Origin of the sequence: Amycolatopsis sp. VS8301801F10 (genome assembly GCF_046195355.1) — a bacterium.
Taxonomy (GTDB): domain Bacteria; phylum Actinomycetota; class Actinomycetes; order Mycobacteriales; family Pseudonocardiaceae; genus Amycolatopsis.
This window is the reverse complement of the sequence record NZ_CP176065.1, coordinates 55,629-169,114: the sequence shown is the minus strand read 5'-3', so window position 1 is coordinate 169,114 and position 113,486 is coordinate 55,629. Positions and strand designations below refer to the sequence as shown.

Below are 113,486 nucleotides of genomic sequence, written 5' to 3'. Positions count from 1 at the left end.
AAGCAGAACCCGCAGGGCGGCTCGGCCGGGGCGGCGGCCACGTCGAACGGCGACGTCAACTGCAGCGAACTCGGCGGGCAGGTCGGTCCGGCGGGCGGCAAGCAAATGGATCTGATCGCGGTGCAAAGCGCCAACGGAAGCATTCCCGGCTGCACTGAAGCATTCAATGTAATGACGAAGTATTACGAATTGGCCCCGACTCAGGGGGAAGGCCCCGGCCACCGCGTTCTCGGCATCGAAGGGCACTGGGACTGCGCGTTGGGCGCGGAAGAGGAATTCACTCAGGGCGTCGTGAACTGCGGAAAGGACGGCGGTGCCGAGTTCATGATCAAGACTGCTCCGACCCGCGGCGGCGCGGGCCAGTCCGCTGCCCCGACGCGCCGCTTCCCGAACACGACGCAGACCGTCCAGTTCACCGGCTTCGACCGTTCGGTCAACATGGCCCAGTTCCAGCTGGTCACCTGGAAGAAGGGTGGCCCGGACAACGGCCAGTTCGTGCCGAGCGACGCCAAGACCTACCGTCTCCCGGTGAGCAAGACCGCGCAGGTCTTCGGCGCGGCCGAGCTGTGCCCGGGCGGCGAGGTCGCCCTCGACCCGCAGGGCCGCGGCACGAACCCGTGCGCCGAGCAGGCGCTGATGGAGGCGCTGACCGGCTCGAACCCGCTGCACGCCGAAATCCACGTCGACCAGAACGACAACATCGACGTCGTCAAGGAGCTTTACCGCCCCTGAGCGGAGAACTGACGCGAACCGGCGGCCAGGAGCGATCCGGCCGCCGGTTCGCGTTACGCGGAAAGCTGGCGTTGTCCCGCATCGAAACTGCGCAACGCGGCGCCCACGGCCGCGGCGACAGTGATCTCGTAAACCTCGTCCTCCTGGTATTTCGTGCTCAACTCGGCGAAATCCGCGTCGTTGAGCCGGTAGGACGCATCGCGGACCTTCGCCGCGAACGGCTGCAACGGCGCGGGCAAGCCGTCCCCGGTGGCCGCCGCCTTGCGCAGCGCCTGGTCGGTCACCGCGGGCGCGGTGAACACGGAATACCGCATGTTCTCCACCGGATCCGCATGCGTGCCAGCCGGCCCGCCGGCGAGCAGGAAACCGGGGAACCGATACCCGAACCGGTGCAGCGCACGGGTTCCGCTCTCCAGCTGCCCCTCGCGGAGCACGAAACCGAACGCGTTCGCGAGCCGGTTCACGATGTTCCACACCAGATTCACCCGCAGCGCTTCGCGAATCGCCGCCGACGGAAGATCCGGCAGCTCGAGCTGGTCCGGATTCCGCGTGACGGTCTCCAAGAACGCCCGGATGGTGCGCACTTCCGGCCGCGCCGCCTCCGGTCGCGACGGGTCGATCTCGCCTTGTCCGGCGATCCGGGTCAGCTCCGCGTGCGAGTCGACGCAGAAGGGGCATTCGTGCAGCAACGCCGTGGACATGGCGAGAAACTCGCGTTCCCCGGCCGTCCAGTACGACGGGCCGCGCATCGCCGGAGCGGTGAGATCCAGCAGCGGCCGGGTGAGGAAACCGGGACGGTACAGCAGCATCTTCACGATGTCCGGCGGCTGTTTCGACGTGATCGACAGGAACAGCTTGGCCCGCAGCCGATGTCCGTTGTCGAGAATGGACAGTCTCATCAGGACTCCAAGGTGGCTGAGCGACCGGCGAGAAAACGCCGGTCGGCTGGGTTGACCGCGAGTTCGTGGGCACGCCGGTAGGCGGCCATCGCCTCGCCCGAGCGGCCGAGACGGCGCAGCAGATCGGCGCGTGCGGCGTGCATCAGGTGATACCGGTCGAGCCCGCCGATCCCGTCGATGAGCGCCAGCCCTTCCTCCGGGCCGGTGGCCATCGCGACCGCGACGGCGTGGTTCAACGCGACGACCGGCGACGGATCCATCTCGGACAACCGCCGATACAGCCCGGCGATCGCCGCCCAGTCGGTGTCCGCCGCGGACCGGGCCTGCGCTTGCTGGACGGCGATCGCGGCCTGCAGCTGATACGGCCCAGGCGTCTCGAAGCGCAGCGCCCGGTCCAGCAGCCTGACCGCTTCGGCGATTTCGTCGTGGTCCCAACGACTTCGGTCCTGGTCTTCGAGCAGCACTACGTCGCCGTCGCGGGTATAGCGAGCAGCGGTGCGCGAATCGTGCAGGAGCAGCAGCGAAACCAGGCCGAGCGCCTCCGGTTCGTCCGGCATGAGCGTCGCGATGAGTTTCGCCAGCCGGATCGCTTCCTGCTGCAGTTCGCGATGGTCCGGCGAGGTGTAGCCCTGGGTGAAGATCAAGTACACCACCGCCAAGACCCCGGACAGCCGCTCGGGCAGCAGATGATCGGCCGGCACCGCGAGGCTGATCCCGGCGTCGCGGATCTTGCGTTTGGCCCGCACCAGCCGCTGCGCCAGCGTCGCCTCGCTGACCAGGAACGTCCGCGCGATCTGTGCCGCGGTCAGCCCGGCCACCGCCTGCAGCGTCAACGCGACGCGCGCCTCCTCGGCGAGCGCGGGATGACAGCAGGTGAAGATCAGGCTGAGCCGTTCGTCGCCGATCGCGAGCAGGCTGTCCTCGGACACCTCCACCGCGACCTCCGGCCGTTCGCCGAGCTGGGCGAGCTTCTCCTGGCCGCGGCGGGCCCGCCGGAGCCGGTCGATCGCGCTGTTGCGGGCGGCGGTCAGCAGCCACGCCACCGGGTCGTCCGGCGGCTCGTCGCCCCAGCCGCGCAGGGCGAGCGCGCACGCGTCCTGCAGCGCGTCTTCGGCGAGTTCGAAGTCGCCGAGGACACGGACCAGCGCCGCGAGCATCCGGGCCCGGTGCTCGCGGTAGGCCTCCCGCAGCAACGCCGAGGTCATGCCTGGTGCGACAGCCCGGGCACCCCGGCGACCGGCCGCACCTCGACGGTGCCGACCTCGGCCATCGGGCACAGCGCGGCGAGTTCGAGGGCTTCGTCGAGGTCGCGGCAGTCGAGGACGTAGACGCCGCCGAGATGCTCGTGGGTCTCCGGGAACGGCCCGTCGGTGATCAGCGTCTTCCCGTCGCGGACCCTGACCGTGGTCGCGGTGTGCTCGCCCTGCAGCGGATGGCCGGACACGAACACGCCGCGTCGGCGGCATTCGTCGGCGAACGCGTTCACCCTGGCCAGCGCGTCCGGGAAGGCCGGATCGCCGGGTTCTGGACGGTCGCAGTCGTAGATCGCCAGCAGGTAGAGCATGTGTCCTCCGAGGGCCGGTCCGGCGTCGTCGCAATGGAAGACGAACGTGTCGACGGTAACTCGACAGCGCGGGCTCGGCTTCTCGGAAAAATTCCCGGAAGACGGAGAACGGCGGGCCCGGGGGAGCCCGCCGTTCTCGTCAGGAGGGGATCAGCCCTTCTGCCACAACGCTGGCGCGTTGGGCGGTTCCCAGCCCGGCTGGGCGGTGTGGCCCTGAAGGCACACGTAGCCGACCCCGTTGAACGTGACCCGCGTGCCCGCGGGGTAGGACTTGCCCGCGGCCCAGGTCGTCCCGCCGGGCTGGCCGGTCGGCGACGTCGGAGTCGTCGAGGGCCCGCCGGTCGGCGTCTGCTGGACGTTGAGCACGAAGTCGAACGCGGCCTCCTTGGCGTTGTTCGGGGCGTCGCGGACCGTCATGAGCAGCCGCGAGTCGAAAATGGTGTCGGTGTTGTTGCGCGGCTCGCCCGGGAAGTACAGCTGCGTCGTCAGGATCGGCTCCCCTGGCGCCTGCACCTTGACGTGGATGTGCCGCGTCCGGCCGGGGTAGAGGCCGGGCACGATCGTCGTCAGCTTGAACTCGCCGAGGTCGTTCGTGTACTGGTGGCCGCGGAAGGTGTAGCCGACGTTGTCGTACGCGCCGTTCACGTCCGCCTGCCAGAAGTCCAGCAGCGCGCGGCGGATCGGCTGGCAGGACAGCCCGAACACGTACCCGCTCACGGTGAGCCGCTGGCCCGGGGTGTTGCCGTCGACGAGCACGCTGCGCTCGGGCGAGTTCGGCTTGAAGTACGGGCCCTCGGTCTGGTCGATCGTCGGTTCGTCGCCGTCGTGGCAGTACGGGGTCGGCTCGACCTTCTGCCCGCCGGCGAAATTCGTGCGGGCCAGTGCCGGACCGCCGACGAGTGCGACCGGCGCGGCGACTCCGGCGGCCAGCGCGGCCTTCAGCACTGCCTTGCGGCTGAACTTCCTGTCTTCGTCCATGCCTGCTCCTCGGTGGGGGCTGGGGATTCCCCTCGACGGTAGGGAGAAGATCAGCCCGCAGCGATGGACGGAGTCATGCAGTCGTGGTGAATCTTCGGGGCGGTGTCGCCGGTGCGGCGGAATCCGCCGGGGCTCAACCCGGTTTCGCGCCGAAAGAACCGACAAAAGTAGGCTGGATCGGCGAATCCGACGCGGCTGGCCACCTGCCGCACGGACAGATTCGTCCGCAGCAGGAACCGTTTCGCCTCCTGCGTCCGCGCTTCGCGCACCAATTCCGCCGCGGTGCGCCCGGTCGCCGCCTTGACGGCCTCGGTGAGGTAGCCGGGCGTGACGCCGAGCCGTTCGGCGTGCGCGCGCACCGACCACAGTCCCAGCTCCGATTTTTCGGCCTGCTGCGCGAATTCCGCCGCTACCGCGCGAGCGCGGGCGGGCGCCGGGGCGGGCGGGATGCCGGGCAGCCGTCCGGCGCGCACGATCAGCACGTGCAGCAGCGCGCGCAGCACGGATTCGGCGTCCTCGCCGCCGCGGCGGAACTCCTCCTCGAGTTCGGCGATCAGCCGCGCGGTGCGGTCGTGTTCGGCCCGGTCCAGCCGCAGCCACGGCCGTTCGCGCAGCCTGCGCAGGGTTTCGCGGTCGGCTGGATGGTCGAAGAGGAAGTCGTCGGTGAACAGCACGACCGAGCCGGCGAGTTCGCGCGCCTCCCAGTGGTGCACCTGGCCCGGGGTGACGACGCCGAGGTGCGGCGGGCTCAGCTCCCACCGGGTCAGGTCGACCACGTGCGCGCCGGTCCCTCCGGTGACGAGCACGATTTCGTAAAACGTGTGCCGGTGCGGGAATTCCGCCCTCGACAACGGCCCGACCGCGTCGAAAGAGCCGACCGCGAACGGCACCGCGTCGGGTGCGGGCACCTCAAGCCGGTGCAGCGGAAGTTCCCCGGTCTTGACCGGTCGGCAGCACATTCCCGGGGGCACCGTCGTCCCACGCATCAGTCCGTCCTTTTCGCCGGTTTCGGAACGAAAAGTCTAGACCAATTTCGCGGCAGGCACCTCCGACGGAAGTATCAGTACTGTGCCGGATGGTCACGGCCGACGACGGTCGCGTGCCGCCTTCTCGCGGCCGGATCAGTAACTGGGCGGAGTGACGCTCACGAGGAACCGGGCGGTGGTCCGGCCGTCGTTGCGGAAGCGGTGCGGGACGGTCGAATCGAAGTGGCAGCTGTCGCCGGTCTTGAGCACGTGCGTCTGCTCGCCGACCTGGACGGTCAGCCGTCCGGCGATCACCACCACGCATTCCTCGGACGGATGCGAGCGCAGTTCGTCGGACGAGACCCCGCCCGGTTCGAGCACGCCTTCGAGCACCTCGAGCTTCGCGCCGCCCGGTGACGCGCGGGTGTAGGTGATCGCGTGGTGCGGCGACGAGATCCGGTACCGGTCGTCGTGCCGGATCACCGCGACGGTTTCCTCCTCCGGCTCCTGGAACAGGCTGAACAGCGGGATGTCGAGCACCTCCGCGATCCGCCGCATGGTTTCCAGGCTGGGGTCGGTGACGCCCCGCTCGACCTGGCTGATCAACCCGGTCGACACCCCCGCCTGGTCGGCGAGCTGGCGCACGGTCAGCCCGCGCAGGGTGCGGAACTCGCGGATCCTCGTCACGGTCACCCGATCATTATCGTCAAACGGCGCTCCGGCGCAGGTCACCGGCCTCGGCGGAGTCCGCTGAGCGGGCGCCCGCGCCGACCTCGGCCGCCGTTCGCGACGGCGGCCGGGTCACGAGGCTGACCGCCACCGTCACGATGAGATTGACGACGAGCGCGGGCAACCCGACCACGGTCCCCGGCGGCATGGTGTGCGCGACGAGAGAGCCGAGCGCGGGTACGCCGACGATCAATCCGCCGCACAACGCACCTGCCGCCAGCCCCACTGCGGTGACCCGGCGCCACAGCATCGAAAGGAACAGCGCGGGGGCGAGCTGTCCGACGGCGCTGTAGACGTTTGTCATGATGCTCAACAGTTTTTCGTTGCTGTGCGCGACAAGAAGTACGGAAAGCGCAGTGAAAACGAGGACGCCTACGCGCATCGCGGTCAACGACGAGGCCCATTTTTCTGAACGGGCCCCGAGTACGTTGCGGGTGAACAGACTGCTGGCCGCCAGCACCAGCACCGCGGTCGGCACGAGTGCGACGAGAATGCCCGCGCCGCCGAGCAGTCCGATGACCCATTCCGGATACTTCTCGCGGACGAAAATCAGCAGCGACGCGTTGGCCTGCTTGTCGGTCAGCTTCGGCAGCGCGAGCACCGCGGCGAGCGCGATCATCACGATCAGAACGTAGAACAGCGAATACAGCGGCTGGACCACCTGGTTGCGGCGGATCGTCGCGACGTCCTTCGCGCTGTAGGACACCTGGAACATGTGCGGCAGCGCGAACGAGCCCAGCGGGGTGAGCAGCAGGAAACTCATCCACCACCAGGTGTTGGTGGCGGGCGAACCGTGCAGCCCGGGCAGGGTCGCGCCGCTGGGATGCGCTTGTTTCATCGCGTCGAACACGCCCAGCGGTCCGCTCGCCCCGGCCGCGTCCGCCGCGCCGATCGCGACCACGAGCAGGATCGCGATCAGCAGCACGTCCTTGACGATCGCGGTGAACGCGGCTCCGCGCATCCCGCCGACCAGCACGAACCCGGCGACCAGCGCCCCGCCGGCGATGACGTAGACCAGCGCCGGGACCTCGCTGCCGAACAGGCTCGCCAGGATCAGGCTCAGCCCGGTCAGCTGGACCTGGGCGTAGAGCAGCAGCGCGATGATGCCGAATCCGGCGACCAGGCCACCGAACCAGCGGGCTTCGAAGCGGACGGTGAAGTAATCGGCCATGGTGACCAGGCCGTGCTGCTTGCCCGCGCGCCAGATCTTCGGCACCACCCAGTAGCCGACCGCCGCGGTCAGCACGACGGTGCCGAGCACGTAGAACCCGGGCGCGCCGTTGCTGAACACGCCCTGCGACGCACCGAGCAGCGCGAACGTGGTGAACGTTTCGCCGACCAGCAGAAACCAGAACAGCCAGGTGCCGAACCGGCGTCCGCCGACCGACCATTCCTGCAGATTCATCGCCCGGCCGCGCGCGGCGGCGACGGTGCCCCAGACAATCGAGCCGACCGCGATGAGAAGAGCGAGCGCCAGTGCCATCGCGTCACACCCGGTCCAGCTCGCCGCGGCGGCGGTCGATCGCGTAGACGAGACCGATCGCGCCCGAGCCGATCAGCACGCCGGCGGTCATCCACACCAGCAGGAACGGGATCGAGCCGAACACGTAGTCGATCCGGTTGACCAGGGGGATCGCCGCGACGCACCACACGAACGGGACGCCGAGCAGAAGCCAGTGCCAGCGGCGGGGTGCCTTTCGGGTCATGATCGCTCCTCAGCTCGGCCACGTCTTTGTGTTCAGCCTGGATGAATCCGCATCAGTGTGAGCGATGACTTGTGTTGCGTCAATGACGACAATCGTGGATCCGCGAGAGAGCCTTGCGCAGTGGAAGTGCCCGATGTTCACTGTGGCTGACCGCAGGAAGACCGGAGGCACGCATGATCCTCACCGCCGCGCGGCTGCTGACCGACGCGTCCGCCCCGCTGATCCACGACGCCGCCGTCGCGGTCTCGGAGGGCGCGATCACCTATGCCGGGCCACGGAATTCCGCGCCCGACGGCCCGGTGACCGACCTCGGCGACGTCACCCTGATGCCCGGATTGATCGACTGCCACGTCCACCTCTGCCAGGACCCGGGCTCCGGCGAGGTCACCCTGGAAATGTCCGGCGACCAGGACGCGCTGACCCGCCGGATGACCGCCAACGCGCGGCGCTTGCTCGACGCCGGGGTCACCACCGCCCGCGACCTGGGCGCACCGGGCACCTTGGGCACCCGGGTACGGGACCTGCTCGCCGCGACCCCGGAAGCCACCCCGCGAATGCTCGCCGCGAACGCGCCGATCACCGTCACCGGCGGCCACGCCGCGTCGATGGGCGGCATCGCGGACGGCGTCGACGAGGTCCGCGCGATGGTCAGGCAGCACGCGGAGGACGGAGTCGACCTGATCAAAGTCATGACCACCGGCGGCTTCATGACCCCTGGCAGCCACCCGGCGGAAGCCCGCTACACCGTGGCCGAGTTGACTGCTCTGGTGACCGAAGCACACGCGTGCTCGCTGCCGGTCACGACGCACGCGTTGGGCGTCGAAGGCATCGAACGAGCCGTACTCGCCGGTGTCGACTGCATCGAACACTGCGGCTGGGTCACCCGTACTGGCACCGAATTCGACCCGCGGATCGCCGAGATGATCGTCGCGCGCGGAATCGCGGTCAGCCCGACCATGAACACCGCCTGCACCGCCGCGGACTACATGTGCCCCTGGGACGAACGCGCCGCCGTGATCGGCAACCTGCGCGCGCTGATTGCCTTGGGAGCCACCATCGTCGCCGGGACCGACGCCGGAATCCCGTTGGTGCACTTCGAACGCTACGCCGACTGCCTGGACACCTTCGCCGAAGCCGGAATGACCCCGCGGCAAGCGCTCGCCAGCGCCACCTCGGTAGCCGCCCGCGTGTGCGGCCTGGCCGAGGTCACCGGTCGCGTGGCCCCGGGTTTCCGCGCGGATCTCATCGCGGTGGACGGCGATCCGACCGAGTCGCTGGCCTCCCTGCACCGCCCCCGTTTCGTTATGGCCGACGGTGTTCGGCACGAAATCCGCGACACCGATCCCGGAACCGCCGATTCAGCGGCCCGGGAACGCATCCGCCGGAACCTCGAACTCGGCGCCGGGCGCGGTGGCGGCACCCACGTGTCCCGCCCGCGTGAAGCCCCGCCCGTCTCGTGATTGACTGGCCGCATGGCCGTACTTCCGCATCCGGGTGCCCGGGGTCCGCTGTGACCTCCGAACCGGCTGCGGCCACCCGTCCGCGCAACCGCAAGCAGCTCATCGTCGAAGCGGCGGGCCGGGCCTTCAGCGAGCGCGGGTACCACGCGGCGTCCATGGAGGAGATCGCCGCCGCCGTCGGGATCACCGCCGCGGCGCTGTACCGGCATTTCCCGAACAAGTACGCCCTGTTCACCGAGTGCGCGAACGTGATGGCAGACCGCCTGGTCGCCGCCCTCGACGCGGTGCCCGCCGCCGCGCCCGCCGCGGAGGTCCTCCGCCCGCTGGCCCGGGTCACGGTCGCCCACCGCGAGTCCGGCGGCCTGTACCGCTGGGAGGCCCGCTATCTCGACCGAGCGGACCGTCGGGTCCTGAGCGCGAAGTTCGCCCGAGTCGTCGCGCGCGTGACCGACGTGGTGCGGCCGTCCCCGGACGCGGACCTCCGCGCCGTGGCCGCACTCGGCGCGATCGGCTCGATCACCATGCACCGCACGTCGATCGCTCACCACCGCGCAGAAAACCTGCTGACCGAATCGGCCCTGCGCCTCGCCACCTCGACGACTACCCCGGCCGCGCCGGTCGTGGAACTGCCCGCCCAGCCAGTCCCGCGAACCCGCCGCGCGCAAATTCTCGCCGCCGCCGTGCCGTTGTTCGAACGCGACGGATTCGCCACCGTCACGAACGCCCGAATCGCCGAGGCCGTGGGCTTGGTGCCGTCCGCGCTGTACCGGCATTTCCCCAACAAAGCCGAAATCCTGGCCGCCGCGTGCCTGCAAGCCGCGGGGCTCCTGGCACAAGCCGTGGAACAAAACCTCCACGGCACCACCGGCGCCCGAGCCTTGCCCGTTCTGGCCGCCACCTACGTGGCCTACAGCTTCGAACACACCGCCCTGACCAACGTCGCCGCCGCGGAACTGGGCGGCCTGCCCACCGCGTTGCAACGCCCGCTGATCCTTGCCCAACGCGAGCACATCGCTGTGTGGGAACAACAACTCCGCCTGGCCCGCCCGGACCTGGACGCGCACCAAGCCCGCGTACTGGTGCACGCGGGCTTCGGCGCGGTAGTGGAAACGGGCCGGCGGCTGCGGTGGGAGGACACCCCCGAACACCGCGCCGCCGTCACCGCGTTCCTGTTGAGCGCATTGGGACTTTAAGCACCCGGCCGATTCGCCGTGGGGAGCGTGATCGGCGTCTGCGTCGGCGAGGTGCCGTTGTTGAGGTACAGCATGGAAATGCCGCGGACGAACTGGTCGAAAAGGTAGAAACTGCCCGGCATGATCTTCGTCGCCCCCTCGCGGAACGCGACATACGCGGGCCATTCGATCCGCACCAGCGCCGCCTGCGCGTAATCGCGGGGGAGCCCAAGCCAATCGCCCATCTGGTCATTGAGAAGATAGCGGACCAGCTCGTTGACGAACCCGGAATCGAGCCCGAGCGTCGGCTTCTCGATATAGCCGAGCAACGTCTTCGCCAGGCTGACCCCTTCCTCGGTCGGCCCGAGCACCGGCCACAACATCTGCTGCGCCTGCGCTTCCGCGTCCGCCCACGTCTTCGGAATGAACTGCTCCTGCACGCCAAGCAGATGCAGTGCGACCTGCCAAGCATGCAGATCCGCGTCCTGCTCCGCGGCCGACAGCTTGATGTTCCACTTGAGCATGTTGCTGCGCGCGAACGTCGCCACGGAATGGAACGTCCGCAGAATGTCCCCATTGCTGATCGGCTTGGGCTGATCCGCGCCCGACTGGTATTTCGCCGACGTCGGCAGCAAATTCCGCACTACTGCGTGCACCAGCCGCGTCTTGTTGGCCGTCACGACGAAATGCCCGTCCGGTGCCCACGCCTTGGAGTTGTGCAGATCGTAGCCGAAAGTGAAAGTCTTGGCCGCCCGCTGCTTCATATCCGCGCCGCCGGCCGACCAGTAAACCGCCCGAGCCTCCCGCGGAATGACGGTGCTCATGATCCCGCTGCCGAGCGTTTCCGAAACGAACAAATAACTGCTCAACCGGGTATAAAGCTTCTCCGACGCAGCAAGCTTGCCCGCATCCGCCCACGACGGCAGCTTGTTGACCTGCCGCAGATACGCCACCAGATAATCCGGCATGCCCGCAGGCAACGGCGCGTTGTTGTCGATCCAGCCCTGCCAAGCGGTGTTGACCGCCGGTATCTTGCCCTCCTTGAGCAACGCCGCAGCGACCGCATCCGCACTGTCGTCCCACACCTGAAACGGATCGGCCCCGGTCCCACTCCCGGCAATGGACCCCTTGCCTGACCACGCCCACGCAGTGCCGGTGGTGCCCGCCATCCCCGCGATGCCCAACGCCGCGCCGAGGGTCAGCACCTTCCTTCTGCTGAGATTCTCCATGTACTTGTCTGCCTCTCTGGTAGGCGTCGTTGCCATCCCATCACCGGCCAGGGGCTGCTCGCCGCCCCCTGTCGACAGTCTAGGAAGAAGTGATTTCTCATTAACATAACGGTGCTGGTCGGCTGGTGGCAAGAGGTGTCGTCGCTCCGGATCACCGGTCAGTGCCGAAGAAGCGGCCCGCCCCCGGGAAGCCGCGTGCTCTCCTCGGTCAGAAAGTTCCGCAAGAGCCGCGGGTCAGCTCCGCCCGCTCCGGCGCGACGAGCAGTTTCACCGGCAACGGCGCACAGCCATACCCAGGCAGCACCGTCTGCAACGCCCGCCCTGGAGAAGATCGTCCATCAGCCACGCATGACCACGAAAAAAGGCCGAACACGAGATCCGTACGCGCCGGTCTTCGCGCCTTGGCCATGACCGGCGCACGCATCAAACGAAGGACAAACGCGAATGGCCCGCCAGCAATATGCTGACGGGCCATTCGTGCGGTACAGGTTCAGATCACACGTCGTAGTACAGCGAGAACTCGTACGGGTGCGGGCGAAGCCGCAGCGGGTCGATTTCGTTTTCGCGCTTGTACTGGATCCACGTTTCGATCACGTCGGGCGTGAAGACACCGCCCTCGAGCAGGTAGTCGTGGTCCTGCTCCAGGGTGTCCAGCACGGTGCCCAGGTCGCCCGGGACCAGTTTGACGTTCTTGGCCTCCTCGGGCGGCAGCTCGTAGAGGTCCTTGTCGATCGGCTCCGGCGGCTCGATCTTGTTCTTGATGCCGTCGAGCCCGGCCATCATCATCGCCGAGAACGCGAGGTACGGGTTGCCCGACGAGTCCGGGCAGCGGAACTCGGCGCGCTTGGCCTTCGCGTTGTTGCCGGTGATCGGGATGCGGACGCAGGCGGAGCGGTTGCGCTGCGAGTACACCAGGCTGACCGGTGCCTCGAAGCCCGGCACCAGGCGGTGGTAGGAGTTCACCGTCGGGTTGGTGAAGGCCAGCAGGCTCGGCGCGTGCTTGAGCAGGCCGCCGATGTAGTGCCGCGCCGTGTCGGACAGGCCCGCGTAGCCGGACTCGTCGTGGAACAGCGGCTGGCCGTCCTTCCACAGCGACTGGTGGCAGTGCATGCCCGAGCCGTTGTCGCCGGCGAGCGGCTTCGGCATGAACGTCGCGGTCTTGCCCGCGGCGAACACGGTGTTCTTCACGATGTACTTGAACAGCTGCAGGTCGTCGGCAGCGTGCAGCAGCGTGTTGAACTTGTAGTTGATCTCCGTCTGGCCCGCGGTGCCCACCTCGTGGTGCGCGCGCTCGATCTCGAAGCCGGAGTTCGTCAGCTGGCGGACGATGTCGTCGCGCAGGTCGGCGAAGTGGTCGACCGGCGGGACGGGGAAGTAGCCGCCCTTGAACCGCGTCTTGTAGCCCTGGTTGCCGCCCTCGGTGTCGGCGCCGGTGTTCCACCAGCCCTCGATCGAGTCGATCTCGTGGAACGACAGGTGCTCGGCGTCCTCGAAGCGGACCGAGTCGAAGATGTAGAACTCCGCCTCCGGGCCGAAGTACACGTTGTCGGCGACGCCGTACTCCGAGATGTACTGCTCGGCCTTGCGCGCGATGTTGCGCGGGTCGCGGCTGTAGGCCTCGCGGGTGAACGGGTCGTGCACGAAGAAGTTCAGCGAGAGCGTCTTCGCCTTGCGGAACGGGTCGATCCGCGCCGTCTCGGGGTCCGGCAGCAGCAGCATGTCGGACTCGTGGATCGACTGGAAGCCGCGCACCGAGGAGCCGTCGAAGGCGAGACCCTCTTCGTACGCCTCCAGGTCGAACGCCTTCGCGGGCACCGTGAAGTGCTGCATGACGCCCGGCAGGTCGCAGAACCTGACGTCGATGGACTCCACCTTCTCATCTGCGATGAGGCGCTGAATGTCGTCTGGAGTAGTGGGCACCCTCGGTGACTCCTTCTCGTTCGTTACCGGCGGCTGTACTCTCTTCGGCTCACGCTAAGAGGGCGGTGTTGCCCGACCGTCACCCGAATGTTTCGCCGGTGTTAACGGGCCGCCGTCCGTGTCCAGTCGACCAGGCCGGATGTGGTCCGCGCCACCGGCATACCCTGGACGGGTGGCGAGATGGACGGGTGAATGGCTGCCGGGCGTCGGCGACGGCTCCACCGCGGCGGGTCCGCGCGAGGCCCCGAAGTGGCGCGGCGAATCGATGGGCCTGCCCGAATCCGGCGTGGGCGCGGTGGCCGGCGGCGGTTCGCGGTTCCTCGCGCTCGTGCTCGACCTGGTGCTCGCGTCCCTGATCACGGCCCTGTTCGTGCGCTATGACCTGCAGAACGCCGCCGCGATGCAGACGTTCAACCTCTGGGCGGGCGCGGTCTGGGCGGTCATCACGGTCATCCCGGTCACGTTCTTCGGCTTCACTCCCGGCATGGCGGCACTGGGCATCCGGGTGGCGCGCCTGGACGGGGCGGCGATGGTCGGCCCCTGGCGCGCGCTGGTGCGGATGGTGCTGACCGCGCTGCTGCTCCCGCCGCTCGTGCGCAACGCCGACGGCCGCAACTGGCTCGACCGAGCGACCAACACGGTCGTCATCCGGATGCGCTGACGCTGGTCCGAGGGCCGGAGCGGCCGATGCCAGGAACCGCAAACCCGCACCCTCGAACGCGAAGAACCCCCGGTCGGCAACAGACCGGGGGTTCTCGGCGAGCAAGCGTCAGCGACGGCGGATGGTGCGCTGCACGTTCCGCATCTTCGCGCCCGCGGGCATCGGGCCCTTCGGCATCGCCGCGCCGCGCGAGCCGAGGGCGGCCAGCTTCGCTTCGAGGGCGTCGACCTGGGCCGGCTTGAGGTTGCGGGGCAGCTTCGCCAGGTGCGACTGCAGCTTCTTGAGCGGCACCTGCTTGTCGTCGTGGCCGATCGTCACGTCGTAGATCGGGGTGTCGCCGACCAGCCGGGACACGCGCTTCTTCTCCTGCGCCAGCAGGCTCTTCACCCGGTGCGGGGCGCCCTCGGCCACGAGGATCACGCCGGGGTGGCCGAGCACGCGGTGGACGGCGTCGAGCTGGGTCGTGGCGGCGACGGTCGGCGTGACCTTCCACTTGCCGCGCATGTTCTCCAGCGCCCAGGCTCCCGCGCCGGGCTGGCCGTCGGCCTTCCCGTAGACCGTGCGCTGCACGCGCCTGCCGAAGATGATCACGGCGAGCAGGATCCCGAGCACGATGCCCAGCGGCAGCAGCGTCCACTGGATGTCGAAAAGGAAGCCGATGCCGAACAGCACACCGGCGACCACCACGATCGAACCGACCATCCAGGGGATGAGCATCGGGTCTTCGCGGCGCTGCATCTTGAACGCCTCGAACAGCTGCCCGCGCCGGGCCTTGCTCGCAGCGCGCTTTTCCCGCTTGGCCTGCTTGGCCGCTTCCTTGTCCTGCTTGCCCGCCATATGACCAGGATACGGCCGCGTGCCCGGCCGGGAATCCGTCGGCCCCCTCTGCGAGGATCGCGGGGTGGCCATCGCATCGTCTCCCCAGAGCCGGCAGAGCCGCGCGAGCCTGCTCGACGGGCTTGATCCCGAACAGCGCGCCGCCGCGGCGGCCCCCCGCGGCCCGGTGTGCGTCCTCGCCGGCGCGGGCACCGGAAAGACCCGGACGATCACGCACCGCATCGCCCACCTGGTCCGATCGGGCCACGTCGCGGCCGGACAGGTGCTGGCTGTCACCTTCACCACGCGCGCGGCGGGGGAGATGCGCACCCGGCTGCGCGGCCTCGGGGTCGACGCGGCGCAGGCGCTGACCTTCCACGCCGCCGCCCGCCGTCAGCTGCGCTACTTCTGGCCGCGGGTCGTCGGCGACCGGCCGTGGGATCTGATCGACAACAAGTTCCGGCTCGTCGCGCAGGCCGCCCAGCGCGTCCGGCTGAGCACCGAGACCGAAGTGCTGCGCGACCTGGCGAGCGAGATCGAGTGGAGCAAGGCGTCGCTCGTCTCGCCGGACGACTACCCGTCGGTCGCCGCGCGGATGCAGCGCGACACTCCCGCGCCGGTCGCGCAGGTCGCCGAGGTCTACCGCTGGTACGAGGAGCTGAAGACGAACGCGCAGGTCCTCGACTTCGACGACCTGCTCCTGCAGACCACCGCGGTGCTGGAGAAGCACGAGGCGGTCGCGGCCGAGTTCCGCGACCGGTATCGCTGCTTCGTGGTCGACGAGTACCAGGACGTCACGCCGCTGCAGCAGCGGCTGCTCGACGCGTGGCTCGGCGGCCGCGACGACCTCACCGTCGTCGGCGACGCCAACCAGACCATCTACTCCTTCGGCGGTGCCTCGCCGAAGTCGCTGCTGGAGTTCACGCGGCGATTCCCGGAGGCGACCGTCGTGCGCCTCGAACGCGACTACCGGTCCACGCCGCAGGTCGTCGCGCTCGCGAACCGCGTGATCGGCGCCGCGCGCGGACGTCCGGCCGGGTCGCGGCTGAAGCTCGTCGGGCAGCGGCCGGACGGTCCGGAGCCGCGGTTCGCCGAGTACGAAGACGAGGCCGCCGAGGCCAGCGCGGTCGCGCGCCGGGTCCGAGAACTGCTCGACGCGGACGTGCCGGCGAGCGAGATCGCGGTGCTGTTCCGGGTGAACGCGCAGTCGGAGGCGTACGAGCAGGCGCTCACCGAGGCCGGAATCCCGTACCTGGTCCGCGGCGGCGAGCGGTTCTTCCAGCGCACCGAGGTGCGGCAGGCGATGGCGGCCCTGCGCACGGCGTCGATGGAACCCACCTCGCTGGAACTGGTCACCGCGGTGCGTTCGGTGCTCGCGCGGGTCGGGCTCACCGAGCAGCCGCCGTCGGGCGGAGCGGCGAAGGAGCGGTGGGACGCGCTGCTCGCGCTGGTGGAGCTGGCCGAGGAGCTGGCGGCGTCGGTCGAGGATGCGGACTTGCCGCGCTTCGTCGCGGAACTTGAACAACGCGCGGCGGCCCAGCACCCGCCGACCGTCGAGGGTGTCACGCTCGCGTCGCTGCACGCGGCGAAGGGCCTCGAGTGGGACGCGGTGTTCCTCGTCGGGCTGTCCGAGGGCACGATGCCGATCCTGCACGCGGACGGCGACGACGCCGCGATCGAAGAGGAACGGCGGCTGTTCTACGTCGGCGTCACGCGGGCCCGGGAGCACCTGTCGCTGTCGTGGTCGCTCTCGCGCGGGCCGGGCCGGGGACGCAACCGGCGCCGGTCGCGGTTCCTGTACGGGCTGATCCCGGAGGACCACCCGGCGGCGCGGGTCGCCCGCTCGCAGCAGGTGGCGAAGCCCGGGTCGAACGCGGCCCGCTGCCGGCTGTGCGGCGGTCCGCTGGTGCAGACCATGGAGGTCAAGCTGGGGCGGTGCGGGAAGTGCCCGTCCACAGTGGATGAGGATTTGCTGGAGAAGCTGAAGACGTGGCGCGGGGAGCGTTCGCGGGAGTTGAAAGTCCCGGCGTTCGTCGTGTTCACTGACGCGACGCTGATGGCGATCGCCGAGCAACGCCCGACCGACGACGGCGCGCTGGTGTCGATCTCCGGGATCGGCGCGACGAAGCTCGAGCGGTTCGGAGCCGAGGTGCTCGACGTCGTCCGGTCGTCGATGCGATCTTGACCGCGTCTTCGCGGTGATCGGTGCGGCGAACCTGCAGCTCGGGGGCGATCTTCAGCTTTTCGGCAGAGATTTGGGAAAATAAGTTGCCCCGGTTGCGCCGGGGCGCATAACCTGCGTAGGCACCCGGGCGAGAGCCCGGTCTGGGGAAGAACACGACGGTTGCCGCCTCGGGCGGCGCAGTCCGACAGAGAAAGGCGGTGCCGGTGAAATGATCAGCAATCTGATGTACGCGAACCCTGGCACCGGTCTGCCTGTCTGCACGACCGTTGACGCCCCGCGCCAGGGCACCGGTGTGTCCACGTTCGCGCACATCGACGGAACGCGTCGTCACATCGACGGTTTGCGTCGCATCGAGCGCAACGGGGCCCCGGCCGGCATCACTCTCGCGAGCGCCGCCGTTGTTGCCGCGTACCCGCAGGTTGATGTCGATCTGCCGACCATCAAGCAGTTCCGTGTTCCGTTGTCGATACGGGAGCGAAGTTCCTGACCTGACGTCAGGACTCAAGGCTCACGAAGGCCGCGGAACCGGTAACCGGATCCGCGGCCTTCGTGTTTTTGTGGCTGCACAACAAGAAGGAACAAGTTGTCCAGTTCGATCGCCCACCGCCACACCACCACCGCATCGCAAAGGAGCATGGAAATGTCATCCGCCATCGCCCTCGCCGAGGGCCCCTTAGCCGAAGGGCTCGACATCGGCGACCTGCTCGACGGGGTCGCCGAGCCGGAACTCCCCTGCCGCTCGCGAGACGCGGACCTGTGGTTCGCCGAATCGCCCGCGGAACTCGAGCGGGCCAAGGCTTTCTGCGCCGCCTGCCCGGTCCGCGAGGCCTGCCTCGCGGGAGCACTGGCCCGGCGTGAGCCGTGGGGTGTCTGGGGAGGAGAAATCTTCGAACGCGGCGCGGTGATCGCCCGCAAGCGGCCCCGCGGCCGTCCGCGCAAGAACGCCGCCCTCGAACCCGCCGCAGCAGCCCGGAGCGCAGCCGCATGACCGTCGACCTCATCACCACGCGCGATTTCGAGGCCCGCACCGGAAAACCGGTCCGCGTACAGCCGAAACCCAAGCAGAACAAGCTTCAGGAGACCACGAAGATGTTGCTTCACGAAGAACTGTCCCGAGCACGAATACGAGACCTGATAACCGAACACGAAGCCCAACGCCCATGGCGCAAGGCACGAGCCGCCCGCCGCTGGTCGCGGGTAGCCCGCTGGGCGACCAGCCGAGCGGAGCGATACCAGCCACCCAACTAATGCGGGTGGGCTCGGTTAGGCGGGGCCTGGGTTTCGACCTGGCGTCTGGCCTGATCAGCCGCTGTGTCCGGGAGTCGGTGCCCGCCAGCCAGGATTGCCTCCAGTCCTGGCTGGCGGGTGTCGGCCGTTTGACTTTGCCTCTAATGCGGTGCGTTCGGTCGGGCGGGTCTGGTTTCTGGCGCGGCTGTAGTCTGGTCGGCCGTTTTGGTCGGGGAGTCGGTGTCTGCGGTCTGGTGGTGAGTGCCAGCTGTCCGGGTCTCGCTGCTAGTGCGGTGCGTTCGGGCTGGCGGGCCTGGTTTCTGGCGCGGCTGTAGCCTGAGCGGCCGTTTTGGTCGGGGAGTCGGTGCCTGCGGTCTGGTGGTGAGTGCCAGCTGTTCGGGTTTCGCTGCTAGTGCGGTGCGGTCGGTCTGGCGGGTCTGGTTTCTGGCCCGGCTGTAGCCTGGTCGGCCGTTTTGGTCGGGAAGCTGGTGCCCGCGGTCAGGAGTGCCTTCAGTCCTGGCTGGCGGGTGTCGGCCGTTCGGGTTTGCCTCTAATGCGGCGCGCTCGGTCGGGCGGGCCGGTTTCCGACTCAGCCGTAGCCTGATCGGCTGTTGTGTCCGGAGTGGGTGTCCGCAGCATGGATTGCCTCCAGTCCTCGCCGCGGAGCACCGGCCATCCGGATTTCGCCGATTCCGGGTCGGTTCGGCGAGCCAGCTCCGGTGTCCAGTTGCGCGGCGAAGCTCAAGGCCGTGGTCTCGACTGGGCGCGCGTCGTCTGGCCATGAGCCGCGGGGCTGGGATCAGGTTTCGCTCGATCCAACCGTCCGTCGGTTTCGCGAGCAGGTGCTTAGCCCAAGAGCGTCCGCGCACCGGTCCGTCGCACGACTTAGCCGGAACGAGCCTGGAAGGTCCGTCGGGGGATCGTCCAGGCTCGTTCTCGTCCCGGACCGCGGACGGGTGTTCAATGAGCCCGTGTCCGGACATACGCACGACCACATCGACTGGGCTGATCGGCTCGCCCTCCTCCGCGCGGCCGATACCCTCGACGCTCCTGCCCAGGCCGCCATCGCCGCACGCCTCGCCGCGAAACTCCCCGCCAATCCGACGGTGATCGACCTGGGCTGCGGAGCCGGCGGAATGAGCACCCACTTCGCCCAAGCCCTGGCCGCCCGCGATGGTGGCACCATCGTCCTGGTCGACGCGACTCCCGAACTGCTTCACGAAGCCGAACTCGCCGTCCGCGCCGCCGCCGGTGTGCAGAACGGCTCGGCGCACACCAATGGTCGGGTGCTCAACCTAAGTACTGAGCCATCGAGCCCGGATTCCGCAGCAGCCGCGGGCACCGCCTCGGCAGTCGAGGTCCAGGCGGTTGTCGCCGACCTCGCGGACAGCTCCCTGCCCGACTTGCTGCCCACCGCGGATCTCGTATGGGCGTCGCGAGTCGTGCACCACCTCCCGGACCAACAGGCCGCGATTGGCACGCTTACTGCAGTCGCGAGGTCGGGCGGCGTAGTCGCGCTAGCTGAGGGCGGGTTGTCTTTTTCTTGCCTCCCTTGGGATCTCGGACTCGGACGGCCCGGCCTAGAGGACCGGTTGCAGGCCGCGCAGGCTGAATGGTTCGTCGGAATGCGCGAGGGCATCGACGGTGCCGTGCCGATGCCCTACGGCTGGACAGTCGCGCTCGAACGCGCCGGACTCGCTGACGTCAGCTCGTTCAGCGCGCTGGTGGACCACCCCGCCCCTGGTCCGGACGGTCTCACCGACTACGTGCACCACCACCTTTCCCGTCTCGCGACGCACGGTGCCGAGAACCTCTCGGACGAAGACCGCGCGACGCTCGCTGCCCTGCTCGACCCGGACAGCCCTCACTACCTCGGCAACCGCCGAGACCTCTTCCTGCTCGGCGTACGCACCGTGCACCACGGACGCCGACCATGACCGCGCCCGACCCCACCTGCTCACGGTGCGGCCGAGCCCGCGCCGCCGAAACCGATCCGCTCGCGACTCTGGCCTGGGTGAGCACCAAGGAAAACGGCGAACACCGCTGGCTCTGCCCGGACTGCGCGCGCACCCATGTCCGGGACATCGAGGGCAAGCTGCCCGACGAGTACTGGTGACAGAACTGGACGCGAAACCAGATCCGGGCCGCAGGCTGGCGAGCGTTCGGGCCGGGTTGCGTGAAGTCCTGTCTGGATGGCTGCGCGCCTAGGTCCGGGACGCGGACTGGCGGGCGAACGTTCGGGCCGGGTTGGGTGAGGCCCGGACTCGATCGGCTGCGCGACCGGGTTTTGGGACTCTGGCTGGTGAGGGTTCCGGGTTGGATGAAGTCCTGTCTGGATGGGTTGCGTGACCAGGTCCGATGCGCGGGCTGGCTGGCGAGCGTTCGGGTCCCGGACGCGCCCGGCCCGAATCCGGCGCACCGGCAGCGATCGGCCTTGCGGATGCCCGGGCGTCCCGGATTGGACGGAGCCGGTCTTGGCGTGACGGCGGCAGCGCGCGTGGTGAATCCCGGCCGCTGGATTGCGTCCGCAGCTACGACGCGATCGCGGGCCCGATGCCTCGCCCGGCCGGATCCCCGCCTTGAGCGCAACCAGGTTTGGAGGGCCAAAGGTTGCCGCCCTGGTATCGCCGAATGCCAGCCACGTTCGCGGGGTTGAAGGGGCGAGGACTGACCGGAGCGCTAATAGCAAGCAACGGCTCCACCCAATCCGGGCGTCAGGTTCGAGTCATGCGGCACTTCCTGTCTTGTAGACGGCGCGCACTTTCGGGCGCGGAGTGCGCGCCGCGTGGCGGTAGGCGTTCAGGAGTTCTGTGCTCATCTCCTCTGGGGATTCCCGGAGTTGGCGTGGGGTGCACCGGAACAGCACGGTGCCGGTCGCGGCTAGGGCTAGGTGGCTGAAGTCTTCCGGGCCCGCCGCGGTGCGGTAGCGCCATGCCAGGCCGATTTCGTCCCACCAAGCGTCTGCGGTGCCGAGTCGGCGGCCGCGGCGGTCGCAGACTGCTACGTTCCATTGCGGGGTCGGCAGCGGGGTTCGTTGGAGGACCCGGAGTGCTTGCCCGTGCGCGAAGGTTTCTTGGTCGTCGAGATTGCGCAGAACCGTGCGTACGGCTGCTGAACCGCGCTGGTTTCCCGTGTTCAGTTCGGTCGTCAGTTCGGCGCGGTCTGCCAGGCCCCAATACAACGGCAGCGAGACCAGTCTCGCGATCTCGTCCGGGTCGTTTTCCCGCCGGGCAAGGTCTAGTGCGGCGCGGGCGGCGCTTGTGTAGGGCAGGCCGTCGATCACGACGGCTTTGGGCATCCGGGCGGTGCGGTACGTGATGACGCTCGGTTCGTTGGCCGGCCTTCGGTTGTGCGGCACCAAAAGATGGATCTCCGGCGTGCGCGGATGGCTGATTCCGTGTGCGCACAACGCATCCGTGCCGGTGATGATGGTTCCGCGGCCGTACCGGGCAACGGCTGCGTGCAGGAGTTCTTCTCGGCTCGGAGGTTTGTCGTGCACGAGGTACACGCCGGAGTACACCTGTCGCCACGGGCCGCCCGGGCCGGAGAGCTGTGCGGCTCTTCGGTCTGAGATTCCCGCGACCCGCAGGTGCCGCCGGTGGAGTACGCCGTGGGAAACAAGATCGCCGAAAGCGAGGGAGTCAGTGCTCGTCGTAGTCGTCATACTTCGAGAATGACGCGTTGATCAACTCCGCGAAAGCACCCTGCGCAATCTGTGGACAACTCAGCGTTGTCCACCCGGCTTGTGGATAACTCAGGCGGCGAACCCGGGCTGCCAGCGTTCCACGATGCCGCGAGCGGGGATCTCGGCGTCGAGCTGGCAGAGGATGCCCGTCGAGCCCGCGGTGACCCGGTGGATCATCAGGTACTCCGGCGGCAGGTTCAGCGAGCGGCCGACGTGGAAGTCGTTGCTGCGCGAGTCGCCGACGCGGCCCGCCTGCCGCTGCATCCAGCGGCGCGTGAAGTGGAACGTCGGCTCGGCCAGCGGCTCGGTGAACGGCGCGAGATAGGCCAGCACCTCGTCCGCTTCCAGCGACGAATCTGCCCGCACGAAACGGTTCTCGCGCAACAGCCGCATCAGTTCGGCGGAGTGTCCGTCGAGGGCGAGCCGGGTGATTTCGCCCAGGTGCCGCGGGATTCCGTGCGGCAGCTTCGCGACCCCGCCGAAGTCGATGACGCACAGCCTGCCGTCGCTGGTGAGCATGAAGTTGCCGGGGTGCGGGTCGGAGTGCAGCAAGTGTGCCCGCGCCGGCGACGAGTAGTGGAACTCAGCGAGCAGCCGTCCGGCGAGGTTGCGGGTGGCCGGGTCGCCGTCCGAGATGATCTTGGCCAGCGGAGTGCCGGTGGCCCACTCGCTGACCACCACCTTCGGCGCGCTCGCCACGACGCGCGGGATCAGGAATTCGGGGTCGCCCTCGAACGCCTTCGCGAACGCGCGCTGGTTGTCGGCCTCGGCGAGGTAGTCGAGTTCCTCGTCCATCCGCTCGGCCAGCTCGGTGAGCAGCGGCTTCACGTCGGTGCCGGGGATGAAAGCCTGGAACAGCCTGCTGAAGCGCTGCAACTGGCGCAGGTCGCTGCGCAGCGCCTCGTCCGCGCCCGGGTACTGGACCTTGACCGCTACCTCGCGCCCGTCGTGCCACGTCGCGCGGTGCACCTGGCCGATGCTCGCGGAGGCGGCCGGCTCGTCGTCGAAGTGCGCGAACCGGCCGACCCAGGACCGGCCGAGCTGCTCGGCGAGCACGCGGTGGGTCTGCCGGGCAGGCATCGGCGGCGCGGCCGACTGCAGCTTCGTGAGCGCCTCCCGGTACGGCTGCGCCATGTCGTCCGGCACCGCGGCCTCGAACACGCTCAGGGCCTGCCCGAACTTCATCGCGCCGCCCTTGAGCGTGCCCAGCACCTCGAACAGCTGCTCAGCGGCCTTGGCGGAGAGCGTCGCGCTCACCTGCTCAGCGCTCTGCCCCGCCAGTCGCTTGCCCCAGCCGCCCACCGCTCGTCCGGCGATGCCGAGAGGAAGGCTCGCCAGCTTCGCGGTTCGGGCCGCGCCGCGGCGCGGCATGGCGGAATCGCGGTCTCCGGTACGGTCGCGAAAGTCGGTCACTCTGCGATTCTGCCTTGGCGAGCACGAAGCCCGCAGCTTGCTGACGGCACCCAGGTGTGTGCTACGTCTCTTGCGGCACCTCCTCGGCAGCCTCCTCCGCCGGTGCGGGGCCTTCCTCGACGGGAACGGGCGCTCCGCAGCCGCAGTCCGGGTGCGGCTCCCAGACCCGGCGGTGCACCTTTCCGTCGAAGTTGTCGATCTCGAGCGTGGCGTTCCAAGCCGGGGGCGGGGTTTCGCTCGGCGAGAGCAGCCGCATCGCCTGCGCGACGGCGAGCGAGGCGCACGCGTGCACGGCGCCGAGGTCAGCCCGCGGGATCCGGCCTACCAGCTGCGTCGCGATCCTCGGCCACGACAGATCCGCGTCGGTCCGGTGCAGGTCGCAGCAGCGGAGGCAGGCGCTGCGGCCGGGCACCACGAGCGGACCGACGATGCCCGTGCCCTCGCACACCCGGACCGGCAGGTGCGAGGTGGCCGAGTCGACCAGTTCGGCCACTTCTTCCGGCGGCGGGACGAGCGTGTCGGTGAGCAGCACGAGGTCGGGGAGGCGGCGCTGGTTGCGGGCGGTGGTGACGTCGGGCGCCACTCGGGCGACGACGGTCCGGATCGCCCGTTGCCTTGGTTGGCCCAGCTCAGCGGGGGTGAACCCGGAACCGAGATCGGCTTCGGTGACCGTGCCGGACGCGCGGATGTCGAGGTGCCCGACCCCGGACGTCGCGAGCAGCGCGGCGACTGCCACGGCGATCCGTCCGCTCCCGTGGACCGCGATGAGGCTTTGCCAGCGCCGGTCCGTGAGAGCTGGCTGGTAGTGCCGGGCCCGCAGCGACCACAAGCCGGTCTCGACCCGTTTCATGTTCTTCTTCGCCGCTTCGGTGACCAGGCCGAGTGCGGTCAGCTGCTTCAGCAGCAGGTGGAACTGGTCCCGGTGTTCGCCTACAGCGAGCAGGACGGCGTCGAGCGCGCGGCGTCCGTCGAGCCTGCGCACGCTGTCGACAATCGCCGCGGGCAGGCCGCCGGCGATGACGCCGTGGCGGGGGTCGAGGCCGAACTGGATCTCGTCGCCGTCGCGTTCGAGCACGTGGAGGCCCGGAAGCAACGTCGGATACGCCGGGAGGAGCACGTCCGGCGGCGGGACACTGGACAAGGTCATGCGGTCAGCTTGGCAGCTCCGGAATGCCACTCGCGGGTGAGAAGCTGAGTTGTCCACAGGGAAATCTTGTTGTGGACAAGTCTGGGCTGTGACCTTTCGGCGCTCCAAGTTGTCGGTGCTGAGCCTTACCGTTGTCGGGTGGTCGAAGCACGGACGCCCTCGCTGAGGGGCAGGGGCGAAAACGCCCCGTCGGACACTTCTCAACACAAGGTCGAGGTGCGGCGCAGCCAGCGCAGGCACCGGACGGTCACCGCGTACTGGAATGACGACACCCTGGTCGTCCTGATCCCGGCACGGATGACGCGCAAGGAAGAGAAACACTGGGTCGCGGAGATGGAGCGCAGGCTGCTGCGCTCGGGAGGACGGAAGGCAGCGCCGCCCAAGGCGCCGGACGCGGCGTTGCTGGCGCGCTGCGCGATGCTCGGGGCGAAGTACCTGGACGGGAAGGCGCTGCCGGCCAGCGTGCGGTGGGTGCCGCCGATGCGGACGAGGTGGGCGTCGTGCACTCCGGTGGACGCGACGATCCGGGTCAGCGAGCGGCTTCAGCGGGTGCCGCAGTGGGTGCTGGATTACGTGCTGGTCCATGAGCTGGCGCACCTCCGGGAGCCGGGGCACGACGCGGCGTTCTGGGAGCTGGTGAACCGGTATCCGAAGACGGAACGGGCGATCGGGTATTTGGAGGGGCTTTCGGCGGCTGCTGGGTGGGGGATTTCGGTGGAGGACTGAGGCTGGGGCTGGGGGCTGGGTTGGGGAGGGGTGGCTGGGCAGGCGGGTGGGGATGGTTCGGGCAGGCAGGCGACGGCGGCTCCGGGCGTGCTGGGCGGCTCAGGGATGGGCAGGAGAGGGCTGCGCGGGGCGGGCGGCGGCTTCGCGGACGATCGGGGGGTTTGTGCGGACGGGAGCAGCTGGCTGGGGCTGGGCGCGTGTGCCGGAGGGATGGGTGGTGGTCGCGGCTGGGAGGGGCCCGGAAGGCGTCTGCGGTGGAGCCGTCGGGGACAGCTGGGGGAGGAGTTGTGGATAGCACCGCCGGATGGAGCCGTGAAAGGTAGCGGTGGGGAGTTGTTGTGGGGAGGAGGCCGTTGGAGTGAACGGCAGCGATGGGGAGGAGTTGCGGGGAGACGGCGGACGGATCGGCCCGTGGACGGCAGCGGTTGGGCGGGATTCGTGGACCGCGGTGGCTGGCTGGAGCGGTGAACGGCAGAGGCGATGGAGTGGACAGAGGCGGTGGGGTGGAGTCCCGGACGGCGGCGATGGGGGAAGCGGTGAGCGGCGGCTAGGTGGAGCCGTGAAGGCGGTGGCTGGGTGGAGCCAGGGAGCGGCAGCAGGGCGGAGTGGTGAACGGCTGCGGGGCGAAGCCGTGGAAGGCAGCTGCGGATCGACCGTGAAAGAGCTCTGAGGGGCTGGGCATGCTCGGCGGATGTTGGGCGTGCAAACGCCGCGCGGACCGTCTCAAGATGGTGAGACGGTCCGCGCGGTGGGTGTGGCCGGGTGGGAAGGCGGGGCTCAGGAAGGGGAGTTGCCTTCGTCCTTCTTTCCCTCGCCCTTCCCCTCGTCCGTGGGGGGCTCGGCACCGGAATTCTCGGTCCCGGAGTCGGCGTCCTTGGCCTCTCGGGCCTCGCGCTCGGCCTTCTCCGTGCGTTCCAGTTCCGCGATCGGGTCGAGGTCCGATTCGAGGCCTGGCTGTTCGGCCATCCGGTCGGCGAAGTCCAGGGGTTCGTCCAGGTCTTCGGCGGTCGGCATGAGGTCTGGGTGCGACCAGAGGCCGTCGCGTTTTTCGAGGCCGTGGCGGTCTCCGACGAGCTTCCACAGGGAAGACGCGGCGCGCATCCGGCGCGGGCGCAGTTCCAGGCCTACCAACGTCGCGAAGGTCTGTTCGGCTGGGCCGCCGGTCGCGCGGCGGCGGCGCAGCGTTTCGCGCAGGGCCTCGGCTCCCGGGAGGCGGTCGCCGATGGCCTCGGCCACCACCACGTCCACCCAGCCTTCCACCAGGGCCAGCAGGGTTTCCAGGCGCTTCAGCGCCGCCTGCTGTTCGGGCGTGGTCTGCGGTTCCAGCAGGCCGGACGACATCGCTTCCTCGATGCTCGCCGGGTTCGCCGGGTCGATGCTTCCGGCCAAAGACTCCAGCGCGGAGGTGTCGACAGTGATTCCGCGGGCGAACTCCTCGACCGTCGCCAGCAGGCGTTGCCGCAGCCACGGCACGTGCGCGAACAGTCGCTGGTGCGCGGCCTCGCGCGCGGCCAGGAACACCAGCACCTCGCTGGCGGGCAGCTCCAGGCCCTCGGTGAACTTCTCGATGTTCGCGGGCAGCAGCGCCGACGTCGTGGCCGGGCCCAGCGGCAGGCCCACCTCGGTCGACGTGAGCACTTCCTGCGCGAGCTGCGCCAGTGCGTTGCCGAGCTGGGAGCCGAACGCCATCCCGCCCATCTGGCCCATCATCGACAGCAGCGGGCCGGCCGCCTGCTTGGCCTCCTCGGGCAGCGCCTGCATCCACGCCCCGGACACCTGCTGCGCCACCGGGTCGCACAGCCGCTGCCAGGTCGGCAGCGTCTTCTCGACCCAGGTGCGCGCCGACCACGACACCGTCGAGGTCGCGCCCGCGGGGAGGATCGTCGCCGCGTCGAGCCACAGTTCCGCCAGGTGCGCGGCGTCGCGGACGGCGGTGGCGGAGTCGCCGCCGCTCTCGGACGCGAAGCCGATCTTGGCGTCGTCCCGCCCGCTCAGGTTCTGGAGTGCGATCTGCTTCGCCAGGTCGTAGTTGACCGGCCCGCTCGACGAGCCCGCCTGGCTCAGCATCTGGCCCAGCTGGCTCAGCATCTGCCCGAGCTGGTTGAACGCCTCGGCTCCGCCGGGCTGGCCCGGGTTCGAGGGGTCGTTGTCGCCTCGCTTGTCGGGATCGGGCGGTCCGAAGCCGAACGGGGGATTGCTCATAGCTCCACCGTACGCGGGTACGACCCGGCTCAGCGCGTCAACCGTGGCCTTCACCGGGAAGCGAACACAGTCACCGTACGCTGTCGCTCGTGACAAAACCGGACGAGGACACCGCGAACCAGTCCCGCCGCGCCGAGCCGTCGCGCGCGCCGGCCCGCAGCGACCGGCGGCTGACCCGCCGCGGATGGACGATGCTGGTCAGCGGCGTGCTGTTCCTGGTGTTCGTCGTGGCCGGGTTTCTGGTCCAGGTGCCGTATGTCGCGATCAGCCCCGGGCCCACCTACGACACCCTCGGCCGCGACGCCGCGGGCAACCCGGTGATCCAGGTCAAGGGGCAGCAGACCTACGGCACCAGCGGCGAACTGCGGATGACCACCGTCTCGCTCAACGACGGCATCAACCTCTTCACCGCGCTCGGCCTCTGGGCCAGCGGCCGCTACGCGCTCGCGCCGCGCGAGGAGTACTACAAGCCGGGCGAGACGAACGAGCAGGTCAAGCAGGAGAACATCCAGCAGCTGCAGAACTCGCAGAGCAACGCACAGGTCGCCGCGCTGCGCCACCTCGGCTACCCGGTGCAGGTCGTCGCGAAGCAGATCGTGTCCGGCAGCCCGGCCGACCACATCCTCGCCCCCGGCGACAAGCTCATCGCGGTCAACGGCAAGCAGGTGCGCGAGGCGGGCGAGGTCGCCGCCTCGATCGCCAACACCAAGCCGGGCGACACCGTCCAGGTCACCTTCCAGCACCTCGGCCAGCCGGAACGCACCGTGCCGGTCACACTCGCCCAGCGCGACGACCGCACCCAGGGCTTCCTCGGGCTGACCGCGGTCGACCGCGCGGTCGCGCCGTTCTCCGTCGACATCTCGCTGCAGGACGTCGGCGGCCCGTCGGCCGGGCTGATGTTCACCCTCGCGATCATCGACCGGCTCACCCCGCCCGGGAAGCCGGGCAGCGACCTCGCGGGCGGCCGGCACATCGCGGGCACCGGCGAGATCAGCGAAACCGGTCAGGTCGGGCCGATCGGCGGGATCTCGTTCAAGGTCGTCGGCGCGAAGGAAGCGGGCGCGACCGACTTCCTCGTCCCCGAGCACAACTGCGCCGAGGCCAAATCGGCCGCGCCGGAAGGGCTCAACCTGATCAAGGTGACCAACCTGGACGACGCGCTCAAGCAGCTGGACAACCTGAAGGCCGGTCGCCCGACGGCGCACTGCTGACCGACCCCACCAAAAACAGAAGGGCCCGTTGCGGAAGCACCGGGCCCTTCTGTTTTCGGAGCGAGATCAGGGCTGCAGGGTCGCCTTCAGCGCTTCCACCAGGTTCGGCGCGAGATCCGGGCTTTCCACCAGCTCGTCGACCGCGGTCTCGTCCTCGTCGCCCGGCTGGACGCCGCGCAACCGCATCACGCACGCCGCGTCGCCTTCGCGCAGGACGGCGGCCACCAGCCGGGCCTCGGTGCGGCGCGGGTGGTCCGCGGCGGCGCGGCGGAGGCTTTCGGCGTCCGCCTCGGCGATGCCTTCGAGTTCCGCCTCCGCGTCCGGGGGCAGCACGATGATCTCCTGCGCCAGCGCGCAGCCGACCACGATCTCCGGCCACGCGATCCGGCCGAGCGATTCGGCGAGGTCGCCGTCCGGCAGCGCCTCCTGGGCCACCGGCGTCAGCGGGTTCGCCCGGTCGAGCTGACCGGCCAGCTCGGGCTGCTCGTCCAGCAGCGCCGCGGTCGGCACCAGCGCGAACAACTGCGGCGGCTGATTCCAGCCCGCGGACGCGACGAACTCTTCGACTTCCCGGGCCAGCCCGGCGACAGGGTGGGCGGCAGACGGCTCACTCGGTGGCATGGCGACCATCGTGTCAGGCGTCCCCGCGACGCGCCGCGCGTGCCCGGTTTGGGCGGTCCCGGGAACTCGCGGCACCATCCGTAGAGTTAGAGGTCACGGGGGACACCGCTGTCCCCGGAGAACGTGTTCACGAAGACAGGAGCATTGCCGTGGCGACTCGGCCCCCGGTGAGCCTGAAGCTGTCCCGGCGCAGCCGGATCCTTCTCATCATCGCCGCGGTGATCGTGCTGGCCCTGCTGGCCGGCGTCCGGTTGCTCGACACCTACGTGGACTGGCTGTGGTTCGGCGAGCTGCAGGCGCGGTCGGTGTTCACCACGCAGGTGGTCACCCGCATCGTGCTCTTCTTCGCGGTGGGGCTGCTGGTCGGCGGGGCGCTGGCGGTCAGCCTGCTGATCGCCTACCGCACGCGTCCGGTGTTCGTGCCGGTGTCCGGCCGCGACGATCCGCTGTCGCGCTACCGCTCGGTGATCGTCAGCCGGATCCGGCTCTTCGGCATCGGCATCCCGGTGCTCACCGGCGTCATCTCGGGCGCCTCGGCGAGCGGGGACTGGCAGACGATCCAGCTGTTCCTGAACGGCACCTCGTTCGGGCAGAAAGACCCCGAGTTCGGCATCGACCTCGGCTTCTACGCCTTCTCGCTGCCGTTCGTGAACTGGCTGCTCGGCTGGCTGTTCGTCACCGTCGTCGTCTCGTTCTTCGGCGCGCTGATCGCGCACTACATCTTCGGCGGCATCCGGCTCGCCGGCCGCGGCGGCCAGCTGGCCGGCCCGACGCGCGCGCAGCTCGCCATCACGGTCGGGCTTTTCGTGCTGCTGAAGGCGGTCGAGTACTTCTTCGACCGGTACAACCTGCTGCTGTCCGACCGGAACATGCCGCTGTTCAACGGAGCCACCTACACCGACCTCAACGCGGTGCTCCCGGCGAAGCTGATCCTGCTGTGCATTTCGGTGATCTGCGCGATCGCCTTCTTCGCGGGCGCTTTCCTGCGGAATCTGCAGCTGCCGGCGATTTCTCTGGTCCTGCTGATCCTCTCCGGCGTCCTCGTCGGCGTCGCCTGGCCGGCGATTCTCGACCAGTTCTCGGTCAAGCCGAACGCCAACGAGAAGGAAGCGACGTCGATCCAGCGCAACATGGACGCGACGCGCGCGGCCTACGGCCTCACCAACGTCAAATACGAGCAGTACCCGGGCAAGACCGAAACCACCGCGGACGCGGTGAAAGCCGACACCGGCACGGTCTCCAACATCCGGCTGCTCGACCCGAACATCCTCAGCGACACCTTCACCCAGCGCGTCGGCCGCGAGAACTTCTACGGCTTCCCGTCCAAACTGGACATCGACCGGTACACCATCGGCGGCACCACGCAGGACTACATCGTGGCCGCCAAGGAAATGAAGACCGACGGGCTCACCGGCAACCAGAACAACTGGATCAACAAGCACATGGTCTACACGCACGGCAACGGCTTCGTGGCCGCGCCCGCGAACACGATCGACCGTGCGGTGAAGGATTCGAACTCCGACGGCGGCTACCCGATCGCGACCACGAGCGACACCAGCAACCCCACCGGCGCCGGCTCGGTCAACGGCCAGCCGGGGATCAAGGTCGACCAGCCGCGGATCTACTACGGCGAGCTGACCAACCAGTCCGACTACGCGATCGTCGGCGGCACCCCGGGCAAGGCCCCCGGCGAATACGACACCGACGCCCAGCGCGGCTACCTCTACCAGGGCAAGGGCGGCGTCTCGCTCGACAACTGGTTCAACCGGCTGATGTTCGCCGCCGAATACCGCGAACCGAAGATCCTCTTCTCCGACGCCATCGGCGACGGCTCGAAGATCATGTACAACCGCGAACCGCGCGACCGCGTCGCGAAGGTCGCCCCGTGGCTCACCCTCGACGGCGACCCGTACCCGGCGGTGGTCAACGGCCGCATCCAGTGGATCGTCGACGGCTACACCACGCTCGACAACTACCCGTACGCCCAGCAGACGCAGCTCGGCGAGGCCACCAACGACTCGCTCAACGGCGTCACCAAACAGGCGAACAACACGATCAACTACATCCGAAACTCGGTGAAGGCGACCGTCGACGCGTTCGACGGCACCGTGAACCTGTACTCGATCGACGACAACGAACCCGTCCTCAAGGCGTGGGAGAACGTCTTCCCCGGCATCGTGAAACCCAGCTCGGAGATTTCGCCGGAACTGCGTTCCCACTTCCGCTACCCCGAGGACCTGTTCAAGATCCAGCGCGAACTGCTCGCCCGCTACCACGTGGAGAGCCCGCAGGAGTTCTACGCGCAGCAGGCGTTCTGGAGCGTCCCGCAGGACCCGACCGAGGACGGCAGCTCCACCACGGCCGGAGCCAACGTCGCCAACCAGCCCGGCTACTACGTCCTCGCCAACGCGGCGGGCGAAGGCAGGCCGACGTTCCAGCTGACCAGCGCGCTCACCGGCCTGCAACGGCAATACCTCTCCGCCTGGATGTCCATCTCCTCCGACCCGCAGGACTACGGGACCATCCGCGTCCTGCGGCTGCCGCCGGCCAGCGGCGCCAACCAGGTCGACGGACCCGTCCAGGTGCAGAACCGGTTCCAGAGCGACCCCCGCGTCGCCCAAGACCGGACCCTGCTGAACAACCCCAACGTCATCCCCATCTACGGAAACCTGATCACGCTGCCGGTCGCCGACGGATTCCTCTACGTCGAACCCGTCTACATCCGCCAGCGCAACCAGCTGAGCTACCCGCAGCTCGCGCGCGTGCTCGTCTCCTACGGAGCCAAGATCGGCTTCGCGTCCACCCTCAACGAAGCACTCGACCAGGTCTTCGGCAAGGGCACCGGCGCGGCGGCCACCACCCCGAAGGAAGGCGAACCCGGCACCACCACGACCCCGCCGACCTCCAGCACCGCCCCGCCGCCGCCCAGCACCGGCGGCAGCAACCCGGCCATGGACAAAGCGGTCGCCGACATCCAAGCCGCGCTCGCCAAGCTCAAGGCGGCACAGCAGTCCGGCAACTTCGCCGACCAAGGCGCCGCGCTCCAAGCGCTCGACGCCGCCACCAAGGAATACAACTCCGCCAAACCCACGACGCCGCCCCCGTCCAACGGCCCCACCTCCCAGCCCGGCGGGTGACGTCGGTTACGTAATAGGCACCTGCTTTGCGCCTCCGGGAAACCAAGGCGTAAGGTAGGTCCTACGACGCGGGGTGGAGCAGCTCGGTAGCTCGCTGGGCTCATAACCCAGAGGTCGCAGGTTCAAATCCTGTCCCCGCTACAGAGATGGGAGACCCATCCTCGCCTACTGCGCGAGGGTGGGTCTCTTTCGTCATTGCCCTGGGGGTCGAACCCCCAGACCCCCGCCAGGGGGCAAGCCCCCTGGACCCCCTGAGTGGGTGCGTTGGGTGGGTGGGCTTCGGTTGGTCTTCTCTTGCGTTGGGTTGCCTTTGCTCGCGGAGCGAGCTTGGCCGGGTGGGGGCTTCTCGGTTTTGGGTGCGGTGGGGTGGGGGTGGGGCTGTGTCTTTCGGGGGGTTGGTTCTCTCGGGGCAAAGTCGCCTTGAGGGCAAAGGGTTGGGCTTGGGGTGGCAGGTTTAGACCTCTTCTTTTGTCTTGTGTAGAGGGTCGGGAAGTGTTGGGGGAGTTGGAATATTCCGGTGCCGGGGGGGGCGGGGCTGGGGGGGTGGGGTGTGGGGGCGTGGTGTTTTTGTCGGTGAGTGTGGGGTTTTCGTCGGGGGGTTGGGGGGCGGGCGGTGTTTTTGCTGGTTGGGGGCGTTTGTGGGGGTGGTGTTCGGGGGGATTTTCGGGGGTGTAGGGTTGTGTTTACAACGACGCGGGGTGGAGCAGCTCGGTAGCTCGCTGGGCTCATAACCCAGAGGTCGCAGGTTCAAATCCTGTCCCCGCTACTTGGAAACCAGTCGGGGCTCGTGCGGATGCACGGGCCCCGACTTTTTTGTGCGCCATTTGGCCGTCGCTCGGGTGGTGGTTGCGGCGCGGTGATCGTTTCGGCGGTGGTTGCGGAGCGTGGCAGAGTCTATTGTGGACATACCTGCGGACTGGGCTGTTAGAGGGGTTACCGCAGGCCACAATGGACTGATTCGTGACCACTGTGGACACAGCGGCGGATAAGTGGGACCGTAGAGGGGTGTCCGAATTGAATGCAACCGCCGCCGCTCTGCTCGGTCTGCTCCACGACGGCCCCGCCACCGGCGGGCAGCTCGTGTCGGGCGCCGACGAGCGCTTCGGCGCCTTCTTCAGTGTCACCCGCAGCCAGGTCTACCGCGAGCTCCCGGCGCTCTCGAAAGAGGGTCTCGTCCGGCTCGGCAAGCAAGGACCCCGTTCGAGCCAGCAGTACGTGCTCACCGCGGCGGGCAAGAAGGCCTTCAAGACGTGGCTCACGTCCGAGGCCGGACCCGACCACCTGCGCAGCCCGCTCATCCTGCGGCTCGTGCACGCCGGCTCCCTGACGGCCAAGCAGCGCACCGCGCTGCTCGACAGCGCCCGCACCACCTACCAGGCGCAGCTCGAAGAGGCCAAAAACGCCACCAAGACCGCCGACGGCCCCTACGCCAAAGCGGTCGCCGAGTTCGCCCAGGCGCAGGCCAAGGCCGCGCTGAAGCTGCTCGACTCGATCCCGCAGGCCTGAGCTCAGGCCCGGCCCCACGACCGGTTCGCGACCGGTCGTGGGTTTTGCCGTAACCTTGTCCGACGTGAGCGATGAGTTCGATGCGGCCCTGAAGGACCTGACCGGCAAGCTGACGCAGATCGAGTCGGTGATGGACCTCGAAGCGCTGCGCGCGCAGGTCGCCGAGCTCGAAGAGCAGGCGTCCAGCCCCACCCTCTGGGACAACGTGGAGGAAGCCCAGAAGGTCACCAGCCAGCTGTCCCACCGGCAGGCCGAGCTGCGCCGCGTCTCCGAACTGCGCCAGCGCCTCGACGACCTGGGCGTCCTCTACGAGCTCGCCGCCGACGAAGGCGACAGCGGCAGCATGACCGAGGCCGAAGGCGACCTCGCCGACCTCGCCAAGGACATCGACGCGCTCGAAGTCCGCACCCTGCTGTCCGGCGAATACGACGACCGCAACGCCGTCGTCAACATCCGCTCCGAAGCAGGCGGCGTCGACGCGGCCGACTTCGCCGAAATGCTGCTCCGGATGTACCTCCGCTGGGCGGAACGCCACGGCTACCCCACCGACGTCTTCGACATCTCCTACGCCGAAGAAGCGGGCATCAAATCCGCCACCTTCAAGGTGACCGCCCCGTACGTCTACGGCACCCTCTCGGTCGAACAGGGCACCCACCGCCTCGTGCGGATCTCGCCGTTCGACAACCAGAGCCGCCGGCAGACGTCCTTCGCGCACGTCGAGGTCCTGCCCGAGGTCGAGGAAGTCGACCACGTCGACATCCCGGAAAAGGACATCCGCGTCGACGTGTACCGCTCGTCCGGCCCCGGCGGGCAGAGCGTCAACACGACCGACTCCGCGGTCCGCCTCACCCACCTCCCGACCGGCATCGTCGTCTCGTGCCAGAACGAGAAATCGCAGCTGCAGAACAAGGCCGCCGCGATGAAGGTCCTCCAGGCGCGCCTGCTGCAGCGCAAAAAAGAGGAGGAACGGGCCGAAATGGACGCGCTCAAGGACGGCGGCTCCAGCTGGGGCAACCAGATGCGCTCCTACGTGCTGCACCCGTACCAGATGGTGAAGGACCTGCGCACCGAATTCGAGGTCGGCAACCCCAGCGCGGTGCTCGACGGCGACATCGACGGCTTCCTCGAGGCCGGGATCCGCTGGCGCAAGCAGGCGAACGCGGCCTGACCGCCCGAGCAGCGCCGGAACGAGGCGCGGGTCACCCAAGGCACCGGCAACCCGGGCTTAACGGGGCCCATGGGTAGTATGCCGAACCGTGATCCGGCTCGAAGAGGTTTCCAAGGTCTACAAGACCTCGACCCGTCCCGCCCTCGAACGGGTGTCGGTCGAGATCGACAAGGGTGAGTTCGTCTTCCTCATCGGCCCGTCCGGCTCCGGGAAGTCGACCTTCCTGCGGCTGCTGCTGCGGGAGGAAGTGCCCTCCAAGGGGCGGGTCATGGTGTCGAACTTCGACGTCGCCAAGCTCGCCCGGCGCAGGGTCCCCCGGCTGCGCCAGACCATCGGCTGCGTGTTCCAGGACTTCCGGCTGCTGGCCAACAAAACCGTCGCGGAAAACGTCGCGTTCGCCCTCGAGGTCATCGGGAAACCGCGGCCCACGATCCGCAAGGTCGTGCCCGAGGTGCTCGAACTCGTCGGCCTCGACGGCAAAGCCGACCGGCTGCCCAACGAGCTCTCCGGCGGCGAGCAGCAGCGCGTCGCGATCGCCCGCGCGTTCGTGAACCGCCCGCTCGTCCTGCTCGCCGACGAGCCCACCGGGAACCTCGACCCGGACACCAGCCAGGACATCATGCTGCTGCTGGAGCGGATCAACCGCACCGGCACCACCGTGCTGATGGCCACGCACGACCATTCCATCGTGGACTCGATGCGGCGGCGGGTCGTCGAGCTGCAGCTCGGTCGCGTGATCCGCGACGACGCCCGCGGCGTCTACGGCATCGGCCGCTGACGCACCCCGCCCTTTTCCGCCCCGACCCAAGGAATTACGAGAGCGATGCGTGCCAGTTTCGTCTTCAGCGAGGTCGTCACCGGTTTGCGCCGGAACGTCACGATGACCATCGCGATGATCCTCACCACCGCGGTCTCGCTCGCCATGCTCGGCGGCGGTCTGCTCGCCGTGCGCACGATCGACAAGATGAAGGCGAACTTCCTCGCCGAAGTCGAGGTTTCGGTCGCGCTGGTCGACGACGTGAGCGCGAACGACAAGAACTGCACGCAGGCCCTCTGCAACGGGCTCCGCCAGTCGCTGCAGAACAACCCCGGCGTCGAATCGGTCGTCTACGAGAACCGCGACCAGGCCTACGACCGCTTCAAGAAGATCTTCGCGAGCCAGCCCGAACTGCTCGAGCTGACCGGCCCGGAGGCGCTGCCCGCGTCGCTGCAGGTGAAGCTGAAGGACCCGGACCGGTCCGACGCGATCATCAAGCAGTACACCGGCCAGCCCGGCGTCAAGAAGGTCGACGACCAGAAGAAATTCCTCGACCGCGTGTTCAACGTCTTCAACGGCGTCCGGAACATCGCGTTCGTGATGGCGCTCATCATGGCCGTCGCCGCACTCCTGCTGATCGCGAACACCATTCAGGTTTCGGCGTTCACGAGGCGGACGGAAGTCGGCATCATGCGCCTGGTGGGCGCGACGCGCTGGTATACCCAGCTGCCGTTCCTCTTGGAGGCGGTGGTCGCCGGCACGGTCGGCGCCGTGCTCGGGGTGGTGTTCCTGCTTCTGACGAAGCTGTCCTTCCTCGACACGGTCTTCACCGGCGAAGTGTTCCCGCAGATCACCACCCTTGAGGTGCTGTTCCCGGTCGCGCCGATCCTGCTGGCGGTGTCGATCGTGATCTCGGCGATCACCGGCTACGTCACGCTGCGGCTGTACGTGCGCCACTAGCCGCTCTTCTTCGCACCCGAACCGCCCGGCGAACGTTTTCGCCGGGCGGTTCGCGCGTTTCAGCCGCCTTCGCCCAGCACCTTGACCGCGCGCGCCAGGAGCGCGCGCAGCAGCTGCTCCTCTTCCGGCTCGAACTCCGCGGACAACCGCGCCTCCACGGCGAGCGCGGCTTCGTTGGCCTTGCGGAAGACCGCGTGCCCGGACCGCGTCAAGCGCGCGATGAGCACCTGCGCGTGCACCTCCGACGGGGTGCGCTCGACCAGGTTCTTCGACTCCAAAGTGGACAGCAGGGACGTCATGCTCTGCGGGGTCACGCAGCACACCCGGGCCAGCTGCGCCCCGGACAGCGGCGCGACCGACAACGCGTGCATCGCCGCGTACTGCGGAACCGACAGCCCGAACGGCTTGAGGACGCGGCCTTTCTCCGCCATCAGGGCCACCTCGGCGCGCTTGAGGTGATTGCCGAGTCGCGGGTCCAGCTTCTCCGCGATCCGCTCTTCGACGCCCATTGCGACCTCCTAGCCCGCCTCCAAGCTATCAGCCTTCGAACACTCCCTCGGCCCCTGCGACTTGACATCAGCGTGCGAATGCTGCTTCGATCGCTGTTGTCTATCAGGCTTCGAATGGTTTAGGTGGGGGATCTTCATGGGGGTCATCGCCGCGCCGCGGCGGGTCGAGCCGGGCCTCACGTTGTTCGCGGTATGCGCGGCGATCGTGCTGGTCCCGGTCACGGCGACCGGTGCTTCGCTCGCGCTGCCCGACATCAGCGGCAGCCTCGCCACCAGCCTCTCGTCCGCGCAGTGGGTGGTGAACGCGTTCTTCCTGACCTTCGCCAGCTTCATGGCGATCACCGGTTCGCTGGCCGATCTGACCGGACGGCGGCGGATGTTCGCCGCCGGCATCGGGCTGTTCTGCGCCGCGATGCTGGCGGCCGCGTGCGCGCCGGCGATCGGGGTGCTGATCGCCGCCAGGGCGCTCGCCGGGATCGGCGCGGCCTGCGTGATCACCGGCGGCAGCGCACTGCTCGCGCACGCTTTCGAGGGCGCCGCGCGCACGCGGGCGTTCGGCGTGTTCGGCACGGCGATCGGGCTCGGCCTGGCGTTCGGGCCGCTGGCCGCCGGGGTATTGGTGACGTCGCTGGGCGGCTGGCGGATGTTCTTCGGCATCGCCGCGGTGGTTGTGCTGCCGTTGCTGGGGGTGGTGCCGAAGCTCGCCGAATCGAAGGACGCGCATCCGGCCGGTCCGGACTGGCCGGGTGCGCTCGCCTTCACCCTCGGGCTGTCGCTGTTCGTGCTCGCGCTGGTCGAGGGTCCGGAACTCGGCTGGGACAGCCCGCTGGTGCTGGCCTCCTTCGCCGGGTTCGCGGTCCTGCTGGCCGGGTTCGTGGCGATCGAACGCCGCGCGGAACACCCGATGATCGACGTGTCGTTGTTCGCTCAGCCGCGGTTCCTGGCGATCTGCGCGATGCCGGTGCTGCTGGGATTCGGTTTCGTGGCGCTGCTCATCGTGCTGCCCGCGTATTTCATGGCGGTGGACGGCGTGAGCGCGCTCGCCGCCGGGCTCCTGCTGATGCTGCTCACCGGGCCGACGCTGGTCGTGCCGGTGGTGGTCGGTTCGATCGCGCACCGGGTGTCGCAACGGCTGCTGCTGGTGACGACTCTGGTGCTCGTCGCGGTCGGGGCGGCCTGGCTGACGGTGGTGCACCCGGGTGCGGAAACCGGGGAGATCGCCGGGCCGCTGCTGTGCGTCGGGGCCGGGTTCGGCGTTTCGCTGGCGATTCTCGACGGCGCTGCGGTGTCGTCGGTGGAACCGGCTCGGGCCGGGATGGCGGCGGGGGTGTTCAACACGATGCGGCTGGGCGGGGAATCCGTCTCGATCGCCGTCCTGGGCTCGCTGCTCGCCGCGGTGACCCAGTCCCGGCTCGGGTCCGGATTGGGGCCGGAGCGGGCGGGCGCGATCACCGCGAAGCTGCTGCAAGGGGAAATGACCGGCGGTGCACCGGCGGCTGCTGCGTACACGAGCGCACTGCACGTCGGGCTTTGGACCATCGCCGCAATATCGACGCTCGGCGCGATCGCGGTCGGGCTGCTTACCAAGGAAGGGGAAATGGCATGAGTGCACGGGTTTGGCTGATCACGGGGGCTTCGTCGGGATTCGGCCGGGAGCTGGCGGTCGCCGCGCTGGCGGCGGGGGACACCGTCGCCGCGGCGGTGCGGCGTCCGGAATCGGTCGCTGACCTGGTCGCGAGTGCGCCGGACCGGATCTCGGCGGTGCGGCTCGACATGACCGACGAGGCGCGGATCGAGCCGGCGGTGGCCGAGGTGCTCGACCGGTACGGCCGGATCGACGTGCTGGTCAACAACGCGGGCCGGGGACTCATCGGAGCGGCCGAGGAAGTCACCGCCGCCGAGCTGCGGGCCCTGATGGACCTCAACTTCTTCGGCCCGGTCGCGCTGACCAAGGCCGTGCTGCCGCACCTGCGGGAGCGGGGCAGCGGCGCGATCGTGCAGATGAGCAGCCAGGCCGGGCGGTTCGCGTTCGGCGGCGTCAGCGCGTACGCCTCGACCAAGTTCGCGCTCGAAGGCTGGTCGGAGGCGCTGGCGGAGGAACTCGAGCCGTGGGGGGTCCACGTGCTGATCGTCGAGCCGGGCGCCTTCCGCACGGCGTTCAACGAGCCGGGAGTGCTGCTGTTCACGCAGGAGGGCGGGGCGTACCGCGAGCAGCTCGGGCCGATTCGCACCCACCTGGCCGAGGTGGCCGGCCGGCAGCCGGGCGACCCGGTCAAGGCCGCCGAGGCGATCCTCGCCGCGCTGGCCGCCGAACGTCCTCCGCTGCGGCTCGCGCTGGGCACGGACGCGGCGGACAACGTCGCGGCCAGCTACGAGCGCGGGCAGGCGGAGCTGGCGGCGTGGGAAAAGGTCGCCAGGAGCACTGACTTCGCTGGGTGACCGGCCGTAAACCGGCGTGCTTGATCACCTGTGCGGCACGTAAACTGGCCGGTATGCCCAAGGAACGTGGACAGAAGGTCATCGCGTCGAACCGCAAGGCTCGGCACGACTACTCCATCCTGGACACCTATGAGGCCGGGATGGTGCTGCAGGGCACGGAGGTCAAAAGCCTCCGGGCCGGCAAGGCCTCCCTGGTGGACGCGTTCGCGACGGTGGACGACGGCGAGGTGTGGCTGCGCAACGTCCACATCCCGGAGTACACCCAGGGCACCTGGACCAACCACATGCCGCGGCGCACCCGGAAGCTGCTGCTGCACCGGCGCGAGATCGAACGGCTCATCGGCAAGACCAAGGAAAGCGGTCTTTCGCTGGTGCCGCTGTCGATGTACTTCAAGGACGGCAAGGTCAAGGTCGAGATCGCGCTGGCCAAGGGCAAGAAGGCCTACGACAAGCGGCAGACGCTGGCCAAACGCGACGCGCAGAAGGACATCAGCCGCGCGATGGGGCGGGCGCTGAAGGGCCGGTTCACGGAGTGAGCGCCGGCCCGGCCGCCGATGCCGACGTCCCGGGCTGGATCGCCGGGCTCGGCCTCGACGGGATCGTCGACCTGCACGTCCACTTCCTGCCGAAGTCCGTGCTGGACAAGGTGTGGGCCTATTTCGACCGCGCCGAGCAGCACTACGGCACGCCGTGGCCGATCCACTACCGCACGCCGGAGGCGGAGCGGATCGAAACGCTGCGCGCGCTGGGCGTGAAAACGTTCGCGCCGCTGGTGTATCCGCACAAGCCGGGCATGGCGGAGTGGCTCACGTCGTGGGTGCTGGAGTTCGCCGAGCAGGTTCCGGAAGCCGTGCCCACCGGCACGTTCTATCCGGAGCCTGCTGCGGCGTCCTCAGTGGACAGTGCGTTGCGCGCGGGAGCCCGGTGTTTCAAGGCACATGTGCAGGTCGGAGCGTACGACCCGCGGGACGAGCTGCTCGACCCGGTGTGGGGCTCGCTGTCCGACGCGGGCGTGCCGGTGGTGATCCACTGTGGACACGGGCCGTTGCGCGGCGATTTCACCGGGCTCGAGGTGTTCGAGGAAGTCCTGCAGCGGCATCCGCGGCTCACCGCCGTCCTCGCGCACGCCGCGATGCCCCAGTTCACCACCGCGTTCGAGCTGATGGCCCGCTATCCGCGAGTGCATCTCGACACCACCATGGTCGGCGTGCCGTTCGCGGAGGCGATGTCGCCGCTGCCACCGGACTGGACGGCCCGGCTGGCGGAGGTCGCCGACCGCGTGGTGCTCGGCACCGACTTCCCGAACATCCCGTACTCCTACGCCACGCAGCTGCGGGCGATCGCCGGCTGGGCGGCCGACGATCGCCTTGGCGAGCCGTTCCTGCGAGCGGTGCTGCACGACACCCCCGCGAAGCTGCTCAGCGTTTGACCGGCACGAGGGCCCGGCTCAGCGCCACTTGCCGTCCAGCCAGCGCGTACCCGGCCGCGACCAGCGCGACCCAGGGCAGCGGACCGGTCAGCAGATGGTCGCTCAGCGGGGCGAACCCGTGCGCGGCCAGGCCGAGGAGACCGCCGGAGGCGAGCAGGCCGGCCAGCACCAGCTGCGGCGTCCGAGCGGTCACGACCAGGCCGTCCGGCTGCGTTTCGAAGCGCTCGAACAGCCGCAGCAGGCCCAGCAGCACCGCGCCGCACACGGCGAGCCAGGCGGGCGCCATCAGGAACCACATCGACGAACCCGGGGCCGGCGTCGAGTAGCCGAGGCCGAGGACGGTCACGCCGGAAACCACGACCAGCGCTGGCATGTGCCAGAGATAGACCGACATGAACCGCGGGCTGAGCCAGCTGAGCGCGGCGGTGACGCGGGGGAGCGAGACGAGCTTGTCGCGGAAGGCCAGCAGGAATCCGATCTGACCGAGCGCGAGGAACAGCAGCAGGACGGTCGGCGGGCTCATGTTGGACACCGGCGCGCCCGGCATGCCGATCATGCTCGCCGGGTACGGGCCGAACGCGACCAGCAGGGCCGTCACCCCAAAACCTGCTGCGGACACGGCGAGCGCGGCCCGGCGGCCGAGCGAGCCTAGGCGGCCTTCGACGTAGTGGAAACCGAGCTGGTGCACCGCGACCCAGACGATGACGGCGTTGGCGTAACCGATCAGGCCGAGGTCGGAAAACCTTGCTACGTCAACGAGAACGCCCAATCCAGCGAGCACCGCTGGCACTGCGAGACCCCAGCGCCGATGTGCGGCGACCATCAGCGGCGTGAGCAGCACGGTGAGCAGGTAGACCGAGAGGAACCAGAGCAGCTGCGCGGCGATCGCGCTGGCCACCTGGACCGGTTGCGGCGGAACTCCCATGCCCTGCAACAGATCCGGCACGACGAGCCACACCGCCATCAGCGGCAGAACGGGAACGAGCAGCCGCCGCACGCGTCCGGCGAACCAGGCGCGGGTGGGTTCCGCGCGGCGCAAGGAAATCAGGTTTGCCGCGCCACCAGCGAAAAAGACCAATGGCATGACCTGCGAAGCCCACGTGATGATCCACCAGCCAGGTGTCGCGAGGGCGTTGCCGGTGGCGAGCGTGTTGCCGGAGAAGGAAAGCACCGGCATCGTCCAGTGCTGCGCGACCACCGCGAGGATCGCCCCGGCACGCACTACGTCGAGAAATGTGTCCCGGGTCGCCCTGGTGCCGCGGGTCTGCAGCTGGCTCGTCGTCATGCTGACGAGCTTGTCGGTTTCCGGGCTGCTAAACAGCGGTGCAGACCACCGAAAACGGGGTCGGGTCAGCAGGAGGCGAAAGGTGGGGTTCGCCCTACTCGGCTAGGAGAGGGTGTCCGGCTCCGGTTCGGACTCGTGCGCCTGCACCCGGTAGGCCCAGCCGTTCTCGGTGAGGCCGAGTTCGTACCGCGTCTCGATTTTCGGGCCGCCGTGCAAGTGGATGTGGCGCACGACGGTGCCCGGAACCGGTTCCTCGTCGGCGAGTTCCTGCACCCGGCCGTCGAGCGGGCCGCCGAAGAAGCGGACGCTGCGGTCGGACATCGGATTCTCCTCGCTCGGTTCGGGCGGCATCAGTCCATGGTAGGCGAGGAACCCGGCGCGGGGCTGCCGTCAGTTCGAGTGAGGGGGGTTACCGGCCGAGGTAGGTCAAGACCGCGCGAACCCGGCGATGTTCTTCGGAACTGGCCTCGAGACCGAGCTTCGAGAAGATGTTGCCGATGTGCTTTTCGACCGCGCCGTGCGACACGACCAGCGAGTTCGCGATGGCGTTGTTGGACAGTCCCTGCGCCATCAGGCCGAGTACTTCGGACTCGCGCGCGGTGAGCGAATCCAGCGGGTTGCGGCGGCCGCGGGCCATCAGCTGGGCGATGACGTCCGGGTCGATGGCGGTGCCGCCGTCCGCGACGCGCCGGACCGCGTCCAGGAACTCGTCCACGTCGGCGACGCGCTCTTTCAGCAGGTAGCCGACGCCGCCGGCGCCGCCGGACAGCAGCTCGACGGCGTAGCTTTCCTCGACGTACTGCGAGAGCACGAGCACCGGCAGGCCGGCGATCTCCTTGCGCGCCGCCAGCGCCGCGCGCAAGCCCTCGTCGGTGAACGTCGGCGGCATCCGGACGTCGACGATCGCCAGGTCAGGACGGTGTTCGGTGATCGCGCCGAGCAGGTCGTCGCCGTTGTCGACCGCGGCGACGGTCTCGATGCCCTCGTCGGCGAGCAACCGGGTGACCCCGGCCCGAAGCAGCACGGCGTCTTCGGCGATCACTACCCGCATCAAGGCCCCCAGGTCCGTGAGTGAAAAGCTCCCGGAGGCTATTCACTCACGGCCGGGTCACCATTGACACGGCAGGTCCGCTCTGATGACCGTCGGCCCGCCGACCGGGCTGACGACGGTGATCACGCCGTCGATGGTCGCCGCGCGGTCGGCCAGCCCGGCGAGCCCGCCGCCGGGGCGGACCTCCGCGCCGCCGTGGCCGTTGTCGGTGATCTCGGCGATGACGTGCGTGTCCGAGCGCCACACCTTCACCGACGCCTCGGTCGCGCCGGAGTGCTTGGCGATGTTGGTGAGGGTCTCGCCGACGATGAAGTACGCCGTGGTCTCGACCGCGGCCGGCGGGCGGGGCTCGACGTCGACGCGCACGTCCACCGGGATCGGCGACTTCGCGGCCTGCGCGGACAGCGCCGCGTCGAGACCGCGGTCGCCCAGCACGGCGGGGTAGATGCCGCGGGCGAGGTCGCGCAGCTCCGAAACGGCGAGCTTGGCGTCCGAATGGGCTTCGTCGATCAGCTCGCGGACCGCGTTCGGGTCGTTGTCGAACTTCGACTTCGCCCGGCCGAGGCTCATCGCGACGGCCACGAGCCGCTGCTGGGCGCCGTCGTGCAGGTCCCGCTCGATCCGGCGGCGCTCGGCTTCCGCGGCGTCCACGCCCCGAGCCCGCGACGCCTGCAGGTGCTCGGCCTTCTTTTCGAGCTTCTTCGTGCGGTTCGGGCCCAGCAGCGACAGCGCCAGGTTCCCGTGCAGCCAGCCCAGCCACGGCGTGACCCAGATCGCCATCGGCAGCAGCACGATCGACGCGAGCGCGATCGGCAGCTCCACGATCGACAGCGGGAACGCGGCCATCAGGTACGCCAGATCCCGCCAGGTCGTCGGGTCGGACAGCCGGGTCAGCCAGCGGCGGGTCAGCGGCTGCCCGTCCAGCGGCAGCCGCTCCACCGGGGTGAGCGGGGTGCCGAGCATCCGGCGGGCCCAGCGCCGCTCCAGGTCGCCCGACCAGCGGATGAACCCGGTGACGGCCAGCAGGATCGGGAAGCCGATCCAGATGATGAGCGTCGCCGTGCCGACCGTCCCGCCCACCACGATGAAGATGAACTGCACCAGCCGCAGCACGAACGACGGGATCATGTACCCGATCGTGCGAGCCGGATGCGGACGAGGGTGCTCCGGAGGCGGGTCTTGCGCAGTCATCCGGCCACCGTGATCCCGTCGATCTCGTTCCACGAGCGCTCCATGCGCCGCCGCTGGGCGACCGTGGGCCGCAGGAACGCGGCCGCGAACGCCGCGTGCCCGGCCGCCAGCCCCTTGGTCAGGGCCACGGCGATCGCGGCGAACAGCACCCCCAGCGCCGCCCACGGCAGCGCGGTCACCGTCGAGTCGACGACGAACCACGGCACATCGTAGCTCGGGAAGGCGTAGACCCCGTCCGGAAGGAAGCGGTAGTAGACCGGCAGCGCGACCAGGCCCAGGCTGACCGCCCACACCGTCACGACCAGCACGAACTCCATCAGGCCCAGCGGGAAGAGCAGGAGCAGGTAGGACAGGTCCCGCCAGGTCGCCGGGTCCTTCACCCGCGTCAGCCAGCGCTCCTTCTGGCCCGACGGAGGCAACGGCAGATACGGATCGTCGACATACACGTCCAGCAGCGCGAACACCCGCCCCCGCTCGACCCGCCCCGCGGTCCGCGCGAACAGCACGAGCAGCGCGAGCAGCGGAACCCCGAGCCACACGACGACCGTCCCCAGCCCAGCCGACCCCAGCGTCACGATGACCGCGAACGACAGGAGGCCGAAAGGCAGGTTGAGCAGCAGATACGCCAGCGCCCCACCCAACGGCGGAGTGCGGCGCCCGAAACTGCGACCGGCGGGCACGGTGACCATGGCGAGGCTCCCTCACTGCGGAAACTGACCTGCTCAGCATGGCCGGGCGGGCACCGGCCAACCAGGGGGCGAGCGGGCATCTTCGAGGTGGGGACAGCCCTACCTCCCGCGCAGGCCGATGCCGGAATTATCGGGTTGCCGGACGCGTTATGATGGGGGAGTTAAGAACACCTGCAAGGGGGTGAACGGTTTCGACTCTGGACGTTGAATCAAGGGAAGCGTGCCGGTGCAGGCGAGAGACCACCGCAAGCGTCATCGCAACCTAATAAGCGCCAAGGCCAATAGCCAGCGCGACTTCGCTCTCGCTGCCTGATCGCAGTAGAGCAAGTCTGTCGGCCCGGGGTCGCCTCCGACCCGGTCGCCGGCATCAGCTAGGAGGCTCACCTCCAGTCCCGGCCACGGGGCCTGGCAGGGAAGCAAACAGTGGCTGGGCCCGTCACTTCAGCTTGTTCGCGTGACTGAAGGGGCCAAGCAGAGACACAGCGGACTGCGCACGGAGAAGCCTTGAGGATGCGCTAGAGGACCCGGGTTCAATTCCCGGCACCTCCACTCGATTCGCGGGAGAGCCCTGCCACGCTTGCGCGTTGGCCGGGGCTCTTCTTCGTATCTCCCCTTGGGGGTCGGACCCCCAAACCCCCGCCAGGGGGCTGCGCCCCCTGGACCCCCATCGTGGTGGTTGCGTTGGGTGGGTTGGGGTGGTTTCGTTTGGTGGGAGGGTCCTGCCGCGCTTGTGTGTGGGCCGGGCTCTTTTTCGTATCTTCCTTTGGGGGTCGGACCCCCAAACCCCCGCCAGGGGGCTGCGCCCCCTGGACCCCCATCGTGGTGGTTCCGTTGGGTGGGTTGGGGTGGTTTCGTTTGCGGGAGAGTCCTGCCAGCGCTTGTGCGTGGGCTGGGCTCTTCTTCGTGTCTTTTCTTGGGGGTCGGACCCCCAAACCCCCGCCAGGGATGCGGTCCCTGGATCCCCGTCGTGGGGGTTCCGTTGGGTGGGGTGAGTGAGTGCGCTGGCTGCGGGGTTAGAGGGCGTTGTTTTGGTCGGGGTGGGGGGCGTTGAGGTCGCAGTACGAGTAGAGCTCGGTCTTTTTGTCGTCGGTGTTTTGCGGGATGTGCTGAAGCGGGACGATCCAGGTGCTGCGTTCACCGGGGGAGCAGGACGGGCTTGCCGGGGGTTGCTGGGGGCTTCCCGCCGGGTTGCCTTTGCCGTCGGGCGGGGCTAGGTCTCCGCCCACGATTTTGCCGTTCGCGTCGCGGAACACGACGGCGGTGCGGCGGCTGGAGAGTGCTCGGCAGTTGGCCGATTTTTCTGTGTAGCGGACCGTGTCGGCTGGAGGGGATGCCGGTACCCGGTCGGTGGCTTCGTAGGTGTCTGTTGCCGGGGTGTACGAGCCGAGTGCGCCCTTTGCTAGCCAGGTGGTGGTCTGGATGTCGACATCGGCCGAGTCGACCTTGTCGTTTCCGCCGACGTTGATGAGTGTCCTGCCGATGCCGACGTGTTCGCCGGGGAGCATGACGGGGATTTCCATGGTCATCGGCGCGCCTTGGATGGGGCCGGGCGGCAGGCCGTTGACCGAGACGATGACTTTGAGCGTGACTTTGGTTCGGTAGGCGATGTGATCGCTGGTATTGCGCAGCACCGCTCCCATGCTCGCCAACCCGGATGACGACACGCCTTTTTCCGCGACCTCGATCCCGCCCCCGGTGGGGCCGGTTTTCGCCGACACCGGTTGTTCCTTCACCGAATTCGGGATGTCGCAGGGCTTTGCCGCCGATCCGTCGCCTCGGGTCAGCACTACTGCGACAACGCCCGCAGCTGCCGCCAGCAGTGCGACGATCGTGACCAGGAGGAGTTTGCGTGTGGTCATTCGTAGTACCGCTTCTTCAGCTCGTCCACTTGGGACTGGAAGTCCTGGATCAGCTTCGCGGCTGCTTCGGAAGCGTCCGCGGCGAACTGCTCTTCGGAGAACGGCTCGAACATCGACTCGATGAACGCGTAGTGCCGTTTGACCGACTCAGGAACAAAAACCATCCCGGACTGGGTCGCGTACTTCTGATCGTGCTCCTTGATCGTCAGCTCGACAGCCTTGTCTTTGATGTCTCTCGCGTGTTGCATCAGCGGATTGAAGGTCACAGCTTGCCGTCCAGAGCCGGGTCGAGCCGCGCGCGGCGGTACAGTTCGTCGCTCGCGGACTGGTCGGCGCTGAGCTGCTGTGCCCAGCGCCGCGGCGGTGTCCTCCAGGTTGGTTCGGTTCCCTTAAGGAACTCGGTCACGGTCTCGTGGAGATTGAGATACGTCTGGTACACCGGACCGAGTGCGCCGCCGAGGACTTGATCGCAGCTGCCGATCGCGTCGCCGTAGTCGGCCGAGACCACCGGGAAATCGATCTTCTCCACTTTCTCCAATTCATACAGGCCGACGCCGAATTCTTTGCCTTGATGAACCATTTCCCGCCCCCTCAATCCTCTTCTGTCTTCAATGTGGCTAGTGCTGACTGTTCGGCAGCTGCTGTGCGCGGGCCCGCCCCTCCGATAGCGGGTCGGCCGCCAGCAGGCAAAGGGTGAGATACCCGGGATTGCCGGGTCCGCAAGCGATGTGGACCTCGCCGTGGGCGTTGTCCCGGAGGTAGATGGGGCGGCCGCAGTTGAGGCTGTCCACTGCGGTCAGCGGCATGCTGGTGGTCCGCCCGCCGCCGGCACGAGTAGCGACGAACAGCTGGTGGCTGGGTTCCCGCCGCGACGCCATCAACGCGCGGAGCTGGTCAGCGGGGCCGGTGGGAGGGTGGTGACGCCTGTTCGATCATCTGCATCCTTCCCCTTGCGGCTAGCCCCGCCGATAGCACCACTAACCCGAACCGATAGTAGTCAACTAACCACGTTGTGTCCTGGAGGTACGGAGATCATTGAGCGCCAGAGTTTCGAGTGTGTTCACTGGCGTCCGACCCGGGTGCTTTCCACCTGCGTGACTGTGGTCCCGAGGCGGCCAGCAGTGCGGATACGGTTGCCGGATGCGGCTCCTGAGGGCCCTCTCAACCAGATCCCGGGAGCCCGGGTGACCGACCAACAGCGCAACGGGACGCCGTCTGGAGGGTCTTCCTCGTCGAAGGTCAGATCACCCGCACACGTCGAGCAGGGAAGACATCCGATCAGGGAGGCACGTCATACCTGACGTTCTCCTCCACCGCCCGAGCGCTTGAGCCCCATCCCTTTGAAGGAGTGGGGCCCAAGTCGTTCCCGCCTGCTCGAAGCGGTCAGTTCTTGTCGACCAAGTGCCGGGTGACCCGGATCAGATCGAGGCCGCAGTGGGCGGCCAGCTTGTCCTGGAAAGTCTTGTCGTCCTCGGTGAGCACTGTGTTTTCGCGCAATGTCACGACGATCAGCGGCCGTGCAGGAGCATCGACAGCCTCGCGCACCGCGGCCCAGAGAAGGTCACGAAGAGTGTGCGGTTGCCCCCAACAGACATAACGCTCGACAGAACCGTTTGTAACGGTGACGTGCATTGGCTTTTCCGCGAGGGTGCCTGGAACTGTTCGCCACTCCTGGCCCAGGGCTTCCCGGACAGGGATCTCGATGTCGGTCAGCTTCTTCACGGCGTACTTCGCGTACTGCCCGACCCCTTCGAGCGCTCGGGCGTACTCCTTCATCGGCCCGTCCTTCAACCACACTCGCATGCCCTCGGCGGTGAAGTGGTCGGCCAGTTCCCCGCCGATAGCCGGATCGTCTACCCACAGCGAGTACTGTTCGGTCTTTTGCCGGTCGCTCATCGACTCCCAGTCCAAGGCATGGACCTGCCGGTATAACTCCCGGCAGACCACCTCCCGGATCTCGTTCGGCAGCTTCGGTATCGACATCCGCCCTCCCTAATGGCCGGTTCCGGGCATCGCGGCGCGCACTGCCGCTTCTACCTGCTCAGCAGTCGTCGCTGGGTCGTCGTGTTCCCATGCCCTGATCACGGTCCAGCCCTCGGCCTCCAGCATCGCAGTGGTCTCGGCGTCACGCCTGCGATTCCCCTCGATCTTTTCCCTCCAAAACGCAGAGTTCACGGAGGAAGGACGGTGATGTTCCGGGCAGCCGTGCCAGAAGCAGCCGTCCACGAAGACCGCCACTTTGGCGCGGGGAAAGACGATGTCCGTGGTGCGTCGTGACTTTTTGAGCGGGCGGACGGAGACTCGATAACGCAGCCCACGCCGGTGCAGCAGAGAGCGCAAGGCCAGCTCGGGTGCTGTGTCACGGCCCCGATTGCCTTTCATCGACGCGCGAACCCCGGGAGAGGACGCCCATGACCCGTCCGGCATCCGCGCCGGCGTGACGAGCCCGGCTTCCCTCGCCCTGCGCCACCCCTCGGCGAGATTGCGGGCCCGGGTCTGGTGGGACACCACTCCCAGATCCCGGGTGTGTTTCCGGCTACCGTCGAGCCAGCGCAGACGCGCCGACACCGACGTTCCTGCTCGGTCTGGGAGCAACTCGACCGAAGCTCTGGCGTAGCGGTCCCCGCCGAGACTGACCATGCGGCGATGCCTGCCGCCTGCCGCGCGGTCCTGTTCGGCAGTGGTCTCGGCGGCCGAGCGTCCCTTCGGCGCCTTCCATGCCCGGCCCGCCGCGGTCACTTGGTTGGCTCAACCTCTTCCAGGCATTTGGCGACAGCTTCGGTGAACACTTGCCCGAGAAGAACGGGGACCGCGTTGCCCAGCTGCCGCATCTTCTCCCCGCGGGGTCCGCTGAGCTTCCATTTGTCAGGGAACGTCATCACCCGTGCGGTCTCGCGCACGGTCATGTAACGGTGGCGGTAGCGATAGCCGCTTGGGTCGCTGGGATCCTTCACCCGGTCATCGGTGAGCAGTACGGATTCGCCGCCAGGGACGCCGTGCACCCCCGCCTTGACCGTCTTGGCGGGGCGGTCCATCACGTTTGGCGTGTGCCCGGGGTAGATCCGCGCGTCCGGCCAGCCGATGTGGTCTCTGAACCCGCCCGCGTAACGTTCCTTCCGGTCAAGCTGATTCCACGGGACCTTAGGCAAGGGGCCTTCGTCGCCTAACCCCTGGAGGGCGTCGCGGAGTGTGCGCCACGGCAGGAGATCGTCGTCGGGGATCACCCGCGGCAAGCTGGCTTCGACACGGGAACGGACGTGCTTGGGGACGTCGGTGTGCCGTTCCCAGTACTGTCCGTCCCGGATCGATCGCAACAGAGCGGCTTCCGAGTGCCTCGGTCGGACTAGTTCCCGGAACCGGTCCGGATCGATCCCGAGATCCGCGCGGAACGCGACGATGATCACCCGATTACGAATCTGTGGGACGCCGTAGTCCGCCGCGTTCACCGGGGTCATGATGACGTCGTATCGCTTGGTCGGGTCGACCGCGGAGAGCCTTGTCGCGCGGAGTGCCGCGTCGTGGGTCTCCCAGTGCGTAGCGGGGTCCCGCTCCAAGAAGGGGAGGCTCAGTTCTCGCAGAATGTATTCGAAGTACGGTTTGAACGACGGCCGCAACAAGCCCCGGACGTTCTCGCAGATCACAGCCTTCGGCTGAATCTCGCGGACAGCGCGGAAGAGTTCGGGGAACATGTTCCGGCGATCCTCGTCGCCCTTCGCGACGCCACCCAAGCTGAACGGCTGGCAGGGGGGTCCCCCGGCCAATACGTCCACTTTGCCCTGCAGGTACTGCATCTTCAGGTCCTGCACGTCCCCGGCTACCAGGGGCCACGGCTGACCCGGCTCCGGGATGATCTCTTCGTCGCCGCGGGGCTTCACGTCGTTCGCCTCCAACGTGGCGCACGCGTGCGGGGCGAACTCGTTGAGCAAGAGCGGTCGGAAACCCGCTCTGTCCACGGCCATGGCCAGTCCGCCACCCCCGGCGAACAGCTCCACCGAGGTTCGGTCTGCCATCACGTCTCCACTGTGTGCTGAGGTACTGGCGGAGCCTAGCGCACCGTCCTCTGGGAGCCACGCATCAACATGAGCGATCGTGGTGACGCGGTCGTTTGTCAGGGTTGTCATGTCTCGCTGGTGCTCAGTGCTCATCGACAAGCGCGTAGGAGGGCTTGCTGGTGTCCACCGTCCGCCACTGCAGCGCTCCGATGTTCTTCCTGGTGGCGCTGCTCGGAAGTCGCAGAACAATCGCCATCACGACACCGTCTGGGTCGTGTTCGACGACACCTGGCGGCTCCTCCCCGCTCTTGCCCTTGGCGACGATCGGGTAAAGCAGCATCTTGCCCGTCGTTGGGCCGACCTTCATGGCGTCGAGCGCCGTGCGGTGCACGCTCGTCGAGTTGCCGCGAAGGCGGTTGTTGTCGTCGACGGCGCGCCCGTGCAGGCTCAGCACGCGTTGGCCCCGGAGGATCGCTTGCCTCCCCTTTTTCTGTTGCGGCAACACGACCCGCCAATCCGTGATCGTCTCCGGCCCTAAACCGCTGATCCACGCCAGGTCGGGCTTGAAAGTCATCGGGTTCGCCCAGACGAGTTTGCTGAGCGCGGTAACCATCTCGGCCTGGGTCACGGTCCCGACGAAGGCGTTGAACGACGAGCCCTTGTCTCCCGTGAGGGTCTCCTCCACCGACGCCGCGGCGATCAAAGGCACGCAGGCGTCGATGTTGTTTTCCAGTGCCGCCTTCTCGCTCAGGGCGGGGTAACCCGAGCTCGGTTCCTTGCTGCCGGTCCGTCGCTCGACCAGAACCGCGTTGTACATCTTCGACGCGGCCGTCGGCCGTAGCCCGCGGCTGCTCACCAACGGAGGCACTTCGGCCGGGGTGCAGATCGGCCTTCCGTTCTCGTCGGTGTCGGCGTAGGCCGCCAATTCCTCGCGAAAACTACGCTCGTCCAGGCAGATCGACGCGAAGGCGTCTCGCAGTCGTTCGGTGATGAACAACCGGACCAGGTCCTGGTAGCCCTTGCGGAAACCGAACCAGCGACCCATCTGCATCAGTGAGTCGGCGTTCTGCGCGGCCCGGACGTAGTACGAGACGGTCAGGCCCTCGACGGTGAAACCGCGGGCGAGTTTATTGCCACCGACCAGGATCCGCCACACGCCGTGGTGGTCGAAGTTCACCTCGTCCTGTTCGATGTCCTTGTCGCTGTTGACCACGAGCACCGGGTTGCCGTTCGGGCTCGCTTTGCGGGCGACCTCGCCGAGATACGGGACGAGGTCTTCGAAAGAGCCGGGGACAGCGGCGTTCCCGGCCCTGGCTTTGGCCACGGGGAGCAGGTCAGCCTCGAACAACGAACGGAGCCGGGAGTGGCTGGTCGGCGAGAAGTACCCGGCCTGGCCCCAGATTGTCTTGATGTTCTCCGCGGTCTGCCGATGGGTATCGGTGCCCATGGCCTCGTGAACCAGCATCGTGTGGTGCTTGAAGCTGTCGCTGCCGTGTGCTTGCCGGTACAGCTTCATCGCGCCGCTGAGCACGAAGAAATCAATCGCCTCGCGGAGGTATCGGTCGTCATCAGGGTCTTCGACGAGCCGCACATGCGCTTTCTCGTTGGAGTTCTCGAAGGTCTGCTCCTCCGAGGGTACGTCGGAGTCGAGGTCGTTGAAGTCGTCCGCACCCATGTAGCCGGGAGGGCGCTCCAAAGAAATCAGGAAGTCCTTGGGGAAGATGTCCTGTGCGTCGCCAGGATCGATGAACACGTTGGCGAACGGCGTGGCCGTGTAACCGACGTACTGTCCCCTGGGGAGCATGCCCAGCAAATCGGAGATCAGCCCGTTGATCGCGGTGCGCTTCGCCTTGTCCTGCCGTCGTTGCCTGGGGTTGGTGGTGTTGACCGACGCTTGATCTGACTCGTCGTCGATGATCAGAGCGGGGATCTGGTGCAGCCGCGCGGTGATTCGCTTGAGGTCCTTTACCAACTTGCCCAGAACGTCCTTGTTCTTCTTGACGATCATCAACCGAGCATCGGTGGCGAGCAGGTTGTCGACGTGGTTGAGCGGCTTCGACCGGTCCCGTTGCTCGAAGTCGAGTGCCGCGATTCCCTGCCGCAGGCTCTGGAAGTCGAACCGACGGGTGGTCATCCGGTGGATGTCGGGTTTGCCGACGTCCACTGGACGACATCCGTGCTTGACGAACCTGCCACTGAGCCAATCTGCGTCGTCCTGGTAATCGACCGACGAGAGTGCTTCCGCGCTGTCGAGGTCCACACCGCGCAGGATGTTCTCGTGACCGACCAGTTCCATGTCTACCCGTCGCTGGGTCTGCTCGCGCAGCATGTTGGTCGTGCCGGTCAGCACGATGATCAACCGGTATCCGGCGTCGATCGCTTTGGCGATGACCCCGGTGAAGTTCGCCGTCTTGCCGCTCTGCACGTAGCCGACGACCAGTCCCTTGGCCTGGTACGGCTCGACACGGGTCGGTTCGCTGAGCCGTTCCACCACATGCCGGGTGGCGTTGTCCAGGCTGGCTATCGCGTTCGCGTCCCAACGGCCGCTGGCGCGCAGATGATCCGCGTAGTGACTCCAGTAGAAGCTGCGCTTCTCCACGAGCTCCTTGTCGTACCAGGGATCCCACTCTTTAGCGATCACCACGGTGCCGTCGCCCCCGTGTACGGGGAACATGGCCTGGAACAGCCGCGCGGTCTCGGCGTCCACCCCGAGTTTGTCGATGATCGCCGCGCGGCGCTGCTTCGAGTTGGCCGGCGTGCCCGCTGTCCACTCGCCGTCCCCGATCCGAGCGTTGTCCCACTTGGCGAGGTAGACGTGGAGGTTGTTGCGCAACTGGTCGTCAGACGGGGACGACGTTTCGAGGTAGGCACGCAAGGCGGAGTCGGAGATCTCGGCCGGGTCTCCGAGATCCTCGGCATGGAACCGGGCGAGGCGTCCCAGCTCGCGGGGACCGCTTTGGTCCATCGACAGCAGCGCGGCCAGATAGGAATTCGCCAGGGTCTCGGACATCGTCACTTCTCCTCGGGGCCTAGCGCGGCCGACAGGGACGTGGTGGGCGTGGGCACGGGCGCGAGTCCGGTGAGGTCGACGCGATAGCGTACCTCCACGAGCCGGTTGAGCGTGACGCCAGCGTGTTCCAGCACCTGCGGGGTGAGTGTCGGGAACCGCGCGTCGACGGCGTAGACGGTCGAGGGGACCCGCCGTGTCCAGCGGGTTTCGCACCGAGCGGCCAGCTCGTCGTTCCACCCCCAGTCAGCTAGACCGGCTTCCAGGCCGTCTCGGTCGGTACCCGCCCCGACCGCGGCGCGTATCTGGTCGATCAGGCCGCCCAGACGCCAACCGGCACCGGCCCCGGCCTGTGTGAGCTGGTGGGACACCAGCCACAGCGGTCGGTCGCCCGTGGGCACGAGCTGGCTCAGCGATTCTATCCAGTGGGTGCGGCGCTCGCTGCTGGTCGTTTTGACTTCCACGTCGTCGTCCGGCAGGCCGAAGTCGTGTTCCTCGCCAGACGGACCGCGCCACCCGGCCAGCGCGACAGCCACGCCCTCCGACTGGATGAGCCCTTTCAGACTGAGCAGCTCGCCGAAAAGTCCGATCTCGCGCTCGCGAGGGAACCCCTGCTCGTTTTTGAGCAGGCTCGCGAAGTCACGCAGTGCGCGGCGCAACGCGTCGGTCGGGCGCATCCCGTCGCACTGCACGTGGTCGGCGATCGAACATAACAGCGGGTAAGCCGTGCGGAAGAGGTCGGGGACCGTCACCACGACCTCGAAACAGCGACCGATCTCTTGGTGGGTGAGACGGCTCACGACATGCTGAAGGCCGGTCGCGGGCGCTTCGGTCATGCCAGGACTGTGAACGCGTAGACCCAGGTGACCTTCCGCCGGGGTCGCGAACAGCCAAGCGGCTGGATCGCCCTCGATGGGCTTGAGATAGGGGACGCCGGCTTTGAGGACCTGATCGAGATGAGCGGGGGACAGGTGCCGCTCGGGCAGGGCGGTCATCGGCGCTCCGCCCGTACAGCGGTGGTCAGCACCGACTTCCAGAGCTCAATGTTGTCCTTGTCGCGAGGACCGAGGTATTCGCCCTGGAACACGTCCTCCATGAGGAGGTAGAGCATGGTCTTGATGAGCGGCAGGTCGTTCAAGCCCGCGTGGCGGTCGCCGAGCAGCATCTTGCGGTAGCGCTTGTTGAGCCAGATCGTTTGCTCGTCACGGTCGATGTCGAAAAGCTGGTCGTCGTCGAAGTCGCGCCAGCGGAGGTCGATCGGATCCGACTCGAGGGCCTCGATCTCCGATTCGATCGTGTCGCGGAGGCCGGGCGTGAAGCCCCGGCCTGGCCGGATCATCGGTTTCCGTACACGGCGACGTTTGTTGCCCTCCTGGTAGACCCTCTCGGCTACGGCGAAGTAGTCGTCGAAGGTGGTCCCGTCCTCGGCCCGGGCCGACGCGCACGCCATGCCGAACTCTGGACGGACCTGGACCCGCGACTTCTCGGGGTTCATCCGGAGGAGCGACTCGACATCGCTGTCGATCTCGACCTCTACCCTGGCCAGCTGAAGTTTGGGGTGCTCGACATGTACGCCTTCCCAGCCGCCGGGCTGCAAGAGACGGTTCCGACGGTAGAAGTACATGCCCTGGTGGTCCGCTGGTCGCCCGCCGAGTTTGAACTGGCGCGCGGTCGACCGCGGCGGCCAGATGTGGCAGCGGAAGGTCAACGAGTGGTCGCCTGCCGTCGCGACGAGGTCCTTGGGGTAGTCCGTGGCGCCTGTGCGGTGGTAGTCGAACGGGTTGAGCGGCTCGACGCGGATCCTCGAGGTGGCGTCGAACCCGACGTCCCGCACGTCGATTTCGATGACGACGCGGGCGTTCTCGAGAATGCGGTGGAACACGAGGCCGAGGTGGTCGGCGATGAGCGAGATCTTCCGCGAGATGAACTGTTCGACCTGCTCGGGTTTGTCAGTGGCGGGGAAGCCGCCGACCTCGTCCCACCGGACGATGGTGCCGCTCCCGGTGTCGGGAAGCCCTCGGTCTTGGCCGAGTTCGGTCGCCGCGAAGTAACCGGGGACGATGTCGCAAAGGAAGCGTGACCTGGCGTTGTTAAGACTCCAGCGGCGCCCGACCGCGGGCGAGTCCTTCGCCTTGGAGAGCAGGGTCAGCTGGCGAGCCTGACTGAACGAGGCTGCTTTGAGCCCCAGTCCGAACCATCCGAGGTCAGCGGCGTCGTAAGTCCGGCGACCGCCGACAGTCATCGCGTCGTTGATGCGGTCCGGCGTGATCCCTCGCCCATTGTCGACGACGTAAAGAGACCGCAGTCGCCCGCTGTCTCGAACGAAGCGAATGAGGACATGGGTGGCTTCGGCGTCGATGGAGTTGTCGACCAGATCGGCGAGGGCTGTCTCGAACGAGTGATTATGGCCGATGGCTTCCATTGTTCGAGGGTCCGGGGGAAGCTCGAAGCTCTCGTCGGTGGGGACGCTCGCGGTCCATCCAGCCATCGTCATCTGTTGCCCACCCCTCGCCGGTCTTTCATTCACACCTAAATAGGCGTGCTCGGCCTTTGTGTTACACCGGCAGCATAACCCGGTAATCAAGGGGGCACTCCCAGTTGCCGAGGGCAAAGTGTGCCGTCGCGACAGAAAGGGTTCTCTCACCGGGTTTGGCTCAGGTGCCGGGCATGGGCGGCGCTGTGCCGATGGTCGGCGAGGGCGAGTAGGGCATCACGAGGAGGTTGTCAACCAGGGCTGCTTTCACCTGTAAGAGTCTTCGTGGCTGTGTATCGTGGCGGCCGCCAGGCGTTCGTCGGCTTCACTGCACGCTGGCAGCCTCTTTGGCGGGTGCGAATCCCTCTCCGCAGCTGGAGGTCGGGCCGGAGGGTGACCTGACTGGTCATGGGTCCCCTCCGGCCTGGCCTGTGGTGTGCTTGCTACGGCTTTGTTGCGGTAATCGTCAAACTCGTCGGATTTTTCGCACAGCGCGCGGCTCGTTCCCGGTCGGCCGGGGCGACGCTGTCGGACGGCTTGACCAGGGACCAATCGACGTTCGTGAAGCCTGCGGTGTGCAGGACGTCCACGATCGTCGTCGTGGGCCAGTGGTGTACTTCGATTTCCGTGGGCGGCGTGGTGCGGACAGCTACCTTGAACTTGTCGCCTTCGCGCGGGTTTTCCGGGCGGTAGGTGCGGAAGCCGGCCGCGGTTTCGGATTCTTCGCTGGAGTCGGCATTCGCGCTCAGGACCACCAGTCTGCCGCCCGGTTTCAGGTTGGCGTGCATGGTTTTCGCCATGGTTTGCATGGTTTCCCGCGTGTCCGCGTAATGCAGGACGTGAATGGCCGTTACCACGTCGAACTCGCCTTGGTGCGGCATGGAAGCCAGGTCTTGGACTTCGTAGGCGATGCCTTGCGGGTTTCGCGCTTCCGCTTGCCGCGCCAGGGCGATCATGCCGGGCGACAGGTCGGTGCCCACCACTTGTGCGGCGCCTAATTGCTTGATTCGGCGGGTAAAACTGCCTTCCCCGCAGCCTACGTCCAGTACTCGCCGGCCGCGCAGGTCGCCTAGGAGGTCTTTGAACGAGGGCCATTCCAGGTTTTCCCGGACGAAGCTGATTACCGCTTCGACGTCGGCGAAGGCGGTGGCTACCTGGTCGTACTGGTCGACGGATTCCGTCATCGAGTGTCTCCGTGCTCAGGCCGGGCGGATTGTGGCGTAGCCCTGGCCGGGGTCTGGTTTCAAGGCTGAAGTGTCCGAGAAAATGACGTTCGCCAGGGGGAGTGGCTGGTGGTAGAAATTCAGGGAGGCGTCTACGTCGAAGATTCTGCAAGAGGAGACGAAGAACGGCAGTTCGGCGATGAGGTATTTCTTCGCTTCGGCGATTTGGTCCGGAGCGGCCTCGGCGGTGAGGCCTTTGGCGGCCAGGACTTCTTTGGTCATTTCTGTGCTGGCCGACGCGAGGGCCGGGTCGTCCGCGGTGAGGGTCGCGCAGTGTGCCAGGACCTCGGCGTAGACGGGGTCTGCCGATAGTTCGGACATGCGGTGCAGGCTGTCGGCCGGTCGGGGGCCGCCTAGGTCGGTCCAGGCTCGGAGTACCCGGTTGCGCAGGACGTTGGTTTCCGACCTGGCCTTCTTCGCGGCCTTGGACTCGTCGTAGCCAAGGGCGGTGAAGGTGTGTTTCAGCGCGCTGTCGGGAATGATGACGTCGATTTGCTTGAATTCCGTTTGCAGCCAGTCCAAAGTGGAGCGCAGGCGGTCGACGTTGAAGTAGCTGTTGCCTGGGCTGACGCCGAAAACCGCGTGGCGGCGGGATTCCCATACTTCGCGGCAGGACGTGGTCAAGGGCTCCACGCGGAAACCGTTGCTGATCATGTCCAGCGTCCCGTGCCGGGGGTGGCCACGGTGTCCAGGTAGGTGCGGCGCAGTTCCTCCCGGACGATTTTCCCGGTCGCCGTTCTCGGCATGTCCGAAGCGGTGATGACTACGGGGTCGGCCAGTTCGGGGAGGCCGGTGCGGGCTCGGGACCAGTCGGTTTCGTCCAATCGTCCGTCCCGGGTGGCGACAATGGGGAGGGGAACGTCGTTCTCCCGGGGGAGAATGGCCACGTCCGAACCTTCCGGCAGGCGGTCTACGAGAGTGTCTTCGAATTCCAGGTAGCCGATTCCGGACGCGTAATTCACCTCGCGGTCCACGATCTTGAGGGCTCCGGTCGGGGTGAGGATGCCGATGTCGCCGGTGTTCCACCAGTCGCCCACCAGTTTTTCTTTCCAGCGTTCGGGTTCGCCGTAGTAACCGGCGCAGCGGGCCTTTGTTTTGGCGAGGACGAGGCCGGGGCGGCCGCGTTCGACCGGTTCGAAGGTGGTGGGATCGACGATCTTGAGAGTGACGAAACCGGGCATCGGGCGGCCTACGACGCGCGGGCCGGGTTTGTGGTCGCGCGGGCGGTTCGCGGCGCGGCGCGAGAGCACGGTCATGCCCATGCCGCCGGTTTCCGATTGGCCGTAGCCGTCGCGCCAGAGCGGGAACGGGTGCCGGGACGCGTTCAGGAAACGGCGGATGACCGGCCAGCGGATCGCGTCGAAGTTTCCGGCGAACAGGCGGATGTTCGCGAACGGATTGTTCGCGCCGGTGCGGATCAGCGGGGCCATCGCCGCGTAGTCGATGGGCAGCGCTTCCATGAAAGTCGGCCGGTACTGGCGAAAAACCCGGTCGACCACTTCCGGGGAGCTGTCGTCCATGGCCAGCACGGTGGCCGGCGAGAGGGTCAGCACCGAATAGATCCAGGTGAAAGCCCGGGCGTGCACGTAAGGCGTGAACATGGCCACTACGTCGTTGCGGCGGAATGTCAGGGGCGGGAAATGGCGGCATTCCAGCCTGGCCATTTGTTTCTGAATGGTGGCCGGCGGGAAGATGATCAGCTTGGGGATGCCGGTGGTGCCGGAGGTGTGGGTGAGCATCAGGAGTTCGTCGTCGCGGCGGGGTACGGGACGCAGGTGCGGTTCCGCTTTGAGGTCCGCGTAGGTCTGTGCGTGCGGGGAGTCGCCGTTGAGGCTGAAGATCTTGCCTTCGAGACCGGGGAACACCGCGGGCGTGATTTCCGCGCGTTCGATGCGTTCGGCGTCGGTGACGACCGCCGCCGGTTCTACTCGGCGGATCAGGCTTTGTGCGGCTTCCTTTCCCAGCAGGCCGGACAGCATCACCGCGACCGCGCCGATCCGGGCGATCGCGGACGCCAGCAGAATGCAGTCGAAATGATTCGCTTTGTACACGACCACCCGGTCGCCGGGTTTCACGCCCGCTTTGCTCAAGATGCCCGCGGAATCGCGGACCAGGGCCGCCAGCGCGGGCAGGTCGAGCGTCGAACGGCCGTCCCGGTCGAGGTCCAGCGGCCGGGACAGGTGGAACGTCATGGGCTTGCCGGAACTGCTTCGGTGATCGAACAGTTCGCCCAGGCTGAAGGCCCAGTTCGGTTTCATCGGTGAAATGCTCCTATGCGGTGCTGTTCGGCAGCACAAGGCCGGTTGCCGCCCTCGTCCGAATGCGGGCAAGGGTCATCGCAGCGACTCGAATAGCGCGAATCGCTGTGGGGAAATGCTGAAGCTGGCAGAGCAATGCCGATCCGGGCGCCGCCCCCGCGATGCCCGGATCAGTGAAGATGGCCTACCGGTGGCCGGTAAGCGAACAAGCGGAAACGTGCTGAAGCGAATCCACTCAAGCCCCCTGATGTTTTGAGTTTCGCTTTAACCCTATTAGAGCTATACCTGAGCGGATAGTGACTGTCAATCGTCCGTTGGAGGCGCTCAATGCGGGTATTGCGACAAGTGGGGGACCTCGCGTGGTGACGCGGAAGTGTCGTTGTGTCGGTTTTGTCGTGGCTGGAAAGAAGTGGTTGCGCGGTTGCGCTTTTCGGTTAAGGTATGCTGGTCCGGGCGGACGTTCTGGGGATGGCCGTTTTATTTCTGGGGGAATTGCCGTGAGGTTGTCATGCCGGGCGGGTGCCGCCGATGTGCGTCGTGAGCGTGGCGGCTGTCGCGGCGACGGCTTCGGCTAGCTCGGGAAAAGTCTCTTCGCACGGACCGTCCTCTGGGCAGAGGTGGCGCAGTGTCACGCTGATCGCGGCCATCGGGCGGGCGCCGTGGTCGAACACCGGGGCGGCGACCGACGCGAAGCCCGCTGTCACGTGCCCGTCTTCCACCGACCAGCCCAGGCGGCGCTCGGCCGCCAGGGTGCGGCGCAGCGCGGCCAGCGAATTGGGTCCGCGAGGGGTGCGCAGGACGAACGACGCGGCGGCCGGGAACAAGGCGCGGACGTGCGCGGCGGGCAGGTGCTGCAGCATCGCGCGGCCGGAGGCGGTCAGGTGCGCGGGCAGCCGGACGCCGACGTCGGTGACCAGGGTTTCCGGGCGGGTGGGGCGCTCCTTGATCAGATACAGCGATTCGTTGCCGTGCAGGACGCCGAGATGCGCGGTGTGGCCGACGCGGTCGACCAGTTTGCGCAGCAGCGGTCCGGCCAGCCGCTCCAGCGGGTCGTGGCGCAGGTAGGCCGAGCCGAGTTCGAAGGCGGCGATGCCGAGGCCGTAGCGGCGCTCGGCGGGCAGATGGGTGACGAAACCGGCCGAGGTCAGCTCGTTGAGCAGGTGATACGTCGTCGACCGAGGCAAGTCCAGGTCGCGGGCGATGGCCGCGGCCGAGACCGGGCCGGCGTGGCCGGCGAGCAGGCGCAGCACGGAGAGCCCGTTGCGCAGGGCCGGAACGTCGGAACTGCTCACTGGGGACTCCTCGGTCTCCTCCGGATGGCGCGCGAGGGGACCCCTCGCACTGCCCGAACGGAGTATGAGGGGTCCCTTCGCGCCGGTGGTCGAGGCTCTCGCCACGTGTTGTCTTGGATACCAGACACTACCGCGAACTCCGCTCTGTCGCGCCGGCCCGCCGGAGGGTGCAATGGCGGCATGCCGGAACCAGTCCTCCTGAGCTCGAAGCCGATGACCGCGGCGCAGGTCGTCGACATCGTCCGTGGGCACGCGCACGTCGGGCTCGCCGAGACGGTCGAGAAGAACCTCGCCGCCACCCGCCAGCACATCGAAGACCTCGCCGACGCCACGTCGCCGACCTACGGGGTCTCGACCGGGTTCGGCGCGCTCGCCACGCGCCATATCCCCGTCGAGAGCCGCACCGCGCTCCAGCGCAGCCTGATCCGCTCGCACGCCGCGGGCGCCGGGCCCGCGGTGGAGCCGGAAGTGGTGCGCGCCTTGATGCTGCTCCGCCTGCGCACGCTGGCCAGCGGCTACACCGGGGTTCGCCCGCAGACGGCGCAAACGCTTGCGGCGCTGCTCAACGCGGACATCACGCCGGTCGTGCACGAGTACGGCTCGCTCGGCTGCTCCGGCGACCTCGCGCCGCTGGCCGCGGTCGCGCTCGCGTTGATGGGCGAGGGCGAGGTGTTCCACGCCGGTGCGCGGAAGCCCGCTGCGGACGCGTTGCGGGCGGCCGGGATCACGCCGATCGTGCTGGCCGAGAAGGAGGGCCTCGCGCTCACCAACGGCACCGACGGCATGCTCGGCATGCTGCTGCTCGCCGCCGCCGATCTGCACCGGCTGCTGGACGTCGCGGACATCACCGCGGCGATGAGCGTCGAGGCGCTGCTCGGCACCGACCGCGCGTTCGCCGCCGATCTGCAGGCGCTGCGTCCGCATCCCGGGCAGGCGACCAGCGCGGCGCGGATGTTCGCGGCGCTGCAGGGGTCGAAGATCGTGGAAAGCCACCGCGGTCCGGACTGCAACCGCGTGCAGGACGCGTACTCGCTGCGGTGCGCGCCGCAGGTGCACGGCGCCGCGCGGGACACGCTCGCGCACGCGGAACTGGTCGCGGACCGGGAACTGCAGTCCGCGGTGGACAATCCGGTGGTGCTGGCCGACGGCCGGGTGGAGTCGAACGGCAACTTCCACGGCGCGCCGGTCGCGTACGTACTCGACTTCCTCGCGGTGCCGGTGGCGGACGTGGCGAGCATCGCCGAACGCCGCACCGACCGGATGCTCGACCAGGCGCGGTCGCACGGGCTGCCGCCGTTCCTCGCGCACGACCCCGGGGTGGACTCCGGGCACATGATCGCGCAGTACACGCAGGCCGCCGTGGTCAGCGAGCTGAAGCGGCTCGCGGTGCCCGCCTCAGTCGACTCGATCCCGAGCAGCGCGATGCAGGAGGACCACGTGTCCATGGGCTGGTCGGCCGCGCGCAAGCTGCGCAAGGCGGTCGACGGCCTGACCACCGTGCTCGCCGTCGAACTGCTCACCGCGGCCCGCGCGCTCGACTTCCGCGCGCCGCTTCAGCCCTCGCCGGTCACCGGACGCGTCCGGGACCTGCTGCGCACCAAGGTCGAGGGCCCCGGCCCCGACCGGCACCTGGCGCCCGAGATCGCGGCCGCCGAAGAACTCGTGCGGTCGGGCGCTGTCCTGGCCGCGGCCGAACTGGAGGCCTGAGCATGACTAGCACCGCCCGTACCGTCCGCGCCGCCCGCGGCACTTCGCTGACCGCGAAGAACTGGCAGACCGAGGCCGCGCTGCGGATGTTCCACAACAACCTCGACCCGGAGGTGGCCGAGCGGCCCGAGGACCTGGTGGTCTACGGCGGCACCGGCCGCGCCGCCCGCAACTGGGCGAGCTTCGACGCGATCACCCGTGAGCTGACCGCGCTGGAGCAGGACGAAACGCTGCTGGTCCAGTCCGGCAAACCGGTCGGCGTGTTCCGCACGCACGAATGGGCGCCGAGGGTGCTGATCGCGAACTCGAACCTGGTGGGCGACTGGGCGACGTGGCCGGAGTTTCGCCGGCTCGAGCAGCAGGGCCTCACCATGTACGGCCAGATGACCGCTGGTTCGTGGATTTACATTGGCACGCAAGGCATTCTGCAGGGCACCTACGAGACGTTCGCCGCGGTGGCGAAGAAGCGGTTCGGCGGCACGCTGCGCGGCACACTCACTGTCACCGCCGGGCTCGGCGGCATGGGCGGCGCGCAGCCGCTGGCGGTCACGATGAACGACGGCGTGGCGTTGTGCATCGAGGTCGACGCCCAGCGCGCGCACCGTCGCGTCGAGCACCGCTACCTCGACGAGGTGGCCGACGACTTGGACGACGCGATCCGGCGGGTCACCGCGGCGAAGAAGGAGCGGCGGCCGTTGTCGGTCGGCGTGGTCGGCAACGCCGCCGAGGTGCTGCCGGAGCTGCTGCGCCGTGACGTCGAGGTGGACATCGTCACCGACCAGACCTCCGCGCACGATCCGCTGTCCTACCTGCCCAAGGGCATCAGCGTGGACGACTGGCAGGACTACGCGGCGAAGAAGCCGGACGAGTTCACCGACCGGGCGCGCGAATCGATGGCCGACCACGTCGACGCGATGCTCGGCTTCCTCGACCGCGGCGCCGAGGTGTTCGACTACGGCAACTCCCTGCGCGGCGAGGCGAAGCTCGGCGGCTGCGAGCGTGCGTTCGACTTCCCCGGCTTCGTGCCCGCCTACATCCGGCCGCTGTTCTGCGAGGGCAACGGGCCGTTCCGCTGGGCCGCGCTGTCCGGCGATCCGGAGGACATCGCCGCGACCGACCGCGCGATGCTCGAGCTGTTCCCGGAGAACGAATCGCTGGCCCGCTGGATCAAGATGGCCGGCGAGCGCGTCGCGTTCCAGGGCCTGCCCGCCCGGATCTGCTGGCTCGGCTACGGCGAGCGGCACCTGGCCGGCCTGCGCTTCAACGAGATGGTGGCCAGCGGCGAGCTGAAGGCCCCGGTCGTGATCGGCCGCGACCACCTCGACTCGGGCAGCGTGGCCTCGCCGTACCGCGAGACCGAGGGCATGGCCGACGGTTCCGACGCGATCGCCGACTGGCCGCTGCTCAACGCACTCGTCAACACCTCGTCCGGGGCGAGCTGGGTGTCCATCCACCACGGCGGCGGGGTCGGCATGGGCCGGTCCATCCACGCCGGGCAGGTGAGCGTCGCGGACGGCACGGCGCTGGCCGCGCAGAAGCTGGAGCGGGTGCTCACGAACGACCCGGGCATGGGCGTCATCCGGCACGTCGACGCCGGGTACGACCGCGCGGCCGAGGTCGCCGACGAGCGCGGGGTGCGAGTGCCGATGCGGGAGCAGGCGTGACCGCATCCGGGCTGCTCGGCGAGATCGCCGACGTCGGGCGCGACACCCGGCGCGGCGGTTACTCGCGGCACGCGTTCGACGCGCCGGAACACGACCTGCGCACGTGGTTCGTCGAGCGCGCGCAGCAGGTGGGCCTCGACGTTGAGACGGACTGCAACGGCAACCTGTGGGCGTGGTGGGGTGCTCCCGGCGCGGACGCGGTCGTCACCGGCAGCCATCTGGACTCGGTGCCGGGCGGTGGCGCGTTCGACGGGCCGCTCGGCGTGGTGAGTGCGCTGGCGGCCGTGGAAGCGTTGCGGGCCAAGGGGTTCCGTCCGGTCAAGCCGTTCGCGGTGGTCGTGTTCGCCGAGGAGGAGGGTGGACGTTTCGGCGTACCGTGTCTCGGTTCGCGGCTGCTGACCGGGACGATCGACGCGGACCGGGCGCGGGCGTTGCGGGATCCGGCCGGCATCACGTTCGCCGAGGCCGCGGCGAAGTCCGGGCTGGACGTGGACCGCGTTGGCGCGGATCCGGACCGGCTCGGGCTGATCGGCCAGTTCGTCGAACTGCACGTCGAACAGGGCCGGGGGCTGATCGACGTCGGTTCGCCGGTGGCGGTCGGCAACACGGTGATCGCGCACGGCCGGTGGCGGTTCTCCTTTGTCGGCCAGGGCAATCACGCCGGTGCGACGCTGCTCGCGGATCGGGTGGACCCAATGCTGCCCGCCGCCGAAACTGTGGTGGCGGTGCGGCGGTTGGCGCGGAAAATGCCGGACGCGCGGGCGACCGTGGGACGGCTGGTGCCCACGCCGGGCGGGACCAACGTGATCGCGTCCACTGTGGACCTGTGGCTGGACGCGCGGGTGCCGGGCACTTCGACGCCGGAGCTGGTCGAGGAGATCACCCAGGCGGCGAAGGCGGCTGCCAAGGAAGAGGGGTGCGAGCTGACAGTCGCGCGCGAGTCGTACTCCGACGACGTGGTGTTCGACGAGGCGTTGCGGCGGTCGCTGGGGGAGTGGCTGGGCAATCCGCCCGAGCTGCCCACCGGTGCCGGGCACGACGCGGCGATCCTGGCGGGATTCGTGCCGTCCGGGATGCTGTACGTCCGGAATCCGACCGGGATCAGCCACGCGCCGGAGGAATTCGCGGAGGCGGACGACGTCGAGGCCGGCGCTCAGGCGCTCGCCGAGGTGCTGGAGCGGCTGGCGAGATGACCACGTACTGGTGCGAACGGGCCTGGCTGCCCGACGGGGTCGCGGAAGCGGTCCGGATCGAGATCGCCGACGGCCGGATCGTTTCGGTGACCGCTGACGCGGAGAAAACCGGGTCTATCCTCAACGGACTGACGCTGCCCGGGTTCGCCAACGGGCACTCGCACGCGTTCCACCGCGCGTTGCGGGGCCGGACGCACCACGAGCGGGGCACGTTCTGGACGTGGCGGGAGCGGATGTACTCGCTCGCCGCCCGGCTCGATCCGGATTCGTACTACCGGCTCGCTCGCGGCGTCTACGCGGAGATGGTGCTGGCGGGGTACACGAGCGTCGCCGAATTCCACTACCTGCACCACGGACCGGGCGGCAAACCGTACGCGTCGCCGAACGCGATGGGCGACGCGTTGCGGCAGGCCGCGCGGGAGGCCGGGATTCGGCTGACGCTGCTCGACACCTGCTACCTCGCCGGTGGCATCGGCGTGCCGCCGGACGAGGTGCAGCAGCGGTTTTCGGACGGTTCCGCCGAAAACTGGGCAGAACGCGTTGCGCTGTTGAAGGAAGACGACCTGTTCCGCGTCGGTGGAGCGATCCACTCGGTGCGGGCGGTGCCGGAGTACGAGCTGCCGAAGGTGGACAACGCGGTGCCGGAGGACCGGCCGCTGCACATCCACCTGTCCGAACAGCGGGCGGAGAACGAGCAGTGCGAGGCCGCGTATCGCTGGACGCCGACCGGGTTGCTCTGGGATTACGGCGTGCTCGGCGAACGGCTCACCGCGGTGCACGCGACGCACCTGACCGAGCAGGACATCAAGTGGCTGGGCGAATCCCGAAGCGGCGCGTGCTTCTGCCCGACCACCGAACGGGACCTCGGCGACGGCATCGGACCAGCGCGAAGCCTGCTCGACGCGGGCGTGCGGCTCAGTATCGGCAGCGACAGCAACGCGGTGGTCGACGCGTTCGAGGAGACCCGGGCGCTGGAGCTGGACGACCGGCTCGCCAGCGAGGAACGCGGCCGGTTCACCGCGGAAGAGCTGCTTGCCGCCGGGACCGAACATGTCTCCGCGGGCTGGCCGGAGACCGGCACGATCGCGGCTGGTGCTGGCGCGGACCTGGTCACGGTCGCGACGGACACGGTGCGCACAGCCGGGATCGAACCGTCCGGCGTGCTGTTCGCCGCGGCGGCCGCGGACGTCCGTACCGTGGTGGTGGCCGGGCGGGAAGTGGTGCGCGACGGTGCGCACGTGCTGATCGAACGACCGGAAACCTTACTGGCCAAGGAGATCGAGGCGCTGTGGCAGTTCTGATCACCGGAATCGGCGAGCTCACCACGAACGACCCGGAGCTGGGCAAGCTCCGCGACGCCGCGCTGGTGCTCGACGGCGAGACCGTCGCGTGGGCCGGTCCGGCCGCGCAGGCGCCGGACGCCGACGAGCGGGTGGACGTCGAGGGCCGCGCGGTGCTGCCCGGGTGGGTGGACAGCCACACCCACCTCGTGTTCGCGGGCGACCGCACCGCCGAGTTCGAAGCACGGATGGCCGGACAGGCTTACGCGGCAGGCGGAATCGCGGTCACCGTCGACGCCACGCGGGCGGCTTCGGATGAGCAACTGGCGGCGAATCTGCGTCGACATGTCGAGGAAGCGGCTGCGCAGGGCACCACTTGCCTGGAGACGAAGACCGGGTACGGGCTCACCGTCGCCGATGAGGCTCGGTCGGCGCGGATCGCTGGCGAGGTCGCGGACGAGGTGACCTTCCTCGGAGCGCACCTCGTGCCGCCGGGTGCGGACGCGGAGTCCTATGTGGACCTGGTCTGCGGCGAGATGCTGGACGCGGTCGCGCCGCACGTGCGGTGGGCCGATGTGTTCTGCGAGACCGGTGCGTTCGATGAGGCGCAGTCGGCGCGGGTGCTCAAGGCGGCGGCGGAACGCGGGCTTGGGCTGCGGGTGCACGGCAATCAGCTCGGCGAGGGTCCCGGCGTGCGGTTGGCGGTGGAACTGGACGCGGCGAGTGTCGACCATTGCACGTACCTGAGCGATGCCGATGTTGAGGCGCTCGCGTCCTCCAACACGGTCGCGACGGTGTTGCCCGCGTGTGACCTGTCGACGCGGCAGTCTTTGGCTCCGGCGCGGCGGCTGCTCGACGCTGGCGCGACAGTCGCGTTGGCGAGCAACGCGAATCCGGGCAGTTCGTACACCACGTCGATGGCGTTCTGCGTGACGACAGCCGTGCTGCAGATGCGGATGACGGTGGACGAGGCGGTGTGGTCGGCGACCGCCGGCGGGGCGCGGGCGCTCCGTCGCGAGGACGTCGGGTATCTGCGGCCGGGGGCGCGGGCGGATGTGCACGTGCTCGACGCGCCGTCCACCACGCATCTCGCTTACCGGCCCGGGGTCCCGTTGACCCACGCGGTGTGGCGGAAAGGGGCAAAGCTGCGTTAATCCGGTGGCGACCGAGTCCGCGGCTGCGCTAACGTGAAAAGGGAACAGGACGCGCGAAAGACCATTGTCCGGTATGGGTTAGGCTGGACGACTGATTCGCTCTGTTTCCGAGTGCCCGGCTTAGGCGGGCCAGCCCAGTGCGTCCCTCTCGAACCAGAACGTTGGTACGGAAGGGACCTAGCTGATGGCGGATAACGCTGACAACACTGTGCTCGTGATCGGGGCCGGGCTCGGCGGGCTGTGCCTCGCACAGGGGCTGCGCAAGGCCGGGATCCCGTGCGAGGTCTACGAACGCGATGCGGCGCTGGACGCGCGCCGGCAGGGCTATCGGCTGCACATCGATTCCCGTGGCGACCAGGCTCTGCGGGAGGTGCTCCGGCCGCACCTGCACGAGCTGTTCCTGGCCACCTCGGGGCAGCCGCGCAACGTCACCACGATCTACGACAGCCAGCTGACGCCGCGCATCGAGTTCGTGCTGGACGACGGTGAGGTCCAGCGGAACGTCAACCGGTTCACCCTCCGGGAGATTCTGTTCGCGGGCCTGGACAACGTCCACTTCGGCAAAGAGTTCGTGCGCTACGAGGAGTGCGACGACGGCGTGATCGCGCACTTCGCGGACGGGACGCAGGCGCGCGGCGCGGTGCTCGTCGGCGCGGACGGGGTGAATTCGCCGGTGCGCCGCCAATACCTTCCGCAGGCGCAGGTGGTCGATACCGGATTGCGCCAGCTGTACGGGAAGATCCCGCTCACCGCGGCGAACCGGGAACTGTTCGATCCGGCCATGTTCTCCGTGTTCAACATTATTTCCGGGCCGGGGAAAGCGATGATCGGGGTCGCGCCGGTCGACTATCCGGAGCCGATCGCCGACGCGTGCGCGCGGCTCGCGCCCGATGTCCGGCTCAGCCCCGACGAGCCGTACATGACCTGCGCTTTCGGTGCGCGCACGGAAATCTTCGGGCAGACCGACGACGAACTCCGCGCTCTGTCCGGCGACGAGATGCGGAAGCTCGTGCTCGACCGGGTCGGGGACTGGCATCCGAAGGTGCGCCGGATCGTCGAAAGCTGGGTTCCGGAAACGGTATTCCTCGTCTCGATCCGAACCAGCGTGCCGATCGGGCCGTGGGAGCCGTCGCGGATCAGCCTGGTCGGCGACGCGATCCACGCGATGAGCCCGGCCGCCGGGGCCGGGGCGAACACCGCGATGCGCGACGGTGCCGCGCTCGCGGCCGCGTTGCACAGCGGCCAACCGGACGCGATCGGGAAATACGAAGCGGAAATGCGCGAGTACGGCTTCGCCGCGGTCCGCGAATCCGCGGCGAATGGCGCGCAGCACCTTGGACAGAACCCCTTGCCGGAAATGTCCATTCTGTAAGGCTCGGGAAGTGCGCGGGGGCAGAGTTCCCGCCCCCGCGCGCGGGCCGGAACCGTCAAGGCGACGATGGAAAAGGACCAGCAGGTGAACGGCGGAAAACCAGCGCCTGCGGCAAGAACACGTTCATTCAGAGTTCAACTACTGGCCACCCGCTGAGGGATCTGGAGTCCCCGCCGGCGTCGGTACCGTCACTCCCGCAGGACACTCCGACCAGGAGAGCGGGCATGGACTTTTCTCTCATCGTCCTGGTGGTGATCGTCGCGGCGCTGGCCTTCGACTTCACCAACGGGTTCCACGACACGGCCAACGCGATGGCCACTTCGATCGCCACCGGTGCGCTCAAGCCCCGGGTCGCGGTCGCGATTTCCGCGGTGCTGAATCTCGTCGGCGCGTTTCTTTCCATCGAGGTCGCGAAAACCATTTCCGGCGGGATCGTCGACGACGCCAAGGTCACGCCGGTGGTGATTTTCGCCGGATTGGTCGGGGCCATCGTCTGGAATCTCGTGACGTGGCTGGTCGGGCTGCCGTCGAGTTCGTCGCACGCGTTGTTCGGCGGGCTGATCGGGGCGACCTGGATCGCCTCCGGTGCGGACGCCGTGCACTTCGCGAAGGTCGTCGAAAAGGTGCTGATCCCGGCCATCGCGTCGCCGGTGGTGGCGGGCGTCGTCGCGATCGCCGGCACCTTCCTCGTCTACCGGATCACCGCCAAGGCACGGCAAGACGTCGTCGGCAAGGGTTTCAAGACCGGCCAGGTGCTTTCGGCGAGCCTCGTTTCGCTCGCGCACGGCACCAACGACGCGCAGAAGACGATGGGCGTCATCACGCTCGCGCTGATCGCGGGCGGTTCGCTCGCGCCGGGGTCGAGCCCGCCGGTCTGGGTCATCCTCGCGTCCGGTTTGGCGATCGCGCTCGGCACCTACTTCGGCGGCTGGCGCATCATCCAGACGATGGGCAAGAAGCTCACCGAAATCCAGACGCCGCAAGGTTTCGCCGCCGAGACGAGTTCCGCGGCGGTCATCCTGGCCTCGTCGCACCTCGGCTTCGCGCTGTCGACCACGCACGTCACCTCGGGCGGCATCATCGGCTCGGGGCTCGGCCGGAAGCTCGCCGAGGTCCGCTGGGGCGTCGCGGGCAGGATGGTGCTCGCCTGGGCGCTCACGCTGCCCGCCGCCGCGATCGTCGGGGCCGTCGCCGCCGCGGTTTCCACGCGCGGCAGCTGGGGAACCGTCCTCGTCGGCGGTGTCGGGGTGCTGCTCGCGCTGGGCATCTGGCTCGTGTCGCGGCGCAACCCGGTCACGCCGGCCACTGTCAACAACGATCCGGAGGCTGCCGACGCCGCCCCGGTCGCGGCCTGAGGGAGCACGACATGGCGATCAACTGGGGTGCCCTCGGCATCGTTTTCGTGGTGGCGCTGGCCGCGGCGGTCGTGCTCACCGGGCTGTTCGCGTACGGGGTGCGCGGGCTGTCCGAGCGCGTGATCGCCCGCGCGAACGGCGGCAGCGGCACGGTTCAGCTGACCGGCGCGGTCGCGTGCTTCACGATCTGCGCCGCGGTGATCGGGTACGGGATCTACCTGATCGTGGCCTAGCCGAGAGCCGCCTCCGCGCGGGTTCGCAGCTCTTCCGGAAGCTCGTCGAGCAGCGGTCGCACCGTTGCCCGGCGAGTTTCGTTCAGGTGGGCCAGCACGTCCAACGCCGGGGCCCACAGCGATTCGTCCGCCGCGGCAGTACGGACCAACGAGGGCAGCCGGTCGTCGCCGAGCAGGCTGAGCATGTGGTCGATCCGGCTCCGGTCGTCCAGCACGTACGCGGTGTGCAGGAGGCCGGCGTCGTCCAGCAGGCCGACGCAGCGGCGGACCGTGTCGTCCGGCAGGTGGCCGACAAACCGGCCGAGCGTGATCCAGTCCTCGCGGCGGGTCAGTTCCTCGGCGACCGCTACGACCGTCTGCACCGGGATCCGCGTGATGATCGCCGTCGCGCGCCGCGGATCCAGCTCCGCCGCGACCGACGCGAGGAACTTCGGCGACAGCCGTTTCGCGACGTCGACACCACGGGACACGTCGACCAGCCCGGCGATCCGCGCGCACAGCAGCGGGCCGAACACCTTCTCCGCGATCTTCGCGGTCACCCCGGCCGGCAGCAGTCTGCTCGCCAGCGCCATCCGCTCCAGCACGACGAGGTTCGCGTCGAACAGCGTGGTCGTCACCTGCTCGCGCAGCAGCCGCACCTCTCCCTGGTCGACGTCGGCGAGGTAGCCGAGCCGGGCGGGGTCGACATCCAGCACCCGGGCGAGCTTCAGGATCTCGGGGTTCACAGGCCGACCGCCTTCCGCACCGCGCCGCGCAGCAGCGCCGGCACGTACTTCAGGCTTTCCTCACCCGCGCGGGCGAGCGCCTGCGCCTGCCGGTGCCGGGCGTCCCGCAACGCCGCCGCCAGATCCTGTTTGTGCTGCTCAGGAAGGGATTCGATGCCGTCCGGCAGCGGAGCGCCGAGCTGCTCGGCCAAGGTGCGTTCAGCCATGGTGACCCATCATGCCGCACGATCCCGCCCTTGACTTTCGGCAGTGGTGACGAATCGGGCGGCCCTTGTAGCGTCAGCGGAATGAAGGAAGCGACGCGAGTTCGCTGGCGCGTGGCGTTCGACGTGCTGCTCTGGGCCGCGTTGTGCGGATTCGTCCTGCTCGACGCGTCGAACAGCGCGAACAGCTGGGAACTCGCCTACGGCCTGGCGTCGGTCACCGCGGCGATGGCGACGGCCCGCGTCTATCCGGCGTTCGCGCTGGCGGTGGCGATGGCGACGGCGCTCGTCATCGCGTTCGGCTGGGGCGGCCGGGTGGCGGTGTGGGAGTTCTTCCTGATCGTCGTGATCTCCTACCTGGCCGGTCTGCGGCTGGCCAGGGCGCGCGTCGCGATGACCTGCTTTTTCGCGATCGCGGCAGCCGGGATTCCGCTGGCCTTGCTGCCGACCTCGAGCTTCGACGCGTGGGGCGCGGTGCTCGGCACGCTCGCGTTCGCCGGGGTCGCGCCGTGCCTGCTCGGCCGGCACGTGCGGTTGCGGCGCGAACTCGCCCAGGACGGATGGCGGCGTGCCGAGGAGATGGAGAGCCGGCACCGGCTGGTCGCGCAGGAAGCGCGGTTGCGGGAACGGGCGCGGATCGCCAGCGACATGCACGATTCGCTCGGGCACGAGCTGAGCCTGATCGCGGTGCGGGCGGCGGCGCTGGAGGTCGACCGCGAGCTTGGCGAGAAGCAACGCGAGGCCGCCGGACAGCTCCGGGCGGGCGCGGCGACGGCGACCGAACGGCTGCGCGAGATCATCGGCGTGCTGCGCGAGGACGCCGCGCCGGTCGAGCCGGTGCAGGGCGATCTGGGGGAGCTGATCGACCGCGCGCGGGCGTCCGGGATCGAGATCGGCGCGCGGATCGCCAACCTGGACAGCGCGCCGCCGATGGTCGCGCGGGCCGTCTACCGCGTGGTGCAGGAAGGGCTCACGAACGCGGCGAAGTACGCGCCCGGCGCGGCCGTCACGGTGGTCGTGACCAGCACCGGCGAGGCGACCGACGTCCGGGTCCGGAACGCGCCGCCGCCCGCCGGACCGCTGCCCGGCCGGTCCGGGCAGCGGGGGCTGATCGGCCTGCACGAGCGGGTGCGGCTGGTCGGCGGCAGCCTGACCGCGGGCCCGGCGGGCGGCGGGTTCGAGGTCGCGGCCAGCCTGCCGCACGACTCCGCGCCCGCGCCGGAACAGGACGACGATGGGATCGGGCAGGCCGCGCGCGAGCTGGAACGCGCCCGGCGCGCCGTGCGGTCGAGCCTGGTGCAGGCGATCGTGGTGCCGTTGGCGCTGTTCGGGGTGGTCGTCGGCGGGGCGGGCGTGACGTTCCTGGTCCAGTGGTCGTCGTCGGAGCTGCCGCCGGATGCGTACGCGCGGATCCGGCTCGGCATGCCGCGTTCGGCGGTCGAGCCGATGCTGCCCGCCCGCCAGCGCACGACGTTGCCCTCGATCAACGTGCCGCCGCAGCCGCCCGGAAGCACCTGCGAGTACTACGGGGCCGGCCGGAGCTGGCTCAACTTCAACTATGCCGTCTATCGACTGTGCTTTGTGGACGATCGAGTGGCGAGCAAGGATCTCTACAGTGAGGACGAACAGTGATCCGCGTACTGCTGGCCGACGACGAAGCGATGATCCGCGCCGGCGTGGCCGCGATTCTGGCCTCGGACAAGGAAATCGAGGTGGTGGCCGAAGCCGCGGACGGACGGGCGGCGGTCGAACTGGCGCGCGCGAACCGGCCGGACGTCGCGTTGCTCGACATCCGCATGCCCGGTCTCGACGGGCTCGCCGCGGCCGAGGAGATCCGCAAGCTGCTGCCGGACACCGGCGTCCTCATGCTGACGACGTTCGGGGAGGACGAGTACATCGAACGCGCGCTGGGCCTTGGCGCGAGCGGGTTCCTGCTCAAGGCGGGCGATCCGCGTGAGCTGCTCGCCGGGGTGCACGCGGTCGCCGACGGCGCGGCGTTCCTGTCGCCGAAGGTCGCGCACCGGGTGATCACGCGCCTGTCCGGCAACCGGTTCAGCCGGGCCGCGACCGCCCGCGAACGGGTGAGCGTTTTGACGAACCGGGAACGGGAAGTGCTGGTGCTGCTGGCCGAAGGACTGTCCAATGCGGACATCGCGGCGCGGATGTTCGTCGTGGAGGGCACGGTGAAGGCGCACGTGAGCACGATCCTGACCCGGCTGGACGTGCGGAACCGGGTGCAGGCCGCGATCACCGCGTTTGAAGCGGGGCTGGTTTAAAGCTTCGGCGGTTGCCAGCGGCTGATGCCGGCTCCGACCCGGGTAGTGACCGCTGCGGGGAGCAACCGGGTGAACGCGGTTCGCAGCGCGACTGCTACCGGGTTGCGGAGGAGTGGCCCGCTTGCCCCGGCCTGGATCGACGCCTTCGCGACCTTCTGCGTGCGCGGCCGACGTTCCGCGTCATAACGGCGAAGCGCTTCGTCCACTGTGGAATCTCGGACGTGCGATGCCAGCACCACCGCGTCCTCCAGCGCCTGGCAACCGCCTTGTCCGAGGAACGGCGGCATCGCGTGCGCGGCGTCTCCGAGGAGCGCGATGCGGCCGCGGGTGTAGCTGGGCAGCGGTGTCGCCAGGTGATGCGTGTCGTGCAGCAGGATTTTCGGCGTGGCGTCGATGAGCTGCGGAATCGGGTCGTGCCAGTGCCCGTACTTCGCGCTGAGGTACGCGCGGATGTCGTCGTGCCGGATCCCGGCCGGGCGGGCTTCGGAGACCCACCAGTACACCTCGTCGTCCAGCAGCGGCAGGAGCCCGACTTCGATGCCCGCGGCCCACGTCGTGCTCAACGTAGCCTTCAGCGGCAGTTTGGCGATGCCACGGAACGCCGCACCACCGCTGTACTCCACGCGCGCGGCCGGGAAAAGCGCCTGCCGGATCGGGCTGTTGATCCCGTCTGCCGCCACGATCAGGTCCGCTTCCATCGAGCCGGAATCGTGGTGCACCACGCCGTTCTGCTCGACCCGAGTCACCTCGACCCCGGTCTTCAGGCATTCGTCCGGCAACGCTGACCGCAGCGTTTCGATCAGGTGCGCCCGGTGAATCGCGCCCAGCGGCAATCCGTGGCTGCGTACGAAGAGGTCCGCGTCCCAGTCGGCCAGCCGACGCCCGCGCCAGTCGACCAGACCGCCACCGCGCTGCGCCGAGAGCCGCGGCTCGACTCCTAGCTCGGCCAGCGCTCGCTGCGCGTTGGGCCACAACGAGATTCCCGCGCCGATGGCGGTCAGCTCCGGCGCCCGTTCGAGCACCGTGACCTCCCAGCCGACCCGGCGCACTCCGATCGCCGCGGCCAGTCCGCCGATGCCGCCCCCGACCACGACCGCGCGTCGCGTAGCCATGCCGACCTCCTCTACTTCTGTAGAGGACTCTACACCTGTAGGGTGCCGGGAGTGGAACGGAGAGCTGTGCTCGGCGACGCGGCCATCGAGGTCATCGCGGCCGAGGGCATGCGCGGCCTGACCCATCGCGCCGTCGACCGGGCGGCCGGGCTGCCCGCGGGCTCGACGTCGTACTACGCGCGCACCCGCCTCGCCCTGCTGGAGCTGGCCGCGGACCGGATGGTCGCGCTGGACCAGGCCGAAGTCGCGCCGCCGGAAGGGAAACTCGCGGAGTTCCTGGGCGCGATGGTGCGCCGGTCGATCACCGCCGGCCGCACCAGGATGCTGGCGCGGTACGAATTCGCGCTGGAATCGGTCCGGCGGCCGGAACTGCGCGCGCGATACGACGCCGGCGGGCTGGAATTGCGCCGCCGGTGTGCGGAAGTGCTTGCCGCGGCGGGGTCTCCGGCTCCGGAGGACCACACGCGGGTGCTCATCGGATGGCTCGACGGATCGATCTTCGACGCATTGGCGGGCACGGGCTCCGTCAACCCGCCGACCGAAGCCGAACTGGTTGCCGGAGCCCGTGCCGTGCTCGCCGGATTGGGGTTGCCGGACGCCTGACCGGCCCTGCCGGGATCCGTGAGGGGGAACTTTCACGGACTCTGATTCCCCTCACGAACCTTCCCGAAGGGCGGCTCAGGCGTCGCGGCGGTTCAGCAGCGCGGTCCCGGCGCCGATGCCGGCGACCGCCCAGCCGAGGCAGATCAGCACGCCGACCCAAGGTCCGTACGGCGGCAGGCTGCCGAGCAGCGGATTCACCTCGCCCGGCGGCACCATCGCGTTGATTCCCGCGAAGGCCGGGAAGTAGTCCAGCGCCCCGGGAAACACGTACGACGACATCAGCATCGGCAACGGCAGCAGCAGCACGATCACCACCACCAGCGTCCCCGCCGCACTGCGCAGCACGAACGAAATCCCCAGGCACAGCACGCCGAGCAGGGCGAAATACGCCCCCATGCCGAGCGCGGTGGCCGCCCCCTGTGCCAGTGACGTGGGACCCCCAGCCCCACGCATCAGCACCGAGGCGACCCCCATGCCCAGCGCGGCGACCACCACGCCGTAGCCGAACAGCACCGGCACCAGCACCACGGCCTTGGCGGCGGTGACCCGCGGCCGCACCGGAACCCATTGCAGCGTCGAGCGAATCGACCCGCTGGTGTACTCGCTGGTCACGAACAACGTCGCCACCGCGAGCACGCAGAACTCGACCAGGTAGATCGCCCCGGCGTTGACGATGCCGTGCGCGGTCTGCTGCCGATCGCTGCCCGCGTGCTGGGAAATCCCCGAAACGACCGAGTAGAACGCCATCAGCAGCACCCCGCCGGACAACGAGAGCCACGTCGCCCGCACCGACCAGAACTTGGTCCACTCCGCCGAAATCGCCAGCTTCGTCATGCCGTAACCCCGTATTCCACCGATCCGGCAGTCAGTTCCATGTACGCCTGCTCCAGCGAGGCGGTCCGTTCCGTCAGCCCGTGCAACCGGACGCCCAGTTCGTGCGCCAGGTCCCCGATTTCGGCCGCGCTCGTCTCGTCGACGAGCAGTTCGCTGTCCTCCCCGGGCACGACGGTCCGGCCGCTGCTCCGAAGCCAGTCCGCGAGTTTCGCGCGCTCGGCCGGATCCGGCACGCGCACCGCGACCGAGCGGCTCGAGTTGCCCGCGATGAAGTCGCCGATCGCCGCGTCGGCGAGGATCGATCCCTTGCCGATGACCAGCAGCCGGTCCGCGGTCAGCTGCATCTCGCTCATCAGGTGGCTGGACACGAACACCGTGCGTCCTTCGGCGGCGAGCGAACGCATCAGCTGCCGCACCCAGCGGACGCCGTCCGGGTCGAGGCCGTTGACCGGCTCGTCGAACATCAGCACGCCCGGGTCGCCGAGCAGCGCGCCGGCGATGCCGAGCCGCTGGCTCATGCCGAGCGAGAACGTCCCGGTGCGCTTGCCCGCGACGTCGCTCAGCCCGACCGTCGCGAGCACTTCCTCGACGCGGCTCGCGGCGATTCCGTTGCTGCGCGCCATCGCGAGCAGGTGTTTGCCCGCGCTGCGGCCGGGATGCACGGCTTTCGCATCCAGCAACGCACCGACTTCCCGCAACGGATACCGCAGTTCGGCATACGGTTTGCCGCGGATCAGCGCGTCGCCGGAGTCCGGCCAGTCGAGGCCGACGGTCATCCGCATGGTGGTGGACTTGCCCGCGCCGTTCGGGCCGAGGAACCCGGTCACCGTGCCTGTCTCGATGACCGAGGTGAGGCCGTTGACCACCGTTTTCTGGCCGTAGCGCTTCGTCAATCCGCGAAACGTGATCATAGGGCGAAGTCTGCGCCCGCGCGGGGTGCGCGGACATCAGCCGACCGTCGCGGACCGACCCCGACTTTAGGCAGGGGTCAGCGCGACCGGCGGGTGGTGTGCCGGGTCGGCTTGGCGGTCGCGGGGTCTTCCGGCCACGGGTGCTTCGGATAGCGGCCACGGAGATCGGCGCGGACGGCGGCGTAGCCGGTGCGCCAGAAGGATTCGAGATCGGCGGTGACCGCGGCCGGGCGGCCGGCGGGGGACAGCAGGTGCAGCACCACCGGTATGCGGCCGTCGGCGAGGGACGGCGTGGCGGTCCAGCCGAACGTCTCCTGCAGCTTCACCGCGAGCACCGGCTGGTCGCCGTGGTAGTCCACGCGGTAGTGCGAGCCGGACGGGACCTCCAGCCGGTCCGGGGCGAGTTCGTCGAGCCGCGCGGCTTCGGGCCAGGGAAGCAGTCCGCGCAGGGCGGTTCCGGCGTCGACGTTCGCGAGGTCGGCTCGGCGGCGGACCTTCGACAGATCCAGCCAGCTGTCCACATCGGACAGCAGCGACTCGTCGGTCACGGACGGCCACGGTTCGCCCAGGACGCGATGCAGGAAAGCCAGGCGTTCGCGCAAGCGCGTGCCGTCTTGGCTCCAGCGCAGCAAACCGAGGCCTTCGGCGCGGAGCCCGGCGACAACTGCGTCGTGAACGAGCTGCGGATCTGGGTTGCGCAACGGCTTTTCCGACAACACGATCGCGCCCAGACGGCGGACGTGTCTAGCGACGACATCACCGTCCCAATGCACTTCGTCCACTTCGGACACCAGAGTCGGCGCGGCTCGGACGGCGAGTGCTTCGTCGGCGGTCGCGGCGAGCCGGATGGTGCCGTGGACGCGGCCCGGGTCGCGGGTGGCTTCGGCGACCGCCAGCCATTCGGCGTCGGCCAGCCCGCTGCCGGTGGGCAGTTCGGCCGCGGTGCCGCTGGCCATCAGATACACCGGGGCCGCTCCCGCGCGCCGCCGTGCCAGGCGTTCCGGATGCGCGAGAGCGACGACGAATGCGGCGTCCGGGTCTGGTTTCGCTGGCGAATTGACCAGTGCGGCCAACCGTTTCGCGTCCCGCTGCCAGCGGCGGGCCGATTCGTCGTGCGCGGAACGGAGCCACCGCAGTTCGGCTTCGACGTCGGTCAGCGTCGCTCCGGCATCGAGCAGCGCGACCACTTCCGCAGCCGCCCGAGCGCCAACGGCCTCGGCACCGTCCAGCAAGGCGCGCGCCAGCCGGGGATGCAGGCCGAGGTCGGCCATCTTCTGCCCGCGCGGCGTGACCGCACCGTCGGCCGTGGTCGCGCCGAGCGTCACGAGCAGGCTTCGCGCGGCGGCGAGCGCGCCTTCGCCGGGCGGGTCCCACCAGGCGAGGCCGGTTCCGTCCGGAGTGGACCAGCAGGCGAGTTCCAACGCGAACCGTGCCAGTTCGGCGGTGCGGATTTCCGGCTCTGGATACGCGGGCAGCGTCGCCTGCTCGTGCTCCGGCCAGCACCGGTACGCCCGGCCTGGTGCTTCGCGGCCTGCCCGGCCAGCACGTTGTTCCGCTACCGCCGCGGAAACCCGCACCGTAGCGAGTCCGGCGAGACCGCGTCGATGGTCCACCCGGGGTACGCGCGCGAGACCGGAATCCACGACCGCGCGGACGCCGGGCACGGTCAGGCTCGACTCGGCGACGGCGGTCGCGAGAACTACCCGTCGCCGGTCGCGCGGCCGCAGCGCTTCGTCTTGCCGGGCAGCGGAAAGCCGTCCGTGCAGCGGAAGCACGTCCGCGTCCAGAGAACTCAGCAACGCCGACGTACGCGCGATTTCCCCGGCACCAGGGAGGAACGCGAGCACATCACCGTCCCCTTCGGACAGTGCTTTTCGGACCGCCGAGGCGACCGCGGCTTCCGGGCGTTCCCCGCGCGCCGGAGCGCGGTAGCTCAGCTCAACCGGATACGTGCGGGCGTGTGCGGTGATCACCGGGGCGTCGCCGAGCAACTCGGCCAGCCGTCCGGAGGCGACCGTCGCCGACGTCGCGAGCAGCCGCAGGTCGTCGCGCAGCCCCGCGCGGACGTCGAGGAGCAAGGCGAGCAGCAGGTCAGCGTCGAGATGGCGTTCGTGGCATTCGTCGAGCAGGACCGTCGACACCCCGGCCAGTTCGGGATCGTGCTGCACCCGCCGCACCAGCAGCCCCGACGTGACCACTTCGATCCGCGTCCGCGACGACACCTTCCGGTCGCCGCGAACGGCGTACCCGACCGTCTCTCCGACCGGCTCGCCCAGCAGCGCCGCCATCCGCCCGGCCGCGGCCCGAGCGGCGAGCCGACGCGGTTCGGCGACCACGACGCGTCCTTCGCCGCGGTTCAGCGCGAGCGGCACGAGCGTGGTCTTGCCGGTGCCGGGCGGCGCGACGAGCACCGCGGCGCCGTGGTCGTCGAGCGCGCTCAGCACGGACGGCAGCACCGCGCGGACGGGCAGGTCCGGCAGCGAGGCGAGGTCGGTCACTGCTCGGTGATCTCCGGTGGATTCGGCAACGGGTAGTTCGACGGCCCGATGTTCGCCTCCAGCGACTTCCGCCAGGCCCCGGTCGACACCATCTTCCGGATCGCGTCGTCCACCGCGTGCTGGCCCTCGGTGTCGCCCTTGCGCAGGCCGACGCCGTACCGCTCGGTGGAAAACGGGCGGCCGACCACCTTGAGCAGCTCCGGGTTCTGCGCGGCGTACCCGGCGAGGATCACCGCGTCCGTGGTCACCGCGTCGACCTGATTGGCCAGCAACGCGGTGACGCAGTCCGGATACCGCGGATACTCGACCAGCTTCACCATCTGCGCGAACTTGTCCTTCACCATCTGCGCGGGCGTCGAGCCGGCGACCGAGCAGAGCCGCTTGCCGTTGAGGCTTTCCGGCCCGGTGATGTCCGGCGAGGTGAGCCGGACCAGCAGGTCCTGGCCGGTGCTGAAGTACGGCCCGGCGAAGCTCACCTGCTGTTTCCGCTTGTCGGTGATCGAATAGGTGGCCACGACCAGGTCGACCGCGCCCGAGGTGAGGTCCGTTTCGCGGCGCGCCGGGGTGGTCTCGTGCCAGGTGATGCGGTCCGGTTCGACCCCCAGTTCGCGTGCGACGAAAGTAGCGACATCGACGTCGAAACCGGCGAGCCTGCCGTCCACGGTCCGCTGCGAAAGGCCGGGCGCGTCGAACCGGATTCCGATGGTCAGGTGGTTGCCGTCACGCGCCCGGGTGGGAAGCGGATCGTCCTTGGACACCGTCGACGAACCGCAGGAGACGCAGCTGACCAGCAGAAACACTGCGGCGACCACTGCGCGTAACCGCATCGGTGCCTCCGCTTCGCCGGTTGGCTGCTCACATAGTTCTCAGGTCAGACGGCTAGCCTAAGCGCGTGCGCCGACTGCCCCAACCTCTACTCGACACCATCGGCACGCTCGCCCGGCTCGGGCTGGCCGCCGTGTGGCTCGTGTCCGGCGGCCTGAAGATCGCCGACCCGGGGCAGACGTACATCGCCGTGCAGGCCTACGACGTGCTCCCGCACGCGCTGGTGCGGCCGGTCGCCACCGGGCTGCCGCTGCTGGAGCTGGTGCTCGGGCTGCTGCTGCTCGCCGGACTGGCCACGCGCTGGGTCGCGGCCGCGTCGCTGCTGCTGCTGGCCGTGCTGGTCGCGGGTATCGCGCAGTCGTGGGCGCGAGGGCTGAGCATCGACTGCGGCTGCTTCGGCGGCGGCGGGCGGGTGAACGCCGGGCAGACCGAATACCCGCAGGAGATCCTGCGCGACACCGGCTTCGCCCTGCTCGCGGTGTGGCTGCTCGTCCGGCCGCGCACGTGGCTTTCGGTCGACGGCTGGCTCGGCTGGGGCAAGGGCCGGAAGCCCGGGAACTCCGGCGAGGTCCCGGACGACTACCCCAAGAGCATCGCGGAAGGGAATTAGGAACAGTGGGTGGAGCTGCGCGCAACGCGCGGAAAAGCCGGCAGCAGGCGGCGGCCGCGAGGTCGGTCGCCCAGGCGCGGGGCTCGAACAGCGACCGGAACAAGATCATCGCGATCGTGGCCGCCGTCGTGGTGGTCGCCGCGCTCGTGATCGGCGGCGTGCTCTGGATCAACTCGAGCAAGAACGCCACGCAGGACAGCGCGATCCAGCCGGGCACGACCTCGGCGCTCGGACCGGGCGTGGTCGAGAAGCGCGACGGGGCCGTGGTGACGGTCGGCAAACCGGGCGCGCCGAAGACGATCGACCTGTACGCCGACTTCCTGTGCCCGTACTGCGCCAAACTGCAGCAGGACTTCGGGCCGCGGATGGAGAAGGCGATCAACGACGGCCAGCTCGCCGTGCGCTACCACATGGTCATCCTGCTCAACAAGAACTCCGACCCGCCGGGCTACTCGCTCGACTCGGCCAACGCCGCGCTCGCCGCCGCCGACCAGCAGAAGTTCACCGCGTTCCACGACGCGCTGTTCAAGAACCAGCCGCCGGAGGGCGGCCGCGGGTACGACAAGGCGCAGCTGATCAAGCTCGGCCAGGACCTCGGGATCAGCGACCCGAAGTTCGCGGAGACGGTCAACGCCGGCACCTACGACCAGCAGCTGCAGGCGGCGTTCCAGCAGATCCAGAACGACCCGAAGCTGCAGCAGGACTTCGGCAACGGCCAGGTCGGTTTCGGCACGCCGACGGTCGCGGTCGACGGCAAGGCGGTTCCCGCGCAGGGCGACTGGCTGTCGAAGATCCTCAACGGCTGACCTGATCCGGTCAATTCGCCTGTCCGGGCACAACCCGTCCGCTAACCTGGGCCGCAGGGTTCAGGGGAGGGGCGGGTTGTGTCCGGTTTTCATGTCGACGACGGCGCGTACGAGAACTACGCGAAGCAGGTCGACCCACTCGGCGACGAGGTGCGTTCCGCGGCGAAGGCACACCTCGGTCCGCACGTGACGCTGTCCGGCGACGGGTTCTCCGCGATCGGGGACGAATCCGGGTTCGCCGGCGCGTACGGCGCGCGGATGCGGGCGCTGCAGGAACGAATGCACGCGCTCGGCGGCGGCTGGCACGACGTCGGCGAGGCGGCTCGGCGCACGCAGGGCAACTACGCGGCGGTCGAGCAGGAACACGGCGACGCTTTGCGCAGGCTTTCGTGAACGCTCCGGTCGATCATCTGGTCCGGAACGGGCTGGACACTACGAATCAGTTCGCCGCGAAGCTGAAGCACGATCCGGCGGCGATCAACGGCGCGCGCGACGGGCATGTCGCGCTGCAGACGACCGTCGGCCAGGCCAACCAGCACGCGGGTGCGCAGCGGGTGAACCTGGCGCAGGCCAGTTCCGGGGCGACCTCGGAGCGCGCGGTCGCGACGTCGAAGGATCTGGAGAAGGAAGTCCAGGACCTTCTCGACGAGAGCGCGGAAATCGAGCGGGCGGTCGCGGAGGCGGCGGAGACGCTGCACGTCGGCGAGATCCGCAACGATCAGGTCCGGGACCAGATCCTGCGCGAGATCGCGTCCTCGATGAAGGCGCTGGCCGCGGTCAACGGGATCCAGCCGCCGGAGAGCCGGGCGGCCGCGGCTCGGCAGATTCTGCTGAAGCTGCAGACGAAAATCGGCGAGCTGACCGGGCAGGCGGCGACGTTCACCGAGGAGACCCTCGGAAAGCTGACCGGTCTGGGGCAACGGCTCGGCGGGTCGGAATCGACGTCCGCGAGCAGCGCGACGACGACGGTGCCGCAGGCGTTCAACAACAACGGCGCGCACGTCAGCCACGGCGGTGGAGGCGGCGGAGACAGCGGTGGCGGTGGAGGCGGTGGAGGCGGCGGCGGTTATGCCGGCAAACCCCGGTTGCCGGTCGCAGTTCCGCCGCAGCCGGGCAGCGGGGTCGGGATCAACCTGCCGGGCGGGAAAACCGTGATGGCGCCGAACGAGACCGCGGCCAAGGCGGTCCGGGCGGCGTTGTCTCAGCTGGGCGTGCCGTATGTGTGGGGCGGAACCGCGCGCGGGCAGGGGCTCGACTGCAGCGGGTTGACCATGACGTCCTATCAGGACGCTGGATTGCAGTTGCCGCGGACGGCGAAGCAGCAGACTGTTGGGGCTGAGGTGCCTTCTATCGATCAGTTGCTGCCCGGGGACTTGGTGGTGTGGTCCGGGCACGTCGCGATGGTGATCGGCGACGGGCAGATGGTCGAGGCCGGGGATCCGGTGCAGATCAGCAAGATCCGGACGACCAACGCCGGGCAGCAGTTCATCGGGTTCTACCGGCCTACGGGGTGAGTGGTGGCTGAGTTCGACATGGACCGCGCGGTGGCGCGGGTGATGGAGGAGGCTTCCCGGACTGGGGAGGCGGCCGCCGCTCGGTTCGAGCGGGCCGGGCCGGTGGTGGGGAAGGCCGCTGCTGGTGGGGTTTCCGTCGAGGTCGCGCCGGGCGGGTTGCTGACTGGGCTGACGTTGACGCGGGCCGCGTTGCGGAGCGGGTCGGAGGCGGTGGCTTCGCAGATTTTGGAGTTGTCGCGGCGGGCTGAGCGGCGGGCTGGGGATCGGATGCATCAGGTATTGGCGCCGGTGCTGGGGGCGGAGGCCGTGACCGCGTTGGGGTATGCGGCGTTGGCTGAGGATGACCCGGATTTCTATGACGAAGAGCCGGTGGCGTGGTGAAGACTCGGGAACTGATTGAGCAGGCTCGTTCTCGGGAGGCTGCGCTGGTGCAGGTCGCCTCGCTGATGGCGGAGGCGCGGGGATCGGCTCACGCGTTGGACGGGTCGGTCGAGGTGACCGTGGACGCGCTGGGGTCGTTGAAGCGGTTGTGGCTCGCGCCTGCGGTGGCGGAGAGGGATCCTTCGCGGGTTTCGGCGTTGGTGCTTGAGGTCGTGCGGGTCGCGATGGCTGAGGCTGAGCAGGATTGCTACAACCGGGTGGGATTGTTGCTGGGGGAGGAGGCGGGGTTGCTGGTGGAGGCGTTGTCTGGGAAAGCGGCTCCGGCTCGATCCGCGGATGATGATCCTGGGATGACGGTGGAGGAGTTTCAGCGGTTGCGGGCGGAGAGGGTGGGGGAGAGGCGGTTTCCTGCTCCTGCTCCTGCTCCGGCTTCGGTTGAGTCCGCTGTGGAGGAGGGGTGGGAGGATTTTGATCCGGCTTCTTTGCGGTCGGATCGGTGAGTCATTCGGCTCGTCGCCCTGGCGGGCGACATTGCGCCCGGATGAGTGGGTGCGTTGGCCCCCCGATTTTTTAGTGTGACTACGGCGCTGGGGTGCTTGTCAAGGCGGGAAAGATGCCTTGACAAGCACCCCAGCGCCGTGTTTTTGGCTGTGTATCGGGGGTGGGGGTGGGGTGGGTGCCTCGCTTTTTTGGGTGCATCGGTGCGGTTGGGGGGCGCGTTGGGGGCTGGCGCCCCCACTGCGAGCGTCGAGGTGCCTGGGTTGTGGCTCCAGCTTCGTTACAGCAGGGGTGGGAGCGAAGCGATGCGGGCGTCTGTACCAGCGCAGTCTGGCCGGGGCTCTTGCGCAGTTGCTCTCGCACCGCCGAACAACAGGCGTTGCGTCCACCTGTCGAGCCCTGCGGAGGATTAGAGCCTCCGCGCCCGAGCCGCGCCCGGTCACGCCCGAGCCGCGCCTTTCTCGGCCGGGCCGGAGCCGCCCGCACCGCTGAACGCACCTCCGCCGCCGGAGTCTGCGGGCGGAGGCGGTGAGGAGGGGTGGAATCCGTGCTGGATCCCACCCCCTTGCTAGCCGCGTTCGATGAGGTGGCCTACTACTTCTGGGCCTGGGTGGGCGTGGCCCGAGCCGTCGCGGCGGAGGTCTACTTCTGGGAGTTCTACTGGGTCTCCGGTGCGGCTCGCGCCTGCTGGGCGCGGGCCTACCCAGGCGACCTGGACCGCGGTTTCTCCCTTCAGGAAGCGGTGCGCTCGCACGCCGCCGGTGGCTCGGCCCTTTGCGGGGTATTCGCTGAAGGGCGTGACCTTGACGCTTTGGCCCGTTGCGGTGACGACCATTGGTTCGCCGTGTTCTTCGTCGTCCGTCCGGATGGCTCCGAAGAAGATCGCGGTGGCGTTCGCGGCCAGTTTCATGCCTGCCATGCCTCCGCTCTTCGTGCCTTGCGGGCGGATCAGGCTCGCGGCGAAGCGCAACAGGGACGAGTCCGACGAGATGAAGGCCAGGGTTTCGTTTCCGTCGGTCAGCCAGGTCGCGCCGATGATTTCGTCGCCGGGCTTGAGGCTGATGACCTCGAATTCGTCCGAGCGCACTGGCCAGTCCGGGGCGCATACCTTCACCACGCCGCCGCGCGTGCCGATGGCCAGGCCCGGCGAGTTGCCTGCTTGCTCGCCCAAGGGCGCGATTCCGACTACCCGCTCCCCCTTTTCCAGCGGTACCAGTTCTTTTGCCGCCATGCCGCCGCGCAACGACACCGTGCCTGCTTGTTCTGGCAACACCGGCAGGGGCAGCACGTCCGTCTTGAACGCGCGGCCTCGGCTGGTCACCAGAAGCACCTGGCCGCGCGCGGTGGTGTGCACGACGGCTGACACGGCGTCGTGTTTTACGCGGCCGTTTCGGCGGCGGACTTCCGATGCCTCTTCCGATTCCGCAGCCGTGCGGGCGACCAGGCCGGTGGCCGACAGGATCACCTGGCACGGGTCGTCCGCGACTTCCAGCGGGCCGGACGGCTTCGACGCGGCCAGGACTTCCTTCAGATCGCCGTCGATGAGGCGGGTGCGGCGGCCGGTGGGGAAGTCCTTCGCGATCTTCGCCAGTTCCGTCGACACGAGCTTCTTCAGGACCGACTCGTCCTCGAGGATCGTGGTCAGCTCGGCGATTTCCGCGCGCAGCTTTTCCTGTTCGCTTTCCAGCTCCAGGCGGTCGTACTTGGTGAGGCGGCGCAGCGGAGTGTCCAGGATGTAACTCGCCTGGGTCTCGGACAGCTTGAACTTCGTCATCAGGCCGTCCTTCGCGGCGGCCGCGTTTTCGCTTTCGCGGATCAGCCGGATGACCTTGTCGATGTTCAGCAGCGCGATCAGCAGACCGTCGACCAGGTGCAGCCGCTCTTCGCGCTTGCGCCGACGATAACGCGTGCGCCGCGTGACGACCTCGTAGCGGTGTTTCAGGAAGACTTCCAGCAGGGCCTTCAGGCCGAGCGTCTGCGGCTGGCCGTCGACGAGCACCAGGTTGTTGATGCCGAACGACTGCTCCAGCGGCGTGAGCCGGTACAGATCCGCCAGCAGTGCCTGCGGGTTGACGCCCACCTTGCACTCGATGACCAGCCGCGTGCCGTTCTCGCGGTCGGTGAGGTCCTTGACGTCCGCGATCCCGGTGAGCCGCTTGGACTTGTTGACCTCGTCGGTGATCTTCTCGATCACCTTCTCCGGCCCGACGCCGTACGGCAGCTCGGTCACCGTGATGGCCTGCCGCCCCCGGCTGCCCTCCAGCGGGCCGGTCTCGACGTTCGCGCGCATCCGCACCACGCCGCGGCCGGTTTCGTAGGCCTTGCGTACCTCGTCCAGCCCCAGCAGGCTGCCGCCGGTGGGCAGGTCGGGGCCGGGGATGTACTCCATCAGCTTGTCGAGCGTGGCGTTCGGATGGTTGATCAGCCACCGCGCGGCGCCGATCACCTCGCCGAGATTGTGCGGGATCATGTTGGTCGCCATGCCGACCGCGATCCCGGACGTGCCGTTGACCAGCAGGTTCGGATAGGCCGCCGGCAGCACCGAGGGCTCTTCGAGCGAACCGTCGTAGTTAGGCCGGAAGTCGACGGTGTCCTCGCCCAGCTCGCCGACGAGCAGCATCGCTTCGTTCGACATCCGGGCCTCGGTGTACCGCGAGGCGGCCGGTCCGTCGTCTGGGCTCCCGAAGTTTCCGTGCCCGTCGATCAACGGGGCGTTCATCGAGAAGTCCTGCGCCAGGCGGACCATCGCGTCGTAAATCGCGGTGTCGCCGTGCGGGTGGTATTTGCCCATGCAGTTGTGGACGACGAAACCCTCGGCCGCGAATTCGTGGTCTTCCGTGCCGACCTGAATGTCGTAAGTGACCTGGGGTTCGACCGGTTCGACGGAAACCACTTCGAGGAACGAGAATCCGTTCAGCGCGTCGAGCCGGTCCGCGAGAGGCGAACCGATCCTGCGCAATTTCTCGATCCAGCCGTCCTGGCGCGCCCGCGAAAGGCGGAAAGAACGGTCGGCCAGCGCGGTGCCGTGCCGGTCCTTTCCGTAGCGGACCGTCGCGCCGCTCGTCGCCGACAGCGACGCGCGGAATGCGGTGCCGGAAGTGTCGCGGAACCAGCCGCCGCCGCGATGAGCGGCGGAGAACTCGGCCATGACTTCCTTGTTGGGCAGCCGGTCGTTCCCCTGCTTTCCGCCGTACTCGTAAGCGATTTCCGCGAGTGTTTCGAGGCTGTCCTTCTTGTAGCCGACAGTGATCCACGGCAGCATGAGGTGCGCCAGCGCGGACGCGTCGGATCCGCTGACGGACAAGCCCAGCAGCGTCTTGTGGCCATTCTGCCTGGGGTTGCTCCAGTGATGGCCGTGGATGCCGAGGTCCGCGAGCATCGCGTACACCTGCCGGACGAGCTTTTCGCTCGTGCTGACGTAGACGATCTCGCGGTGGTTCTTCCGGACGTAGCCGTCGCCGTCGAAAAGTCCGGCGAGATACGGAGCCCACGAGGTCCGGTCCGAGAGGACTTCCGCGGGCACGTGCTTCGCGTCGCTGAGCGGTTTGCCCGCCGCGAGCAGGCCGTCGTGCCGGGCGAAGGTGAGGATGTGCTGGTCGCGCCATTCCGGTTTCGCGGCGGCCCGGCTCCCCCGGGACACTCGCACCCCGTTGGCCTGTGCCCACTCGTACACGGCGTCAAGCGGCTCGCGGTCGCACATGTGGATGCGGACTCGTCCGTCGGCGGTGATCAAGCCGAGCAGATAGGCGTACCGGTCCCCGCCGCGCGGCAGGCTTTCCCGCCTGCTGTTTCCGTACGCGACGGTCAGCCTGCCGGTCAGGTCGCGAGCGGCCGTCCAGTCCAGCGTCGAGTCGTCCGCCACCGTCCGGAACCGCTGCCCGGGGGTGACGAGCATGGTGTGGCCGTTCGACCAGGTGATGCGGACGAGTTCGTCCGGCGGGTTCTCGTACACCTCGGCGACGGGCACCGCCTTGCCGCGGCTGTCCAGCACCTGGTCGCCGATCTCGAGGGATTCGATCGGCCGGAGACCGCCGGGGGTCGACACCAGCGCGCCGCGCACGAAACAGTCGCCGACCACGCGGGACGACTTCACGTACGCGTGCGTCGGGCGGTAGCCGTTCTCGTTCATCGAGAACAGGATGCGGCGGTGCACCGGCTTCAGGCCGTCGCGCGCGTCCGGGAGGGCGCGCGAGTGGATCACCGAGTACGCGTATTCCAGGTACGAGTCTTCGATCTCCGTCTTCAGCGGGTTGTCGAAGACCTGCGCGCCCGGCGAGTCGAACGCGCTCGGGTCGACCCGGGTCACCGGGGTCTTGCTACGGCGAGCCATGGCTCACAACTCCTTGGGAACGAACGGAAAACTCAGACGTCGATGGCTTCGCGGTCGACGCGGTCGGACGATTCGACCAGCCAGTTGCGCCGCGGCTCGACCTTTTCGCCCATCAGCAGTTCCAGCGCCAGCTCCGCGGCCTCGACGTCCTCCAGCGTGATCCGCCGGACCGAGCGCGTCGCCGGGTTCATCGTGGTTTCCCACAGTTCGTCGGCGTCCATCTCGCCGAGGCCCTTGAACCGCGGCACCGGCGTGACGACCTGCTTGCCCGCCGCTTCGAGTTCGGCGACCTTCTGCTCCATCTCGCGCTGGGTGAAGGTGAAGACGGTCTCCGAACCGCGGCCCTTCGTGGTGATCTTGTGCAGCGGCGGCATGGCCGCGTACAGCCGGCCGTCCTCGATCACCGGGCGCATGTACTTCGCGAAGAGCGTGATCAGCAGCGTGCGGATGTGCGAACCGTCGACATCCGCGTCCGCCATCAGGATGACGCGGCCGTAGCGCATCGTGGACAGGTCGAACGTGCGGCCGGTGCCCGCGCCGAGCACCTGCACGATCGACGCGATCTCGGCGTTCTTCAGCGTGTCGCCGAGGGACGCCTTCTGCACGTTGAGGATCTTGCCGCGCAACGGAAGCAGCGCCTGGTACTCCGACACCCGCGCCATCCGCGCCGAGCCGAGCGCGCTGTCGCCCTCCACCAGGAACAGTTCGCTGCGCGAGACGCCGGTGGTGCGGCAGTCGACCAGCTTCGGCGGCATCGCCGCGCCCTCGAGCGCGGTTTTGCGCCGGGCGGCGTCCTTCTGCTGTTTCTGGGTGAGCCGCACGCGCGCCGCGTCGACCACCTTCTGCAGCACGATTTTGGCCTCGGACTTGGTTTTCCGGTCCTCGGTCCAAGCCCGCACCTGCTTGTCGACGATGCCCTGGAGGACGCGCGTGATGCCCGCCGTCGACAGTTCGTCCTTGGTCTGCGAGGTGAACTGCGGCTCCGGCAGCCGGACGTGGATCACCGCGGTCATGCCCTCCAGCACGTCCTCGGTGGTCGGCGGGTCCTCCTTCGCCTTCAGCAGCCCGCGCGTCTTGCCGATCGCGTCCACGATCGCCCGGGTGACCGCGCGGTCGAACCCGCGCCGGTGCGTGCCGCCGTGCACGTTGCGGATGGTGTTGGTGAAGCACTCCACGGTGCGCTCGTAGCCGGTGCCCCAGCGCAGCGCGACCTCGACCTCCGCGTGTCGCTCCACATTGGACTGCATGACGCCGTTGGCGTCCGCCGCGTTCTCCTTGTAGGTGCCCTCGCCGGTGATCATCAGCGTGCCGCAGACCGGCTTTTCGCTGTCCGGGGCGAGGAAGTCGACCATGTCCGCCAGCCCGTTCGGGAAGTGGAAGGTCTCCTCGTTGATGGTGTCCTCGAACGTGGTGCGCAGCACGTAGGTGACGCCGGGCACGAGGAACGCGGTGTTGCGCAGCTTCGTCCGCACGCCTTCGACGTCCAGCGCCGCGCCGGTTTCGAAGTACCGCGCGTCGTACCAGTAGCGGATGGACGTGCCGCTGCGCTCGCCGCGCTTCATCTTGCCGACCAGGTTGAGCCCGGAGCGGCGGGTGAACTTCGCCTTCGGGCCGGGGCCGGCGAACACGCCGGGCACGCCGTGCGCGAACGACATCTGGTGGACCTTGCCGTTCTGCTTCACCGTGACGTCGAAGCGGTGCGACAGCGCGTTCACCGCCGAAGCGCCGACGCCGTGCAGACCGCCGGACGTCTTGTACCCGGAGCCGCCGAACTTGCCGCCGGCGTGCAGCCGGGTCAGCACCAGTTCGACGCCGGAGAGGCCGGATTTGGCGTGCACGCCGGTGGGGATGCCGCGGCCGTCGTCGTCCACTTGGACGCTGCCGTCGGCGTGCAGGGTGACGACGATGCGCGTGGCATGGCCCGCCACCCCCTCGTCGGTGGAGTTGTCGACGACCTCGGAGAAGAGGTGGTTGATGCCTCGGCTGTCGGTGGAGCCGATGTACATCCCGGGGCGCTTGCGGACCGCCTCGAGTCCTTCGAGGTGGGTCAGGTCGTCGGCCCCGTACAGAGTCTCAGCGGTCACGAGGTCGTTCTCCCGGATCGAGGCGTGCTGTTCGGTGGGCAAACAGGTGGCCGGAGCAGGGGGCCCCGGGCCGTCACCGTACTGCAGGATATCCGCACCCCCTGACAGGAACTGGCCGCTGCGCCCCCGACGGCGTCCGGAGGCGTGTCCCAGGTCACCGGTATAGTCCTGCAGGAATACATCTTCCACGCGAGTAGTTGTGCCGACAAGCAAGGTAGGAAGCAACCGGCTAGGGAGCGGTCATGCAGTTCGGAATCTTCTCGGTGGGCGACGTCACGACCGACCCCACCACGGGCGTCACGCCCACGGAGCACGAGCGCATCAAGGCGATGGTCAGGATCGCGCTCAAGGCCGAGGAGGTCGGTCTCGACGTCTTCGCCGTCGGAGAGCACCACAATCCGCCGTTCGCCGCGCCGGCGAACCCCACCGTCCTGCTCTCGAACATCGCGGCGCGGACGGAGAAGATCGTCCTCTCCACGTCGACCACCCTGATCACCACGAACGACCCGGTGCGGCTGGCCGAGGACTACGCCATGCTGCAGCACCTGGCCGACGGGCGGCTCGACCTGATGATGGGCCGCGGCAACACCGGCCCGGTCTACCCGTGGTTCGGGCAGGACATCCGCCAGGGCATCCCGCTGGCCGTGGAGAACTACGCGCTGCTGCACCGGCTCTGGCGCGAGGAGGTCGTCGACTGGGAGGGCAAGTTCCGCACCCCGCTGCAGGGCTTCACCTCGACGCCGCGCCCGCTCGACGGCGTGCCGCCGTTCGTGTGGCACGGTTCGATCCGCAGCCCGGAGATCGCCGAGCAGGCCGCGTATTACGGCGACGGGTTCTTCGCGAACCACATCTTCTGGCCGACCTCGCACTTCCAGCAGCTGATCGCGTTCTACCGGCAGCGCTACGAGCACTACGGGCACGGCAAGGCCGACCAGGCCATCGTCGGGCTCGGCGGGCAGGCGTTCATCCGGCCGAAGTCGCAGGACGCGTGGAACGAGTTCCGGCCGTACTTCGACAACGCGCCGGTGTACGGGCACGGCCCGTCGCTGGAGGACTTCACCGAGCAGACGCCGCTGACCGTCGGCAGCCCGCAGGAGGTCATCGACAAGACGCTGACCTTCCGCGAGCACTTCGGCGACTATCAGCGCCAGCTGTTCCTGATGGACCACGCGGGGCTGCCGCTGAAGACCGTGCTGGAGCAGCTCGACCTGCTGGGCGAAGAGGTCGTGCCGGTGCTGCGCAAGGAACTGGAAGCGAAGCGCCCGGCGCACGTGCCGGAAGCGCCCACGCACGAATCGCTCAAGGCGGCTCAGGCCGTCACCGCCTGACCCGGGTTTAGGGGAGAAGGTCATGACTGCACGCACTGTCGCCGTGGTCACCGCGGGCTTGAGCCAGCCGTCGTCCACGAGGCTGCTGGCCGACCGGCTGGCCGAGGCCACCCGCGCCGCCCTCGTCGACGACGACGTGACGGTGAAGGTGTTCGAACTCCGCGACATCGCGGTCGACGTCACCAACAACATGCTCACCGGGTTCCCCAGCCCGCAGCTGCGGGAAGTGATCGACACCGTGACGCACGCCGACGGCTTGATCGCCGTGACGCCGGTGTTCACCGCTTCCTACAGCGGGCTGTTCAAATCGTTCTTCGACGTGCTGGACAAGGAAGCGCTCGACGGCAAACCGGTGCTGCTCGCCGCGACGGGCGGTACGGAACGGCATTCGCTGGCGCTCGACTTCGCGCTGCGCCCGCTCTTCGCCTACCTTCGCGCGACTGTGGTCCCGACCGGCGTGTACGCGGCGTCGTCGGATTGGGGCAGCGTCGAGGCGACGGGTGCGTTGCAGCAGCGGGTGGAGCGGGCTGGCCGCGAGCTGGCTCGGTTGGTCGCGGCGGCGCCGGAGGCGAAGCCGGATGACGAGTACGCGTCGGTGTCGTTCGAGCGGTTGCTGGCTGGTGAATAACGGCGGCTCCTAGTGGTTTCGCGGCGTCGGGTTCGCTGATGGGGGACCGGTGGGCCTCGAGGGTGATCCCGGCGTCGCGCAGCTTCGCGGTAAGCAGAAGACCTTCAGGTCAACCTGCCGGGGCCTGGGCGATGAGGACGGTGGCGCGCGTGGACCACCCCAGCGCCGCATAAAGCTGTTGCCCGGCCGCGGTGGCGACGAGAATCCCGGTGGTCGCGCCGTGTGCCACGGCGTTTTCCGCGAGGGAACTCATCACCACGCTGCCGAGACCGCGGCGGCGATGTTCCGGCACGGTTTCGATCCGGTCCGCGATCGCGTCGGTGCCGAGCACGGCCATGGTTCCTCGCGCCGCGACCCCCGAATCGGGATGGCGCAGCACGGTTTCGCACACCGTTGCGTGCCTGGCGGTCGTCCGGGTGTAGGGCGGCGGTGCGGTACGCGGTGGATGTCGGCGCAGCGGGATCGTCATGAGTGCTTCGCGTGCGTCCCGCAGCTTCAGCCCTGCCTCGCGCATGATCGACTCGGCTTCCTCCGGCCGGTTCGTCGGCACGGTCAGCCAGGTCGGGCGTGCGGCGGCAGCCACCTCTTCGGCGAGGCCGCGCAGGACCTCCGGTTCGGCGGACACCGCGCGACGATCTCGCGGTGCCGATCCGGTTGTTCGAGCAGGACGTGCAGCCCGCCGCGGGTTTCTTCGGCGGGACGGAATCCTCGGGACGCGCCCCATCCCGCCTGCCAGCGGCGGATGAGGTCAGGCAGTGATTCGACCACGCTGAGCAGCTAAGCATCCGGCACCGACAAAAACCGGCCGGTCCGCCTCGGGGGTCCAGTATGGACAGTCCAGCTGGCAGTACCGCGATCCCGGCGGCACACTGGCCCGATGGGATTGGGCAAGCCAGTGCGCCGGGTGCTCCTGTCGGTCGTCGGCGGGGCGCTGGTGGTCGTCGGGGTCGTGCTGCTCGTGCTGCCCGGGCCGGGACTGCTGCTGGTGCTCGCCGGGCTGCTGGTGCTGGCCTCGGAGTTCCCGGCGCTGCAGCGATTCGTCGACCCGGTGCGGACGCGGGCGATGAAAGCGGCGGAGGAGAGCGTGTCGTCGCCGCTGCGGATCGCCGGTTCGGTGCTGGCCGGGCTGGCGCTGCTGGCCGCGGGCATCGTGTGGGGGACGGTGCGGTCGCTGCCGCTCAGCGGGTGGAGTACCGGGACCAGCCTGATCCTGTCGAGTTTGATCTTGTTCGCGCTGCTGATCTGGAGTTACCGGCGGGTGCGGGCGAAGCGGGGAGCCTCAGGCGAGCACGGCGGCAAGGCCTAGGCAACCGCCTCCGCCGAGCGCGACGTCGGCGGTCGCTTGCGCGACAGGGTGGTCTTTCAGCTCCACGGGGGGACTAGAAAACCCACGCCCTCGCAAGGAAAAGCACCGTGAGCGCGAGAGAGCCGACGCACGCGGCGAACGGCACACCGGAAAAGAGAAGCGCCTGGACCCGCGAACTCGCAGGCCCAGGCGCTTTCCCTGACCTCAGGACGCGTACAGCTTCGCCACCTCCGCGGCGGACAACGCCCGGTCGTACAGGCGCACCTGGTCAACCGCCCCGTTCAGGAAGTCCACCGGGTTTCCGCCGTACTTCCCGCGGCCGATCACCGTGTGTCCGGTGGACGCCTCGCCCAGGCAAACGCTGCGCGACGCGGCCAGCTGGCCGTCCACGTACAGCGCCAGCTGCCCGGTAGCGGCATCGCGGACCCCGACCAGGTGGTACCAGCGGCCGGCTTCCGGTGTGAGCGGGGCGAGTGCCCGGGTGCCCACGAAGCTGAACGCCAGCTTGTGGTCCGCGCCGGAATACTGCAGGAAGAACGCGCTGTGGTCGTTCCCGTCCTGGCTCACCACGGTCTGGAAACCGTCGCCGACCGCGGTGAACTTCACCCATGCGGCGACGCTGTAGCTCAGGTCGGTCTTCACCAGCGCGGCACCGGTGTCCGCGTACTGGCCGGAGCCGTTCACCGCCAGGGCCGAGCCGCTGTGGCCGGCGGTCCAGGAAGCGCCGCCGACGAGCGTCGCGTCGTGATGGCCCACCGGGTCCGCCGCGGTGGTGCCGCCGTTCTCGTCGAACGGGTACGCGGCGATTCCGTCGATCCCGGGCGTGCCGGGCGGGATCACCGGACCCTGTTGCGGCGAGCCGTCGACGCCCTTGATCACCGACAGGTTCGCGGCCCGGACAGCGGCGAAGTCCATCTTCTTCACTTGCCGGTCGTAGGTGAAGAAGCCGTTGACCTCCTTCTCCACGTCGGTGGTTTGCGTGTACACCCCGGCCGACACGCCGCATTGCCGTCCGGCGAGCAGCAGGCGTTGCTGGAGTTCGGCGTAGCGACGGGTGAGCGTGGCGCTGTCCGGCTCCATCTCGTACGCGAAGCTGCCGGCCGGGTCGAACTGGTGTCCGTCGACCTTCAGTCCGAGGCCGCCGTATTCGCCGTCGACCGCGGCGCGGTGCGCGTCCGGCACGGGGGTTCCCGGGCCGGTGTAGGTGTGGTCGTCGTAGAGATCGCCGCGGCCGCTGTCGGGTTCGGACCGGCAGCAGTTCACGCCGGACTCAGCGTCCACCAGCCGCGTCGGGTCCCAGGCCTTGACCTGGTCGGCGATCCGGCCGACGGCGTAGTCGCCCCAGCCCTCGTTGAACGGCACCCAGGTGACGATCGACGGGAAACTCCGGTGCTGGTCGATCATCCGGTGCAGTTCGGATTCGAAGTTCGCCTGCGCCGCGGGCGTCGCGTCGATGTCGTCCTTCATCGCGGGCATGTCCTGCCACACCAGCAGCCCGAGTTTGTCCGCGTAGTAGTACCAGCGGTCCGGTTCGACCTTGATGTGCTTGCGCACCATGTTGAACCCGAGCGCCTTTTCCTGTTCCAGATCGAACTTCAGCGCCGCGTCGGTCGGTGCGGTGTAGATGCCGTCCGGCCAGAAACCCTGGTCCAGCGGGCCGAGCTGCATCACGAACTTGCCGTTCAGCAGCATCCGCTGCTTGCCGTCCGCGGTCTTGCCGACGGACACCGACCGCAGCCCGAAGTACGAGCCGACGCTGTCGCCGGAGGACAGGGAGACGCGCAGGTCGTACAGGAACGGATCGTCCGGCGTCCACAGACGCGGCTTGTTTATCTTGAGCTTCAACGGAGTGTTCGCCGGTCCGGACGCGACGCCGACGACACGGCCGCGGTCGTAGGCGACGGCTTGCACGCGTTGTTTCACCGGGCCGCCCACGACGGCGTTCACCGTGACCGAACCGCTGGCGACGTCCGGGGTGGTGTCCACCCGCGAGAGGTGCGCCGGGGCCACCGGTTCCATCCAGACGGTCTGCCAGATGCCGGACGTCGGGGTGTAGAAGATGCCGTCGCCGGGTTTGCGCTGCTTGCCGAGCGGTTGCCCGCCCGCGTCGTTCGGATCCGTGACGCCGACGACGATTTCCTGGTCTTTCCCGGTGGTCAACGCGTTGGTGACGTCCGCGGAAAACGCGTCGTACCCGCCGGTGTGCCGGGCGACCTGATGGCCGTTGACCCACACCGTGGTGTCGTAGTCGACGGCCTGGAAGTGCAGGAGCAACCGCTGGTCCCGCCCGCCGACGTGCCAGTTCTTCGGCACCTGGAAGGTCCGCCGGTACCACATCGACGTTTCGTGCCGCATGATTCCGGACAGCGCCGATTCGACCGGGTACGGCACGAGGATGCGTTCGTCGAGGCTGCGCTTGATCGGCGGCGAGTCGCCCGGTTTGGCGGCGGAGAATTCCCAGACGCCGTTGAGGTTTTGCCAGTTGTCCCGGGTCATTTGCGGCCGCGGGTATTCGGGAAGGGCGTTGTCCGGGGAGACCTGGTTGGTCCACGGGGTGGTCAGGGGCGGGGTGAGGCGGTGCCACTGCGGCGGATCGGCCGCGGCGGCGGGGACACTCGACAACCCGGACACGGCCACGGCGAGCGCGGCGGCTGCCGTGGCCAGGCGGCCGGGTCTGCGGGCAGGACGGACCATCGTCGAACCTCCTACTGACAGGTGGATCAGCGCGGATGGAACTGCACGGGTCAGGAGCGGCGGGAGCGGGCCAGCAGCCGCTGGATCACGACGACAACCAGCAGGAACGCGCCGCTGACCACCGTCTGGTAGTTGGAATCGAGGGTGCCGACCTGGTTGATGACGTTCTGGATCAGCGTCTTCAGCAGCACGCCCACGAGCGTGCCGAGTACGGTTCCGGCGCCGCCGGTGAGCAGCGTTCCGCCGATGACCACGACGGAAATCGCGTCCAGCTCCGTGCCGACGCCGAGCACGGTGACGCCCGATTGCAGGTACGCCGCGGTGAGCACGCCGGCGAATCCGGCGAGCGTGCCGCTGAGCGTGTAGAGGGTGATTTTGGTGCGGGCCACCGGAAGACCCATCAGCAGCGCGGACTGTTCCGAGCCGCCGAGCGCGAATACCGACTGGCCGAACCGGGTCCGGCGCAGCAGCAGGCCGCCGAGTCCGAAAAGGACCAAAGCGAGATACACCGGTACGCCGACACCGAGGATCTTGCCTTGCCCCAGCCAGAGCAACGCTGATCCCGGCTCCACTTTGTACGTCGTCGCGCCCTCGTCGGTCAAGGCCAGCAAGAGCCCGCGAGCGAACAACAGCGAGGCGAGCGTGACGATGAACGGGGCCATTTTCGTGCGGGCGATGAGGAGCCCGTTGAGCAGCCCGATGAGCCCGCAAACGACTAATGGCAGCAGGATCGCCACGACCAGGCCGTATCGGGAGCCGTACGCGGCCAGCACGCCGCCGAGCGCGTACACCGAGCCGACGGACAGATCGATCCCGCCGGAAATGATCACGAACGTCATGCCCAGCGCGAGCACTGCCAGGAAAGAACTTTGCAACGCGAGGTCGCGCAGGTTGTCCGCGGATCCGAAGCGCGGGAAGGCAAACCACGCGACGGCCACGCCGAGCACGAGCACGACGGCCGCGCCTTGGCGTTGCAGCGCTGCGGCGAAGGCCGCGCCGCGTTCGGACGGCGGGGCGGCGGTGGTCGCGATCATCGCGTGCTCCGTTCCCGGGCGACGTACACCGCGGCGACGATGATGGCGGCCTGCACCATTTGCGCGGCGGAATCCGGCAGGTCGTGCTTGATCAGCGTGGCGTGCACCAATTGCATGAGCAGCGCGCCGCACACCGTGCCGAGCACGCGCACGCGGCCGCCGGTGAGCGGAGTGCCGCCGACCACCACCGCGGTGATCGCCGAAAGTTCCATCAGCAGGCCGAGATCGTTGGGGTCGCTCGCGCCGAGGCGGGCGGTGGACAGCACCCCGGCGATGGCCGCGAGCGCCCCGGACATGGCGTACACCCCGATCAGGACCCGTTTCACCGGCAGCCCGGCGAGTGTCGCGGCGGGACGGTTGCCGCCGACCGCGACCAGGTGCCGTCCGAAGGTGGTGCGCCGCACCAGCAATCCGGCCAGCACCGACAGGACCGCGGCCACCAGTACCATGATCGGCACGCCGAGGACGTCGCCGCTGCCGAGCGCGAGAAAGTCCGGGTTGTGCAGCTGCACCAGCTGTCCGTGCGCGATCACGAGCGCTAGCCCGCGACCGCCGACGAGCAACGCCAGCGTCGCGATGATCGGCTGAATGCCCAGCTGGGCCACCAGGAATCCGCTGAACAACCCGGAAACGACCCCGGCGATCAGCGCGACCGCGACCACCATCAGCGGCCCCGCCCCGAGATACAGCGGGACGAGCGCCGCGGCGACCGACATCACCGAGCCCACCGACAGGTCGATGCCCTCGGTCCCGATCACCAGCGCCATGCCGAGCGCGACGATGCACACCGGCGCGGCCTGCACGAGTTGCGTGCGGAAGTTGGCCGCGGAGAGGAAGTTCTTCGTGAAGGCGATGTTGAACAACAGCAGCACGACCACGGCCAGGTACACGCCGTAGTTCTGCAGCCAGGTCGTGACGCGGGCGCGGTCAGGTCTCGTCAGTGTCGCGGTCGACATCGTTGTCACCCCCTGCAGCTATCGCCGCCAGCACGTTGTCCTCGGTGACCGCGTCGCCGGCCAGTTCGGTCGCGACGCTTCCGTCGCGCAGCACGACCACCCGGTCCGCGCCGTCGAGAATCTCTTCCAGTTCGGACGAGATCAGCAGCACGCCGAGCCCGTCCTGCGCCAGTTCGTCGATGAGCGCCTGCACCTCGGCTTTGGCTCCCACGTCGATGCCTCGGGTCGGCTCGTCCAGCAGCAGCACTTTCGGTCCGGTGGCGAGCCAGCGCGCCAGCAGCACTTTCTGCTGGTTGCCGCCGGACAGTTCGGACACCTTCTGCTCCGGGCTGGACGCCTTGATCCGCAACCGTTCCATGAACGTCTTCACCACACGGTCCTGTTTGGACCGGCTGATGAAGCCGAAAGTGGACAGCCGCGGCAGCGCGGCGAGCACGATGTTTTCGCGGACGGACAGGTTCGGAATGATCCCGTCCGCCTTACGGTCCTCGGCCAGCAACGCGATCCCAGCCCGCATTGCCGCGGAGATCTTCCCGCGCTTCAACGGTTTTCCCGCCAGCAGCACGGTTCCACCGTCGAGCGGGAACGCGCCGACCACCGCCCGCGCGGTCTCGCTCCGGCCGGACCCGAGCAGTCCGGCCAGTCCGACGACCTCGCCCGGCCGTACGCTCACCGAAACGTCGTGCAGCTTGTTCCCGCCGGACAGATGTGTGGCCTGCAGCAACGGTTCCTTCTCCGCGTGATGCTCCTCGCCGAACGCGGTGACACCCTCGGCGCGGATCTGCCGGATCTCCCGGCCGAGCATCATCGACACCAATTCGAGGCGGGGCAACGGCTTCAATGGTCCACTGTGGACTACGCGGCCGTCGCGCAGCACAGTGACGCTGTCGCAGACCCGGTACAGCTCGTCCATCCGATGACTCACGTAAAGCACCGAAATGTCATCGGCATGCAGCCGCGCCAGCACCTCGAACAGAGTGTCCACTTCACGCGGTTCGAGCGACGACGTCGGCTCGTCCATTACGACCACACCGGCCTTTGTGGACACCGCACGAGCGAGCGCGACCATCTGCTGCGCCCCGACCGCGAGCGTGTGCAGCGGACGCCGCACATCGGTGTCGATCCCGTACCCGCTGAGCAGTTCGCGTGCCTGCTCGTTCATCGCGGACCAGTCGATCAATCCGGTGCGGGTGCGCGGTTCCCGGCCGAGGAAGACGTTGCTCGCCACGCTCATCAGCGGGACGAGGTTGACCTCCTGGTAGATGGTCGAGATCCCGGCGCGCTGCGCGTCGATCGGACGGCGGAACTCGACCGGTGCGCCGAGGTGGCGGACCTCGCCCTCGTCCGGCCGGTACACGCCGGTGAGCACTTTGATCAACGTGGACTTGCCCGCGCCGTTTTCCCCGACCAGCGCGTGGACTTCGCCGCGGCGCAGGCGGAAGGAGACGTCGTCGAGGGCCACGGTGCCGGGGAACCGCTTGGTCACCCCGGACACCTCGAGCACCGGTGCGGTCATGGTCGCCGCCTGGGTGTCGGCCGTGCTCGTCATCAGTACGCGTTCCCGACCTTCTGGGCCGCGTTCGATTCGTCGTAGGAGTCGTCGCTGATGACGATGCTCGGCGGGATCGGCTTGCCGTCCTCGAACTGCTGCAGCGTCTGGAACGCCAGCTGGCCGAACCGCGGGTTCGATTCGATCACCGCGTTGTAGCTGCCGTCCACGATCAGCTGCACCGCGTTGCGCGTGCCGTCGACCGACACGACCTTGACGTCCTTGCCGGGGTTCTTGCCCGCGGTCTTGAGCGCGTTGACCGCTCCGATGCCCATCTCGTCGTTCTCCGCGTACACCGCGGTGAGGTCCGGGTGGCTCTGGATCAGCTGCTCCATCACCGACTGGCCCTTGGAGCGGTCGAACTCGCCGGTCTGCTCGGCGACCACGGTGAGGCCGGGCGTCTTGGCCAGCTCGTCCTTGAAGCCCTTGGTGCGGTCGGTGGTCACGTTGTTGCCCGAGGAGCCGAGCAGGATCGCGACCTTGCCGTTGCCGCCGGTGGACTTCGCCAGCGCGGCGGCCGCGCGGTGGCCCTGTTCGATGAAGTTGGAGCCGATGAAGGTCAGGTAGTCGGTGCAGGGCTTCGACGTCACCTGCCGGTCGATGGTGACCACCGGGACCTTCTTCGCCTTCGCCGCGTCGAGCGCGGGCTGCAGGCCGTCGGAGTTCAGCGGGGCCACGATGAGCAGCTGCGCGCCGCGGTCCAGCAGCGATTTGATGTCCGAGATCTGCTTGTTGAGGTCACTCTGCGCGTTCGTGGTCAGCAGGTGGTCGGCCGGGATGCCGAGCTTGCCCGCCTCGGCGCGGATGGACTGGGTCTCGGCGATCCGGAACGGGTTCGCCTCCTTCTCCGACTGGGAGAAGCCGACGATCGCGGTCTTCGGGTCGAGCTTCGGGTAGCCGGTCTTGTCGAGGGTGCAGCCGTCGGCGGACGGCGCGGCGGACGCGGCCGAGGCGGCCGGACCGGAGCCGTTGCTTTGCGCGGCCGGGGTTTCCTCGCGGCTAGTGCAGCCGGCGAGCACGAGTGCCGTGGCGGCGCCGGCGACCAGAGCGAAGCGGGCAGGGACGGACGGGGACACGGCGGACTCCTCGCAGCCGACGACTGGGGCAACCCGCTCGGCGTAGTGACGTCCGTCACGACGCTGAGCTGCGGCTATTTTTACATCGTTGGAACAACGTTGTAAACAGGCACAACGTCGCTACACTACGTGGTCGTCGGGGCTGCTGCCGAGAGCCTCGCGGGCTCGTGATGGGCTCTGGGCGGAGAGATGAGGAGTCGGCGTGGCCGTGACCTTGAAGGACGTCGCGACGCTGGCGGGCGTTTCGGTGAAAACCGTGTCGAACGTGGTGAACGGCTACGCGTTCGTGAAGCCCGAGAACCGGCGGCGCGTCGAGGAGGCACTGGCCGCGACCGGGTACCGGCCGAACGTCGGCGCGCGCAACCTGCGCCGGGGGCGGACCGGGTTCCTGGCGTTGATGGTGCCGGAGCTGAGCATTCCGTACTTCGGCGAAATGGCCGGGCTGGTGATCACCGCCGCGCAGCGTCGCGGGTGGAGCGTGCTGATCGAGCAGACGCAAGGAACCCGCGACCGGGAACGGGCCACTGTGGACTCGCTGGGCCCGCATCTGGTCGACGGCGCGCTCGTGCATCCCGAAGCACTCGAGGCGGCGGATTTCCCCGCTGCGGACGGGCAAATCCCGTTGGTGCTGCTGGGCGAGCACGCGGTGGACGTCGCGCTGGACCGGGTGGCGATCGACAACGTGCGGGCCGCGCAGGTGGCGGTGTCGCATCTGGTGTCGCTCGGCCGTCGCCGGATCGCCGCGATCGGCGCGAACCCTCAGCGCGGGACGTCGTCGCTGCGGCTCGCGGGCTACCGGGCCGCGCTGGCCGACGCTGGGTTGCCGTGGGTGGATTCCTTGGTGGAGCCGGTCGCGAAGTATCACCGCGCCGAGGGTGCGGCGGCGATGAAACGCTTGCTGGCACAGGAAGAACCGCCGGACGCGGTGTTCTGCTTCAACGACCTGCTGGCCGTCGGCGCGTTGCGTTCGGCGGCCGAACAGGGGCTCCGGGTTCCGGAGGACATCGCGATCGTCGGCTTCGACAACACTGAGGAGAGCGCGTTCAGCCTGCCCGCGCTCACCACGATCTCGCCGGACAAGGCGGCGATCGCCGAGGCCGCGATCGACCTGATCCACCGCCGCCTCGCCGGTACCGAGAGCGCTGAGCCGCGTTCGGTGCAACCGCCGTTTTCCCTTGAGGTAAGGGAAAGCACGGTCGCCTCCTAGAAAAGCCGCACCGCCAGCACGAGAATCACCGCGCTGGACAGCAAGGCGGTGCCGAGCCGTCCGCGCGGACCGGTGAGACCGCGTCCGAGCAGCGCTCCGCCGACCGCCAGCAGCAGTTGCCAGCTGGCCGAAGCAGCGAACGCGGCTGCCGCGAACACGGTGCCGTTGGCCGGTCGCTCGCCGAGGACGAGCGCGGTGAAGTAGATGACGGTGGTGGGGTTGAGCAGGGTCAGGCCGAGCAGGGTCGCATAGGCCCGCAGTGGATGCGGTTCCGGTGCTGCCAAGGGCGATTCGGCGGATCGGTAACGTCGGATGGCCCGAACCGCGGTCCATCCGGCGAGCATGAGCAGTGCGACGGCGGAGGTCAGGCGCAGCGGAACGGTGATCGGGGCGAGCAGCGGAGCCAGCGCGGTCCCGCCGGCGGTGGCGAGAACGGCGTAGACGCCGTCCGCGGTGGCCACACCCATTGCTGCGGCCGCTCCGACCCGCCACGATGTGCGAGCGGTGAGTTCGACCAGGTAAACGCCGATCGCGCCGACCGGCATGGCGATCCCGTACCCGGCGATGAGCCCCGCGACCAGCGCGGCGCTCATCGCACTGCCTGGCGGGTCCCTTCCTGAGCCGTCTGCTGCTTGCCGCTTTCGAGCGGGCAGCGGGACGGACGATGGCGGGCCGGTTCGGTGGTCATGGCCGGAATACTCGGCTGTCCGAACGCGGCTGGGCAACTGAATTTACCGCTGCTCGCCGCGCACCGCGACCTTGTCGATCACCGCAGCCACCGCCTCCGGTTGCGAGAGCAGCGAATAGTGACTGGCCGCCAGCTCGACACAGTCCGCCCCAGCCCGCTTCGCGAGCCACCGCTGCAGGTCCGGGTGGAGAATCCGGTCCTCTGTGGACACCGCGTAAGCGGTCGGCAGGTCACGCCAGGCCCCCGGACCCGCGGGCGCGACGAAGCAGTCGGCGCGGGCGCGTCGTTGCACTGCGGCCAGCGCGGCGGCTCGTTCGGGAGGCAAATCGGCGGCGAGGGCGTCGTGGAAGTGGTCCGGGTCGAGCGACGACCAGCCGTCTTCGTGGAACACCATCGCGGCACCACCGGGGGCGTCCGGGAAGTGGGCGTTCAGCGAAGGCACGGTCTCGCCTTCGTCGGGAACATACGCCGCGAAGTAAGCCAGCGCGTTGACCTGCGGATTGTCCTTCGCCGCACCGGAAATCACCGCACCGCCGTAGGAATGGGCGGCCAGCACGACCGGGCCGCCGAGGGCGGCGATTTCCCGGCGGACCTCGGCGATGTCGTCGGCGAACGAAGTCATCGGCAGGTGTACCGCGCGGGCCCGGTGCCCCTGTCGGTGCAGTGCCGCGATCACCTCCAGCCACACCGACCCATCGGCCCAGGAACCGTGAACCAGAACGATTTCCGCCATGAAATGCCTCCCTTTCGTCTGAAGGCAAGCCAACCACCGGCGGTCCGAGGGCATTCCTCGTTCAGCGAAACAGGGCGGATTCCGACCTCGATCGGAGTCCGAACGGCGCTATCCGGCGCGGAAACCTTGACAGCGAATGCGGCGGCCGGGACGCGCCCGGCCGCCGCTCGCTCATCCGGCTCAGCCGGCGTGGTCGTAGATCCGCTGCTGCGGACCGGAGACCGCGCTGAGCCCGTTGGCCCACAGCCGCTGCACGCGGGAGGCTTCCTGGGCGTTCGGGTTGGCGTTGTGGCAGGACGGGCCGGGGCCGCCGCCCGACATCAGCTCGGAGCACGGGCCCGAGTAGTGGTCCGGCAGGCCGAGCGCGTGGCCGGTCTCGTGCGCGGTGATCCGCGTGTTGTCGTATTGGCGGGCCTGGGTGTAGTCGATGAAGATGGTGCCGTGGCCGTGCCCGTCGGTCTGCGCGTACGAGCCGCGCGGGTCGTTGCCCTCGACGTACCGCAGCGTGGCCCCGGACGACCGTTCGACCAGCTTCACGTTGGTCACCGCGCGGTTCCAGTTCGCCGCGCCCGCGTTGATCGCGGCCCGGAACGACGGCGCGCCGGACGTCGAGTAGTAGACCGTGGCGGCCGCGACCGCGGAAGGAGCCGGAGCGGCGACCGCTACGGCGCCCGAGAGCGGGGCGGCGGCCAGAGCGAGTGCCACCGCGCCGGACAGCACGAACTTCCTGGACATAAGAAAGCTCCTGGGGGGATAAGGGAGTTTGCCGGGTTTGCGCGCGCTCAACCCAAAGTAGGCAGAAGCTCCCGGATTGTGACCCCCCTTTCGTACGGTCCGGCAAATGGTGATTTCCCAGCACTAACGACGGGTTGACAGCCCGGTCGTGAGTGGCGTTCGCGGTTAGAACCGTGAACGCCACTCACGAGAGGTCACCACGGCTGCATCTCGTCGTCGTCCTCGCCCGCGGCGCGCCGGCGGTGCGGACCGGACGTCGGCCGCGGCGGTTCGGGCGCGGCCGGGGGCGGCGGCGGGGTGTTGCCGGGAGGCGGCATCGGCGGACGGCTGTGCGTCGCGCCGCCTGGCGGAGGTGTCGGGCGTCCGTAGGCCGCGCTGCCCGGCGGCGTGGTGCTGCCCGGCGGAGGTCCCGAATAACGCGCGGGCGGCTCGGCCGGTGGTTCCGGCTCTTCCTCGGGCTCCGGCAGATACGACTTGACCACGGTCATCATCTCGCTGTCGCCGGCGATCGGCTCGAACGCGTTGATGACGTCGCGCGACACCTGGCGCTGGGCTTTTCCGTAGGCGTCCATGATCGAGGCGGTCAGCCGGGCGCCGCCGTGCCGCAGGGCGCGGTCGTCGATTTCGAGGTTCTTGAGCGCGCCGTTCGGAGTCACCGAAACCGACACGAGCCCGTCGCCCGATTTGGCGCGGCCCTCCGCGGTGCTCAAGGTCTCCTGCAGCGCAAGGCTTTTCGCCTGCATCTCGTCAATCCGCCGCTGGAAGTCGTCCAGCCACCCCTGATCGTCCACCGGCGAACGCTATCGACCGCCCTCGCCCAGCCGGTGAACCCCGGATGGCTGACGGACGACGAAACGACCGACATCCGCGGCGGGCCGGAGCGGGACCGGGCAGGCCGAGCGGTAACAATGGGCAGGTGTCCGAAGAAGTCCAGGCCCGCACGCGCAACCGCTGGGGCGAGGGCGAACGGCTGCGCGGGGAAATCCTCGCCGCGGCCAGCAGGCTCCTGTCGGAACTCGGCGGCGAGGACGCGCTCACCATCCGCGGCGTCGCCCGTGCCGTCGGCATCGCCCCGGCCAGCATCTACCAGCACTTCAGCGACCGGGCCGCGCTCGTCGCCGGACTCGTCGAGCACGAGTTCGGCCGGCTGCGGCTCGCGATGGAAGCGGCCGAATCCCGGGTGCCCGCGGCCGATCCGGTGGGCCGGGTCCGGGCGCTGCTGCACGCGTACTGCCGGTTCGCGATGGACAACCCCGGCCACTACCGGCTGATGACCGCCAACGGGGCCAGCCGCACGTCGCCGGAGGTCCGGCCGCAGGGCCCGACGATCGACCTCATCGACCGGATCACCGCCGCGTTCGCCCGCTGCGCCGAGTCCGGGGCCGCGCTCCGCGTGCCCGCCGACCGGGCCGGGGTGATCGCGTTCGTCGGCGCGCACGGCCGCGTCGCGCTGTTCCATTCGTCCGGAAAACAGCCGAACGAGGACGCCGTCGTGAGCTTCGCCGACGAGCTGCTGTCGCTCATTTTCGCTTGACCCACGGGCGTTTTCTCCCGTTTGCCACCCTCGTCCACGGCCATCCCGGTGATCTTGACCCGCGCGTCTGGTCAGTCGTTCACCACATCTCCTAACATGTGTTCGGTAAGTATCCGAACGATCGTTTGGCGACTTCTCCAGGAGGCGGTCATGGCCGACGCCCGGCCGGCAGAGCGGTTCCCGATGGCGCGCGGGCGCTGCCCGTTCGATCCGCCGCCCGGCCTCGAGCGCAAGCTGCGCGACGAGCCGGTGTCGCGCGTGCGGATCTGGGACGGCAGCGAACCGTGGCTGCTCACCCGCTACGAAGACGTCCGCGCGATGCTCGCCGACCCGCGGGTGAGCGCCGATCCCGACCGCGCCGGCTATCCGGCGCAGACGCCCGGGATCAAGGCGCGGCGCAACCGGTTCAAGTCGTTCATCGGCATGGACGACCCGGAGCACGCGGCCCAGCGACGGCTGCTGACCGGCGATTTCATGGTGAAGAAGGTCCAGCGGATGCGGCCGCGGATCCAGCAGATCGTCGACGAGCTGCTGGACGGGATGCTGGCCGGGCCGAAACCCGCCGACCTCGTGCAGGCGTTCGCGCTGCCGGTGCCGTCCCTGGTGATCTGCGAACTGCTCGGCGTGCCGTACGACGACCGCGAGTTTTTCCACCGCTGCAGCAAGATCCTGGTCTCCCGGGAGGCGACTGCCGAACAGTCGCTCGCCGCGGCCGAGGAACTGCTCGACTACCTCGCGCGGCTGGTGGAGAAGAAGATCGGCGATCCGGCCGACGACGTGTTCAGCCGGCTCGCGACGGGTCAGGTCGCGACCGGTGCGATGACCGTCGAGGAAGCGGCGTCGATGGGCCAGCTGCTGCTCGTGGCCGGGCACGAAACCACGGCGAACATGATCGCGCTCGGCACGGTCGCGCTGCTGGAGCACCCGGATCAGCTCGCCGCGGTCCGCGACGGCGACGACGCCTTGCTGGCCAACGCGGTCGAGGAGCTGCTGCGCTACCTGACGATCGTCCACTCCGGACGCCGCCGCGTCGCGCTCGAAGACCTGGAGATCGGCGGGCAGACCGTGCGCGCGGGCGAGGGCCTGATCGCGGCCACCGACGTCGCCAACCGCGACGAGACGCAGTTCCCCGAGCCGGACAAGCTCGACGTCACCCGCCAGGCCCGCCACCACGTCGCGTTCGGCTACGGCGTGCACCAGTGCCTCGGCCAGCCGCTCGCGCGGGTCGAACTGCAGGTGGTGTACCGGACGCTGTACCGGCGGATCCCGACGCTGCGGCTGGCCGCGCCGCTCGAAGAGCTGAAGTTCAAGCACGACATGGTCGTCTACGGGGTGCACGAACTCCCCGTGACCTGGTGAAAGGAGCCGGGAGATGAAGGTGGCGATCGACCAGTCCCGCTGCGTCGGGGCCGGGCAGTGCGTGCTCGTCGCGCCCGAGGTGTTCGACCAGCGCGACGACGACGGGATCGTGCTGCTGCTCCAGGAAAACCCGCCCGCGGAACTGCACGCGAAGGCGAAGGAAGCGGCGCAGCTGTGCCCGGCGCTCGCGATCGAGGTGGACGGCTGAGCCGGCGGCCCCGGCGGTCCTTTATCCTGTAAGGGGAAAGGGGTCGCCGGTGGTCGTGTTCGCGGGGCAGGGCGACGCCCGCCGTTCGATGGAGCTGCTGTGGCGCGCGGGCAGCGAACCGCGCAGCGCGCCGGGGCCGAAACCCGCGCTGAGCGTGGACCGCATCGTGGCCGCGGCCATCGAACTCGCGGACGCGGAGGGCATGGCGGCGCTGTCGATGCGCGCGGTCGGCGAACGGCTCGGGCGCACGGCGATGGCGCTGTACACGTACGTGCCGAGCAAAACCGAGCTGATCGACTTGATGTGCGACCAGGCGTTCGGCGATCTGCGCGCCGACCACGACCTGTCCGGCGGCTGGCGTCCCGCTTTGCTCGAACTGGCCGGCGACCTGTGGGAATTCCATCTGCGGCACCCGTGGCTGCTGCAGGTTTCCTACGCGCGGCCGGTGCTGGGCCCGGGGGAGTTCCGGATGCAGGAAACGGTGCTGCGGGTGCTGTTCGCGACCGGCCTGCCCGCCGGTCAGGTGCGCCGGCTGGTGGGCGCGCTGCTCAACGTCGTGCGCGGCGCGGTGCAGATCGCCGCCGAATCGCGGCTGGCGCTGAAGGAAACCGGACTGTCCGATGAGGACTGGTGGCATGCGCGGACGGCAGCGCTCGGCGAGCTGGCCCCGGATCTGGCGCAGCGGTATCCGAACGTCGCGCGGCTGGGTTCGGAGGGTGCGCCGCCGCCGGCCGGGGTGTCCTATTTGGAGCATGAGGCGCGGTTGAGTTTCGAGGCCGGCGTGGCGGTGCTGGCGGACGGGATCGAGGCGGCTGTCGCTCGGGTCTCGTGAGTGGTTATCCCGGTTAGAACCGGGATTGCCACTCACGAGGGCTTGCGCGCCTCGATCAGGTACCGAGTAGTCGTCGCGACGAACGGCCCCTTCTGCAGCTCCTCGTGCAGCTCACGCAGCCGCGGCAGGTATTTGTCCACAGTGAACCCCGGGACCATCCAGATCACCTTGCGCAGGAAGTAAATCACCGCGCCGACGTCGTGGAACTCCGTGCGCAGTTCCTCGAACCGCAAATCCACCACCTCGAGCCCGGCCTTCTCCGCCCCTGCCTTCGCGTGGTCCGGATGCCGGCCGTTGCGGACCTCCGGCGGCTGCGGCCCGAGGAAGTACTCGACCAGCTCGAACACGCTCCACGGCCCGACCTGCTGCGAGAGATAACTCCCGCCCGGCTTGAGCACGCGCGCGATCTCGTCCCACCAGACGGTGACCGGATGCCTGCTGACGACCATTTCGAACGTGTTGTCCTGAAACGGAAGCGGCGGCTCGTCGGTGTCCGCGACGACGGTCGCCCCACGCGGTTCGAGCAACGCGGCGGCCTTCTCGATGTTCGGCGGCCACGATTCGGTGGCGACCGTCAACGGCGGCAGGACCGGCACTCCCGCCAGCACTTCGCCGCCGCCGGTCTGGATGTCCACAACGGACTGGACGTCCCGCAGCCGTTCGCCGAGCAACCGCTGATAGCCCCAGGACGGCCGCTGCTCGCTGGCCCGGCCTTCGAGCCAGGAGAAATCCCAGCCGTCCACGGAGACTGACGCGGCTTCGGCTACCAACTCGTCGAAAGTGCGCATAACTCGATCGTCACAAATTCTGCTCGGGCGGGCCACTCGATTTCCGCTGCGGAGGAGGTGGCACCGGCTTCGCCGTGACCACCGCGGCCAGCGGCACGACAACCAGGCCGCGTTTCGTCTCGACGGTGCACGTCTCGGCGTCGCGGGCACGCAGCGGACCAAGGGCGTCGGTGAACCCGCCCTCGATCCGGTACCGCACCACAACCCGCGTGCCCAGCGGGAGTTCGGTCAGTGGCGTCACCGCGACAGGTGGGCGTTCAGCTCGTCGTCGCTCGGCTCCACGAGGTGGCTGCCGTCGGCGAAGACGATGGTCGGGATGCGGCGCGCGCCGTCCTGCAGCTGGCGTACGCGGGCTTCGGCGGCGGGGTCGGCCTCGACGTCCACGTAGTCGTACTCGACGCCTTTCGCGTCGAGCAGCGCACGGCTGCGTTTGACGTCCGGGCACCAGCTCGCGCCGTAGACGATGGGGTTGCTCATGACACTGCCTCCGAGGTGACGATAGCGGGTTTTTCTGCGGCCGCACCTGGCTCCGGGTGGCCGAGGAAGGTAAGCCAGTCGCGGAACACGCGGTGCACGGCCTCCGCACCGACGGGTTCGCCGGGTGCCGGGAATTCTCGCGGATACAGCAGGAATCCGCGTTGCTGCGGTCCGCCGAGCGCGCCGTGCGAGCCGACGTGCCGTTCGAACGGCGAGGACTGGTCGGAGTCCGGGTCGTACCGGCTGTTGATCATGATGTCCGCACAGTGCGGGAAACTGTCGACGCGCTGGACCAGCTCGGCGGCGTACGGACCGTAGTCGGCCAGCGGGTCCTCGCCGATCACGACGCCGGTGGCGAGCCGCTTCAACCCGTCCCGGCCCAGCACCACCGGACCGAATTCGCGGCTGCGGACCAGCAGGAATCCGACGCCGTCGTGGTCGACCAGCGTCGGCAGCAGATCCGGGTACTCGCGTTCGATCGTCTCCAGCTCGACCCGGCCCTCGTGCTCGGTGAACGACACCATCGCCAGATGCCCGGACACCACCGCGACGACCCCGGGCGCCACCCGCGTGACCTGGCCCGGCGAGCCGGTCGCGGTGCGCGGCCGGTTCTCCGCTCCTTCCGCGCCTTCGACCCGGGCCCGCAGCCGGCGCGCGATCAGGCCGCCGCTCGCGCTCGCCTCGGCGAGTGCCGCGTTGACCTGCCAGCTCTCCGCCTGCCGGCGCTTTCCTTGTTCGGCAACGGGTTCGCCGCCGCAGAGCCGTCCGATGAGCGCTTCGATGGTCTCGCCGAACCGGTCGACGAACGCCTGGCCCTGGGTTTGCCCGTGATCGGAGAGCCCGACAATGTGGTACTTCCGCGGCGAAAGCCGACCGGCCCGCTGCAGCCGGGCGAACTGCTGGTCGATCGACCGCAGCACCTCCAGCGTGTCGAACCGTTCGATGCCGGAGTGGTGCGCGACCTCGTCGTAGCCGAGGAAATCCGCGTACACCACCGGCCGCCCGGCGAGCATGTCGCCGATGATCGCGGAGACCACGACGTCGCGCGCGATCACCGTCGTGCCCGGCCGGGCGAGCGGGTAGATGCCGCCGCGCGGGATCCGCGGCAGCACGCCGGCGCGGCGCTGCTTGGCGGCAGCGGACAGTTCGCGGACGACGTCGGCGAGCGCGACGCCGAAGGTGCGCAACACGTTGACCGGATTGGCGAAGTAGGCGCGATAACCCGCGCCGACCCGGTCCCGGCGACGCTTGCGCGGCGTCAGCACCGGCACCGAACTCATGGTCAGGCTGACGTGCGGGGCATCGCCGGAGAACAGGTTGCCGTGGCTCGCGCCGTCGATCGACAGCAGGCCTCGTCCGTCGCTGTGTCGCCGCTCGATCTCCGCCGCGTCGGCCGGGTGCGCGCACGCCATGACGTGGTCGCGATCCTTTTCGTACCAGCGGAAACCGAGGATGTCGTGGTTCGAACCGTGCAGGATCCCGCAGACGCTCGCACCGGTCTGCGAACTCCAGTCGGTGTGCCAGCGGGTGAGCGAATGCGTGCCCTCGGACAGCCACTTGGCGAAGGTCGGCATGTCGCCGTCCCGGATGGCGCGGCGGACAGTGTCGTAGCCGAGCCCGTCGATCTGCAGGAAGACCACGCCCGGCGGTTCATCGGCGAAATCGGTGCGGTGCTTCGCTTTCCGGCGACGGCGAGCGGCGCGACGGAAGAAGATCTCGTCCTCGTCGACGGCCAGCACGCTGGAGATCACCGCGCCCGCCGCGGACATCGCGACGGTGATGACGACCGCGGTCGAGAAGCCATGCAGTTCCACGCCGGGCACGGCCTGCAGGATCGCCAACGCGGCGGCGCTGAGCAGGACGTACGTGCCGACGCCGAGGGTGAAGTACGCGATCGGCCACGCCACCCGCACCACGAGCGGCCACACCACGGAGACGAGCAGCCCGAGAAGCAGCGCGCACACCGTCGGCTGCCACCACGACTGCATCGTGAACCCGTCGAGCCACGCGTCGAGCAGCCGCAACGCACCGGTGACCGCCACCCAGACCAGCAGGACCCGCGCGACGACCCGGCCGCCGCGCAACAACCGGCCCTTCGCCGGAGCAGGGGTCGTCATCGGTGTCCTCCCGTCTGATGGGCCGCCCGTTTCTTGGAGATCAGCGTGGTCAGCACGGTCACCAGCAGCACCAGCGCGGTGGCGAGCAGCGTCGCGATCAGCGGCGAGTCGAAGATGCCGCCGCTGAGGATGCCCAGCAGCGAGTACGCCACCGCCCACAGCACGCAGGCCAGGAGGCCGGACGGCAGGAACTTGCGCCAGGGATAGCCGAGCGTGCCCGCGGCGAGCAGCACGGGGATGCGCCCGGCGGGTACCAGGCGGCCGATCACCACGAGCTGCCAGCCGCGCCTCGCGAACTGCTCGCGGCCCTTCGCGAGGCGTTCGGCCTGCTGGCGTCGTTCGACGAAGCGCAGCAGCGGTTCACTGCCGAACCTCGGGACGGCGAAGGTGATCACGTCGCCCAGGTACGCGCCCGCGACCGCCAGCAGGATGACCAGCGGGAGCGAGAGGTGGTCGGTGGTCATCGCGACCGCGGCCGCCGCGCCGACGAGCGCGCCGGTCGGCACGATCGGGATCACCGAGCCGAGCAGTACTCCGCCGAACAGCGCCGGGTAGCCGATCGCTGACGGGTCTGTCCAATTCACCCGCGCTCCTCG

106 protein-coding genes, 2 tRNA genes and 1 other RNA gene (2 of these 109 cut by a window edge) are annotated in these 113,486 nt (G+C 68.8%); 49 read left to right on the top strand and 60 right to left on the bottom strand.

Annotated features, from left to right (window positions below):
• A protein-coding gene (locus F9C11_RS00820; RefSeq protein WP_409183043.1) for a hypothetical protein crosses the window boundary here: on the top strand, positions 1-732 show its 3' portion. It extends 144 nt beyond the left edge of the window; the window shows 732 of its 876 coding nt (coding positions 145-876); the start codon falls outside the window, past its left edge; its stop codon occupies positions 730-732.
• Positions 733-785: 53 nt separating this feature from the next.
• On the opposite strand, the gene F9C11_RS00815 is transcribed toward F9C11_RS00820, so the two are convergent.
• The 8 genes from F9C11_RS00815 to F9C11_RS00780 form a co-directional block, all read right to left on the bottom strand.
• Positions 786-1,631: a hypothetical protein gene (locus F9C11_RS00815; RefSeq protein ID WP_409183042.1), complete on the bottom strand. Its 846-nt coding sequence runs from the start codon at positions 1,629-1,631 to the stop codon at positions 786-788.
• A complete protein-coding gene (locus tag F9C11_RS00810; RefSeq protein ID WP_409183041.1) occupies positions 1,631-2,836 on the bottom strand; it encodes an RNA polymerase sigma factor in 1,206 nt (401 codons plus the stop codon). The genes F9C11_RS00815 and F9C11_RS00810 overlap by 1 nt, the downstream gene beginning before the upstream one ends.
• Positions 2,833-3,195: a YciI family protein gene (locus F9C11_RS00805; RefSeq protein ID WP_409183040.1), complete on the bottom strand. Its 363-nt coding sequence runs from the start codon at positions 3,193-3,195 to the stop codon at positions 2,833-2,835. The genes F9C11_RS00810 and F9C11_RS00805 overlap by 4 nt, the downstream gene beginning before the upstream one ends.
• Before the next feature lie 150 nt (positions 3,196-3,345).
• A complete protein-coding gene (locus F9C11_RS00800; protein ID WP_409183039.1) occupies positions 3,346-4,173 on the bottom strand; it encodes a carbohydrate-binding protein in 828 nt (275 codons plus the stop codon).
• A 50-nt stretch (positions 4,174-4,223) separates the two neighbouring features.
• A complete protein-coding gene (locus F9C11_RS00795; protein WP_409183038.1) occupies positions 4,224-5,159 on the bottom strand; it encodes an AraC family transcriptional regulator in 936 nt (311 codons plus the stop codon).
• A 135-nt stretch (positions 5,160-5,294) separates the two neighbouring features.
• Positions 5,295-5,831 (bottom strand): helix-turn-helix domain-containing protein, encoded by a 537-nt coding sequence (locus tag F9C11_RS00790; RefSeq protein ID WP_409183037.1) that lies wholly within the window; start codon positions 5,829-5,831, stop codon positions 5,295-5,297.
• A 13-nt stretch (positions 5,832-5,844) separates the two neighbouring features.
• Entirely contained in the window at positions 5,845-7,350 is a 1,506-nt protein-coding gene (locus F9C11_RS00785) for a sodium:solute symporter (RefSeq protein WP_409183036.1), read from the bottom strand.
• Positions 7,351-7,354: 4 nt separating this feature from the next.
• Positions 7,355-7,573: a DUF3311 domain-containing protein gene (locus tag F9C11_RS00780; RefSeq protein ID WP_409183035.1), complete on the bottom strand. Its 219-nt coding sequence runs from the start codon at positions 7,571-7,573 to the stop codon at positions 7,355-7,357.
• Between the two features lie 173 nt (positions 7,574-7,746).
• Here F9C11_RS00780 and F9C11_RS00775 point away from each other — a divergent pair, with 173 nt between their 5' ends.
• Together F9C11_RS00775 and F9C11_RS00770 are read left to right on the top strand one after the other, a co-directional pair.
• On the top strand, positions 7,747-9,033 hold the full coding sequence (locus tag F9C11_RS00775) for an amidohydrolase family protein (protein ID WP_409183034.1): 1,287 nt from the start codon (positions 7,747-7,749) through the stop codon (positions 9,031-9,033).
• Positions 9,034-9,083: 50 nt separating this feature from the next.
• On the top strand, positions 9,084-10,226 hold the full coding sequence (locus F9C11_RS00770) for a TetR/AcrR family transcriptional regulator (protein ID WP_409183033.1): 1,143 nt from the start codon (positions 9,084-9,086) through the stop codon (positions 10,224-10,226).
• Here F9C11_RS00770 and F9C11_RS00765 read toward each other — a convergent pair.
• On the bottom strand, positions 10,223-11,434 hold the full coding sequence (locus tag F9C11_RS00765; RefSeq protein WP_409183032.1) for an oxygenase MpaB family protein: 1,212 nt from the start codon (positions 11,432-11,434) through the stop codon (positions 10,223-10,225). The two genes, F9C11_RS00770 and F9C11_RS00765, sit on opposite strands and share 4 nt — an antisense overlap.
• Positions 11,435-11,929: 495 nt before the next feature.
• On the bottom strand, positions 11,930-13,354 hold the full coding sequence (gene glnA, locus F9C11_RS00760) for a type I glutamate--ammonia ligase (protein ID WP_009073253.1): 1,425 nt from the start codon (positions 13,352-13,354) through the stop codon (positions 11,930-11,932).
• Positions 13,355-13,526: 172 nt separating this feature from the next.
• Here glnA and F9C11_RS00755 point away from each other — a divergent pair, with 172 nt between their 5' ends.
• Entirely contained in the window at positions 13,527-14,015 is a 489-nt protein-coding gene (locus tag F9C11_RS00755) for an RDD family protein (RefSeq protein WP_409183031.1), read from the top strand.
• Between the two features lie 108 nt (positions 14,016-14,123).
• Here F9C11_RS00755 and F9C11_RS00750 read toward each other — a convergent pair whose 3' ends face one another.
• Positions 14,124-14,852, bottom strand: coding sequence for a DUF4191 domain-containing protein (locus tag F9C11_RS00750; RefSeq protein WP_409183030.1), 729 nt, complete (start codon positions 14,850-14,852; stop codon positions 14,124-14,126).
• 64 nt (positions 14,853-14,916) lie between these two features.
• Here F9C11_RS00750 and F9C11_RS00745 point away from each other — a divergent pair, with 64 nt between their 5' ends.
• The 6 genes from F9C11_RS00745 (at position 14,917) to F9C11_RS00720 (ending at position 20,359) form a co-directional block, all read left to right on the top strand.
• Positions 14,917-17,016 (top strand): ATP-dependent DNA helicase UvrD2, encoded by a 2,100-nt coding sequence (locus F9C11_RS00745; protein WP_409183029.1) that lies wholly within the window; start codon positions 14,917-14,919, stop codon positions 17,014-17,016.
• A 208-nt stretch (positions 17,017-17,224) separates the two neighbouring features.
• Complete coding sequence (locus F9C11_RS00740) at positions 17,225-17,503, top strand: hypothetical protein (protein ID WP_409183028.1); 279 nt, start codon at positions 17,225-17,227, stop codon at positions 17,501-17,503.
• Between the two features lie 153 nt (positions 17,504-17,656).
• Positions 17,657-18,004: a WhiB family transcriptional regulator gene (locus F9C11_RS00735; protein ID WP_409183027.1), complete on the top strand. Its 348-nt coding sequence runs from the start codon at positions 17,657-17,659 to the stop codon at positions 18,002-18,004.
• The gene (locus F9C11_RS00730) at positions 18,001-18,264 is read left to right on the top strand and encodes a hypothetical protein (RefSeq protein ID WP_409183026.1); all 264 of its coding nucleotides are present in this window, start codon (positions 18,001-18,003) and stop codon (positions 18,262-18,264) included. The genes F9C11_RS00735 and F9C11_RS00730 overlap by 4 nt, the downstream gene beginning before the upstream one ends.
• A gap of 950 nt (positions 18,265-19,214) precedes the next feature.
• Complete coding sequence (locus F9C11_RS00725) at positions 19,215-20,180, top strand: class I SAM-dependent methyltransferase (protein WP_409183025.1); 966 nt, start codon at positions 19,215-19,217, stop codon at positions 20,178-20,180.
• Positions 20,177-20,359 carry a hypothetical protein gene (locus F9C11_RS00720; protein WP_409183024.1) on the top strand — a complete coding sequence of 61 codons (183 nt, stop codon included), beginning with the start codon at positions 20,177-20,179 and terminating at the stop codon, positions 20,357-20,359. The genes F9C11_RS00725 and F9C11_RS00720 overlap by 4 nt, the downstream gene beginning before the upstream one ends.
• 609 nt (positions 20,360-20,968) lie before the next feature.
• Here the strand turns inward: F9C11_RS00720 and F9C11_RS00715 are convergent.
• The 3 genes from F9C11_RS00715 to F9C11_RS00705 all read right to left on the bottom strand — a co-directional run bounded on the left by F9C11_RS00715 (position 20,969) and on the right by F9C11_RS00705 (position 24,488).
• The gene (locus F9C11_RS00715; protein WP_409183023.1) at positions 20,969-21,907 is read right to left on the bottom strand and encodes a hypothetical protein; all 939 of its coding nucleotides are present in this window, start codon (positions 21,905-21,907) and stop codon (positions 20,969-20,971) included.
• A 90-nt stretch (positions 21,908-21,997) separates the two neighbouring features.
• Positions 21,998-23,299: an ABC1 kinase family protein gene (locus F9C11_RS00710; protein ID WP_409186780.1), complete on the bottom strand. Its 1,302-nt coding sequence runs from the start codon at positions 23,297-23,299 to the stop codon at positions 21,998-22,000.
• A 103-nt stretch (positions 23,300-23,402) separates the two neighbouring features.
• Positions 23,403-24,488 carry a ThiF family adenylyltransferase gene (locus tag F9C11_RS00705; protein ID WP_409183022.1) on the bottom strand — a complete coding sequence of 362 codons (1,086 nt, stop codon included), beginning with the start codon at positions 24,486-24,488 and terminating at the stop codon, positions 23,403-23,405.
• A gap of 216 nt (positions 24,489-24,704) precedes the next feature.
• Here F9C11_RS00705 and F9C11_RS00700 point away from each other — a divergent pair, with 216 nt between their 5' ends.
• Positions 24,705-25,214: a M48 family metallopeptidase gene (locus F9C11_RS00700; protein WP_409186779.1), complete on the top strand. Its 510-nt coding sequence runs from the start codon at positions 24,705-24,707 to the stop codon at positions 25,212-25,214.
• Between the two features lie 777 nt (positions 25,215-25,991).
• On the opposite strand, the gene F9C11_RS00695 is transcribed toward F9C11_RS00700, so the two are convergent.
• A complete protein-coding gene (locus F9C11_RS00695; protein ID WP_409183021.1) occupies positions 25,992-27,416 on the bottom strand; it encodes a zinc-dependent metalloprotease in 1,425 nt (474 codons plus the stop codon).
• A 191-nt stretch (positions 27,417-27,607) separates the two neighbouring features.
• Between F9C11_RS00695 and F9C11_RS00690 the strand changes: the two genes are divergently transcribed.
• Positions 27,608-28,627, top strand: a complete 1,020-nt coding sequence (locus F9C11_RS00690; RefSeq protein WP_409186778.1) for a PDZ domain-containing protein — start codon at positions 27,608-27,610, stop codon at positions 28,625-28,627.
• Positions 28,628-28,693: 66 nt separating this feature from the next.
• Here the strand turns inward: F9C11_RS00690 and F9C11_RS00685 are convergent, their stop codons facing one another.
• Entirely contained in the window at positions 28,694-29,248 is a 555-nt protein-coding gene (locus F9C11_RS00685) for a PPA1309 family protein (RefSeq protein ID WP_409183020.1), read from the bottom strand.
• A 149-nt stretch (positions 29,249-29,397) separates the two neighbouring features.
• Here F9C11_RS00685 and F9C11_RS00680 point away from each other — a divergent pair, with 149 nt between their 5' ends.
• The 7 genes from F9C11_RS00680 to ftsX all read left to right on the top strand — a co-directional run bounded on the left by F9C11_RS00680 (position 29,398) and on the right by ftsX (position 36,776).
• Positions 29,398-32,385: a UPF0182 family protein gene (locus tag F9C11_RS00680; protein WP_409183019.1), complete on the top strand. Its 2,988-nt coding sequence runs from the start codon at positions 29,398-29,400 to the stop codon at positions 32,383-32,385.
• Between the two features lie 67 nt (positions 32,386-32,452).
• A tRNA-Met gene (locus tag F9C11_RS00675) sits at positions 32,453-32,526 on the top strand.
• Positions 32,527-33,077: 551 nt separating this feature from the next.
• A tRNA-Met gene (locus F9C11_RS00670) sits at positions 33,078-33,151 on the top strand.
• Positions 33,152-33,390: 239 nt separating this feature from the next.
• On the top strand, positions 33,391-33,891 hold the full coding sequence (locus tag F9C11_RS00665; RefSeq protein WP_116206874.1) for a PadR family transcriptional regulator: 501 nt from the start codon (positions 33,391-33,393) through the stop codon (positions 33,889-33,891).
• A 64-nt stretch (positions 33,892-33,955) separates the two neighbouring features.
• The gene (gene prfB / locus F9C11_RS00660; RefSeq protein WP_409183018.1) at positions 33,956-35,059 is read left to right on the top strand and encodes a peptide chain release factor 2; all 1,104 of its coding nucleotides are present in this window, start codon (positions 33,956-33,958) and stop codon (positions 35,057-35,059) included.
• Between the two features lie 88 nt (positions 35,060-35,147).
• Positions 35,148-35,837 carry a cell division ATP-binding protein FtsE gene (gene ftsE, locus F9C11_RS00655; RefSeq protein WP_009073292.1) on the top strand — a complete coding sequence of 230 codons (690 nt, stop codon included), beginning with the start codon at positions 35,148-35,150 and terminating at the stop codon, positions 35,835-35,837.
• 45 nt (positions 35,838-35,882) lie between these two features.
• Positions 35,883-36,776, top strand: coding sequence for a permease-like cell division protein FtsX (ftsX, locus tag F9C11_RS00650; RefSeq protein WP_009073294.1), 894 nt, complete (start codon positions 35,883-35,885; stop codon positions 36,774-36,776).
• Between the two features lie 59 nt (positions 36,777-36,835).
• Here the strand turns inward: ftsX and F9C11_RS00645 are convergent, their stop codons facing one another.
• Positions 36,836-37,285 carry a MarR family winged helix-turn-helix transcriptional regulator gene (locus tag F9C11_RS00645; protein ID WP_409183017.1) on the bottom strand — a complete coding sequence of 150 codons (450 nt, stop codon included), beginning with the start codon at positions 37,283-37,285 and terminating at the stop codon, positions 36,836-36,838.
• A gap of 136 nt (positions 37,286-37,421) precedes the next feature.
• On the opposite strand from F9C11_RS00645, the gene F9C11_RS00640 reads away from it, so the two are divergent.
• Genes F9C11_RS00640 through F9C11_RS00625 form a run of 4 tightly spaced genes read left to right on the top strand, consistent with a single transcriptional unit; the run spans position 37,422 to position 41,153 of the window.
• Positions 37,422-38,891 (top strand): MFS transporter, encoded by a 1,470-nt coding sequence (locus F9C11_RS00640; protein WP_409183016.1) that lies wholly within the window; start codon positions 37,422-37,424, stop codon positions 38,889-38,891.
• Positions 38,888-39,724, top strand: coding sequence for an oxidoreductase (locus F9C11_RS00635; protein ID WP_409183015.1), 837 nt, complete (start codon positions 38,888-38,890; stop codon positions 39,722-39,724). The genes F9C11_RS00640 and F9C11_RS00635 overlap by 4 nt, the downstream gene beginning before the upstream one ends.
• A 53-nt stretch (positions 39,725-39,777) precedes the next feature.
• Positions 39,778-40,260 (top strand): SsrA-binding protein SmpB, encoded by a 483-nt coding sequence (gene smpB, locus F9C11_RS00630; protein WP_009073296.1) that lies wholly within the window; start codon positions 39,778-39,780, stop codon positions 40,258-40,260.
• Complete coding sequence (locus F9C11_RS00625) at positions 40,257-41,153, top strand: amidohydrolase family protein (protein ID WP_409183014.1); 897 nt, start codon at positions 40,257-40,259, stop codon at positions 41,151-41,153. The genes smpB and F9C11_RS00625 overlap by 4 nt, the downstream gene beginning before the upstream one ends.
• Here the strand turns inward: F9C11_RS00625 and F9C11_RS00620 are convergent.
• From F9C11_RS00620 to F9C11_RS00600, 5 genes are all read right to left on the bottom strand, one after another.
• Positions 41,143-42,438 (bottom strand): acyltransferase family protein, encoded by a 1,296-nt coding sequence (locus F9C11_RS00620; RefSeq protein WP_409183013.1) that lies wholly within the window; start codon positions 42,436-42,438, stop codon positions 41,143-41,145. The genes F9C11_RS00625 and F9C11_RS00620 overlap by 11 nt on opposite strands.
• 102 nt (positions 42,439-42,540) lie before the next feature.
• Positions 42,541-42,759 (bottom strand): hypothetical protein, encoded by a 219-nt coding sequence (locus F9C11_RS00615; protein ID WP_009073301.1) that lies wholly within the window; start codon positions 42,757-42,759, stop codon positions 42,541-42,543.
• Positions 42,760-42,847: 88 nt separating this feature from the next.
• Positions 42,848-43,489 carry a response regulator transcription factor gene (locus tag F9C11_RS00610; RefSeq protein ID WP_009073303.1) on the bottom strand — a complete coding sequence of 214 codons (642 nt, stop codon included), beginning with the start codon at positions 43,487-43,489 and terminating at the stop codon, positions 42,848-42,850.
• Positions 43,490-43,546: 57 nt separating this feature from the next.
• On the bottom strand, positions 43,547-44,680 hold the full coding sequence (locus F9C11_RS00605; protein WP_409183012.1) for a sensor histidine kinase: 1,134 nt from the start codon (positions 44,678-44,680) through the stop codon (positions 43,547-43,549).
• Positions 44,677-45,369, bottom strand: a complete 693-nt coding sequence (locus tag F9C11_RS00600; RefSeq protein WP_409183011.1) for a sensor domain-containing protein — start codon at positions 45,367-45,369, stop codon at positions 44,677-44,679. Before F9C11_RS00600 ends, F9C11_RS00605 begins: the two co-directional genes overlap by 4 nt.
• A gap of 177 nt (positions 45,370-45,546) precedes the next feature.
• Here F9C11_RS00600 and ssrA point away from each other — a divergent pair.
• Positions 45,547-45,921, top strand: a transfer-messenger RNA (tmRNA) gene (gene ssrA / locus F9C11_RS00595).
• Positions 45,922-46,382: 461 nt separating this feature from the next.
• On the opposite strand, the gene F9C11_RS00590 is transcribed toward ssrA, so the two are convergent.
• The 13 genes from F9C11_RS00590 to F9C11_RS00530 form a co-directional block, all read right to left on the bottom strand.
• Positions 46,383-47,228: a hypothetical protein gene (locus F9C11_RS00590; RefSeq protein WP_409183010.1), complete on the bottom strand. Its 846-nt coding sequence runs from the start codon at positions 47,226-47,228 to the stop codon at positions 46,383-46,385.
• Positions 47,225-47,476 (bottom strand): hypothetical protein, encoded by a 252-nt coding sequence (locus F9C11_RS00585; RefSeq protein WP_409183009.1) that lies wholly within the window; start codon positions 47,474-47,476, stop codon positions 47,225-47,227. Before F9C11_RS00585 ends, F9C11_RS00590 begins: the two co-directional genes overlap by 4 nt.
• 14 nt (positions 47,477-47,490) lie before the next feature.
• Entirely contained in the window at positions 47,491-47,808 is a 318-nt protein-coding gene (locus tag F9C11_RS00580; RefSeq protein ID WP_409183008.1) for a hypothetical protein, read from the bottom strand.
• Between the two features lie 803 nt (positions 47,809-48,611).
• Positions 48,612-49,211, bottom strand: a complete 600-nt coding sequence (locus F9C11_RS00575) for a hypothetical protein (protein WP_409183007.1) — start codon at positions 49,209-49,211, stop codon at positions 48,612-48,614.
• A 9-nt stretch (positions 49,212-49,220) separates the two neighbouring features.
• A complete protein-coding gene (locus F9C11_RS00570) occupies positions 49,221-49,967 on the bottom strand; it encodes a very short patch repair endonuclease (RefSeq protein WP_409183006.1) in 747 nt (248 codons plus the stop codon).
• On the bottom strand, positions 49,964-51,373 hold the full coding sequence (locus F9C11_RS00565; protein WP_409183005.1) for a DNA cytosine methyltransferase: 1,410 nt from the start codon (positions 51,371-51,373) through the stop codon (positions 49,964-49,966). Before F9C11_RS00565 ends, F9C11_RS00570 begins: the two co-directional genes overlap by 4 nt.
• Complete coding sequence (locus F9C11_RS00560; RefSeq protein ID WP_409183004.1) at positions 51,363-54,095, bottom strand: Z1 domain-containing protein; 2,733 nt, start codon at positions 54,093-54,095, stop codon at positions 51,363-51,365. Before F9C11_RS00560 ends, F9C11_RS00565 begins: the two co-directional genes overlap by 11 nt.
• A gap of 137 nt (positions 54,096-54,232) precedes the next feature.
• On the bottom strand, positions 54,233-55,222 hold the full coding sequence (locus F9C11_RS00555) for a PD-(D/E)XK motif protein (RefSeq protein WP_409183003.1): 990 nt from the start codon (positions 55,220-55,222) through the stop codon (positions 54,233-54,235).
• The gene (locus tag F9C11_RS00550) at positions 55,219-56,649 is read right to left on the bottom strand and encodes an ATP-binding protein (RefSeq protein ID WP_409183002.1); all 1,431 of its coding nucleotides are present in this window, start codon (positions 56,647-56,649) and stop codon (positions 55,219-55,221) included. The genes F9C11_RS00555 and F9C11_RS00550 overlap by 4 nt, the downstream gene beginning before the upstream one ends.
• Before the next feature lie 494 nt (positions 56,650-57,143).
• A complete protein-coding gene (locus tag F9C11_RS00545; protein WP_409183001.1) occupies positions 57,144-57,884 on the bottom strand; it encodes a class I SAM-dependent methyltransferase in 741 nt (246 codons plus the stop codon).
• Between the two features lie 15 nt (positions 57,885-57,899).
• The gene (locus F9C11_RS00540) at positions 57,900-58,577 is read right to left on the bottom strand and encodes a tRNA-dependent cyclodipeptide synthase (protein ID WP_409183000.1); all 678 of its coding nucleotides are present in this window, start codon (positions 58,575-58,577) and stop codon (positions 57,900-57,902) included.
• Complete coding sequence (locus tag F9C11_RS00535) at positions 58,574-60,253, bottom strand: class I adenylate-forming enzyme family protein (protein ID WP_409182999.1); 1,680 nt, start codon at positions 60,251-60,253, stop codon at positions 58,574-58,576. The genes F9C11_RS00540 and F9C11_RS00535 overlap by 4 nt, the downstream gene beginning before the upstream one ends.
• Before the next feature lie 434 nt (positions 60,254-60,687).
• Positions 60,688-61,473 carry an IclR family transcriptional regulator gene (locus tag F9C11_RS00530; protein WP_409182998.1) on the bottom strand — a complete coding sequence of 262 codons (786 nt, stop codon included), beginning with the start codon at positions 61,471-61,473 and terminating at the stop codon, positions 60,688-60,690.
• Between the two features lie 180 nt (positions 61,474-61,653).
• Between F9C11_RS00530 and hutH the strand changes: the two genes are divergently transcribed.
• The 8 genes from hutH (at position 61,654) to F9C11_RS00490 (ending at position 71,431) form a co-directional block, all read left to right on the top strand.
• Positions 61,654-63,180: a histidine ammonia-lyase gene (gene hutH / locus F9C11_RS00525; protein WP_409182997.1), complete on the top strand. Its 1,527-nt coding sequence runs from the start codon at positions 61,654-61,656 to the stop codon at positions 63,178-63,180.
• 2 nt (positions 63,181-63,182) lie between these two features.
• Complete coding sequence (gene hutU, locus F9C11_RS00520) at positions 63,183-64,844, top strand: urocanate hydratase (protein ID WP_409182996.1); 1,662 nt, start codon at positions 63,183-63,185, stop codon at positions 64,842-64,844.
• On the top strand, positions 64,841-66,037 hold the full coding sequence (locus tag F9C11_RS00515; RefSeq protein WP_409182995.1) for an allantoate amidohydrolase: 1,197 nt from the start codon (positions 64,841-64,843) through the stop codon (positions 66,035-66,037). Before hutU ends, F9C11_RS00515 begins: the two co-directional genes overlap by 4 nt.
• Entirely contained in the window at positions 66,034-67,338 is a 1,305-nt protein-coding gene (locus tag F9C11_RS00510) for a formimidoylglutamate deiminase (RefSeq protein WP_409182994.1), read from the top strand. The genes F9C11_RS00515 and F9C11_RS00510 overlap by 4 nt, the downstream gene beginning before the upstream one ends.
• Positions 67,326-68,471 (top strand): imidazolonepropionase, encoded by a 1,146-nt coding sequence (gene hutI, locus F9C11_RS00505; protein ID WP_409182993.1) that lies wholly within the window; start codon positions 67,326-67,328, stop codon positions 68,469-68,471. Before F9C11_RS00510 ends, hutI begins: the two co-directional genes overlap by 13 nt.
• 184 nt (positions 68,472-68,655) lie before the next feature.
• Positions 68,656-69,843 carry an FAD-dependent oxidoreductase gene (locus F9C11_RS00500; RefSeq protein WP_409182992.1) on the top strand — a complete coding sequence of 396 codons (1,188 nt, stop codon included), beginning with the start codon at positions 68,656-68,658 and terminating at the stop codon, positions 69,841-69,843.
• A gap of 224 nt (positions 69,844-70,067) precedes the next feature.
• The gene (locus F9C11_RS00495) at positions 70,068-71,198 is read left to right on the top strand and encodes an anion permease (RefSeq protein WP_409182991.1); all 1,131 of its coding nucleotides are present in this window, start codon (positions 70,068-70,070) and stop codon (positions 71,196-71,198) included.
• An 11-nt stretch (positions 71,199-71,209) separates the two neighbouring features.
• Positions 71,210-71,431 (top strand): hypothetical protein, encoded by a 222-nt coding sequence (locus tag F9C11_RS00490; protein WP_409182990.1) that lies wholly within the window; start codon positions 71,210-71,212, stop codon positions 71,429-71,431.
• Here F9C11_RS00490 and F9C11_RS00485 read toward each other — a convergent pair.
• Positions 71,428-72,156, bottom strand: a complete 729-nt coding sequence (locus tag F9C11_RS00485; RefSeq protein ID WP_409182989.1) for a hypothetical protein — start codon at positions 72,154-72,156, stop codon at positions 71,428-71,430. The genes F9C11_RS00490 and F9C11_RS00485 overlap by 4 nt on opposite strands.
• Complete coding sequence (locus F9C11_RS00480; RefSeq protein ID WP_037355092.1) at positions 72,153-72,362, bottom strand: hypothetical protein; 210 nt, start codon at positions 72,360-72,362, stop codon at positions 72,153-72,155. The genes F9C11_RS00485 and F9C11_RS00480 overlap by 4 nt, the downstream gene beginning before the upstream one ends.
• Positions 72,363-72,443: 81 nt before the next feature.
• On the opposite strand from F9C11_RS00480, the gene F9C11_RS00475 reads away from it, so the two are divergent.
• Together F9C11_RS00475 and F9C11_RS00470 are read left to right on the top strand one after the other, a co-directional pair.
• The gene (locus F9C11_RS00475; protein WP_409182988.1) at positions 72,444-73,991 is read left to right on the top strand and encodes a sensor histidine kinase; all 1,548 of its coding nucleotides are present in this window, start codon (positions 72,444-72,446) and stop codon (positions 73,989-73,991) included.
• Positions 73,988-74,635: a response regulator gene (locus F9C11_RS00470; RefSeq protein ID WP_409182987.1), complete on the top strand. Its 648-nt coding sequence runs from the start codon at positions 73,988-73,990 to the stop codon at positions 74,633-74,635. Before F9C11_RS00475 ends, F9C11_RS00470 begins: the two co-directional genes overlap by 4 nt.
• Here F9C11_RS00470 and F9C11_RS00465 read toward each other — a convergent pair.
• A complete protein-coding gene (locus F9C11_RS00465) occupies positions 74,632-75,747 on the bottom strand; it encodes an FAD-dependent monooxygenase (RefSeq protein WP_409182986.1) in 1,116 nt (371 codons plus the stop codon). The two genes, F9C11_RS00470 and F9C11_RS00465, sit on opposite strands and share 4 nt — an antisense overlap.
• A 108-nt stretch (positions 75,748-75,855) precedes the next feature.
• On the opposite strand from F9C11_RS00465, the gene F9C11_RS00460 reads away from it, so the two are divergent.
• Complete coding sequence (locus F9C11_RS00460) at positions 75,856-76,350, top strand: TetR/AcrR family transcriptional regulator (RefSeq protein ID WP_409187101.1); 495 nt, start codon at positions 75,856-75,858, stop codon at positions 76,348-76,350.
• A 75-nt stretch (positions 76,351-76,425) separates the two neighbouring features.
• Here the strand turns inward: F9C11_RS00460 and F9C11_RS00455 are convergent, their stop codons facing one another.
• The 4 genes from F9C11_RS00455 to F9C11_RS00440 form a co-directional block, all read right to left on the bottom strand.
• Positions 76,426-77,184 (bottom strand): ABC transporter permease, encoded by a 759-nt coding sequence (locus F9C11_RS00455; protein ID WP_409182985.1) that lies wholly within the window; start codon positions 77,182-77,184, stop codon positions 76,426-76,428.
• On the bottom strand, positions 77,181-78,095 hold the full coding sequence (locus F9C11_RS00450; RefSeq protein WP_409182984.1) for an ATP-binding cassette domain-containing protein: 915 nt from the start codon (positions 78,093-78,095) through the stop codon (positions 77,181-77,183). Before F9C11_RS00450 ends, F9C11_RS00455 begins: the two co-directional genes overlap by 4 nt.
• A gap of 77 nt (positions 78,096-78,172) precedes the next feature.
• Entirely contained in the window at positions 78,173-80,593 is a 2,421-nt protein-coding gene (gene hrpB, locus F9C11_RS00445; protein ID WP_409182983.1) for an ATP-dependent helicase HrpB, read from the bottom strand.
• Complete coding sequence (locus F9C11_RS00440; protein ID WP_409182982.1) at positions 80,590-81,420, bottom strand: glutamate ABC transporter substrate-binding protein; 831 nt, start codon at positions 81,418-81,420, stop codon at positions 80,590-80,592. The genes hrpB and F9C11_RS00440 overlap by 4 nt, the downstream gene beginning before the upstream one ends.
• 98 nt (positions 81,421-81,518) lie before the next feature.
• Between F9C11_RS00440 and F9C11_RS00435 the strand changes: the two genes are divergently transcribed.
• The 6 genes from F9C11_RS00435 to F9C11_RS00410 all read left to right on the top strand — a co-directional run bounded on the left by F9C11_RS00435 (position 81,519) and on the right by F9C11_RS00410 (position 85,229).
• Positions 81,519-82,028, top strand: coding sequence for a MauE/DoxX family redox-associated membrane protein (locus F9C11_RS00435; protein ID WP_409187100.1), 510 nt, complete (start codon positions 81,519-81,521; stop codon positions 82,026-82,028).
• Positions 82,029-82,033: 5 nt separating this feature from the next.
• A complete protein-coding gene (locus F9C11_RS00430; protein ID WP_409182981.1) occupies positions 82,034-82,834 on the top strand; it encodes a DsbA family protein in 801 nt (266 codons plus the stop codon).
• A 78-nt stretch (positions 82,835-82,912) separates the two neighbouring features.
• On the top strand, positions 82,913-83,227 hold the full coding sequence (locus F9C11_RS00425; protein WP_409182980.1) for a hypothetical protein: 315 nt from the start codon (positions 82,913-82,915) through the stop codon (positions 83,225-83,227).
• Positions 83,224-84,348 (top strand): C40 family peptidase, encoded by a 1,125-nt coding sequence (locus F9C11_RS00420; protein WP_409182979.1) that lies wholly within the window; start codon positions 83,224-83,226, stop codon positions 84,346-84,348. Before F9C11_RS00425 ends, F9C11_RS00420 begins: the two co-directional genes overlap by 4 nt.
• The gene (locus F9C11_RS00415) at positions 84,349-84,729 is read left to right on the top strand and encodes a YbaB/EbfC family DNA-binding protein (protein ID WP_409182978.1); all 381 of its coding nucleotides are present in this window, start codon (positions 84,349-84,351) and stop codon (positions 84,727-84,729) included.
• The gene (locus F9C11_RS00410; RefSeq protein WP_409182977.1) at positions 84,723-85,229 is read left to right on the top strand and encodes a YbaB/EbfC family nucleoid-associated protein; all 507 of its coding nucleotides are present in this window, start codon (positions 84,723-84,725) and stop codon (positions 85,227-85,229) included. The genes F9C11_RS00415 and F9C11_RS00410 overlap by 7 nt, the downstream gene beginning before the upstream one ends.
• Positions 85,230-85,795: 566 nt before the next feature.
• Here F9C11_RS00410 and F9C11_RS00405 read toward each other — a convergent pair.
• Both F9C11_RS00405 and F9C11_RS00400 read right to left on the bottom strand, forming a co-directional pair.
• A complete protein-coding gene (locus tag F9C11_RS00405; RefSeq protein ID WP_409182976.1) occupies positions 85,796-89,557 on the bottom strand; it encodes a DNA topoisomerase (ATP-hydrolyzing) in 3,762 nt (1,253 codons plus the stop codon).
• A gap of 32 nt (positions 89,558-89,589) precedes the next feature.
• A complete protein-coding gene (locus F9C11_RS00400) occupies positions 89,590-91,641 on the bottom strand; it encodes a type IIA DNA topoisomerase subunit B (RefSeq protein ID WP_409182975.1) in 2,052 nt (683 codons plus the stop codon).
• A gap of 242 nt (positions 91,642-91,883) precedes the next feature.
• Between F9C11_RS00400 and F9C11_RS00395 the strand changes: the two genes are divergently transcribed.
• Complete coding sequence (locus F9C11_RS00395) at positions 91,884-92,969, top strand: LLM class flavin-dependent oxidoreductase (RefSeq protein ID WP_409182974.1); 1,086 nt, start codon at positions 91,884-91,886, stop codon at positions 92,967-92,969.
• A 22-nt stretch (positions 92,970-92,991) separates the two neighbouring features.
• Positions 92,992-93,597, top strand: coding sequence for an FMN reductase (locus F9C11_RS00390; RefSeq protein WP_409182973.1), 606 nt, complete (start codon positions 92,992-92,994; stop codon positions 93,595-93,597).
• A 109-nt stretch (positions 93,598-93,706) separates the two neighbouring features.
• Here F9C11_RS00390 and F9C11_RS00385 read toward each other — a convergent pair whose 3' ends face one another.
• The gene (locus F9C11_RS00385) at positions 93,707-94,222 is read right to left on the bottom strand and encodes a GNAT family N-acetyltransferase (protein WP_409182972.1); all 516 of its coding nucleotides are present in this window, start codon (positions 94,220-94,222) and stop codon (positions 93,707-93,709) included.
• Positions 94,223-94,474: 252 nt separating this feature from the next.
• Between F9C11_RS00385 and F9C11_RS00380 the strand changes: the two genes are divergently transcribed.
• A complete protein-coding gene (locus F9C11_RS00380) occupies positions 94,475-94,903 on the top strand; it encodes a PGPGW domain-containing protein (protein ID WP_409182971.1) in 429 nt (142 codons plus the stop codon).
• Between the two features lie 204 nt (positions 94,904-95,107).
• Here F9C11_RS00380 and F9C11_RS00375 read toward each other — a convergent pair whose 3' ends face one another.
• Genes F9C11_RS00375 through F9C11_RS00355 form a run of 5 tightly spaced genes read right to left on the bottom strand, consistent with a single transcriptional unit; the run spans position 95,108 to position 102,212 of the window.
• The gene (locus tag F9C11_RS00375) at positions 95,108-97,597 is read right to left on the bottom strand and encodes a LamG-like jellyroll fold domain-containing protein (protein WP_409182970.1); all 2,490 of its coding nucleotides are present in this window, start codon (positions 97,595-97,597) and stop codon (positions 95,108-95,110) included.
• Positions 97,598-97,647: 50 nt separating this feature from the next.
• Positions 97,648-98,631, bottom strand: coding sequence for an ABC transporter permease (locus F9C11_RS00370; protein ID WP_409182969.1), 984 nt, complete (start codon positions 98,629-98,631; stop codon positions 97,648-97,650).
• Entirely contained in the window at positions 98,628-99,587 is a 960-nt protein-coding gene (locus F9C11_RS00365; RefSeq protein WP_409182968.1) for an ABC transporter permease, read from the bottom strand. The genes F9C11_RS00370 and F9C11_RS00365 overlap by 4 nt, the downstream gene beginning before the upstream one ends.
• Complete coding sequence (locus F9C11_RS00360) at positions 99,559-101,136, bottom strand: sugar ABC transporter ATP-binding protein (protein ID WP_409182967.1); 1,578 nt, start codon at positions 101,134-101,136, stop codon at positions 99,559-99,561. The genes F9C11_RS00365 and F9C11_RS00360 overlap by 29 nt, the downstream gene beginning before the upstream one ends.
• Positions 101,136-102,212, bottom strand: coding sequence for an ABC transporter substrate-binding protein (locus F9C11_RS00355; protein ID WP_409182966.1), 1,077 nt, complete (start codon positions 102,210-102,212; stop codon positions 101,136-101,138). The genes F9C11_RS00360 and F9C11_RS00355 overlap by 1 nt, the downstream gene beginning before the upstream one ends.
• Positions 102,213-102,414: 202 nt before the next feature.
• On the opposite strand from F9C11_RS00355, the gene F9C11_RS00350 reads away from it, so the two are divergent.
• The gene (locus F9C11_RS00350) at positions 102,415-103,419 is read left to right on the top strand and encodes a LacI family DNA-binding transcriptional regulator (RefSeq protein ID WP_409182965.1); all 1,005 of its coding nucleotides are present in this window, start codon (positions 102,415-102,417) and stop codon (positions 103,417-103,419) included.
• On the opposite strand, the gene F9C11_RS00345 is transcribed toward F9C11_RS00350, so the two are convergent.
• From F9C11_RS00345 to F9C11_RS00330, 4 genes are all read right to left on the bottom strand, one after another.
• Complete coding sequence (locus tag F9C11_RS00345) at positions 103,416-104,012, bottom strand: LysE family transporter (protein WP_409182964.1); 597 nt, start codon at positions 104,010-104,012, stop codon at positions 103,416-103,418. The two genes, F9C11_RS00350 and F9C11_RS00345, sit on opposite strands and share 4 nt — an antisense overlap.
• A gap of 138 nt (positions 104,013-104,150) precedes the next feature.
• Positions 104,151-104,840, bottom strand: a complete 690-nt coding sequence (locus tag F9C11_RS00340) for an alpha/beta fold hydrolase (RefSeq protein WP_409182963.1) — start codon at positions 104,838-104,840, stop codon at positions 104,151-104,153.
• A 180-nt stretch (positions 104,841-105,020) separates the two neighbouring features.
• Positions 105,021-105,575 (bottom strand): snapalysin family zinc-dependent metalloprotease, encoded by a 555-nt coding sequence (locus F9C11_RS00335; RefSeq protein ID WP_409182962.1) that lies wholly within the window; start codon positions 105,573-105,575, stop codon positions 105,021-105,023.
• Between the two features lie 194 nt (positions 105,576-105,769).
• A complete protein-coding gene (locus F9C11_RS00330) occupies positions 105,770-106,366 on the bottom strand; it encodes a YbaB/EbfC family nucleoid-associated protein (RefSeq protein WP_409182961.1) in 597 nt (198 codons plus the stop codon).
• 125 nt (positions 106,367-106,491) lie between these two features.
• Here F9C11_RS00330 and F9C11_RS00325 point away from each other — a divergent pair, with 125 nt between their 5' ends.
• From F9C11_RS00325 to F9C11_RS00310, 4 genes are all read left to right on the top strand, one after another.
• The gene (locus F9C11_RS00325; RefSeq protein WP_409182960.1) at positions 106,492-107,109 is read left to right on the top strand and encodes a TetR/AcrR family transcriptional regulator; all 618 of its coding nucleotides are present in this window, start codon (positions 106,492-106,494) and stop codon (positions 107,107-107,109) included.
• Between the two features lie 150 nt (positions 107,110-107,259).
• Positions 107,260-108,468 carry a cytochrome P450 gene (locus tag F9C11_RS00320; protein WP_409182959.1) on the top strand — a complete coding sequence of 403 codons (1,209 nt, stop codon included), beginning with the start codon at positions 107,260-107,262 and terminating at the stop codon, positions 108,466-108,468.
• A 13-nt stretch (positions 108,469-108,481) separates the two neighbouring features.
• Positions 108,482-108,676, top strand: a complete 195-nt coding sequence (locus tag F9C11_RS00315; RefSeq protein ID WP_409182958.1) for a ferredoxin — start codon at positions 108,482-108,484, stop codon at positions 108,674-108,676.
• A 49-nt stretch (positions 108,677-108,725) separates the two neighbouring features.
• Complete coding sequence (locus F9C11_RS00310; protein ID WP_409182957.1) at positions 108,726-109,508, top strand: TetR/AcrR family transcriptional regulator; 783 nt, start codon at positions 108,726-108,728, stop codon at positions 109,506-109,508.
• A gap of 32 nt (positions 109,509-109,540) precedes the next feature.
• Here F9C11_RS00310 and F9C11_RS00305 read toward each other — a convergent pair whose 3' ends face one another.
• The 6 genes in view from F9C11_RS00305 to F9C11_RS00280 are tightly spaced (at most 10 nt apart) and all read right to left on the bottom strand, a layout consistent with a single transcriptional unit that may run on beyond the window.
• Entirely contained in the window at positions 109,541-110,296 is a 756-nt protein-coding gene (locus F9C11_RS00305; protein WP_409182956.1) for a methyltransferase domain-containing protein, read from the bottom strand.
• Positions 110,297-110,306: 10 nt separating this feature from the next.
• On the bottom strand, positions 110,307-110,537 hold the full coding sequence (locus F9C11_RS00300; protein ID WP_409182955.1) for a ferrous iron transport protein A: 231 nt from the start codon (positions 110,535-110,537) through the stop codon (positions 110,307-110,309).
• Complete coding sequence (locus F9C11_RS00295; RefSeq protein WP_037361625.1) at positions 110,534-110,773, bottom strand: glutaredoxin domain-containing protein; 240 nt, start codon at positions 110,771-110,773, stop codon at positions 110,534-110,536. The genes F9C11_RS00300 and F9C11_RS00295 overlap by 4 nt, the downstream gene beginning before the upstream one ends.
• Entirely contained in the window at positions 110,770-112,890 is a 2,121-nt protein-coding gene (locus F9C11_RS00290) for a phage holin family protein (protein ID WP_409182954.1), read from the bottom strand. The genes F9C11_RS00295 and F9C11_RS00290 overlap by 4 nt, the downstream gene beginning before the upstream one ends.
• On the bottom strand, positions 112,887-113,474 hold the full coding sequence (locus F9C11_RS00285) for a DedA family protein (RefSeq protein ID WP_409182953.1): 588 nt from the start codon (positions 113,472-113,474) through the stop codon (positions 112,887-112,889). Before F9C11_RS00285 ends, F9C11_RS00290 begins: the two co-directional genes overlap by 4 nt.
• Positions 113,471-113,486, bottom strand: partial view of an MBL fold metallo-hydrolase gene (locus tag F9C11_RS00280; RefSeq protein ID WP_409182952.1) — the 3' end only. It continues 776 nt past the right edge of the window; 16 of the gene's 792 nt are visible here — the last part of the coding sequence; its start codon lies off the right edge, out of view; the stop codon is at positions 113,471-113,473. Before F9C11_RS00280 ends, F9C11_RS00285 begins: the two co-directional genes overlap by 4 nt.

Coding starts and splice junctions, on each gene's coding strand:
- F9C11_RS00685 (WP_409183020.1), bottom strand. CDS start 29,248: ATGCCACCGAGTGAGCCGTCTGCCGCCCACCCTGTCGCCGGGCTGGCC.
- F9C11_RS00405 (WP_409182976.1), bottom strand. CDS start 89,557: ATGGCTCGCCGTAGCAAGACCCCGGTGACCCGGGTCGACCCGAGCGCG.
- F9C11_RS00580 (WP_409183008.1), bottom strand. CDS start 47,808: ATGGTTCATCAAGGCAAAGAATTCGGCGTCGGCCTGTATGAATTGGAG.
- F9C11_RS00380 (WP_409182971.1), top strand. CDS start 94,475: ATGGGATTGGGCAAGCCAGTGCGCCGGGTGCTCCTGTCGGTCGTCGGC.
- F9C11_RS00720 (WP_409183024.1), top strand. CDS start 20,177: ATGACCGCGCCCGACCCCACCTGCTCACGGTGCGGCCGAGCCCGCGCC.
- F9C11_RS00315 (WP_409182958.1), top strand. CDS start 108,482: ATGAAGGTGGCGATCGACCAGTCCCGCTGCGTCGGGGCCGGGCAGTGC.
- F9C11_RS00345 (WP_409182964.1), bottom strand. CDS start 104,012: ATGAGCGCCGCGCTGGTCGCGGGGCTCATCGCCGGGTACGGGATCGCC.
- F9C11_RS00500 (WP_409182992.1), top strand. CDS start 68,656: ATGGCGGATAACGCTGACAACACTGTGCTCGTGATCGGGGCCGGGCTC.
- F9C11_RS00480 (WP_037355092.1), bottom strand. CDS start 72,362: ATGGCTGAACGCACCTTGGCCGAGCAGCTCGGCGCTCCGCTGCCGGAC.
- F9C11_RS00705 (WP_409183022.1), bottom strand. CDS start 24,488: ATGACCTTGTCCAGTGTCCCGCCGCCGGACGTGCTCCTCCCGGCGTAT.
- F9C11_RS00490 (WP_409182990.1), top strand. CDS start 71,210: ATGGCGATCAACTGGGGTGCCCTCGGCATCGTTTTCGTGGTGGCGCTG.
- ftsX (WP_009073294.1), top strand. CDS start 35,883: ATGCGTGCCAGTTTCGTCTTCAGCGAGGTCGTCACCGGTTTGCGCCGG.
- F9C11_RS00765 (WP_409183032.1), bottom strand. CDS start 11,434: ATGGAGAATCTCAGCAGAAGGAAGGTGCTGACCCTCGGCGCGGCGTTG.
- F9C11_RS00695 (WP_409183021.1), bottom strand. CDS start 27,416: ATGAGCAATCCCCCGTTCGGCTTCGGACCGCCCGATCCCGACAAGCGA.
- F9C11_RS00365 (WP_409182968.1), bottom strand. CDS start 99,587: ATGTCGACCGCGACACTGACGAGACCTGACCGCGCCCGCGTCACGACC.
- F9C11_RS00585 (WP_409183009.1), bottom strand. CDS start 47,476: ATGCAACACGCGAGAGACATCAAAGACAAGGCTGTCGAGCTGACGATC.
- F9C11_RS00540 (WP_409183000.1), bottom strand. CDS start 58,577: ATGATCAGCAACGGTTTCCGCGTGGAGCCCTTGACCACGTCCTGCCGC.
- F9C11_RS00730 (WP_409183026.1), top strand. CDS start 18,001: ATGACCGTCGACCTCATCACCACGCGCGATTTCGAGGCCCGCACCGGA.
- F9C11_RS00615 (WP_009073301.1), bottom strand. CDS start 42,759: ATGTCCGACCGCAGCGTCCGCTTCTTCGGCGGCCCGCTCGACGGCCGG.
- F9C11_RS00735 (WP_409183027.1), top strand. CDS start 17,657: ATGTCATCCGCCATCGCCCTCGCCGAGGGCCCCTTAGCCGAAGGGCTC.
- F9C11_RS00600 (WP_409183011.1), bottom strand. CDS start 45,369: ATGGTCACCGTGCCCGCCGGTCGCAGTTTCGGGCGCCGCACTCCGCCG.
- smpB (WP_009073296.1), top strand. CDS start 39,778: ATGCCCAAGGAACGTGGACAGAAGGTCATCGCGTCGAACCGCAAGGCT.
- F9C11_RS00375 (WP_409182970.1), bottom strand. CDS start 97,597: ATGGTCCGTCCTGCCCGCAGACCCGGCCGCCTGGCCACGGCAGCCGCC.
- hutH (WP_409182997.1), top strand. CDS start 61,654: ATGCCGGAACCAGTCCTCCTGAGCTCGAAGCCGATGACCGCGGCGCAG.
- F9C11_RS00510 (WP_409182994.1), top strand. CDS start 66,034: ATGACCACGTACTGGTGCGAACGGGCCTGGCTGCCCGACGGGGTCGCG.
- F9C11_RS00575 (WP_409183007.1), bottom strand. CDS start 49,211: ATGTCGATACCGAAGCTGCCGAACGAGATCCGGGAGGTGGTCTGCCGG.
- F9C11_RS00750 (WP_409183030.1), bottom strand. CDS start 14,852: ATGGCGGGCAAGCAGGACAAGGAAGCGGCCAAGCAGGCCAAGCGGGAA.
- F9C11_RS00800 (WP_409183039.1), bottom strand. CDS start 4,173: ATGGACGAAGACAGGAAGTTCAGCCGCAAGGCAGTGCTGAAGGCCGCG.
- F9C11_RS00710 (WP_409186780.1), bottom strand. CDS start 23,299: ATGCCGCGCCGCGGCGCGGCCCGAACCGCGAAGCTGGCGAGCCTTCCT.
- F9C11_RS00395 (WP_409182974.1), top strand. CDS start 91,884: ATGCAGTTCGGAATCTTCTCGGTGGGCGACGTCACGACCGACCCCACC.
- F9C11_RS00320 (WP_409182959.1), top strand. CDS start 107,260: ATGGCCGACGCCCGGCCGGCAGAGCGGTTCCCGATGGCGCGCGGGCGC.
- F9C11_RS00715 (WP_409183023.1), bottom strand. CDS start 21,907: ATGACGACTACGACGAGCACTGACTCCCTCGCTTTCGGCGATCTTGTT.
- F9C11_RS00390 (WP_409182973.1), top strand. CDS start 92,992: ATGACTGCACGCACTGTCGCCGTGGTCACCGCGGGCTTGAGCCAGCCG.
- F9C11_RS00370 (WP_409182969.1), bottom strand. CDS start 98,631: ATGATCGCGACCACCGCCGCCCCGCCGTCCGAACGCGGCGCGGCCTTC.
- F9C11_RS00475 (WP_409182988.1), top strand. CDS start 72,444: ATGAAGGAAGCGACGCGAGTTCGCTGGCGCGTGGCGTTCGACGTGCTG.
- F9C11_RS00635 (WP_409183015.1), top strand. CDS start 38,888: ATGAGTGCACGGGTTTGGCTGATCACGGGGGCTTCGTCGGGATTCGGC.
- F9C11_RS00590 (WP_409183010.1), bottom strand. CDS start 47,228: ATGACCACACGCAAACTCCTCCTGGTCACGATCGTCGCACTGCTGGCG.
- F9C11_RS00495 (WP_409182991.1), top strand. CDS start 70,068: ATGGACTTTTCTCTCATCGTCCTGGTGGTGATCGTCGCGGCGCTGGCC.
- F9C11_RS00645 (WP_409183017.1), bottom strand. CDS start 37,285: ATGGGCGTCGAAGAGCGGATCGCGGAGAAGCTGGACCCGCGACTCGGC.
- F9C11_RS00335 (WP_409182962.1), bottom strand. CDS start 105,575: ATGTCCAGGAAGTTCGTGCTGTCCGGCGCGGTGGCACTCGCTCTGGCC.
- F9C11_RS00455 (WP_409182985.1), bottom strand. CDS start 77,184: ATGACGAAGCTGGCGATTTCGGCGGAGTGGACCAAGTTCTGGTCGGTG.
- F9C11_RS00450 (WP_409182984.1), bottom strand. CDS start 78,095: ATGATCACGTTTCGCGGATTGACGAAGCGCTACGGCCAGAAAACGGTG.
- F9C11_RS00785 (WP_409183036.1), bottom strand. CDS start 7,350: ATGGCACTGGCGCTCGCTCTTCTCATCGCGGTCGGCTCGATTGTCTGG.
- F9C11_RS00620 (WP_409183013.1), bottom strand. CDS start 42,438: ATGACGACGAGCCAGCTGCAGACCCGCGGCACCAGGGCGACCCGGGAC.
- F9C11_RS00805 (WP_409183040.1), bottom strand. CDS start 3,195: ATGCTCTACCTGCTGGCGATCTACGACTGCGACCGTCCAGAACCCGGC.
- F9C11_RS00440 (WP_409182982.1), bottom strand. CDS start 81,420: ATGCGGTTACGCGCAGTGGTCGCCGCAGTGTTTCTGCTGGTCAGCTGC.
- F9C11_RS00610 (WP_009073303.1), bottom strand. CDS start 43,489: ATGCGGGTAGTGATCGCCGAAGACGCCGTGCTGCTTCGGGCCGGGGTC.
- F9C11_RS00340 (WP_409182963.1), bottom strand. CDS start 104,840: ATGGCGGAAATCGTTCTGGTTCACGGTTCCTGGGCCGATGGGTCGGTG.
- F9C11_RS00815 (WP_409183042.1), bottom strand. CDS start 1,631: ATGAGACTGTCCATTCTCGACAACGGACATCGGCTGCGGGCCAAGCTG.
- F9C11_RS00810 (WP_409183041.1), bottom strand. CDS start 2,836: ATGACCTCGGCGTTGCTGCGGGAGGCCTACCGCGAGCACCGGGCCCGG.
- F9C11_RS00290 (WP_409182954.1), bottom strand. CDS start 112,890: ATGACGACCCCTGCTCCGGCGAAGGGCCGGTTGTTGCGCGGCGGCCGG.
- F9C11_RS00565 (WP_409183005.1), bottom strand. CDS start 51,373: ATGAGCACTGAGCACCAGCGAGACATGACAACCCTGACAAACGACCGC.
- F9C11_RS00465 (WP_409182986.1), bottom strand. CDS start 75,747: ATGGCTACGCGACGCGCGGTCGTGGTCGGGGGCGGCATCGGCGGACTG.
- F9C11_RS00640 (WP_409183016.1), top strand. CDS start 37,422: ATGGGGGTCATCGCCGCGCCGCGGCGGGTCGAGCCGGGCCTCACGTTG.
- F9C11_RS00460 (WP_409187101.1), top strand. CDS start 75,856: ATGCGCGGCCTGACCCATCGCGCCGTCGACCGGGCGGCCGGGCTGCCC.
- F9C11_RS00545 (WP_409183001.1), bottom strand. CDS start 57,884: ATGACGGAATCCGTCGACCAGTACGACCAGGTAGCCACCGCCTTCGCC.
- F9C11_RS00605 (WP_409183012.1), bottom strand. CDS start 44,680: ATGACTGCGCAAGACCCGCCTCCGGAGCACCCTCGTCCGCATCCGGCT.
- F9C11_RS00795 (WP_409183038.1), bottom strand. CDS start 5,159: ATGCGTGGGACGACGGTGCCCCCGGGAATGTGCTGCCGACCGGTCAAG.
- F9C11_RS00550 (WP_409183002.1), bottom strand. CDS start 56,649: ATGGAAGCCATCGGCCATAATCACTCGTTCGAGACAGCCCTCGCCGAT.
- F9C11_RS00775 (WP_409183034.1), top strand. CDS start 7,747: ATGATCCTCACCGCCGCGCGGCTGCTGACCGACGCGTCCGCCCCGCTG.
- hutU (WP_409182996.1), top strand. CDS start 63,183: ATGACTAGCACCGCCCGTACCGTCCGCGCCGCCCGCGGCACTTCGCTG.
- F9C11_RS00780 (WP_409183035.1), bottom strand. CDS start 7,573: ATGACCCGAAAGGCACCCCGCCGCTGGCACTGGCTTCTGCTCGGCGTC.
- F9C11_RS00305 (WP_409182956.1), bottom strand. CDS start 110,296: ATGCGCACTTTCGACGAGTTGGTAGCCGAAGCCGCGTCAGTCTCCGTG.
- F9C11_RS00740 (WP_409183028.1), top strand. CDS start 17,225: ATGATCAGCAATCTGATGTACGCGAACCCTGGCACCGGTCTGCCTGTC.
- F9C11_RS00690 (WP_409186778.1), top strand. CDS start 27,608: ATGCTGGTCAGCGGCGTGCTGTTCCTGGTGTTCGTCGTGGCCGGGTTT.
- F9C11_RS00295 (WP_037361625.1), bottom strand. CDS start 110,773: ATGAGCAACCCCATCGTCTACGGCGCGAGCTGGTGCCCGGACGTCAAA.
- F9C11_RS00360 (WP_409182967.1), bottom strand. CDS start 101,136: ATGACGAGCACGGCCGACACCCAGGCGGCGACCATGACCGCACCGGTG.
- F9C11_RS00555 (WP_409183003.1), bottom strand. CDS start 55,222: ATGACCGCCCTGCCCGAGCGGCACCTGTCCCCCGCTCATCTCGATCAG.